This is a genomic window from Streptomyces sp. NBC_00370, assembly GCF_036084755.1.
In the GTDB taxonomy this organism is placed as follows: Bacteria; Actinomycetota; Actinomycetes; order Streptomycetales; family Streptomycetaceae; genus Streptomyces.
This window is the reverse complement of record NZ_CP107968.1, coordinates 5,320,943-5,433,392: the sequence shown is the minus strand read 5'-3', so window position 1 is coordinate 5,433,392 and position 112,450 is coordinate 5,320,943. Positions and strand designations below refer to the sequence as shown.

The window sequence follows — 112,450 nt, the reverse complement described above, 5'->3', positions numbered from 1 at the left end:
TCAAGGCGGCCGGGTTCGAGATCGACCCCGACCTGTGGGGCATGGGAAGTGCGGCCGACTGCAACCAGTGCCACGCGGGGTGCCACGACTCGCCCAAGTAGAACCGAACAGCACATGAGTTGGGGCTCATCCCCGTACGTTGGGGGTGGGCCCCGCTCCCGGAGAGGAACACCGCATGTCAGTGGCTGACTCCTGGGACAGGTACGCGGTCGGGAGTACGCCCCGTAGAGCCGAGAACGTCAAGGGTGATACGACCTGGCTGAACTGGACCCAGTACGCCGATCACGGGCCGGACGAGACTCTTCTAGGTCCTGTAGCCGGGCGCCGGGTGTTGGAACTCGGCTCGGGGAGCGGAAGCAACCTGGCACACCTGGTGACGCTCGGCGCGTCCGGTCTCGGGGTGGACATCGCCCCCGCCCGTGAGGCTGTGGCACGGGAGCGCTGGGGTGATCTGCCGGGACTTGAGTTCCGCACGGCGGAGGCGACGGCGTTCCTGAGCGAGACGGACCAGACATTCGATGTCGTGCTCTCGATCTTCGGCGCAGTCTGGTTCGTCGATCCGGAGACTCTGCTCCCACTGATCCGGGCCCGCATGGCAGCGGACGGCATTCTGGCGTTCTCCCACCTGCCTGCCGGAAGTCGGAGTCCGCGACCAGGCAGGGCAGGTATGCGTCACGACCACACCCCAAGCGCATGGGAGCGACTCCTCACCGGCCACGGATTCACCGGTGCTTCCGCATCCGTCATCGACCCGCCGGAAGGCAGGACCGTAGGCACGATGCTCGTTCGTGCGGTAGCCCCCTGACCCTGTCCGCCAGCGTTACTACGTCAAGGCGCTGAAGCTGGCCGAAGCGTCACCGTGGGGGCCCTTTCTGGACGACTACGAGCAGGTGTAGTCCTCGCGCGGGGGCGAACCCTTCGACACGATGCGCACCCGCATCCGCACCCATCGCACATCCCGCACGGTCCGCACCCTGGAACAGCGCGCACGGGAGATCGCGACCCGCAAGGGGGCGGCGGCGTAGTCGAAGCCGTGCGGCCAGACCCGTGGCGCCGGTGGGTGAAGGGGGTTGTGCAGGGGTGGTGTCCGGAGCGTAGAGCGTGATTTGTGGCGCATCTCGGCGGTGGCTCCGCGTCTCGGGAGTACGCGCCGTAAATCATGCAGCGCAGGACACGACCCCGGAACGACCCCCGGCGACAACCGCAACCACCCCGGTAAGCGACCACCGGTCGCACGGCGACCACTACCACGACCACGGCGACCGCGACCCGATCCGCAACCCGCGCCGGACGGCGAGACCGCCGGACGAGGAACGTCAGCGGCGGCGGAGGTCGGCCACCCTGGCGCCCTGTTCCGTCGCCAGTACCGCGCTGCGCAGCTGCGGTACGCCCTGACCGCCGCCCTGGGTGCGGCGTTGGGCCGGCAGGGGCATGTCGCGCCCGCGCCGGGCGGCGGCGCCCGGTGGTGCGCCGTCGGTCGGGGCTCCTCCCGGGCCGGGGCCGCCGCCGGTCGCGCCCGCGCCGGGCACGGTGATCTGTACGCCCTGGTCGGCCAGCGCCTGGAGTTCGGTGGCCGCACGGTCGTCGCCGGCCGGCGGCTCGTCGGTGACGAGCCTGCTGATCAGGTCGGTCGGCACGGTCTGGAACATCGTGTCCGTACCGAGCTTGGTGTGGTCGGCCAGGACCACCACCTCGGCCGCCGACTGCACCAGCGCGCGGTCGACGCTCGCCGAGAGCATGTTGGAGGTGGACAGGCCGCGCTCGGCCGTCAGGCCGCTGCCCGACAGGAACGCGCGGCTGACGCGCAGGCCTTGGAGGGACTGCTCGGCCCCGCTGCCCACCAGCGCGTAGTTCGAGCCGCGCAGCGTGCCGCCCGTCATGACGACCTCGACGCGGTTGGCGTGCGCCAGGGCCTGGGCGACCAGCAGGGAGTTGGTGACGACGGTGAGTCCTGGGATACGCGCGAGCCTGCGGGCCAGCTCCTGCGTGGTGGTACCGGCGCCGACGACCACGGCTTCGCCTTCTTCGACGAGGCTCGCGGCGAGGTCGGCGATGGCCGTCTTCTCGGCCGTCGCGAGATGGGACTTTTGCGGAAAGCCGGATTCTCGCGTGAATCCGCCCGGCAATACCGCACCGCCGTGTCTGCGGTCGAGGAGTCCTTCGGCCTCCAGCGCGCGCACGTCCCGCCGTACGGTCACTTCGGAGGTCTGGACGACGCGGGCGAGCTCACGGAGCGACACGGCCCCGTTGGCGCGCACCATTTCGAGGATCAATTGGCGACGTTCTGCAGCGAACACGAAACTGACAGTAACCCCAACGACCGTCTGCTTTCAGCAGTTTGCGCCGATTTACAGAAGTTGCACACAGATCGGACCACGCGGTGGTATACGCGTTTCGGGCCGTGAACTCAGACTTCTTCCACCGTCTTCCGCGTGTGCAACTGCCGTGCCACTTCGGCGATCGAACCCGAAAGCGACGGGTACACGGTGAAGGCGTTCGCGATCTGTTCGACGGTCAGATTGTTGTCGACAGCGATCGAGATGGGATGGATCAGCTCACTCGCACGGGGGGCGACGACGACCCCGCCGACCACGATCTCCGTACCCGGCCGGGCGAAGATCTTCACGAAGCCGTCCCTGATGCCCTGCATCTTGGCGCGCGGGTTGCGCAGCAGCGGCAGCTTGACGACCCTGGCGTCGATCCGGCCACTGTCGACGTCCGACTGGCTGTAACCGACGGTGGCGATCTCCGGGTCGGTGAAGACGTTCGACGAGACGGTCTTGAGGTTGAGCGGGGCGACCGCGTCACCGAGGAAGTGGTACATCGCGATCCGGCCCTGCATGGCGGCGACGGACGCCAACGCGAAGATGCCGGTGACGTCACCCGCCGCGTACACGCCGGGCGCCGACGTGCGCGAGACCCGGTCGGTCTTGATGTGTCCCGACTCCTTGACCTTGACCCCCGCGCCGTCCAGGCCCATGTCGGCGGTGTTGGGGATCGCGCCGACCGCCATCAGACAGTGCGAGCCCGAGATGACCCGGCCGTCGGAGAGGGTGACCTCCACGCGGTCGCCGACGCGCTTGGCCGACTGGGCGCGGGAGCGGGACATCACGTTCATGCCGCGCCGCCGGAAGACGTCCTCCAGGACGGCCGCCGCGTCCGGGTCCTCGCCCGGCAGCACCCGGTCGCGCGAGGAGACGAGCGTGACGCGCGAGCCGAGCGCCTGGTAGGCACCGGCGAACTCGGCGCCGGTGACGCCCGAACCGACCACGATCAGCTCTTCGGGCAGCTCCTCCAGGTCGTACACCTGGGTCCAGTTGAGGATGCGCTCGCCGTCGGGCTGCGCGTCCACGATCTCCCGGGGGTGCGCGCCGGTCGCGATCAGCACCGCGTCGGCGGTCAGCGACTCCTCCGTACCCTCCGGGGACGTCACGATCACCTGCCGCGAGCCGTCCACCGCCTGCCGTCCGTCGAGCCTGCCCCGGCCGCGCAGCACCCGGGCGCCGGCCCGGGTCACGGAAGCGGTGATGTCGTGGGACTGGGCGAGCGCGAGGCGCTTCACCCGCCGGTTGACCTTGCCGAGGTCGACGCCGACGACCCGGGCCGCCTGCTCGAGAGGCGGTGTGTCGTCGGCCACGATGATGCCCAGCTCCTCGTACGAGGAGTCGAAGGACGTCATCACCTCGGCCGTCGCGATCAGGGTCTTCGACGGCACGCAGTCGGTGAGCACCGAGGCGCCGCCGAGTCCGTCCATGTCGACGACGGTCACCTCGGCGCCGAGCTGGCAGCCGACCAGCGCCGCCTCGTAGCCGCCGGGTCCGCCACCGATGATCACGATCCGGGTCACGAAAACGTCCGCCTCGGGTTGTCTTTCGGGATGCAGTTCGTACTCCATTGTCCCGCACGCTTCAAGTAGCTTCGCCCCGGGTCCCACCATCCGGGGGTCCGGGCACCCCGGCCGTACCTCCCGTACCCTCGACCCCATGTCGCTCTACGCCGCGTACGCCGGCAACCTCGACGCGCGGCTGATGTCCCGCCGCGCCCCGCACTCCCCGTTGCGCGGTACCGGCTGGCTCAACGGCTGGCGGCTCACCTTCGGCGGCGAGCAGATGGGCTGGGAGGGCGCGCTGGCCACGATCGTGGAGGCGCCGCGCTCGCAGGTCTTCGTCGCGCTGTACGACATCGCCCCCATGGACGAGGACTCGATGGACCGCTGGGAGGGTGTCGGCCTCGACATCTACCGCCGGATGCGGGTGCGGGTCGACACGCTGGACGGCGAGGAGCCGGCCTGGCTGTACGTGCTCAACGGGTACGAGGGCGGGCTGCCTTCGGCCCGCTACCTGGGCGAGCTGGCCGACGCCGCCGACTCGGCGGGCGCCCCGCACGACTATGTGATGGAGCTGCGCAAACGCCCCTGCTGAGGCGGGTCCGTCAGCGGTTTCGCGGGCGCTTGTAGGAAACGACAACACAACGATCCGAAGTACGTGCGGCCATCATCTACGCGCGTAGGGCATGACCGGCTACCCTCATCCGCGTGAACGCATCTGTTATTCCGGCCTTCGCCGAGGGCCCCGCCGACCCTTACACCGCCGCCGACGGAGCCGCCGCGCGCCTGCGCGAGCTGTCCGGCGCGCAGACCCATGACATCGCGCTGGTGATGGGGTCCGGCTGGGCACCGGCCGTCGACGCGCTGGGCACCCCCGAGGCCGAGTTCCCCGTCACGGAGCTGCCGGGGTTCCCCGCGCCCGCCGTCGAGGGGCACGGCGGCACGATCCGCTCGTACCGCATCGCCGACAAGCGCGCGCTGGTCTTCCTCGGCCGCACGCACTACTACGAGGGCCGGGGCGTCGCCGCCGTGGCGCACGGGGTGCGGACGGCGGTCGCCGCGGGCTGCAAGTCCGTCGTGCTGACCAACGGCTGCGGCGGGCTCCGCGAGGGCATGCGCCCGGGCCAGCCGGTGCTGATCAGCGACCACATCAATCTGACCGGGGTCTCCCCCATCGTCGGCGCCAACTTCGTCGACCTCACGGACCTGTACTCGCCGCGGCTGCGCGCGCTGTGCAAGGAGATCGACCCCGCGCTCGAAGAGGGCGTGTACGTCCAGTTCCCCGGCCCGCACTACGAGACGCCCGCCGAGATCAACATGGTCCGGGTGATGGGCGGCGACCTGGTGGGCATGTCCACGGTCCTTGAGGCCATCGCCGCGCGTGAGGCGGGCGCCGAGGTGCTGGGCATCTCGCTGGTGACGAACCTGGCGGCGGGTCTCTCGGGACAGCCGCTCAACCACGAGGAGGTCCTGCAGGCGGGACGCGACTCGGCCAAGCAGATGGGCGCCCTGCTGGCCAAGGTGCTCGAACGGGTCTGAAGAACCCCGAACAGGTCCGAAGACCGGCTCCGGAGGGGTCTGAAGCGGCCCCGGCGGGGAATGACATCGGGTCCGGGCAGGGACGAACACCGGGCCACTTGCGAGCGGCGCCCGAGCGGGCGCGAGGAGGCTTCACCGTCGTGCAGCAGGACATCGTCGCGCGAGCCAGGGCCTGGCAGGCCGAGGACCCGGACAGCGACACCCGCGAGGAACTGGGCCGGATCATCGACGCGGGGGATCTCGACGCCCTCGCCGAACGGTTCGCCGGGACACTGCAGTTCGGTACGGCAGGGCTGCGCGGCGAGCTGGGCGCCGGGCCCATGCGGATGAACCGCGCCGTCGTCATCAGGGCGGCGGCCGGACTCGCCGCGTACCTCAAGGCCCGTGGCGACGGCGGCGGGCTGGTCGTCGTCGGCTACGACGCGCGGTACAAGTCCGCCGACTTCGCGCGGGACACCGCGGCCGTGATGACCGGCGCCGGGCTGCGCGCCGCCGTCTTCCCCCGCGCACTGCCCACCCCCGTACTGGCCTTCGCCGTACAGCACTTGGGCGCCGTGGCGGGCGTCGAGGTCACGGCGAGCCACAACCCGCCCCGGGACAACGGCTACAAGGTCTACCTCGCCGGCGGCTCCCAGATCGTGCCGCCCGCCGACGGCGAGATCGCGGCGGCCATCGCGGCGATCGGCGCGCTGGACACGGTCGCGCGGCCCGACGACGGCTGGGAGACCCTCGGTGAGGACGTCCTGACGGCCTATCTGGAGCGCGCGGGCTCGGTCCTGACGCCCGGCACACCCCGCACCGCGCGCGTCGTCCACACGGCGATGCACGGCGTCGGCACGGAGACGTTCCTCGCGGCCTTCGCACGGGCCGGTTTCCCGGAACCGGTGCTGGTGGCCGAGCAGTCCGAGCCGGACCCGGCCTTCCCGACGGTCGCCTTCCCCAACCCGGAGGAGCCGGGCGCCATGGACCTGGCGTTCGCCACGGCCCGCGCCGCGCGTCCCGACCTGATCATCGCCAACGACCCGGACGCCGACCGCTGCGCCGTCGCCGTCCCCGACGACACGGCCGAGGCCGGCTGGCGCAGCCTCAGCGGCGACGAGGTGGGCGCGCTGCTCGCGGCGCATCTCGTCCACAAGGGTGTGACCGGCACCTTCGCCGAGTCGATCGTCTCGTCCTCGCTCCTCGGCCGGATCGCGTCGGCCGCCGGGCTCGGGTACGAGGAGACGCTGACCGGCTTCAAGTGGATCGCCCGCGTCGAGGGGCTGCGGTACGGGTACGAGGAGGCGCTCGGGTACTGCGTCGACCCCGACGGCGTACGCGACAAGGACGGCATCACGGCGGCGCTGCTCGTCGCCGAACTCGCCTCGGAGCTCAAGCAGGCCGACCGTACGCTGACCGATCTCCTCGACGACCTCGCCGTCACGCACGGCCTGCACGCCACCGGCCAGCTCGCCGTCCGGGTCAAGGACCTGTCGCTGATCGCCGACGCGATGCGCAGGCTCCGCGAGCGGCCGCCGACGGAGCTGGCGGGGCTGCGGGTCGTCTCGGCGGAGGACCTGGCCGAGGGCACGCCGGAGCTGCCGCCCACGGACGGGCTGCGCTACCACCTGGAGGGCACGTACCGGGCCCGGGTCATCGTCCGTCCCAGCGGGACGGAGCCGAAGATCAAGTGCTACCTGGAGGTGGTGGTCCCGGTGGCGGCGGCGAGCGAACTCGACACGGTCAGGGCGGCTGCGGCTGAGGTACTCGCCGGGCTGAAGCGGGACCTGTCGGCGGCGGCCGGTCTCTGACCGGAGGCCCCGGGCTGTGGCTCAGCCCGTGACGAACAGCACGATCATGACGATGAGCCCGGCGACGCTCGGCGCGATCAGCTCGTACGCCCAGCGCACCACCGGAGCGCCCTGCGCGCCGGGCCGCTCGGCCCCCTGCTCGGCGAGCAGGCGCAGCTCGACCACGGCCTGGTCGGCGAGCGCGAGCTGCGCCTGGGCGGCGTGGTCGATCCGAGGCCGCACGGACGTCCTGTTGTACGGGTCCTGCGGAACGTCCCGCGGGGCCCGCGCCTGGCGCCGCGACGCGCGCTTGCGCTGCCGCAGCGAGACGGGCACGGCCCACATCGGGAACCGGCCGCCCTCGACCTGCACGTCGGTCGTGTACCGCGCCTCCACGCCGGTGACGGCGGCCCACGGGACGGTGATGCTGCGGAACGGGTTACGGATCCGCAGCAGATCGGCACCGGCGAAGACGGCGGGGCGCAGCGTGTACGCGAAGATCAGCGGCACGGCGAAGATCAGCCCGGCGAGCGCGATCCACGGGGCCCGCCCGGTCCCCCGAACGAGCGCGTCACCCCCGAGCCAGAACGCGAGCACAAGCAACAGCACACCCCCGGCGATCCCGGCACCGGACCGGAAGACGCGGTCGGCGTAGGTCGGCGTGGGGGTGGGGTCGGGGGTCGTCATACCCCGATTCTGCCGTATCGCCTTCCGGCGGGGGGTGCGGGTCTTGGCTGCGCCGGGTTGTGCGTGTGCCGGTGTCCGGGTCCTGCGGAGGGGGGTGTCCGGACTGCTTGTCGCATGAGCTCCTTCGCTTTACGTCCGGACACCCCCCTCCTCCGGCCCCGGCCCCCTCCCGTCCGGTGGTCGGCCACACCCGCCCGCGTCAGCGCGGGTGAGCGGTGCCCTGCGGGTCGAGGGAACATCCCTGGCGTGAACGCCCGGCCGCCGGCCCTTGGTGGTCGCGGGGCAGCCGATTCGGGCGGCTGGGGTGAAGGGGGTCGTGCAGGGGTGGTGTCCGGAGCGTAGAGCGTGATTTGTGGCGCATCTTTGCGGTGGCTCCGCGTCTCGGGAGTACGCGCCGTAAATCATGCAGCGCAGGACGCCTCCCCGGAACGACACCCGGCAACCACCGCAACCAAGAACCCGCAACCACCCACCCCCTGTACATTCCGCTACGCGCGTAGATATGCTCGGGTGGTGACCATGCCGCCACCCGCACCCCCATTCGCCGACGTGACCGCGTCCGACAGCTCGCTGCGCCGCTTCCTGCACGGGCTCCCCGGCGTCGACGCCGTCGGTCTCGAAGCCCGCGCCGCATCGCTCGGTACGCGTTCCGTCAAGACCACGGCCAAGGCCTACGCCATCGACCTCGCCATCTCGATGATCGACCTGACGACGCTCGAAGGCTCCGACACCGCCGGTAAAGTCCGCTCGCTCGCCGGCAAGGCGATGAACCCCGACCCCACCGACCGCACCGCCCCCAGAACCGCCGCGCTCTGTGTCTATCCGGACATGGCGGCGACAGCCGCAGCCGCGCTCAAGGGGTCCGGCGTCAAGGTCGCCTCCGTCGCCACCGCGTTCCCCGCAGGCCGCGCCTCGCTCGAAGTGAAGCTCGCGGACACGCGCGACGCCGTCGCCGCGGGCGCCGACGAGATCGACATGGTCATCGACCGTGGCGCGTTCCTCGCCGGGCACTTCCTGAAGGTGTACGAGGAGATCAGGGCCGTCAAGGAGGCCGCGGGAGCCGCCAGGCTCAAGGTGATCTTCGAGACCGGCGAGCTGTCGACGTACGACAACATCCGCCGCGCCTCCTGGCTCGGCATGATCGCGGGGGCCGACTTCATCAAGACGTCCACCGGCAAGGTCGGCGTCAACGCCACCCCAGCGAACACGCTGCTGATGCTGGAGGCCGTGCGCGACTTCCGGGCGCAGACCGGGGTGCAGATCGGGGTGAAGCCGGCCGGCGGCATCCGTACCAGCAAGGACGCCATCAAGTTCCTGGTGCTGGTCAACGAGACCGCGGGCGCGGACTGGCTGGACAACCACTGGTTCCGCTTCGGCGCCTCCAGCCTGCTGAACGATCTGCTGATGCAGCGTCAGAGGCTGGCGACCGGCCGGTACTCCGGCCCCGACTACGTGACGGTGGACTGACATGGCATTCGAGTACGCACCCGCACCCGAGTCCCGCTCCGTCGTCGACATCGCGCCGAGCTACGGCCTGTTCATCGACGGCGAGTTCACGGAGGCGGCGGACGGCAAGGTCTTCAAGACCGTCAGCCCGGCCACCGAGGAAGTCCTGTCCGAGGTCGCGCTGGCCGGGGCTGCCGACGTGGACCGGGCGGTACGGGCCGCCCGCAAGGCGTTCGAGAAGTGGTCGGTGCTGCCGGGCGCCGAGCGCGCGAAGTATCTGTTCCGGATCGCCCGGATCATCCAGGAGCGCTCGCGCGAACTGGCGGTCCTGGAGACGCTGGACAACGGCAAGCCGATCAAGGAGACCCGCGACTTCGACCTGCCCCAGGTCGCCGCGCACTTCTTCTACCACGCGGGCTGGGCCGACAAGCTGGACCATGCCGGGTACGGTCCGGACCCGCGCCCGCTGGGTGTCGCGGGGCAGATCATCCCGTGGAACTTCCCGCTGCTGATGCTCGCGTGGAAGATCGCGCCCGCGCTGGCCACCGGCAACACGGTGGTGCTGAAGCCCGCCGAGACGACTCCGCTCAGCGCGCTGTTCTTCGCCGACGTCTGCCGGCAGGCGGGCCTGCCCAAGGGCGTCGTGAACATCGTGACGGGTGACGGCGGCGCCGGCGCCGCGCTGGTCGAGCACCCGGACGTCGACAAGGTCGCCTTCACCGGGTCGACCGCCGTCGGCAAGGCCATCGCCCGGCAGATCGCGGGCACGCGCAAGAAGGCCACGCTCGAACTGGGCGGCAAGGGCGCGAACATCGTCTTCGACGACGCGCCGATCGACCAGGCGGTCGAGGGCATCGTCACCGGGATCTTCTTCAACCAGGGCCAGGTCTGCTGCGCCGGGTCGCGGCTGCTCGTACAGGAGTCGGTCCAGGAGGAGTTGCTGGACTCGCTGAAGCGCCGGCTGTCCACGCTGCGCGTGGGCGACCCGCTGGACAAGAACACCGACCTCGGCGCGATCAACTCCGCCGAGCAGCTGGCCAGGATCAGGGCGCTGACGGAGCAGGGCGAGGCGGAGGGCGCGGAGCGCTGGTCGCCGGAGTGCGAACTGCCGTCGTCGGGTTACTGGTTCGCGCCGACGCTGTTCACGAACGTCACGCAGGCGCACACGATCGCGCGGGACGAGATCTTCGGTCCTGTGCTGTCGGTGCTGTCGTTCCGTACGCCGGACGAGGCGGTGGCGAAGGCCAACAACAGCCAGTACGGGCTGTCCGCCGGCGTCTGGACGGAGAAGGGTTCGCGGATCCTCGCGGTCGCGAACAAGCTGCGGGCGGGCGTCGTCTGGGCCAACACGTTCAACAAGTTCGATCCGGCGTCGCCCTTCGGCGGTTACAAGGAGTCGGGCCATGGCCGCGAGGGCGGTCGGCACGGCCTGGAGGCGTACCTAGATGTCTGAGTCACGACTGACCGTCTTCAAGACCTACAAGCTGTACGTCGGGGGCAAGTTCCCGCGCAGCGAGAGCGGCCGGGTGTACGAGGTGACGGACTCCAAGGACAGGTGGCTGGCGAACGCGCCGCAGTCCTCCCGGAAGGACGCGCGTGACGCGGTCGTGGCGGCGCGCAAGGCGTTCGGCGGCTGGTCGGGCGCGACCGCGTACAACCGCGGTCAGGTGCTGTACCGGGTCGCGGAGATGCTGGAGGGCCGCAGGGACCAGTTCGTACGGGAGGTCGCCGAGGCGGAGGGGCTGTCGAAGCCGAAGGCCACCGCTGTGGTGGACGCGACGATCGACCGGTGGGTCTGGTACGCGGGCTGGACGGACAAGATCGGCCAGATCGTGGGCGGGGCGAACCCGGTCGCGGGTCCGTTCTTCAACCTGTCCACGCCCGAACCGACCGGTGTGGTCACGGTGCTGGCCCCGCAGGACTCGTCGTTCCTTGGCCTGGTCTCGGTGCTGGCGCCGGTGATCGCGACGGGCAACACGGCGGTCGTGATCGCGAGCGAGCGCGCGCCGCTGCCGGCGCTGTCGCTCGGCGAGGTGCTGGCGACGTCCGACGTCCCGGGCGGCGTGGTCAACGTACTGTCCGGCAGGACGGCGGAGCTGGCGGCGCCCCTGGCGGCGCATCAGGACGTCAACGCGATCGACCTGGCGGGCGCGGACGAGACGCTCGCGAAGGAGCTGGAGATCGCGGCGGCCGACAACCTCAAGCGCGTGCTGCGCCCGGCCGACGAGGACTGGCTGGGCGACCCGGGCACCCACCGGATGACGGCGTTCCTGGAGACGAAGACGGTCTGGCACCCGACCGGCGCCCTGGGCGCCTCGGGCTCGTCGTACTGAGCGAAAACGTAACGACGGCCCGCGTTCCCTCGTTTGGGGGAACGCGGGCCGTTTTCGTCGTGTACTAGCGTACAGAAGATTACACTTCTTGCATGAGCGAAGCACCCATCCTGGACGGCCCTGAGCCCGCCGGGATAAGCGAATTCACCATGACCGACGCCCGCGCGAAGTTGGGCACGCTCGTTCGCCGCGTGGCGCACTCCCACGAACGGATCGCGATCACGGACCACGGGCACGTGGCAGCCGTCCTGATCAACGCGCACGATCTGGAGGACCTTGAGGACGCGCGCGCGCTCGCCGAGTACCAGGCGGAGAAGGCGAACGGCACGCTCGTTACCGTGCCCCACGAAGAAGTGAAGCGCATGCTCGGGATCGAGCACGACTCGTGAGGTACCGGATCGAGTGGCGTCAGGTCGCCACGAAAGCCGCCGAGCGCTTCATGACGGAGGATCCAGCCGGATTCTTACAGGTGTACGAATCCCTGTTCCTGCTCGCCGACGAACCCCGCCCCCAAGGCTCGACCTCGTTCGGCTCGTGGGACGTCCGCCGCATCCATATCGGCCTGTACCGCGTCCTGTACGAGATCGAGGACGCGACCATCACGATCGCCGTCATCCACGTAGGCCGCGTCCCCTGACCTCAGCCGGGGAGCAGGCCCGTCGCCCGGCCGACGACCGGGAGGTCCTGGAGGGCGCCGCCGTTGGTGACCGGGTCGGTGACCAGGGCCGTCGACAGCGGTTTGAAGTCGGCCACCTGCGTGCCGACCGCGTTGTCCAGCGGGTCGACGCCCGTGTTCGCCAGCGGGTCGAGCTTCAGGCTGGTCAGCGGGGAGACCGCGCCCGTCGTCGAGTGGGTGAGCGCGCCGGTCAGGCCCTGGGTGGCCGCCGTGCCGGCGCCCGCGAGCAGGGGTGCGTCCGTGTCGGCGGCCGCGGCCTGGGCGGCCGTGCCGGCCAGGCCGAGCGCGGCGCCCGCGGCTGTGACGGTGAGTCCGGCGCGCAGCAGAGTGCGGCGCGGGGAGGTGCGGGCTGCGTGACGTGCCATGAGATGTCCTGCCTGGCCGGGGGTGAGCGGAATGACACGAAGCGTAGTTGACGGGTGACTCCCCGTACCACTTCATCGGCCGTATCGGTCCCCGGGGATCCCTTCCGCGGGCGCATGCCGCAGACTGGTGTCCCGTGAGCTCCCAAACCGCCCTGCCCCTTGTCGTGCTGCTCGCCGGCCCCTCGGGGTCGGGGAAGTCGTCCCTGGCCGCCCGTACGGGCCTGCCGATCCTGCGTCTTGACGACTTCTACAAGGAGGGTGACGACCCGACACTTCCGCTGGTCCCCGACAGCGCGGACATCGACTGGGACTCGGTGCGGTCCTGGGACGCGGAGGCCGCCGTCGCCGCGGTGGCCGAGCTGTGCCGTACGGGTCGTACGACCGTTCCCGTCTACTCCATCGCGACCAGCTCGCGGGTGGACACCGAGACGCTCGACACCGCCGGTGCGCCGCTCTTCGTCGCGGAGGGCATCTTCGCCGCCGACATCGTGGCCCGGTGCGGCGAACTCGGGCTGCTGGCCGACGCGCTGTGTCTGCGCGGCCGGCCTTCGACCACGTTCCGGCGCCGGCTGCTGCGGGATCTGCGCGAAGGGCGGAAGTCGGTGCCGTTCCTGCTGCGGCGCGGCTGGCGGCTGATGCGCGCCGAGCGGTCGATCGTGGCGCGCCAGACGGCGCTCGGCGCGTATCCGTGCGCGGGTACCGAGGCGCTGGGCCGGATAGCCGAGGCGGCCAGGGGCCGCTCCGTCGCGGTCTCTTCGTAGCCCCTTCGCGTTCCCGGGACATACGAACGGAGCCAGCCAAGACCCCCCGGCCTGGCTGGCTCCGTCGCACCCCCCGGTGCTGCCCCCCGTGATTCCCCCCGCTTTCCCCCCGGTGTTCCCCCCTGTTTCCCCCCACCGCTCCTGCCGTCTCCCCCGAAACGACAGGCCCCCCCCCGCAGCCTTCAGGCCACCAACTCGCCGAAGGACTCTTCCTCGTCACGGCCGAAGCTGAGGACCTGGTCCTCGCGCAGCCGGCGGAGTGACCGCCAGATGCTCGACTTCACCGTGCCGACACTGATGTCGAGGATGTCCGCGATCTCCGGATCGGTGCGGCCCTCGTAGTAGCGCAGTACCAGCATCGTGCGCTGCAGCTCGGGGAGGCGCGCGAGCGCCTGCCAGAGCACGGCGCGCAGTTCGGTGCCGCGCATCGCGTCGGTGTCGCCCGCCGTCTCCGGCAGCTCCTCCGTCGGGTACTCGTTGAGCTTGCGCCGCCGCCAGGCGCTGATGTGCAGGTTCGTCATGGTGCGGCGGAGGTAGCCACCGACCGCGGCCTTGTCGCTGATCCGGTCCCAGGCCCGGTACGTCGAGAACAGGGCGCTCTGGAGCAGGTCCTCGGCCTCGAACCGGTCGCCGGTCAGGTGGTAGGCCGTCGCGTACAGCGAGGCGCGGCGCTCCTGTACGTAGGCGGTGAACGCCGCTTCGGCGTCCGAGGCGGCCGAGGCGTCCGCACGCTCCGTCGCCCCCGCCGTCCCCCCTGCCGCGTCCACGACCGTCATGTACGGCGGCTTGTGCTGGCGCCCGGCGCCGCGAACGCACCCCCGCCCGTTCACGGCGCCGGACTTCTCTGCGCTCCGTACGACGTCGTGCAGACGCGTGACCACCGCGCTCGAACTCGTCTCGTGCAGTGCGTTCATCTCGCGCCCCCCGTCGGTTGGAGTCTGCTTGCCGTGTGTCGAAAAGCTTGCCCACGCGATTTCATGGCCCTGTCCTTCGACTGTCACAGGGCTGTCACAGGGGGTCGCCGCCCTTGTGCGACGGAGCCGGAAACAGGCGGTTGAACAAGGGCCGAACAGCTGGGAGCGCTCCAACTGTCGAACTCCGGTCCCCCCATGGGCCAGAATGACCTCTGTGCCTTTCCTGTTGCTGATCGAGGACGACGACGCCATCCGCACGGCCCTCGAACTCTCGCTGTCACGCCAGGGCCATCGAGTGGCCACCGCGGCGACGGGAGAGGACGGCCTGAAGCTGCTCAGAGAGCAGCGGCCCGATCTGATCGTGCTGGATGTGATGCTGCCCGGAATTGACGGTTTCGAGGTGTGCAGGCGCATCAGGCGTACGGATCAATTGCCGATCATTCTGCTGACCGCGCGCAGCGACGACATCGACGTGGTCGTCGGTCTTGAGTCCGGCGCCGACGACTATGTCGTCAAGCCCGTCCAGGGCCGGGTGCTGGACGCCCGGATCAGGGCCGTGCTGCGGCGTGGCGAACGGGAGTCGACGGATTCGGCGACGTTCGGCGGGGTGGTGATCGACCGCTCCGCGATGACGGTCACGAAGAACGGCGAGGATCTGCAGCTCACGCCGACCGAGCTGCGGCTGCTGCTGGAGCTGAGCCGGCGGCCGGGACAGGCGCTGTCGCGCCAGCAGTTGCTGCGGCTGGTGTGGGAGCACGACTATCTGGGCGACTCGCGTCTGGTGGACGCGTGTGTGCAGCGGCTGCGGGCCAAGGTGGAGGACGTGCCGTCGTCGCCGACGCTGATCCGTACGGTGCGCGGGGTGGGCTACCGGCTGGACGCGCCTTCGTGACCGACGCACCGGTGGGGGGCGGGACGGACACCGTCCCGGTGGGTCCTGCGGGCCCGACGAAGAAGGCGATCCTGGCGGGGCTGCGCTGGACCAGTCTGCGGCTGCGGCTCGTGGTCGTCTTCGGCGCCGTCGCGCTGACCGCCGCCGTCTCGGCGTCGGGGATCGCGTACTGGCTCAACCGCGAGGCGGTGCTGACCCGTACGCAGGATTCGGCGCTCGACAGCTTCAAGCAGGAGATGCAGAACCGCGCCGCCGTACTGCCGTTGCGGCCGCGCCAGGACGATCTGCGCACCACGGCGCGGCAGATGGCCGGTGACAACACCGGGGACAACGTGCTGCTGCTCGGCGAGGACAGCGAGGGCAAGCAGATCGTGGGCGCTTCGGACCCGGACGCCTTCGCGCTGAAAGATGTGCCCGACGCGCTGCGGCAGGCGGTGAACGAGCGGCAGAAGGTCACGTCAGGCAACCGGTATCCGTACCACCTCTTCTGGCAGCGCACCGAGCGCGACGGCAAGCCGTACCTGGTGGGCGGCACCCGTATCACCGGCGGCGGGCCGACCGGTTATCTGTTCAAGTCCCTGGACCAGGAGCGGGCCGATCTCAACTCGCTCGCCTGGTCGCTGGGGATCGCGACGGGGCTGGCGCTGATCGGCTCGGCGCTGCTGGCGCAAGCGGCGGCGACGACCGTGCTCAGGCCGGTGCAGCGGCTCGGCGAGGCGGCGCGGCGGCTCGGCGAGGGCCGGCTCGGCACCCGGCTGCGGGTCTCCGGCACCGACGAACTGGCCGATCTTTCCCGGACGTTCAACAGCGCCGCCGAGTCGTTGCAGAAGCGGGTCGCCGACATGAGCGCCCGCGAGGAGTCGAGCCGCCGCTTCGTCGCCGACATGTCGCACGAGCTGCGTACGCCGCTGACCGCGCTCACGGCGGTGACGGAGATCCTGGAGGACGAGGCGGAGAACCTCGACCCGATGATCGCGCCGGCCGTGACGCTGGTGGTGAGCGAGACCCGCAGGCTCAACGAGCTGGTGGAGAACCTGATGGAGGTGACCCGCTTCGACGCGGGTACGGCGCGGCTCGTCCTGGACGATGTCGACGTCGCCGACCAGGTCACCGCGTGCATCGACGCGCGCGCCTGGCTGGACGCCGTGGAACTGGACGCCGAGCGGGGCACGATGGCGCGGCTCGATCCGCGCAGGCTCGACGTCATCCTGGCGAATCTGATCGGCAACGCGCTCAAGCACGGCGGCTCGCCGGTGCGGGTGGCGGTGCGTACCGAGGGCGACGAGCTGGTGATCGAGGTACGGGACCACGGCCCTGGCATCCCCGAGGACGTCCTGCCGCATGTCTTCGACCGCTTCTACAAGGCGAGCGCGTCCCGGCCGCGCTCCGAGGGCAGTGGCCTGGGGCTGTCGATCGCGATGGAGAACGCGCACATCCACGGCGGCGACATCACGGCGCGCAACGTGCCGGACGGCGGCGCGATGTTCGTCCTGCGGCTGCCGCGCGACGGGTCGGAGGCGGCCGACAGGGACGCCGACGGCGACGGGGCGGGCGGCGGGGGCGGGGCGCGGTGACGGCACGGGTGAAGGTGCGGGTGAAGGTGCGGACGGCACAGATGAGGACGGCGAAGCTGCGGGCGGCCGGTGCGGCGCTGGCGCTGGCCGGTGTCGTCGTCCTGGCCGGCTGCGGGATCAGGACCACGTCCGTACCGGTCGACGCGGGGGCGGCGCCCTCGCGGATGCCGTGCGAGGTGGACAAGAAGGACGTGATCACCCGGTCGAGTCCCGGGGTGCCGGTCCGGGTCTATCTGGTGTGCGCCTCCGGTCTGGTGTCGGTGGAGCGTTCGGCGCAGATCCCGCTCCAGCGGACGGCCGACGACCGGGAGAAGATCGCACAGGCGCTGCTGGACGAGTTGCAGGCGCAGCCGTCGTCGAGCGAGCACGCGGCGGGCTTCACGACGTACGTCCAGCCGCCGCTGATCCTCGGCTCGGACCGCAAGGGCGATCCGCCGGGCACGCTGCGGATCAGCCGGCAGCCGGAGGACCTGGCGTCGTCCGCGCTGGCGCAGATCGTCTGTACGTTCGTGGAGAACGGCGCGACGGACGAGTCGCAGGCGCGGGCCGGGCAGGTGGTGCTGGGCGGTCCAGGCGACTACCCGGCGCACGGCTACCGGTGCGACAAGGAGCTGAAGACCAGGCCCGACGCGCCGGTGCCGACGTTCGGGCCGCTGCCGTCCGCATCCGCCGAATGAGTGACTCCGGTCTCATGAGCCTGTTCGCCACGACCCGGCGGAACCGATACTGACGGGCGCCGCGTCTTGAGATTCGTGCGCCATGGTCCGGACGGCAACGCCGTCACCCGCTTGCGTATGGCGGGATTCGCTCTCCTCCTCATGCATCTGCTGCTCGTGGGGTGGCTGACACTCCGTCCCCTGGACGTGACGTGGGTGAGCGCGGCCAATCTGCGCCCCTTCGCCGGCATCCGGGCCGATGTGGCGCTCGGCCCCTTCGAGGCGGCGAGACGGATCATCGGCGGTGTCGTCCTGCTGGCCCCGCTCGGTGTGCTGCTGCCGATGGCGGGCGGCCGGCTCCATGTCTCCCCCTGGGCCTCGCTGGCCCGCACGGTCGCGGCGGGCGCGCTGATCTCGCTGGGCATCGAGCTGTTGCAGACGGGGGTGCCCGGCCGGGTCGCCGACGTGGACTCGGTGCTGCTGGGCACCCTGGGCGTGGCGCTCGCGCATGTGCTGTTCGTACCGGCCGGGCGGGCGAGGCTGCGCCGTGAGCGGCTGGGCGGCCGGGATGACGTACGGGCGGCGGAAGGCATCCCGCAGGAGGAGACCCCCGCCGGCGCGACCCCGACGATTCCCAGGGTCCGCATCGCACCGTAGAGCGAGGCGTCATTCCGCTTCCGGAGCCACCATGGAAGCAGTGGGAGAGCACACGGAAGGTGCTCCCCGGACGGTCTCACGAAGGAGCCCACCATGGCCGCATCACTTGTCCGCCCCCGCGAAGGGCGCATGATCGGCGGGGTGTGCGCGGCGCTGGCACGGCGCTTCGGCACCTCGGCGAACACCATGCGCGTGATCTTCGTGGTGTCCTGTCTGCTGCCGGGTCCCCAGTTCCTGCTCTACCTGGCGCTGTGGGTACTGCTGCCGGGCGAGAAGACGGCATCGGCCGCCTGGTAGTCGTCACGACGCAGTGGGGCGCGCATCCGGTCCGGATGCGCGCCCCACTGCTGTAGGCGGCGGGTCAGCCGCCGAGCGGGATTCCGTTGACGGGCAGCCCGCCCTGCGCGAGCCCGTTGACCGGCAGCCCGCCGAGGAGGCCGCCCACGGGGTTGGCGGTCTTGACGGCGTCGAGCACCTGCGGGGAGGTCTGCCGGACGGTGCCCAGCGCGCTGCGGCTCGCCGTCACCCCGTCCGACGCGCCGGCCGGGAGCTGGGAGGCGACCTCGTCGACGGGCAGGGTCTGGGTGACGGTGTCGAGCGCGCCGGCCGGGTCGGGCAGGGGCGCGGCTGACGCGCTGCCCGCTGCGGTGGCTGCGAAGGCGGCACCGAGAGCAACGGCACCGATGGTCTTGACGGCGGACTGCTTCATCTGAGATTTCGTCCTTGGGGAATGGGGAATCTGAGCGGCTCTGCAAGTTAGTCAGCGTCGCGCCTGTCCCGCAAACACCTGGAAGCGGCGGGAATTTCGTGTTCCCGGCCGCTTCCCGATAGATGTGATGGACGTATTCAGGAGAGAGAGTCGCTGGTCACAGCCGTCTGCTTGAACAGCCATTCGGACTTCAACTCGGCATATCCGGGCTTGATCACATCGTTGATCATGGCGAGTCGTTCATCGAAAGGAATGAATGCTGATTTCATCGCATTGACCGTGAACCACTGCATGTCGTCGAGTGCGTAGTCGAACGTGTCGACCAGCAGCTCGAATTCGCGGCTCATGCTCGTACCGCTCATCAGCCGGTTGTCCGTATTCACGGTCGCCCGGAAATGCAGTTTACGCAGCAGCCCGATGGGGTGTTCACGGTACGAGGCGGCGGCGCCGGTCTGCAGGTTGGAGCTGGGGCACAGCTCCAGCGGGATGCGCTTGTCCCGTACGTACGCGGCGAGCCTGCCCAGGGTGACCGTGCCGTCGTCGGCGACGGTGATGTCGTCGATGATCCGCACGCCGTGGCCGAGCCGGTCGGCGCCGCACCACTGGAGCGCCTGCCAGATCGACGGCAGCCCGAACGCCTCGCCCGCGTGGATCGTGAAGTGGTTGTTCTCCCGCTTCAGATACTCGAAGGCGTCGAGGTGACGGGTGGGCGGGAAGCCGGCCTCGGCGCCCGCGATGTCGAAGCCGACGACGCCCAGATCCCGGTAGCGGTTGGCCAGTTCGGCGATCTCCAGGGCGCGCGCCGCGTGCCGCATCGCGGTGAGCAGGGCGCCGATCCTGATCCGGTGGCCGCTCTCCCTGGCCAGCCGCTCGCCTTCCCTGAAGCCCGCGTTGACGGCCTCGACGACCTCTTCGAGGCTCAGCCCGCGCTCCAGGTGCTGCTCGGGCGCGTAGCGCACCTCCGCGTACACGACGCCGTCCTCTGCGAGGTCCTGCGCGCACTCCGAGGCCACCCGGAACAGCGCCTCACGCGTCTGCATGACGGCGCAGGTGTGCGCGAACGTCTCCAGATAGCGTTCCAGCGAACCGGAGTCGGCCGCCTCGCGGAACCAGATGCCCAGCTTGTCGGACTCGTGCTCCGGCAGTGCCTCGTAGCCGACCTCGCGCGCGAGTTCGATGATCGTGCCGGGGCGCAGTCCGCCGTCCAGATGGTCATGGAGAAGGACCTTGGGGGCACGGCGGATCTGGTCGGCTGTGGGCGGTCGGAAGGTCTGGCTCGTCATCTGCACATGGTAGCTCCTACGCGCGTAGAACCAGGAGCGTCGATACGTAACAGTGACCGTGCCGAGGGGTGGCGTACACCTGTCCTTCTGAGACTGTTCTGTTATGGGACAGCAGTCAGTTCCCGCGGGCGGCGGATCGGGGCATATGCAGCACACAGAACCACAGGCGCAGTTGGGGCGCGCGGTCGTGGCGGCGCCGGGCGGCGCGTCGGTCGGGGGCGTGGTGCTCGTGCTCCCCGCGGGTGAGCCCTTCTCCGTACGCAGACCGACGCGCGTGTCGCGGGCCGCCGTGCAGCCGCTCGCCAAGTCGCTCGGCAGAGCGGGCGCGCCCGAGGGGCTGTTGGTGCATGTGGTGCGCTACCGCAACCGTGGCTGGAACGGCCCCGACGCGCATCCGTCGGCCGACGCCGAGTGGGCGGTGGACGAAGTCGGCCGCCGCTACGGCGATGTGCCGGTCTGTCTGGCCGGGTACGGGATGGGCGGCCGGGCCGCCCTGCGCGCCGCCGGGCATCCGGCGGTCAACTCCGTCCTCGCGATGGCGCCTTGGCTGCCGGACGACGATACGGCCGAGACGGCGGAGCCGGTGCGGCAGCTGGTGGGGCGGCGGGTGCTGATCGTGCACGGCACGAACGACACGCGCACCGACCCCGAACTCTCCTTCCGGCTCGCCGAACGCGCCAAGAAGGCGAACCGCGACACCTGCCGGTTCGAGGTGCACTCCGACGGTCACGCGCTGCGCCAGCACCACGCCGAAGTCCTCGCGCTGGCGACGGACTTCGTCATGGGTTCGCTGCTGTCGCGGGCGTACTCGCGACCGGTCGCCGACGCGCTGGCTGCGCCGCCGCCACTGGGGCTGCGGATGCCGCTGGCGGCGGGCTTCGGGCGGTCGTTACGGCCCTAGGGCCTGTCGGGGTTTCCGCGACGAGGTCCCTCACCGAGGCTCAGTCCGGGAGCAGTTGGCCGCGCCGGGAGAGCAGGAACCGCTTGAAGGCGGCCACCGGCGGGGTGTCCTCGTAGCCGTCGAGCCAGGCGATGCCGATCTCCCGTACGGCGCGCGGCGCCGTGACGGTCAGTTCGACAACTCCCGGGCGCGGCACGGCCGGTGGCGGGAGCAGGGCGACGCCGAGCCCCGCGGCGACGAGACCGCGCAGCGTCTCGGCCTCCTCGCCCTCGAAGGCGACGCGCGGCCGGAAGCCGGCCTCGGCGCAGAGGTCGTCGGTGATCCTGCGCAGCCCGTAGCCGGGTTCCAGGGTGACGAACGCCTCCTCGGCCGCCTCGGCGAGGCGGACCCGGCGCCGGGCGGCGAGCGGGTGGTCGTCGGGGACGACGAGCCGCAGCCGCTGCTCGTCGAGCCGGTGGCCGACCAGGTCGGGGCTGTCCGGCACGGGCGAGGTCAGACACAGGTCGAGCGTTCCGGCGCGCAGCCCCTCCAGCATCGCCTCGCCGTAGTTCTGCACGAGTTGGAAGCGGACGCGGGGGTGGTCGGCGCGGAAGGCGCGGATCAGCGCGGGCACGGTCTCCGAGCCCATGGTGTGCAGGAAGCCGAAGACGACCCGGCCGGACGCCGGGTCGGCGTCGGCCCGTACGGTCTCGGCCGCGCGCTCCACCTCGGCGAGGGCGCGTTCCACCGCGGCGAGGAAGGTCCGGCCCGCGTGGGTGAGCGCGACCGTACGGCCCTTGCGGGCGAACAGCCCTACGCCCAGGTCCTGTTCGAGCCTGACCAGCGCCCGGGAGAGGGTGGACTGCGGGACCCCCAGCTCCTGGGCTGCCCGGGTGACGTGTTCGTGGCGGGCCGCCGCGGCGAACTGCGCGAGGCGGGGCGCGAGCAGTTCGGACCAGGACTCGGGGTCCTGATACGGCCGTGAGCTGGGTTCATGCACCATGGGAACGATTATGGCGTTTCCGTGCATTGGACGCATGAGTGGGCGGGTCCTTACGTTCGGGTCATGTCGTCAGTCAGTACGGAGCAGATCAGCGGTGGCCGGGTGGCCGCCGCGCCCGCCACGGCCGCCGCGCCCGCCGACACGCGGCTGTCCCCCGGGAAGCCCGGCTACCGCCGGATGAGCCTCGCGCTCTTCGCCGCCGGGGTCGCGACCTTCGCCCTGCTCTACTCGACGCAGGCGCTGCTGCCCGCCGTCTCCACCGGTCTCGGGGTCACGGCGAGCCAGGCCAGCTGGACGGTGTCGGCGGCGACCGGCGCGCTCGCGCTGTGTGTGCTGCCGCTGAGCGCGCTCAGCGAACGGTTCGGCAGGCGCACCCTGATGACCGCGTCGCTGGCCGTCGCCGTCGCCCTGGGCCTGCTGGTGCCGTTCGCGCCGAACCTCGAATCGCTGATCGCGCTTCGCGCCGTGCAGGGCGCCGCGCTCGCCGGGCTGCCGGCGTCGGCGATGGCGTTCCTCGCCGAGGAGGTACGGCCCAAGGCGCTGGTCGCGGCGATCGGCATGTTCGTCGCGGGCAACAGCATCGGCGGCATGAGCGGGCGGATCCTCACCGGCTGGGTCGCCCAGCTGTGGGGCTGGCGGGTGGCGCTCGGCGTGGTCGGGCTGCTGGCCGTGGGGTGCGCGGCCGTCTTCCGCGCGCTGCTGCCGCAGGCACGGCACTTCACGCCGCGCCCGCTGAGCGTGGCCGGTCTCGCGCGGACCGTGCGCGGTCATCTGAGCGATCCGCTGCTGCTGCGGCTGTACGCGATCGGCGCGCTGTTCATGACGGTGTTCGGCGCGGTCTACACCGTGATCGGCTACCGGCTGGTGGCGGCGCCCTTCAGCCTGCCGCAGGGGATCGTCGGCTCGGTCTTCCTCGTCTATCTGGTCGGTACGGTCTCCTCGGCGACCGCGGGCCGGCTCGTCGAACGGCTCGGCAGGCGCGGCGCGCTGTACCTGGGAGCGGGTACGACGGCGGCCGGGCTGCTGCTGACGCTGTCGGACGCGCTGGCCGCCGTGCTGCTGGGGCTCGTACTGATCACGGCGGGCTTCTTCACCGGTCACGCGGTCGCCTCCTCGTCGGTGAGCCGTACGGCGCGGACCGGTCGTGCGCAGGCCTCCGCGCTGTACCAGTCGGCGTACTACCTGGGCAGCAGCGCGGGCGGTGCGCTGGGCGCCGCCGCCTTCCACGCCGCGGGCTGGGGCGCGACGGTGCTGCTGGGGCTGCTCGCGGTCGCCGGGGTCGCCGCCGTCACGCTGTACGGGACGTACGCGGCCCGCGACTGACCTCGTCGGCCACCGCTGTCACCTGGGAGTTTCGCCGTGCGGCCGCGATTGTCAGTGGCCTGCTGTAGCTTCCGAAGGACAGGCGACCGAGCGGCACCGAGGTGACCCATGACTGATCTCGCGACGACCGAGAATCTGGACGTCCGGCTGGAGAAACACCGGACGGAGCTGACCGGCTACTGCTACCGCATGCTGGGCTCCGCCTTCGAGGCCGAGGACGCCGTGCAGGACACGATGGTGCGCGCGTGGCGCAGCTTCGACAAGTTCGAGGGCAGGTCGTCGCTGCGGTCGTGGCTGTACCGCATCGCGACGAACGTCTGCCTGGACATGCTGAACGCGGGCAACCGCAGGGCCCGGCCGATGGATCTGTCGGCTCCGACGCCGGTGGCCCAGGCGCAGCTCAACAGCCGCCCGGAGATCACCTGGCTGGAGCCGGTGCCGGACGGCCGGGTACTGCCTTCGGTGACGGACCCGGCGGAGGCCGCTGTGGAGCGCGAGACGATCCGGCTGGCCTTCATGGCGGCGTTGCAGCATCTGCCGCCGAAGCAGCGCGCGGTGCTGATCCTGCGGGAGGTGCTGGCCTGGAAGGCGAGCGAGGTCGCCGAGCTGCTGGACACGACGGTCGCCTCCGTGAACAGCGCGCTGCAGCGGGCGCGGGCGACGCTCGCCGAGTCGGCGCCGGCCGCCACGGACACGGCGGACCCGCTGGACGAGGAGCAGAAGGAGCTGCTGGAGCGCTATGTCGCGGCCTTCGAGGGCTACGACATGAAGGCGCTCACGGCGCTCCTCCACGAGGACGCGACGCTGTCCATGCCGCCGTACGACCTGTGGCTCCAGGGCCACGACAACATCGTGGGCTGGATGCTCGGTGTCGGATCGGTCTGCCGCGACTCGCGACTGGTCCCGGTCGTCGCCAACGGCTCACCCGCGTTCGCCCACTACCACCAGGCGGAGGACGGCAACGGCCACACGCCGTGGGCGCTGATGGTCATCGAGATCGTGGACGGCCGGATCACGGGGATCAACTCCTTCCTGGACACGGACCGCTGGTTCCCGATGTTCGACCTGCCGATGCGCCTCGAAAAGGAATGAGCAGGGCGAAGATCCTGGTCGTCGGCCGGGCGGGACGGAGCCGGACGGGAGCGGCGGGTGCCCGTCGGCCTCGCCCGGGAAAGCCCGTGCGGGCGGGTATGCGGTGATCAGGCCGGCGCCTCTCCCTTCGGGGTGGTGCCCGTCGCACCGTCCCCGGCCAGACCGGCAAGGCCGACCAGCTCCAGCAACAGCAGCAACTCCTGGCCCGCGCCCCGCACCCGCACCCGGCGCCCGCTGCGGCCCGCGAGCAACCGCAGCCGGGCCAGGGCGCTGACCGCGTCCAGGCCCGGCCGGGTGAGGCCGCCGACGTCGCAGACGACATCGGCGCCCGCCGGGGCCCGCGCGTCCAGCGCGGCCCAGTCGTCGCAGAGCCGGCGCACATCGGCCGGGGTGGGCCGGCCGGCCAGGACGAGGACGATCGGTTTCGTGTCAGCCACACCTACAGTGACCGTGGCAACGGCCAGAACTCATCGCAGCCGCCCGCACACAGCCCGTACGCTGCCGGTCATGACCCACGATCCTGTCGAACTGGTGATATTCGACTGCGACGGTGTCCTGGTGGACAGCGAGCGCATAGCCGTCCAGGTGGACGCCCAGGTCTTCGCCAAGCTGGGCATCCACTTCACGGAGGCGGAGATCGTCGAGCGGTTCGTCGGCTGCTCGGCGGAGGACTTCGACGCGGCGGTCGAGGAGCGGCTGGGCCGCCCGCTGGAGCCGGGCTGGCACCGCGAGTTCACCCACCTCTACGACGCGGCGTTCGCCGCGGGGCTGACGGTGATCGACGGAGTCGGTGACGTACTGGAGCGCCTGGGTATCCCGTTCTGCGTCGCGTCGAACAACAGCCACGACGGGATCCGCCGGAATCTCACCACGACGGGCCTGTACGGCCACTTCGAGGGCCGCGTCTTCTGCGCGTCCGACGTCGCCCGGGGCAAACCGGCCCCGGACCTGTTCCTGCACGCGGCCCGCACCCTGGGCGTCCCCCCGGCCCGCTGCGCGGTGGTGGAGGACAGCCCGTACGGCATCGCGGCGGCACGAGCGGCCGGCATGCGCGCCTTCGGCTACAGCGGCGGCCTCACCCCGGCCCACCGCCTCACCGGCCCGGGCACGGTCGTCTTCCGCGACATGCGCGACCTCCCGGCCCTGCTGACGGGCCGCCCCGTCAACTGACGGCGTCAATTTCCCGCCGTATTTCCGACGCCGGTTTCCGACGCCGACACCGGACAGGGCGGCCCTCCCGAGGTCAGGCGATGCGTTCCCGCACCACCCGGGTCGGCTCGTACGCCGTTCCCGTGGCCGCGATGTCGTACGCGGACGCCAGGGCCTCCTCGGCGTAGGCGAACTTTTCCGGGGTGTCCGTGTGGAGGGTGAGGAGGGGTTCGCCCGCTGTCACCTGGTCGCCCGGCTTCGCGTGGAGTTCGATGCCCGCGCCTGCCTGGACCGTGTCCTCCTTGCGGGCGCGGCCCGCGCCCAGGCGCCAGGCGGCTACGCCTACGCCGTACGCGTCGAGGCGGGTGAGGACGCCGGTGGCGGGGGCCGTGATGACGTGCTGTTCGCAGGCCACCGGGAGCGGGGCGTCCGGGGCGCCGCCCTGGGCTGCGATCATGCGGCGCCAGACGTCCATCGCCGAGCCGTCGGCCAGGGCCTTCTCCGGGTCGGCGTCCTTCAGGCCCGCCGCGTCGAGCATTTCGCGCGCCAGCGCGAGGGTCAGCTCCACCACGTCGGCGGGGCCGCCGCCCGCCAGGACCTCGACGGACTCGCGGACTTCGAGCGCGTTGCCCGCGGTGCGGCCGAGCGGGGTCGCCATGTCCGTGAGCAGGGCGACCGTGCGGACCCCGTGGTCGTTGCCGAGGCCCACCATGGTCGAGGCCAGTTCGCGGGCGTCCTCGATGGTCTTCATGAACGCGCCGGAGCCGACCTTGACGTCCAGCACCAGCGAGCCCGTGCCCTCGGCGATCTTCTTGGACATGATCGAGGAGGCGATCAGCGGGATCGCCTCGACCGTGCCCGTCACGTCGCGCAGCGCGTACAGCTTCTTGTCGGCGGGGGCGAGACCGTCGCCGGCGGCGCAGATCACGGCGCCCGTGGTGTCGAGGACGTCCAGCATCTCGGCGTTGCTGAGGGTGGCGCGCCAGCCGGGGATGGACTCCAGCTTGTCGAGCGTGCCGCCGGTGTGGCCGAGGCCGCGTCCGCTGAGCTGCGGTACGGCGGCGCCGCACGCGGCGACGAGCGGGGCGAGCGGCAGGGTGATCTTGTCGCCGACGCCGCCCGTCGAGTGCTTGTCGGCGGTGGGCCGCGACAGCGCGGAGAAGTCCATGCGCTCGCCCGAGGCGATCATCGCCGCCGTCCAGCGGGCGATCTCCGCCCGGTTCATGCCGTTCAGCAGGATCGCCATGGCCAGCGCCGCCATCTGTTCGTCGGCGACCTCGCCGCGCGTATAGGCGTCGATCACCCAGTCGATCTGCTCCGGGCTGAGTTCGCCCCGGTCCCGCTTGGTGCGGATGACTGAGATGACGTCCATGACGGTCCTTTCGAAATTCACACGTGCAGGGAAAAGCGGCCCCTCCGCCGCCGGGTCGCGGCGACGGAGGAACCGGTCTCAGTTCAGATGCTGCGGGCCGAACGCCTGCGGCAGCATCTGATCGAGGGTGCGCAGCCCCGCCGGGGTCTCCAGCACCAGGGCGGGGCCGCCGAACTCGTACAGCAGCTGGCGGCAGCGCCCGCACGGGACCAGCACGTCGCCGGCCCCGTCGACGCAGGTGAAGTGGGTGAGCCGGCCGCCGCCGCTGAGCAGCAGCGCCGAGACGAGTCCGCACTCCGCGCACAGGCTGATGCCGTACGAGGCGTTCTCCACGTTGCAGCCGGTGACCGTACGCCCGTCGTCGACCAGCGCGGCCGCACCGACGGGGTACTTGGAGTACGGCGCGTACGCGCGGGACTTGGCGTCCCGCGCGGCCGCGCGCAGGGCGTCCCAGTCGACGGCGCCCGCCGTCACTGGCCCTGCCCCCTTCGGTAGCGCATCCCGTCCGCCTTCGGCATCCGCAGCCGCTGCGCGGACAGCGACAGCACCAGCAGCGTGACGACGTACGGGGTGGCGCCGACGAAGTCGTCGGGCACGGTATCCGTCAGCAGGTACCAGACCAGGATGACCGCGGCCATGACCGCGCTCGCGATGGCCTGGACCTTGACCTTCTTGTACGCCTTCCACGCGGCGAGCAGCACGAGCAGCACCACCAGCAGGAGCAGCAGCGCGTGCACGGTGTCACCGCCGTTGCGCAGCTGGAGCGCGTCGGAGAAGCCGAACAGTCCCGCGCCCATGGCGAGTCCGCCCGGCCGCCAGTTGCCGAAGATCATCGCGGCGAGACCGATGTAGCCGCGGCCGCCGGTCTGGTTCTCCAGGTAGATGTGCGAGGGGACGGTCGCGAGGAACGCCCCGCCGAGTCCGGCGAGCCCGCCGGAGATCGCGACGGCCATGTACTTGTACGAGTACACGTTGACGCCGAGCGACTCGGCCGCGATCGGGTTCTCACCGCAGGAGCGCAGCCGCAGCCCGAACGGGGTCTTCCAGAGCACCCACCAGGTCACGACGAAGAGCAGCGCGGCGAAGATCGTCAGTACCGAGAGGTTGGTGATCAGACCGCCGAGGATGCCGGCGATGTCGGAGATCAGGAACCAGTGGTGGTTGGCGAGCGAGTTCAGCCCCGAGGAGAGCCCGGGGATGGTCACGTCCGGGATCGAGTCGACGGGCGGCGACTGCTTGGGGTTGCCGCCCGCCTCCAGTGCCTTGCCGGAGTTGAAGAAGATCTTGGCGAGGTACTGGGTGACGCCGAGGGCGAGCAGGTTGATCGCCACACCGGAGACGATGTGGTCGACACCGAAGGTGACCGTGACCACGGCGTGCAGCAGACCGCCGAGCACGCCGAAGCCGACGCCCGCGAGCAGTCCGAGCCAGGGGCTGGACTGCCAGCCGATCCAGCCGGCGCCGAACGTGCCGAGGATCATCATGCCTTCGAGGCCGATGTTGACCACGCCCGCACGCTCGGACCAGAGACCGGCGAGGCCGGCGAGGCCGATCGGTACGGCGAGACCGAGGGCGGCGCTGATCTGGCCGACGGAGTCGAGCTGGTCGGAGCCGGTGAGGATCCGGACGGCGGAGACCAGTATCAGCGCGCCCGCGATGATCAGCAGGATCCGCGAGAAGGACAGCTTGGACCGCCGCGATCCGGCGCCCGGTGCCTTCGGGGCCGCGGGAGGCGGGGTCTCGGTCATCGTGGCGGTCATCGCGCCACCTCCAGCTTCTCGGTCGTGGCTGCCTGGCCTGCGAGTTCGGCGCCGACCCGCTGCTGCTGGCGCTTGAGGCCGTAGCGGCGTACGACTTCGTAGGCGATGACGACGCACAGGACGATGACGCCCTGGATCACGCCGAGGATCTCCTTGTCGTAGCCGATGAGTTCCAGATGGTTGGTGGTGCGCTCCAGATAGCCCCACAGCAGCGCGGCCAGCGCGATACCGACCGGGTTGTTGCGGCCGAGCAGGGCGATGGCGATGCCGGTGAAGCCGATGCCGAGCGGGAAGTCGTTGCTGAACTGGTGGCTGTCGTTGAGCAGCGTCGGCATGCCGATGAGACCGGCCATGGCGCCGGACAGCAGCATGCTGGTGACGATCATCTTCTTGACACTGACACCGCTGGCCGCGGCTGCCGACTCCGACTGGCCGACGGCGCGCAGGTCGAACCCGAAGCGGGTACGGCTGAGCACGAACCAGTAGCCGATCCCGGCGACGGCGGCGATGACGATGAAGCCCCACAGCTCACCGGCGGCGCCGGTGTTGATGCTGAAGAACCACGCCGACTTCGGCAGGCTCTTGGTGGAGACGAGCGTGCCCGCCTGGTCGAGCCGGCCGAGCCGTTCCGGCTGGAGCAGATAGGCGATGACCGCGGTGGCGATGGAGTTCAGCATGATCGTCGAGATGACTTCGCTGACCCCGCGTGAGGTCTTGAGGATGCCGGCGATGCCCGACCACATGGCGCCGACGAGCATAGCCACCAGGATGATGACGATGATCTCGATGATGCCCGGCAGATGCAGGGTCGCGCCGACGACGGCGGCGAAGAAGGCAGCGATGCGGTACTGGCCGTCGACCCCGATGTTGAACAGGTTCATCCGGAAGCCGATGGCGACGGCGACACCGGCGAGGTAGTACGTCGTCGCCTTGTTGAGGATGTAGACCTGGCTGTCGCTGGCGGAGCCGTAGGACAGCATGTCGTTGAAGGCGTCGAAGGGGTTCTTGCCGGTGGCGAGGATGACCAGCGCGGTGACGATCAGCGCGGCGACCAGGGCCAGCACGGGGGCGGCGACCGCGAGGACCAGCCGCTCCTTGTCGAACCGGGAGGTGAGGGTCTTCTTCATCGGTTCTCCTCCCCGGTGTCACTCGTGGCGCTCGTGTCCAGATGGCCGCTCGCGGCGCCCGTCATGGCCGAGCCCAGCTCCTCGGGGGTGATCGTGGCGGGATCGGCGTCGGCGACCAGGCGGCCGCGGTACATGACCCGCAGGGTGTCGGACAGGCCGATCAGCTCGTCCAGGTCGGCGGAGATCAGCAGGACGGCCAGGCCCTCGCGCCGGGCCGCGCGTATCTGGTCCCAGATCTGCGCCTGCGCGCCGACGTCCACGCCGCGCGTGGGGTGGGCGGCGATCAGCAGCTTGGGGGTGTGGCTCATCTCGCGGCCGACGATCAGCTTCTGCTGGTTGCCGCCGGACAGCGAGCCCGCCGTGACCTCGATACCGGGGGTGCGTACGTCGTACTCGCGCACGATCCGCTCGGTGTCGGCACGCGCGGCCTTGCCGTCGAGCAGTCCGTGCCGGGAGCTGGGCGCCTCGGTGACATGGCCGAGGATGCGGTTCTCCCACAGCGGCGCTTCGAGCAGCAGCCCGTGCCGGTGGCGGTCCTCGGGGATGTAGCCGATGCCGGCCTCGCGGCGCTTACGGGTCGGCGCGTGGGATATGTCGGCGGTGCCGAGGGTGATGACCCCGCCGTCCGGGTCGCGCAGGCCCATGATCGCCTCGACCAGTTCGGCCTGCCCGTTGCCCTCGACCCCGGCGACGCCGAGGACTTCGCCCTGGTGGATGGTGAAGCTGATCCCCGCGAGCACGTCCCGTACGACACCGTCGGTGTCGGTGGCGGTGAGCGTCAGGTCCTGGATCCGCAGCATGGGGGTGTCGGTGACGGTCGACTCGCGCGTCTCCGGGGAGGGCAGCTCGCTGCCGACCATCAGCTCGGCGAGCTGCTTGGAGGTGGTGGAGCGCGGGTCGGCGGTGCCGACGGTGGTGCCGCGGCGGATGACGGTGATCTCGTCGGCGACCGACAGCACCTCGCCCAGCTTGTGGGAGATGAAGATGACGGTGAGGCCTTCGGACTTCAGTCCGCGCAGGTTGTCGAAGAGCGCTTCGACCTCCTGCGGCACGAGGACCGCGGTCGGCTCGTCGAGGATCAGCGTGTGGGCGCCCCGGTAGAGCACCTTGAGGATCTCGACGCGCTGCCGGTCGGCGACGCCCAGCTCCTCGACGAGGACGTCGGGGCGTACGCCCAGACCGTACGCGTCCGAGATCTCCTGGATCTTGGCGCGGGCGGCGGAGCCGATGCCGTGGAGCTTCTCGCTGCCGAGAGCGACGTTCTCCAGGACGGTCAGGTTGTCGGCCAGCATGAAGTGCTGGTGCACCATGCCGATGCCGCGCGCGATGGCGTCGGCGGGGCTGCCGAAGGTGACCTGACTGCCGTCGACGGTGATGGTGCCCTCGTCCGGCTTCTGCATGCCGTAGAGGATCTTCATCAGGGTCGACTTGCCGGCCCCGTTCTCACCGCAGAGCGCGTGGACGGTGCCTCGGCGGACGGTGATGTCGATGTCGCTGTTGGCGACGACACCGGGGAAGCGTTTGGTGATGCCGCGCAGTTCGACGGCGGGCGGGCTGGACGCGTTGATGGCGCACTCTCCTCGGAGGAAGGAGCGTTGGGGCGGGGGGGCGTTGGGTGACGCTAGCGCGTCAACTCCCGCCTACGCGCGTAGAGTTGACACATCGTTACGACCAAGGGGTAGGGCCCGGCGGGAGGGGAGGTCCGCACCTTCCACCGGGCCCATGTCCACGTCGGGCGCGGGGCCTGAAACCCCGCGCCCTGTCAGATCACGGGGTGGTCTTGACCTTGACCGTGCCGTCGACGATCTTCTTCTTGGCCTCGTCGATCTTGGGCTGGATGTCCGTGATGAAGTTACCGCTGGTGGTCAGCGAGACACCGCCCTTGGCGAGCGAGTACGTGTTCGTGCCGACCATCGGCTTGCCGTCCTTGACGGACTTGATCAGGTCGTAGACACCGACGTCGACGTTCTTGACGACGGAGGTCAGGATCGAGCTCTTGTACTTGGCGAGCTGCGCCTGGTTGTACTGGTCGGAGTCGACGCCTATCGCCCAGGCTCCCTTGACGCCGTTGACGGCCTCGATGGAGCCGGAACCGGACGAGCCGGCCGCCGCGTAGATCACGTCGGCGCCCTTGTCGAGCATGCCCTGGGCGGCGGCCTTGCCCTTGTCGGGGCTGGCGAACCCGGAGGTGTCGGAGCCGTGCGACAGGTACTGGACGTCGACCTTGATCTTCGGGTTGGTGTCGTGGACACCCTGGACGTAACCCGCCTCGAACTTCTTGATCAGCGGGACGTCGACACCGCCGATGAAGCCGACGTGGTCCTTCTTCGTCTTCAGCGCGGCGGCGACACCGCCGAGGTAGGAGCCCTGCTCCTCGGTGAAGACGATCGAGTCGACGTTCTTCTGCTCGACGACCGAGTCGACGATGCCGAAGGTGACGTTCGGGTACTTGGCCGCCACCTTCGTCATCGAGTTGGCGTAGGCGAAGCCGATGCCGACGACGGGGTTGTAACCGGCCTCGGCGAGCTGCGAGAGGCGGTCGACCCGGTCGGCCTCGGTGTCGGTGGTCTTCGCGGTCAGTTCCTTGATGTCGCCGCCGAAGTCCGTCTTCGCCTTGTCCAGGCCGCGAGCGGCGGAGTCGTTGAAGGAGTGGTCTCCGCGGCCGCCGACGTCGTAGGCCATACCGACCTTGATGCCGCCCTTGGCGGAGGTGGAACTGGACGGCTCGTCGGCCTTGGCCTTGTCGGCCGATGTGCTGCCACACGCGGTGACGGACAGACAGAGCGCGGCGGAGGCGATCCCCGCCGAAGCGAACTTGGTTACCCGGCGCAAGAGGGGTCCCTTCAACCTGACCGAAGCGCCTCTTCCGGCGCTGGTTTCGCGGCGATCGTAACGCGCGTAGATGTCAGATAAGGACCTGTACCGAGTCCGTTATCGGATCGTCGCGAACGTCGGGTGTCCTGGCCGATTACAAATGGTTGCCGTCGATCAACGCAGCGGCGGTGAAAAGCTCCACACCGACCTGGATCGCGTGCTCGTCCACGTCGAAATCGCCGCGATGCAGGTCGTACCCGGCGCCCTTGCCGGGCGGCCGCACGCCGAGGCGCGCCATCGATCCCGGCACGTGCTCCAGGTACCAGGAGAAGTCCTCGCCGCCGAGGCTCTGCTCGGTGTCCTCGACGCTGGACGCGCCACGGCGCCGGGTCTGGGCCGCGCGCAGCAGCTCCGTGACGCCGGGGTCGTTGACGACGGGCGGCACCCCGCGCACGTAGTTGATCTGCGTCTTCGCGCCGTGCAGCGCCGCGATCTCGTCGATCGCCGCGTGCACCAGGTCGGGTGCCTCGTGCCAGGCCGCCAGGTCGAGGCAGCGGACGGTGCCGGAGAGCTCGGCGTGCTGCGGGATGACGTTGCAGGTGTGGCCCGACTCGATACGGCCCCACGTGACGGCCAGCCCGGAGCGGGCGTCGACGCGGCGGCCCAGCAGCGCGGGCACCTCGGTGGCGACCTTGGCGACGGCGGTGATCAGGTCGGTGGTCAGATGCGGCCGCGCGGTGTGCCCGCCGGGGCCGTCGAGGGTGATTTCCAGCCGGTCGCACGCGGAGGTGATGGGGCCAGGACGCAGCCCGACCTTGCCGGCGTCGACCTTGGGGTCGCAGTGCACGGCGATGATCCGGCCGACGCCTTCCAGCGCCCGCGACTCGATCGCTTCGGCCGCGCCGCCCGGCAGCACCTCTTCGGCGGGTTGGAAGATCAGCCGCACCGGCCTGGGCAGCTCGCCCTTGCGTTCCAGCTCGGCCAGGACGAGTCCCGCGCCGAGGACGGCGGTGGTGTGTACGTCGTGCCCGCAGGCGTGCGCCCGGTCCGGCACGGTGGAGCGGTACGGGACGCCGATCTTGGTGTCCGGGATGGGCAGCGCGTCGATGTCGGCGCGGAGAGCCAGTACGGGTCTGTCGGCCGTGACCGTGCCGATGTCGCAGACGACGCCGGTGCCGCAGGCGAGCACGCGTGGCGCGAGCCCGGCCCGCTCAAGACGTTCCTTGATCGCGGCGGTGGCGCGGACCTCTTGGTTGCCCAGCTCGGGGTGCATGTGCATGTCGCGCCGGAACGCGATCAGCTCGGCCCGCAGGGCCTCCGGAAGCGCACCTGCGAGGTTGGTCCCGGGCACCACGGTCTGTCCGGGCAGTTCGGCTTCTGACTCAAGCGACATCAACTGGCTCACCCGTTGAAGAGTAGTTCTCTCCATGGATCAACCAACCATCGATCACCAAAATTTCAGCCACACAGACGAAACCCGGCCCTTCTGTCCGGATCACGCCGGTGACGGCAGCCGGGGCAGCCGGTGGACGTCGCGTGCCGTGCCCGTGACATCCGTCAGGAAGCCGTGGGCGCGGGGTGACGCTGTGTCGTTGAGCCACTCCGGTGCGATGTCACAGACAGCGACCCTGACCCCCGTGCCGGCGAGGGCCAGCGGGAGGGTGTGGACCACCGTGGAGGGGAAGCTGAGGACCGTGCTGCCGATGGGGCCGCGCCGGGCGATCAGCTCCAGGGGAAGGTCCGGGCGGACGATCTCCAGGCCGGTCTCCGCGTGCAGCCGGTGCAGCTTGTCGACGCCCTCCCTGCGGTGGGCGAAGTAGCGGCCCGCGTGGTGGGTGCGGGCCAGCGCCGCGACCGCTTCGAGGTACTGGCCGGCGTCGACCACGCCCGTCTCGACCAGCGAGGTGCCGACCATGTCGGCGCCTTCGAGCACCGTGGGCGGCCCGAAGGTCGCCCGGGTCCAGGCGAAGTCGTTGACCGTCACCGTGATGCCGGGCGGCACCTTGTCGACGGGCATCGCGGTGAAGACCTCGACCGAGCGGGCCGCCGACGGGGTGAGCCGACGGCGGGCCGCGGCCGAGACCGGGGCGAGGACCAGCTCACGCGGCCCGCGGTGGCCGCCGCGCCGGTGCCAGCGCACCAGGCGTTCGCCGCGGGCGACCTGCCCGATGAACTCGATCGTCGCCGTGCCGTCGTCCACGACGGTCAGCTGCTTGCCGCTGACGAGCGTCAGCAGCAGCTGCACGTAGCGGGAGAACGGGTCGCCGATCACGACCCGGTCCGCCTTGCGCAGCAGGGGTGCCAGTTCCCGTACGGTCCGCAGGGGCGCCCCCGCACCACCGCGCGCTTCCTGCCAGCGCACGGTGAAGCCTTCGTCGCGGCCCAGCTCCGCCATCCGGCGGAGCTGGCCACGCGACATGGGGTCGGTGGGCGAGAGGACGACGACGGTCAACTGCTCACCGCGGTGCCTCGCGCCGGCCCACTCCAGCACGTTCAACAGCTGGACCGGGCTTTCGACGAAGGCGATCGCGCGGGAGCTCTGGTTGTCACGTGGGTGCTGGGGACGGTCCCCGCTCGGGCTCGGCATGGCGTCAGACCGATACCGGCGCGGTGGCCTCGGTCTCGGCGACGACACCGGCGACCCGGCGGAGCTTCTTCATCGGGCCCAGCTCCGACTCGTAGACCTTCTTGACGCCGTCACCGAGGGAGGCCTCGATGGTGCGGATGTCGCGCACGAGGCGCTGCAGGCCCTGCGGCTCGACGGAGGCGGCCTGGTCCGAGCCCCACATGGCGCGGTCGAGGGTGATGTGACGCTCGACGAAGGCGGCGCCCAGCGCGACGGCGGCCAGCGTGGTCTGCAGGCCCGTCTCGTGGCCGCTGTAGCCGATCGGCACGTTCGGGAACTCGGCCTGCAGGGTGTTGATGACGCGCAGGTTCAGCTCCTCGGCCTTGGCCGGGTACGTCGAAGTGGCGTGGCAGAGCAGGATGTTCTCGCTGCCGAGCACCTCGACCGCGTGCCGGATCTGCTTCGGCGTCGACATGCCGCTGGAGAGGATGACCGTACGGCCCGTGGCGCGCAGGGCGCGCAGCAGCTCGTCGTCGGTGAGGGAGGCGGAGGCCACCTTGTGCGCGGGGACGTCGAACTTCTCCAGGAACGCGACGGCCTCGGTGTCCCACGGGGAGGCGAACCAGTCGATGCCGCGCTTCTTGCAGTGCTCGTCGATGGAGCGGTACTCGTCCTCGCCGAACTCGACGCGGTGGCGGTAGTCGATGTACGTCATCCGGCCCCAGGGGGTGTCACGCTCGATGTCCCACTGGTCGCGCGGGGTGCAGATCTCCGGGGTGCGCTTCTGGAACTTGACCGCGTCGCAGCCGGCTTCGGCGGCCACGTCGATCAGGGCGAGGGCGTTGTCCAGGTCACCGTTGTGGTTGATGCCGATCTCACCCGTGACATAGACGGGACGACCGGGGCCTGCCGTACGCGTGCCGAGGGTGCGCAGGCGGCTGGAGTTGGACTCGGTGCTCATGGAACTGTCCTTACTTGTCGGGGGTGTTGTGGGGGGTGTGGGGAGCGGCGGCCGAGGCCGCGCGGTGCGGGGCGTGCAGCCCTTCACCCAGGAGCCAGGCGGCGATCTCACGGATCGCCCCCTCGCCGCCGGGGGTTGTGGTGACGGCGCGGGCCGCTGCGCGTACCGCGTCGTGCGCGCTCGCGACGGCCACCGGCCAGCCGACGAGCCCGAAGCAGGGGAGGTCGTTGACGTCGTTGCCGACGTAGAGGACCCGTTCGGGGGTGATGCCGCGTTCGTCGCACCACTGCTTCAGTGCGATGTCCTTGCGGTCGATGCCGTGCAGCACCGGCACCTTCAGCTTGTCGGCGCGGGCGGCGACGACCGGGTTCTGCTCGGTGGAGAGGATGAGCAGGTCGAGTCCGGAGCGGCGCAGCGCGGCGATGCCGAGTCCGTCGCCGCGGTGCACGGCGACCATTTCGCGGCCGTCGGAGTCGACGTAGACCTTGTCGTCGGTCTGGGTCCCGTCGAAGTCGAGTACGACCGCGTCGATGTCGCCGTGCGTGGGCAGCAGCGCCGGGTCGAGCAGTGGCGCCAGCACGCGGGCACGGGCCAGGTCGTGCGGGTCGTCGATCTCCAGGACCCGCGCGGGGTCGGTCGGTACGAGCGCGGTGCGGCCGAAGAAACGGTGCTTGGCCTCGCGGAAGCCCCCGGCGCGCATCGCGTAGGCGGCGCCGGTCTCCAGGAACTCCTGCGGGCGGTCCTGGCGGCGCGGCCGGTTCGACTTGTCGTGGTTGACGCCGTAGCCGTCGAGTTCGCTGAGGTGCGCGCCGCCCTGGCGCCAGATGAAGCCGTGGGTCGGGGCGACGGTCAGCGCCGTGTCCGCGCCGTCCTCGATGAGCGCCGCGGCGACCCCGTCCAGGTCGCCGGGCGTGATGAAGGGGCTCGTGCACTGCACGAGCAGCACCACGTCGGTGACGGCGCCGCGCATCGCCTCGTACGCGTCCATGACGTGCAGCACGGCGGCCTCGCTGGTCGCCAGGTCACCGGCGATGGCGGCGGGGCGCAGCACGATCTCGGCGCCCGCGGCGCGCGCCGCGTCGGCGATCGCCTCGTCGTCCGTCGAGACGACGACGTCGGTGACCAGGCGGGCCTTGAGGCAGGCGCGCACCGCGCGTACCACCAGCGGTACGCCGCCCACCTGGGCGAGGTTCTTGGCGGGGACGCCCTTGGACCCGCCGCGTGCGGGGATCACAGCCAGGACGGTCATCGGTTCTCCTTGGTGGTCGGCGGGGCGTCGGCGGGGCCCGGCCCTGCGGCCCGGCGCCTCACAGCTCGCCCATCCGGCGGATGACGGGTGCGACGCGCTGCACTCCGTGGCGGTAGGCGCCGCGGGCGGCGCCGCGTACGGCGTTGCGCACCGCGCGCCGCACCCCGGTGGTGGCGCCGGCGCCGGCCGGGGCCGACGTCTTCGGGGTGCCGTCGGGGTTCAGGTGGTAGCGGGCGAGCAGCGCGGGCAGATAGCGGGGCGCTGTGGTGACGGTGTAGTACGGCGCGACGGGCGGCAGGGCGGGCCCGGTCAGGAGCTTGCCGACGCGGGCGCGGGCCTCGTCGAAGGCCGTGCCGTACGAGCCGTCGGCCGCGACACCCTGCCGGTCCGCCCACACGGCGTCGTGGCGGGGCCGGTGGCCGCTGTCCAGCTGCTCCCAGGAGGCCAGACACCCCGAGCCGATGAAGTGGTGGTTGCCGAGCGGTTCCCGTACGCCGAGGTCGGTGAGGATCGCGGTCGGGATGCGCCGGTGCAGGGCTTCCAGGGCCGCCGTCGACGAGACGGTGACCAGCAGGTCCGTACGGTCCAGGACCTCGCCCATGTTCCCGTACACCAGGCGGAAGTTGGCCGGCAGACCGCCGACGACCTTCTCGGCGAGGACCTGGTACGGGTACTCCTCGACGTGCGTGGTCTGCTCGCCGACCTTGCTGCGCAGCTTCAGCAGCACCTCGCGTTCCGGATGCAGCTTCGCGTGGTCGACCAGCCGCTGGAGCAGGTAGGCGCGGTCGGCGCGGGTCTCGGGCACGGAGGGCTGCGCGGCGAACACCACGGTGTCGCGGCCCTCTTCGGGGACGTACCGCTCGCCGCCGAGGAAGGGCAGCGCGGCCTCGGTGACGCTGGACGCGTCGGCGCCGACGCCCTCGTAGACGTCGCGGAAGCGCCGGCCGTCGTGGCGGGAGTTGGCGAGGACGACATCGGCGCCGTGCCGCAGCAGCAGGCCGTCGGCGAGCTTCTCGTAGACGACCCCGACGTAGCCGGTGACGAGCACGGGCCGGTCGGCCAGCCGCAGGGCGGCGATGCCGTGCAGCATCGCCTGGACGGCGCCGCCGACGAGGGCCAGCACGATCACGTCGTACGCGTCGCTCTCGTCCCGTATCGCTCTCAGGAACTCGGTACCGGTCACTTCGCGCAGCGCGTCGGCGTCCGCACCGACCTCGGCGAGCTGCCGTGCGGTGGGGGTCGCTCGTCCGCGCAGCAGGAATCCGCTGAGCTCGATGTCGCTCTCCTCGGCGGCTATGCGGCGCGCGGTGAGCGCGCCCCATTTCCACCGGGTGTCGGAGTCGGCGAGCACTGCGACCCGGACGGCGTGACTGGTACGTGATGGCACATCGTGGACGTTAGAAAGCCAATTCGCTGGGCGGCCCAACTCAACGGCAATAAAGGGTTAACAGCAGGTCTACGGATGGGGCGGGAGGGTCTTCCGCTGCGGGATTCATGGTTCGGCCACACTTCGTTCACCTTGAGTCTGTGCCGATGTCAGACCCGAAGGCGCGGGGCGCCCTAGCCTCACCCGGGTGGTCAAGCTCTCCGTCGTCGTGCCGTTCTACAACGTGCAGACATACGCGCCCGAAACCCTCAGAAGCCTGCGCGCCAATGCGCGCGGCGATTTCGAATTCCTGTTGGTCGACGACCGGTCGACCGACGGGACCCCGGAGATTCTCGAACGGGCCGAGCGTGAGCTGCCCGGTGCCGTCCTGCTCAGACACGAGAAGAACGGCGGACTCGCGACCGCCCGCAATACAGGTCTCGACGCGGCTCGCGGCGATTATGTGACCTTCCTCGACGGCGACGACTGGGTGGCCCCCGGTTATTTCGAACAGCTGCTGACCGCCATAGACGATCTCGGCTGTGACTTCGTCCGTACGGACCACGTGCAGTTCACCGGGCGCACGCGCACGGTCCACCGGGTGCCGGTGGGCAGGCGCGGCGAGGTGCTGCGGCCGAGGGACGCGATCCTGCCGGCCAACCGGACGACGTCCGTCGACTACGCGTACGCGTGGGCGGGCATCTACCACCGCCGGATCGTGGAGCGGGGCCTGGTGCACTTCACCGACGGGCTGCGCACGGCCGAGGACCGGCCGTGGATCTGGCGATTGCACCGCGAGGCCGAGTCGTTCGCCGCCGTGGGGCTCCTCGGGCTCTTCTACCGGCGGGGCGTCGCCTCGTCGCTCACCCAGATCGGGGACGTCCGGCAGCTCGACTTCATCAAGGCGTTCGACCAGGTCGTGGCCGACACCTCGAAGGACGAGGAAGCGGCCAGGTTCCTGGCGAAGGCCATCCGTACCTACTGCGCGATCATCGCCCACCACCTGGGCTCCAGCGTGCGGTACGAGCCCGCCGTGGCCCGCAAGCTGCGCACCATGAGCGCGGCCGCGCTGCGCCGGCTGCCCCAGGACCTTCTCAAGGAAGCACTGAACTCGATGGACTTGGAGCGCTCGGGCCGGCTGCAGCGACTGCGCAGGCGGACCCTGCCGGGCAACGGCAACTCCGGCGCCGGAACGGCGGCTGCCTGATGGGAACCCCCGCCACCCCCCGCACCCAGATCCTCTGCGCCTCCACGCTGTACGGAGCCGCCACGCTGGCAGCGGCGATCGACGCCGGGCTGCTCGGCACGCCGGACCGGCGGCTGCTGGTCGTCTGCAACAACGCCACGTCCCCCGAACTGTCGCCGTCCGTCGATCAGATGCCCGGCTTCGAGGAGCTGCGCGACCGGTTCGACGGCCTGCTGTCGTGGAACGAGACCATCGCGCCGTTCCATCCGAGCAGCTGGGCGCCGCGCCCCGACGACGTGCCGATCTGGGAGCGTCATCTGCGGCTCGCCTGGGAACTGGGCGACAGCAAGGTCGAGTTGGTCGTCGAGTCGATCCAGGTCACCCCGGCGCTCGCGATCACGGAGATCTTCACCGGCGCGCCGATCCGGGTGTACGCGGACGGGCTGATGAGTTACGGCCCGACCCGCTCCCGGATCGACACGCTGATCGGCGGCCGGGTGCGCGAGCTGCTCCACCTCGATCTCGTACCGGGGCTGCGGCCGCTGCTGCTCACCGAGTTCGGCGTCGAGCCGACGATCGTGCCGAGCGAGGTGTTCCTGCGGGTGCTGGACTCGCTCGCCGAGACGGCGCGGGACATCGCGACGCTGCCCGAGCCGCCCGCGCTCGTCCTCGGCCAGTACCTCTCCGAACTGGGCATCCTCAAGCCCGAGGAGGAGGAGGAACTGCACGTGAAGATGGTGCGGGGCTGTGCGGCGCGCGGCCACACCCAGGTGGTGTTCAAGCCGCATCCGGCGGCGCCGGCCGGCTGGTCGGTGCGGCTGGCCGACGAGGCGAAGAAGGCCGGGGTCGAGCTGACCGTCATCGCGACGCCCGTGCTGGCGGAGGTGCTGTACCAGCGGCTGAAGCCGGCCCTGGTGGTGGGCTGCTTCTCCACGGCGCTGTTCACGGCTTCCGCCTTCTACGGCATCCCGGTCGCCCGGGTCGGCACCGAGATCCTGAAGGAGCGGCTGACCCCGTTCCAGAACAGCAACCGGGTGCCGGTGACGATCGTCGACGCGCTGCTGGCGCCGCTGGACGACGACGGTTCGTTCCGGCCGGAGCCGGAGCTGTCCGGACTGGTCACGGCCGTCGGGTTCGCGATGCAGCCGGAGATCGTCCCGACGCTGCGGCCCGCCGCCGAGCGCCATCTCGCCGCGCACCACGACGAGCGGACGCTGAGTTACTTCAAGCGCCGCCGGCTGACCGCGCTCGGGCTGCCCGGCGGGCTGCCGGGCCAGCTGGCCGGCATCCCGCGCAACGCGACGGCCCGCGGCCTGGTGCGGCGGGCGCGCCGGCTGCGCCGCAAGGTGCTGGGCGCGCGCTGAGAGACGTACGGACAAGGGGCGGGGCGCTCGGCGCCCCGCCCCTCGTCGTGTACCGACGGCCGGCTGTCAGCGGCCGGCCGGGACCCGGACGCCCAGGATGGCGCGCAGGTCGGCGGCGTTCGCCTGGGTGACCTTCCACAGCTCCTGCTGCCTGCCGTGCACGTCGGCGACGGTCGCTGCATGGTCCTTCAGCAGCCCCACCGCACGCTCGGTGAGTACGGCCCCGAGGTCCTTCTCGTGGACGGAGACACCCCACTCGGGGCGGCCGATGTCCGCGAGGAAGTACGCCATCTTCGGGTGCGAGATCAGGCTGATGATGGGGGTGCCGCAGCCGAACGGGATCATCCCGGCGTGACCGCGCATCCCGATCACCAGTTTGGTGCGGGCGTAGGTGTCCCGGATTTCGTCGTTCTCGAAGTCGTACATCGGGATGACCGGCAGCGAGATGCCGTGCTCGCGCCGCAGGTCGAAGGCGATGCGCTCGTCGTCGAGGGAGTGCGCCACGCACTTGACCTCGGCGTGCGCGCCCAGCGCCTTGACGGCCTTGGCCATCTCGGCGAGGAAGTGCGCGTAGTCGTGGCCGAAGCGCAGCCCCGCCCGGTCGTAGGCGGCGTTGATCAGGATGGTGTTCTCGCGCTGCGCCGGGTCGGTCCAGCCGTCGACCAGCTGCCGGGTGACCGTGGTCGGGCAGGGCTGGAAGCGCACCTTGTCGTGCAGCTCGGCGGGGAGCAGCGCGCGCACCTTCTCGATCGAGCCGTGGTTGCGCAGCCCGAAGAACGAGGAGCGCTCCACCAGTTGGCGGAGGCTGGAGTTGAACCGCCCGGCCCGGTAGGACTGCCCGTCGAAGGCGTTGAAGCCCACCGCGTACACCATGATCGGCACGTCTATGCGGTTCAGCGTCTCGTCGGGGACGTTCCACTGCCAGGCGCTGTTGCCGTTGGGCGCGGTGTCCGGGATGAACAGGCCGCCGCCGCCGATGACCAGGCCGCGGCGTGCGTTGACCCGCTCCAGCGCGGCCTCGTCGAACAGCCGGTGCGCGTGGACCGAGTGCCAGCGGCGCGGGCCCGTCTCGGGGTCGAAGGTGAGCCGCACCGACTCGGGCAGCAGCTTGTCGCCCGCGTTGCCCTGCTGGGGCATGTAGAAGGCGACATGGGCCAGTTGCTCGGCTGCCGGGCCCTCGGGAGGTCCGGCGGGCGCCTCGGTGCGCAGCCGCATCAGCCGGCTGGCCCGGTGGGTCGGGTCGACGGACAGGCCGTCGACGGCGTACTGGTGCGCCGTGGTGTCGTCGCCGTGGATCCAGGCGATCTGGGCGAGCCTGGCGAAGGCCGTGGGCGCCCGGTTGGGGGCGGCGGTCGCCAGCAGCAGCTGGGCCTCGGCCTCCTCGTAGCGGGACACGCTCATCAGCGCGTGCCCGAACACCTCGTGCGGCCAGGCCTCGTCGACCGGAACGGAGACGGAGCTGAGGACGTCGACCGCCTGCTGGTACTCGCCGCCGTTGAGCTGGGCGAGCGCCAGCCTGCGGGCGCTCTCCACATCGCCGGTGCGGGCCACGTGCGGGGCGCCGAAGTGCACCATCAGGTCGTGGTGCGGGTCCTTGGAGCGCGTCATGAACGCGGCGTGGAACTCGGCGTCGGACAGGTCGAACTCGGCCCACCGGTCCTGCGCCTGGCCGTAGCCGGCCTCGCCGCCCTGCCAGGGCTTGTGCCGGCCGGTGAAGTGCAGGATCACGGTGTCGTCGGGCACCGGCTTGTCGCCGGACAGCCGCCGCTTGACGAAGTTGTAGCGGTTGTCGAGCTGGACGAAGTCACCGTCGAGCACGGCGTTGAGGATGCCCTGGTCGTGCTTGTCGAGTTCGTAGTCGCCGCTGCGGCCCGTGGTGTCGATCCGCGCGCAGAACTCGTCGCTCAGGTACTCGCGCTGGATGACCAGCAGCCCGCTGTTGAGCTTGTGCTGGCCGTAGAAGAACTGCGGTACGGCGGCGAGTCCTTCGCGCAGCTTCAGCAGCGGCCGCAGATCGCCCAGCACCACCATGTCGGTGTCCAGCGTGATCACGGTGTCGTAGTCCCGTATTCGGAACACGTCGAGGATGAAGTACGCCTTGCGCACCAGGTAGTTGTCCTGGTCGCCCTTGGCGTACGTGTCGTAGCGCGCCGCGTCGACCCTGCGCAGTTCGATGCGCGGGTGCAAGGCGCGGATCTTCGCGATGGACGAAGGCCGCAGGTCGTCGTGGAGGACGATGAAGTCCTCGCAGACGCCGGGGTTGGAGAGCGCGAGGCTGCGCAGCAGGGCGAGGAAGCCCGGCAGGTAGTTCTCGTCGACGAAGCTGGCGAAGGCGATGCGGCGCTTCCCGGTCAGTGAGGCGGCGCTCGCGGACGCGGTGTTCGGGGCGGTGGTCGGGGAGCTGGCGGTCATCTCAGGGAAATCCTCGCGTCGGTCACGCTCTGGGCCCGTTCCATGACCCATGCCTTCTCGCTGGTGTACTCGTGGACGGAGGTGATGGGCATCCGCATCGCCTCGCTGATCCGGTAGGCGCCGCTCTCGTAGAAGTCGAAGCCGATCAGATCCAGCTTCGGACTGACGTCGAGGAAGTCCAGCAGCCACAGCATGTTGAAGCCGCTGGTCGGGATCGACGGCCAGGCGTCGGTGCCGATGCCGCCGATGTTGCGTACGGGCCAGCGCAGCGAGTCGTCGCCCACGTAACTCTGCGCGCCGGGCACCAGCCGGGTGCGCATCGAGTAACGCCAGTCGTTCGGCAGGCCGCCGAAGATCAGCCGGGTCGTGACGCGCTTCTCCCAGTTGAAGCTGTGCTTGTGGATCGAGACGTGGATGTCGGTGCGGCTGCCGGTGGCGGGCGCGTCGATCCGGTACGAGTTGAAGCGCACCACCAGGTCGTAGGCGTCGATCTCCGGGCCGAGCGAACTGTGGCCCACGCGCTGCGAGTTGGCGATCAGACAGATGGACTTGCCGGCGATCTGGTTACGGAACTCGCCGAGCGTCAGCCAGTTGACCCCCGCGTACGTGGGGTCGTCGACCGGGCCGCGCATCCGGTTCCTGCGCTGTTCCGCGTACAGGGCGAGATGCTCGCGCAGCGCGGCGATGTGCGGGCTCCGCTCGCCGATCCGCAGATCGAGGTACTGGCCCAGGCACTGCTGGAGGTCCTGCACCGGGCTGTCCTCGTCGGCTGCCATCGCGAGCAGCGCGCCGACGAGCCTCGGTTCGGCGCCGTCCCGGTCGCCGCTGTCGTACCGGGCGAGGCCTTCCGCCCAGACGTCGGTCGCCGGGCCGTCCGCGTACAGCGTGGCCGTGGGGCACTCGCGCTGCAGCAGCGCGAGCAGTTCGGCCTGGTGCTGCCGGGCGGCGCGCAGTCCCGCGTTCCTCGGCGCGACGGCGAAGCCGTCGTTCTCGGTCAGCTCCAGATAGCGCTCGTACGCCTTGATGGCGCCGATCTCGTCGCCCGTGGCCTCCAGGATCCGGGCGCGCAGCCGCCAGCCGGCCCGGGAGCCCTTGCGCTGGGTCAGGACCGTGTCGCCGACGAGCCGGGCGAGTTTCAGCTCGTCGTCGTAACCGCACTCCAGGGCTTTGTTGCCGACGGCGAGCAGCGCGTCGAGCAGATCGGCGTCGAGGGCGGTCCCCGTGGAGGTGCCCGCCTTGGTACCGCGCCTGAGGAGGGCGGCGGCCGCGCCGCCCGCGGGGGCCGGTGCCTTGGCCGCCTGCGCGGCGTGCGCCGTCGCGTGGCTGGCGAGCAACGCCCGCAGCTTCTCGGCGAGTTCGTTACGCCGTGGGTCGAGCCCCGCCACCAGCTTGCCGCTGTGGACGGCGCAGGCGCGCAGACACTCGTCGAGCCCGGTCGGGGTGATCCGGTCCTCGGCCCGGGTTCTGGACTCGGCGCCCGCGGACGACGTGTCGCGGCTCACCCCCTTGCCCTGCCTCGGCCATCGGTTACGGGCGGCCATTGTCATGCTGCTCCCAGCGTCCTCTGCCCCTCTGACGGATGGGCGGGTCGGGACAGGCTAGGCAGCGTGTGCGACCCGGAGATGAACTCGGCCCGTCGGAAGGGGAAACGTCGGGTTCCGGCCCTCGCCGGGCTCACTCGCCCCGGCGCGGCAGCAGCGTCAGCGCGATGCCGGCGGTGACGGCCCGGAGTCCCGCGTCGAAGCCGGCGTCCTGCTCCTGGAAGATCTCGTAGCCGGCGGCGGCGGCCAGCGGGAACTCCGCCAGCCGCTCGGCGCGGGCGTCGAGGTCGTACCCCTCGCCTCCCCCGCCCTGCTCCCCCTCGCCCTCCTCGACGCGTGGCCCCATCGCCTGTTCCTCGATGACGAAGCCGATGGTGTAGCTGTAAGCGGTGATCCAGGCGCGGGCAGCGCCCGCCGGGGTGAAGCCGGCGTCGGTGAAGATCCGCAGGCTGGTGTCCATCGAGGCGGCGTACCCGGTGTCCGTGAAGCGGGTGCCGCTGTAGACCTTGGCGCCGTCGCGGTAGCGCAGCAGATGCGTACGCAGCCCGCGCATCATCACCGTCAGCGACTCCTGCCAGTCGCCCGACGGCTCAGCGGGCAGGTCGGCCGTCATCCGCCGCATCATCTCGGTGGCCATCTCGTCGAGCAGCGCCTGTTTGTCCTTGAAGTGCCAGTAGAGGGCGGGCGCCTTGACGTCCAGTTCCTTGGCGATGGCGCGCAGGGTCAGCCCTTCGAGACCGCCCTTGTCGAGCAAGCGCAGGGCGGTGCGGGCGACCAGTGCGCGGTCGAGTCGTGTCGTAGCCACCTTGACAATTTAACAGCGTTAAGCGCATCGTTCTGAACCATGGAACTTAACAACGTTAAGGAAGCGGTGTCCGAGGTCCTGATCGTGGGAGCGGGCCCCACCGGGCTGGCCCTCGCCTGTGACCTGCGGCGCCGCGAGGTGTCGGTCCGCGTGGTCGAACAGGCGGCGGGGCTCTTCCCCGGCTCGCGCGGCAAGGGCATCCAGCCGCGCACGCTGGAGGTGCTGGACGATCTGGGCGTCGTCGCGCCGATGCTCGCGTCCGGCGGCCCGGCCCCGGTGGGCATGGTCTGGCAGGACGGCGAGCGGCAGGGCGAGCACCGGATGTTCGAGGACGCGGCGCCGTCGCCCGCAGAGCCGTACACCGGGCCGTGGCTCGTCCCGCAGTGGCGCACCCAGGAGATCCTGTACGCGCGCCTGCTGGAGCTGGGCGGGAGCGTCGAGTTCGGCGCAGCGCTGCGCGGACTCGCGCAGGACGGCGGGGGCGTCACGGCCGAACTGTCGGACGGCAGGACGGTACGGGCGCGGTACGCCGTCGCCGCCGACGGGGGCCGCAGCACGGTGCGCGCGCTGCTCGGCATCGCGATGACGGGTGAGACCGTCGACCCGGCCGCGATGATCGTCGCGGATGTCCGTATCCCCGCCCTCGACCGGCTGAACTGGCATGTGTTCCCGGGCGAGGACGGCTCGTTCCTGTCGCTCTGCCCGCTGCCGGGGACGGCCGACTTCCAGCTGGCAGGGCGGTTCGAGGACGGCTCGACGCCCGACATCTCCCCCGCCGGGGTGCGGGAACTGATCGCCTCCCGCACCCATCTCACGGCGGACGACGTCACCGAGGTCCGCTGGTCGTCGGACTTCCGCCCGCGCGCGGCCCTGGCCGACCGCTTCACGGATGGCCGGGTCTTCCTGGCGGGGGACGCGGCGCACGTCCACTCCCCCGCCGGCGGACAGGGGCTGAACACGAGCATCCAGGACGCGTACAACCTGGGCTGGAAGCTGGGTCAGGTGCTGCGGCACGGCGCGCCCGACGCGCTGCTGGACACGTACGAGGGCGAGCGCCGCCCGGTGGCGGCCGAGATGCTGGGCCTGTCGACCCGCATCCACCGCGGCGAGGCCCGCCGCGGCGCCGCCACCCGCCAGCTGGGCCTCGGCTACCGGGGCGGCCCGCTGTCGTCGGGCGCCGCGGGCGCCCTGCGATCGGGCGACCGCGCCCCGGACGGCCCGCTCCCGGACGGCACCCGCATCTTCGACATCCTGCGCGGCCCGCACTTCACGCTGCTGGCGGTGGACACGGCGCTGCCGACGGGGCTGGTGACACCACCGACGGTACGCACGGCCCGGATCGACACGTACGAACCGTACGGCCGAGGCCTGTTCCTGATCCGCCCGGACGGCTACGTCGGCTGGGCGGGCACGGACGAGACGGGCCTGGAGGCGTGGCTGAGGGAGGTGGACACGGACGCGGTGGCGGCAGGGGTGACGGCCTGAGCCGCGCGCGACGACGGGGGCCGGGGCGGTGACACCCGGGACACCGCGCCCGGACGCCGTCGCCGAGCCGCGAGGCCCCGGCGCGGCGGCTCGGCCGGCCGGTCCCGCAGGACCCGAGCCGCATGCGGCGGACGCGGGGCCGCGACCGAAACCCCGAACTCCCCTCGGTGCCCCGGCTCTCCCGGCTCTCCCGGCTCTCCCGGCAGGCTTGGGGCCCGGCTTCCGGCCCGAGCCCGGACGACGCCCCTAGGGCGCGCCCGCGCCCGCCCAGCGCATGGCCGGTTCGTTGCCGAAGAGGCCCGGGAGGCCGCCGCTGTGGAGGAACACCGTGCGGTCGCCCGCGCGTACGTCGCCCTCGGTCACCGCCGCGATCAGGCCCGCCATCGCGCGGCCGGTGTAGATCGGGTCCAGGACGACGCCCTCCGTGCGGGCGGCCGTTCTGATGGCCGCCTTCACCGGTTCGGTGAGCGTGGCGTACCCCGCGCCCACCTGGTCCAGCCGTAGCCGTAGCGCCTCGGCCGGGCACGGCACCAGGCCCGCCACCGTCGCGCGCGGGTCCGGGACCGCGCCGCAGTGGACACCGAGCACGCGCTCGGGGCCCAGGGTGCGGACGAGGCCCGCCATCGTGCCGCCGGAGCCGAGCGCCGTGACCACCTGGGCCAGGTCCGGGGCCTGGGACTGGAGTTCACGGCCGCACTCGGCGTAGCCGCGGGCGCCGGTGGCGCTGGAGCCGCCGAACGGGATCAGCGCGGGCTCGGCGCCTTCGCCGCGCAGCCGCTCCACGACCTGCTGGACCACGTCGGCGGCGTCCGCTTCGCCCGCCCAGACGATCTCCGCGCCCAGCAGACCGTCGAGCGCGACATTGCCCGCGCCGAGATCCTGGCCGACCGCCGGGCCCGCGAGCACCAGCACCACGTCAAGGCCGAGCCGTGCTCCCGCGGCGGCCGTCAGCCGGGCGTGGTTGCTCTGCGGCGCCCCGCTCGTCACCAGGGTCCTCGCCCCGGCCGCGACGGCGGCGCCGCAGAGGAACTCCAGCTTGCGGACCTTGTTGCCGCCGCCGCCGAGACCCGTCAGATCGTCCCGCTTGAGCCACAGGTCGCCGGCCCCGAGGCCGAGTGCCCGCGCCAGCCGTGGCGCGGGCTCCAACGGTGTCGGCCAGGCCCCGAACGTCACGCGGGGTGCTGTGTCTTCCGCCATCTGCTGTGCCTTCCGCGTCAGGACCCCCGGCCCGACTGTAACGGCCGATCCGGCGGCCCGTTCAGCGGCCCGTTCAGCGGCGGTTCAGCGGCGGCTCAGCTCCGGGCGCGCTTGCGTGCCCGGCTGCGCTGGACGGAGCGGGTGACGAACGGAGGCAGTACGTCGATGGCGAGCCGCGCCGACCGGGACCGCCGGGGCTTCTTCCGCGCCACGGGGGCCGGGACCGCCGCCGCCTCCACTGCGGGGGCGGGCTCGGGCTCGACGTAGTGCCGGGAGAACGGGAACTCCGGTGCCCGCATGCCGTGCGAGACGACCCGGACGATCCGGTGCCCGGCCGCCTGCTGGATGGACAGCCCGCAGGAGTCGTCGGCCCTGGCCATCGCGATGACCAGTTCCTGGAGCGGCGCCGGGTCGCCCCACGTGCCGTACAGCTTCTGGGTGCTCAGACAGATGGGCCGCAGGCCCCGGTTGAGCACGGCCTCCCAGGCGGCGACGGAGACGCCGGGGGTGTGCTCGCTGCGGAAGTCGTCGAGCACGACGATCCCGTCGAGCAGCAGGGCGTCCTGCGCCGCGCCGATGTCGCCGTACACGTGCTCGTACAGGTGCGAGGCGTCCACGTGCACGAACCGGCAGGACTTCGGCTCGACCTCGGCGGGTACGACAGAGGTGGGGGCGTGCAGGACCCGTGGGAGTTCGTCGTGGAAGGAGAGGTAATTGCTCTCGAACGCGTCCCTGGTCAGGGTCGGGTACGACTTGCCGGTCTCGGCGTTGTTGGCCTTGTCGGGGGCGTCGGACTCGAAAAGATCACACACGGTGAATTTCTCGCCGTCCCGCAGCTGCCTGCCGAGAAAGATCGCGCTCTTGCCCATGAAGACGCCCATCTCCAGCAGGTCACCGCGTTCCCCGAGCCTTTCCTGCCGGGTGAGCAGTGTCGCGAAGAGGGTCTGGTCGAGCGGTGCGAACCAGCCGGACACATCGTCGAGCTTCTGCGGACGTGGCTTTGTGTCGTTGGTGATGTCATTCGTGGCGCTCATCGTGGCAACCTTCAAACGAAACCGACGGGAAGTGCCCGCATCCTGCCATTCGCCACGGGCCACGCGGCGATTCGAACGGTCATTTAGGGCAACGTCCTGCTGTAGTTCATCTCCCGTCAAGGCGCGTTGTCACCGGATCGTTTTTTCGGGGGAGAATGTCGCCACGACACCGGAGTCATGAGATTCGACAAGACCATGAGATCCCGGAGATACAGGGGAAGAAGATGCTGAGTTCGCCCGCTCTGTGCCGGGTCCTGGCCGCGGCAGCCGTGCTGGCCGTGACCGCGGGCTGCTCCGTCGACCCGGCGGCAGGAGGTCCGGTGCGCGTCGACCACAAGCCGGGCGGCGGTACGCCGACGTCGCAGGGCACGTCCGGCACGCCGAGCGCGTCGGCCCCGGCGCCGTCCGCTCCGGCCTCGACCCCGGCGGCATCGAAACCCGCCCCCAGCCGGTCGGCGCAACCCGCGGCGCCCCGGCCCGCGACGGTGCTGGCGAGCGGCGACGAGAGCGGCCAGGTGCGGGAACTGCAGGCGCGGCTGCGGCAGATCGGCCACTTCGACCGCAACCCCACCGGCTACTACGGCTCGGTCACCGCGGCGGCCGTCTCGTCCTTCCAGCACAAGCGCGGGCTGCCCCGTACCGGCACGACCGACACCGTCACCTGGCAGCGGCTGCTCGCGATGACGAAGCAGCCGACCGGCGACGAGCTGCGGCCGCCGACGGTCAACCCGCTGCCGAAGCCGGATCCCCGCTGTATGACGGGGCGGGTGATGTGCATCAACAAGACCAGCCGGACGCTCGCGTGGATGATCGACGGCAAGGTGCGCTCGGCGATGGACGTACGGTTCGGCGCGCAGTACACACCGACGCGCGAGGGCGTGTTCAGTGTGTTCTGGAAGTCGCGGCACCATGTGTCGACGCTGTACGACTCACCGATGCCGTACGCGATGTTCTTCAGCGGCGGCCAAGCGGTGCACTACTCGTCGGACTTCGCGGCCCGTGGCTACGCGGGCGCCTCGCACGGCTGCGTCAACGTACGTGACGAGGGAAAGATCGCCTCGCTGTACGCGCAGGTCCGCAAGGGCGACAAGGTCGTCGTCTACAAGTAGGCGGCCGAGGGGAGTTGAGAGGCGCGGGCGGGACCGGGGGAACGTGTCCCGCCCGCGCCATATGCGCTGAGCCGAAGGTACGGGGGGAACCCCCGGCTCGTTGCGCTGCCGATGACCAGTCGGCTCACTCTTTACTGCGCCATGGGGCGGAAAAACGTCACACCTGGCGCCGCGGGGCGAAGAACCGCAGCTCAGAGCAGAGTCGAGGATCCGGTGGGAATCGGCGCGCGCGGTGTGAGCCCCGGTGCGGGGTCCGTTGACACCGGGTCCTTCGACGGCTCGGGCGAACCGGCGTACGGCGACGAGGGATCGGTGGCCGAGGGGTCCGACGAGACGGGGTCGGGGGACGCGGGACCGGAGGACGACGGGTCGGGTGACGACGTGACATGCGGCCCCCACGGGGAGGACGGCCCCTCGGACGGGGACGACGGACCGTCGGTGAGCAGGCCGCCGTTCTTGAGGTCGTTGTCCTCCTCGGGGATGCCCAGGAGCGTGTCGCAGAACTGGACGGCGCCCGCGACACCCTTGGCCGCCGTCTCCAGGTCGCTCCTGGTACGGGCGTTGATGTCGCCCTCGCGGTAGTCACGACAGACCTTGACGGCCTTGTCGTACCACGGCGAACTGCTGCGCGGCGCGGCAACGTTGTCCTGACTGCCCAGAGCTGCCCCGGCCCACGCGGACGCCGACGAGGAGGAGTTGGCTGCGGCGCCGCGTGAACTGCCCGCCGTGACAGGGAAAGAGGGAAGGGGCAGCCGCGGTGCGGCGGAGCTGCCGTGCGGCCGCGGTCCCGCGTCGGGGCTCCCGGACGCCAGGGGCCTGCCGGTCATCGGCGCCGATACGGTCCCGCCGGGCAGCGGTCCGTCGTCACCGGCGAACGGCGCCGCCAGCATCGTGCTGCCGACGGCCACGAACACGGCGCCCAGGGTGCAGCCCACGACCGCCGTGGCGAATCCCCGTCGTACCGGGCGGCCGAGCCGGGTGACGGGTACGACGCGCGGGTGCGGCCGGGGGCGCGGGGCGAGCCGTATCGTCCCCAGCGTGGCACCGGCATGGCCGGGAGGGTGTTCGGCGGCGCTCCGCGCGGAACTCCGTTCCGTCGTACGCCCGTCGGGGCCGCCCCGCACCGCGGCGGCGGCGCGGGCCCGCCGGAACGCGACCAGCGCCGCCGCCTCACCGGCGCTTTCCGCCGCGTTTGCGTTTGCGTATGTGACGTCGGCCACAGATCGCAGGGCGTCCGAGAGGCGCAGCGCCTGTGTCCGGGTGCGTTCGTCCGCGGTCTCGACGGGCTCACCGCTCAGCAATCTTTCGGCTGTGTCCTTGTCGAGCCACGGGTAACGCTCGTCGGCCATCACATGTCCTTCTGCGTCCGCAGGCGCGAATGCGTCACACCTGCGGACGCCGCAGCTCCCGGTCGAAAGACCCGCTGCGGCGGTACGGCCGCCAGGCTCGCACCCTGACCTGCGGCGCTGCGGCCCGTGCCGTGCGTCGTCCCCTCGTGCGGGTGGTAAGCGGTTTCGTCCGGCGTGCCGTCGGGGCCTTCGCCCCCGTCCCCGCCGGTCCCCCCGTCCGTACCGCCCGCGCCGTCCACCCCGCCCACGGCGTCGGCGCCGATCAGTTCGGCGAGCCGTTTGAGCCCCCGGTGTGCGGCCGTGCGCACGGCGCCTGGCCGTTTGCCCAGGGTGTGCGCGGCGCTCTTCGCGTCGAGCCCCACCACGACGCGCAGCACGACGGCCTCGGCCTGGTCCTGCGGCAGTTGCGCTATCAGCGCCATCGTCCGGCCGGTGGCGAGCGCTTCCATCGCCTCGTCCGCGGTGTCCGAATCGGCGGCGCGTCCGGCGAGTTCGGTCTCGTCCCCGCCGACGGCGGGCCGCCGGCCGCGCATCCGTATGTGGTCGAGGGCGCGGTTACGGGCTATCCGGGCCGCCCAGCCGCGGAAGCGGTCCGCGTCGCCGCTGAAGCTGTCGAGGTCACGCGCGATCTGCAGCCACGCCTCGGACGTCACGTCCTCGGCGTCCGGCTCGCCCACCAGCGTCCTGACATAGCCCAACAACCGCGGGTGCACCGTGCGGTACACAGTCCGGAAGGCGTTCTCGTCCCCCGTCTGCGCCGCGAGCACCGCGGCGGTCAGCTCCGCGTCGTCCCCCAGCACTTCCACAACCCGTCCTGAATCGCAGCTGGTCACTGCCGCGCCACCCCACGCGAATCTGAACGCTACGGCCTTTCCGGGTCCTGCGTCCACGGCTTGTACAACCTGCAACAACTTCGCGACGTTATGCGGTGTGACAGAAAACGCACCCTTGACGCTGAGGGGAGTACGGGGCGGCACTGCCGGCCCGTAGTCGGACGGCGGCCGGGGTCTCTCCTGTGGGGGGTGGCGACCTCGGCCGTCCTCCCACACGGCGGCAGCACCATCGAGGAACGGCGCACGTTCGTCCTCGCCCAGGGCCCCGGGATCGCCGCGGGCGCGCGCCCCTTCGACACCCGCCTCGTGGACGTGGCCGCCACCGTGTTCAAGCAGCTGGGCATCGTCCCCGACCCCGCGTGGGGTCTCGACGGCAAGCCCGTCCAGGAACGGTCCGCCGACCCCTTCGACACCCTGTACCCGGCGCTCTCCGGACGGGTCGACGAGACCGGGATCCCGGCCGGGGTGCTCGGCTACACCCGTACCGCGCCCAGCGGTTGGTCCGTCATCAACTCCGCGATGGGCACCGGCGGTGTCACCGAGTGGCGCGGCTGGTCCTTCGCCACCGACGAGTTCTGGAGCAGGTCCCAGCGCGATCAGTCCCGCGAGCTGAACGTGCGCTCGCGCGGCGTCTTCGCGGTGGCCGACTCCGACGAGTGGGACGACAAGGCGTCGTCCGGTACGTACGACTCCACGCTCGTCACCCCGGCGTACGCGGTCGGCGGGAAGGCGAAGGTCCGGCTGGAATTCACCACGCTCTACCGGCAGGAGGGCAGTCAGACCGCGCAGATCCTCGCCTCGTGGAACGGCACCCCCCCGTCGCCGTCACGTCGTACACCAAGGACGTCATCTCACAGCCGCAGTCGCTGAGCCTGACCGTCCCGTCGGGGGCGACCAGCGTCAGCTTCCGCTTCCGCTACACGGGCAGCAACAACTGGTACTGGGTGATCGACGGCGTGCGGGTCACGGCGAGCTGAGCGAGCGGCAGCCGGGCGAGCGGCTGCCGGACACACGGACGGGCGGGCGACGCCGACGGACGTCGCCCGCCCGCTCCCGTCTCATCGGCGTCGCAGCTTGCGCATGACCAGGGTCGTGGCGGCGAGCAGGGTGACGAAGCCGACGGGCAGTTGCAGCCAGAGGCTGACATCGGCGTACGAGGCCGCGGTGTTGGCGACCGCGCTGACGACCACCACCGTCCACAGCAGCGCACGGACGAGGTCCACCCGGCCGTCGTCACCGGGGCTCTCCGCGACAGGGGTGGGGGTGGTGCTGAGCCGGTACGGATCGGTGTGCGCCATGGGGACTTCCTCCGGTGGGAGCGGTCGCTGTTGTCGCTACCGACGCTAGGGACCGCGCCCCTGCCGGACGATCCCGTGGACCGCCCGGTCGGAGGTACAGCAGGCTGTACCTTCCGTCCCTCGGACCGCCAACAGAGGCGTCTACGCCCTAGGGTCGTGCGCGGACCGAGGAGAGCGGAGGAGAGCGGATGACAGAGCGGACGGCAGACCACCCGGCGAACCCCGCGGCAGCGCGCGCTTCGACGCGGCAGGACGGCCCGGTCGAGAGTGTCGGGGGCATCGCCGTGGCGGCTCTGCGCGCCGCCGGCGCGGCGACCGGACAGCTCGCCGGCGGGCTGGGCACAGCGGCCGTGGCGCTCGGCGTGCTGGTCCTGCTGGCCGTGACCGGTGCGGCCGCGCTGATCGGCGTGGGCCTGCTCATGGCGCCGCTCGCCCTGCGCGCGCTGCACGCCCTGGCCCGCCGGGAGCGGGCCCGGCTCGGCCGCAGGGGCCTGGAGGTGATCGCCCCCGAACCCCCGCCCACCCGGCTGCGGGCCGCACTCGACGACGCCACCACCCGCAGGGAGCTGCGCTGGCTGGTCAGGCACGCCACGGTGGGGCTGCTGCTGAGCGTCGCCGGCGCCCTGCTGCCGTTCCTCGCCCTGCGCGACGGCGCCTTCCCGCTGTACTGGAAACTGATGCCGGACGACGCGACCGCCACCTCGCTGGGCTTCGGCGTCGCCCACTCGTGGCCGGGCGCCCTCTGCGTGACGCTGCTCGGCGTGGGGTGGATCGCCATCATCGTCGGGCTGACCCCCGGCATGGCACGCCTCCAGTCGGGCCCGGGACAGCGGCTGCTCGCCGCAGGACCCGACGCCGATCTGTCGCTGCGGGTCGCCGAGCTGACCGCCACCCGCGCCGCCGCCCTGGACGCCCACGCCACCGAGCTGCGCCGGATCGAGCGCGCGCTGCACGACGGCACCCAGAACCGGCTCGTCTCGGTCACCGTCCTGCTCGGCGCTGCCCGCCGCAAGGTGGCCCGCGACCCCTCCCACGCCGACGAGATACTGGAACGCGCCCAGTCCGCGGCCGAACAGGCGCTGGCCGAGCTGCGCGCGGTGTCGCGCAGCATCCTCCCGCCGGTCCTGGACGACCGGGGGCTGGCCGGCGCGCTCTCCGGGCTCGCGGCGAACTGCGCCGTGCCCTGCCGTATCGACGTGGAAGCGCCCGAACGGTGCGCCGCTTCGGTCGAGGCGACCACGTACTTCGTCGTGGCGGAGGCCCTGACGAACATCGCCAAGCACAGCGGCGCCGAACGGGCCACCGTGACGGTACGGGCCCGCGGCGGCCGGCTCCGGCTGGCCGTCACCGACGACGGCCGGGGCGGCGCCGACGAGGACGGCGGCTCGGGGCTCACCGGCATCCGCCGCCGCGTCGCCGCGCACGACGGCACCCTCCGCCTGGCCAGCCCGCCCGGCGGTCCGACAACCCTCGAAGTGGATCTCCCCTGTGGATCGTGACCGGCCTCCGGCCCAGCACCTGACGAACCGGCACCCGACGGCCCCGCACCCGCCGCACGCTCCCCGGATCGTGATAGCCGAGGACGACGCGCTGCTGCGCGAGGGGCTGGCCCTGCTGCTGCGCGCCGAATCCCTCGACGTGGTGGCCACGGCGGGTACGGCCGAAGCCGCGCTGGACGCCATCGAGGCGTACGCCCCGGACATCGCCATCTTCGACGTACGGATGCCGCCCACCCACACCGACGAGGGCATCCGCGCGGCCGTCGAGGCCCGGCGCCGCCGCCCCGGTCTCGCGGTCCTCGTGCTCTCCGCCTACGTGGAACAGAGCTTCGCGACCGAACTGCTCACCGGCGGGGTCGGCGGCCTCGGCTATCTGCTCAAGGAGCGGGTGGGCCGGGTGGAGGAGTTCCTGGACGCGCTGCACCGGGTGGCGTCCGGCGGCACCGCGATCGACCCGGAGGTCGTCGCCCAGCTCTTCACCCGCTCCCGCCAGGACACCCGCCTGGAACGGCTGAGCCCCCGCGAGCGCGACGTGCTCGCCCTGATGGCCGAGGGGCTGGGCAACGGCGCCATCGCGGGCCGGCTCGTCGTGACCGAGGGCGCGGTCCACAAACACATCCGCAGCATCTTCGCCAAGCTCGACCTGTCCCCGGCCGACGAGGTCGACCGGCGGGTGGCCGCCGTGCTGCGCTTCCTGGACGCCGCCCGGCGCGGGGCGCGCTGACAGGAAGCACCGGAGAGACGGTCAAGTACAGCCTGCTGTACCACCACTTGGGGCGCGCACGGGAGTGATCCACGGGCCACGGATTGATGTGCTGAGCACGTCAATAACCCGTGCTTCAGCCCGTCCGAAGGAACCCGCGATGAGCATTCAAGCCCCCACCGACAACGAAGCGCGGCCGGCCGGTGCGGAGCCGGACGGCCGGGCGGCGGACAGCTCCCGGCTGCGGACCGCCGTCCGCCGCGCTCCGCTGGTCTGGTTCTTCTGCCTGGCCTTCGCGCTGAGCTGGCTGGCCTGGACGCCGTACATACTCTCCGAGAACGGCCTGGGGATCTGGCACTTCACCTTCCCCGGCGGCGCCGCGGGCAGCCAGCTCCTCGGCGTGCTGCCCGGCGCCTACCTCGGCCCGATCAGCTCGGCCCTGCTGGTGACCACGACCACCGAGGGACGTGCGGGACTGCGGGTCTGGCGCCGCCGGATGACCAAGTTCCGGCTCGCCTGGTACTGGTACGCCCTGGTCATCGTCTCGGTGCCCGCCGCGCTGACCCTCGCCTCGGCCGCACTCGCCGGCCGCGCTCCCGTCCTGCCGCCCGCAGCGGTGCTCGCCGCCTTCCTGCCCGGCCTGCTGCTCCAGATGATCACCACCGGCCTCGCCGAGGAGCCCGGCTGGCGTGAATTCGCCATGCCCCGGATGCAGAGCCGCTTCGGCCCGCTGGTCGCGACCCTCGTTGTCGGTGTCCTCTGGGGCTCCTGGCACCTGCCGCTGTTCCTGACCGAGTGGGGCGGCGGCCCGGACGTGGCCGTGACCAAGCCGCTGGAGTTCCTGGCCACGACGATCGCTTTCAGCTTCGTGATGACCTGGGTGTTCAACCGCTCGGGCGAGAGCATGCCGCTGGTGATGCTGGTCCACACCGGCGTCAACAACTTCTTCTCCGTCGCCGCGTCGGACATGTTCCCCACCCAGTCCGACGCCGGCACGGGCCACGCGTTCCTGCTCGCCTCGCTCACGGCGGCCCTGATCATCCTGGCGGCCACCCGGGGCCGTCTGGGCCTGTCCAAGCCGACCGGAATCGGATAAACTCCAGACCTTGGTCTCGACGAAGAAATGCCTGGTCAGAGGCCCTTTACGGCCTGGGGTGGCCGCCTGAATCCGGCCACCCCAGGTGTCGCCGTGTCAGCTCCGCGCCCGCGCCCTGCGGGAGACGACCGCGCGCAGCACCCGCTGGCCCTCGGTCGACAGATCCAGCGCCTGGCGCAGTCCGCTCCCCGCGCCGTCCGGCTCGGCGAGCATCTCCAGGATCCGCACCTGACGGCGCAGTTCACCGGCGACGAGCGGGCCCACTCCCGGGATGGCCGCCACCGTGTCGACGGGCTCCTCGCGGCAGCGCGTGAGCCGCGCCTGAAGCTCCTCGCCCGCGGCGCCGCCGCCGGTGTCGAACTTCTGGTGGATCTCCAGGCCGACCAGCGAACAGGTGTCGGCCCAGACCCGCAGCGGCTCCGGCGCCCAGGCAGCGGGCGCCGAGTTCAGCAGGGTGCGGACGAGCGCGATCTCGACGTTGGTCACGGCCTCGGCGTCGATGGCGTCGTCCAGGGCGCCCCTGGCCGTCACCAGCCTGCCCGGCCAGCCCTCGGCGCCGGCCGCGATACCCGCCCACAGCGGGCGCAGGACCTCGCTCTCCTCGGCGAGCAGCGGCAGACACCGGTCGAGGCAGGCGAGACCGCTCGCGGCCAGCCCGCGCTCATCGGCTTGGGCGATCAGCTTCACCAGGCTCATGGACGGCTCCTGTCACGGACGCGCTACTGCCCTGTACTGCGCCGGGCGGCCGGATTACGTCACTCCGCTCCTGGTGATCATCTCCCACAAGGGACGGCCGCCCGGGTGGTTGGAACCGCGATACCCGGATATGGAAGGGAATATGACCGGCTATTTTCAGCCGACGTCGAGCTTTGTGGCCAGCGCGGTGAAGCCGGTCCAGGAGAGCGCGGGCTTCCCCGGGTTCCAGAGCTTCTGGGCGGTCGCCGCCAGCGGCATCTTGATGCCGGCGGCCACCTGGTCCTGGGTCTGGGCGTTCGGGAAGTCGCCCCACACGGCGAACCTGCCGCCCAGGATCTGCTTCGAGTAGCGCGCGGGCACCGCCGTCGTACCGCGCAGCACCAGCGGGGTCCACTGCTCGTAGATGCGCTGCCCGGTCGGATAGGTGAAGTCGTTCGGCTGGCCGAGCACGTAGTACATGTACTCGTCGTTGAGGTTCACCATCGGGCGCCCCTCCTGGAGGTACGACACCGGCTGCCGCGCCCCGATCTCCTTGCCCGTCCAGTACTCGATCTGCAGGTTCTTGTCGGCGTGCACGGTGCCGCCGGCGAACACGCCGTCGTTCCAGACCTTGGGCTGCTTGCCGAGCTTGGTGACCACGCCCGCGCGGTCGTTCGTCCAGCCCGCCGTCAGGTCCGTCACGCTCGCGCCGCTCCCGTACTTCTGCCGGGCGGCCGTGGCGAGCTGCGGGAAGGAGGCGGCGGGGTCGCGGACCGTCAGCGCCTGGTACTCGTCGGCGCCGAGGTGCCAGTAAGCGCCGGTGAACAGCGCGGCGAACTCGCGGTCCAGATCGTCGATGAGCCGCGCGGACGCGGGCTTCGAGATGTCGATGGCGCCCTTGGTGACCACGCCGGCGGTGTTACGCAGCTTCAGCGTGGGGTTCGGGGCCAGTACGGCGCCGAGGTGTCCCGGCGAGTCGATCTCGGGCACGACGGTGATGTGCAGCCGGGCCGCGACCGCCAGGATCTGCCGGATCTGCGCCTTCGTGAAGTGCTCGGCCGAGACGATGTCGGGGTGGGTGGCCGACTCGATGCGGAAGCCCTGGTCGTCCGAGAAGTGCAGCCCGAGCTGGTTGAGCTTGAGGTCGGCCATCTCCCGCAGCCGGTCCTCGATCCAGCCCTCGCTGTAGAACTTCCGCGCGATGTCCAGATTCAGTCCGCGCTGCGGCCGGTCCGGCGAGTCGCGTACGACACCCTCGGGCATCGCGCCGTCGGCCCGTACCGCCTGCTTGAGGGTGCGGGTGGCGTAGAAGACCCCGGCCTGCGCGGGACCGGTGATCAGCACCCGGTTGTTGGCGGCCGTGAGGGTGTACGACTCGGCGCCGCCGCCGGGCTTCAGGGCCAGCTCGACGTCGCCCGCCCTGGCGGCGACCGCGCCCCGGTACCCGATCTTCAGCTCCTGGGCCAGCAGCTTCGCCTCGTCGGCGAGCCCGCTGCCCGCGCTGCCGCGCGCCACGACGACGCCGCTGTTGGCCGAAGGACGCCAGCCCGGACCGTGGGCCGCCTGATGGCTCCGGACCGCCGGGACGGTGCGCGGCGCGCTGGAGAGCGGGTACGACCGTGTGGGCGACGGCTCGGGCGCGGCGGACGACGCCGAAGCGGCGGCGGCCGACGAGGCGGCCGACGCGGCTGACGACGACGTGGGGGCGGGGGTGGCCGCGCCGCCCGAGTCCGACGACTGGTCCTGACAGGCCGCCAGCGACAGCGCGCCGACCGTAGCCGCCAGACCGGCGGCAGTGAGGCGCAGGGCGTTCCGGGGGTGCCACATCGGTCGAAAACCTCCTAGGTGTGGCGGGCGTACACGGCGAACGTCCCATGGAGTCGTCCACTCCGCGCGTTGAAACTCTCTCTTCCGGGTGAAATTCGCGCATCCGTCGGACAGTTCCCGCCACTCATCGATAACGTTGTGTCACTTCCCTCCCTACCGCCTCTCAGCCGCACCCCCGCTTCCGAGGAGCCCACGCTGTCCAGCGAGTCCCCCGCCGGGCCCCCGAGGTTCCCCGCCCAGACCCGCGACTCCCCCGACGTCCAGGCGGGTCTGCGCCGGTTCAACACGGCCCCGGCGGAAACCGTCCACGCCGCGCTGCTGACCTGCTGCGGCAGCCGCCGCTGGGCCACCCGGCTGGTCGCCCACCGCCCGTACCCCGATCTGGACGCGCTGCTCGCCGCCGCCGACGAGGCGGGCTACGACCTGGCGCTGGCCGATCTGGCCGAGGCGCTGGCCGCCGAGTCGTCGTCAGGCCCCGTGCACACCGCGCCACCCGCGGCCAGGACCGCGCTGCGCGCCGCGCACGCCGCGTACGAGTCCAGCTTCGGCCACGCCTTCGTGATCAGCCTGGAAGGGCACCGCCCCGAGGAGCATCTCGACCACGTGCTCGCCGGGCTGCGGGCCCGGCTGCCGCACGACCCCGACGAGGAACGGTCCGTCTCGGCCGACCAGCTGCGCCGACTCGCCCGGACGCGTATCGCGTACCTCGTCGCCCACCAGCTGGACTGGCCGTCCACCGGTCCGGCCGTCCCACAGGTGTCCCGATAGGGCTGTTCGTCACGAACGCCGTTGGTCCGTCCGTGGCTGTTCGAGGGGGTTTCGGGCCCATGGGAGGACCCCGGGCGAGCGGACCGACAAGTCGTCGCTACGATGGCCGGGGCCGGTGGACCGTACCCGGCCGGGCGCGACCGACACCACTGTGCTTGCCCGAGCAGAAGATGGCGGCCGGCCCCGATCCTTGCTCCCGGAGGGTTTTTCCGTGCCGGCTGGAACGCTGTACCGCGGCCGGGAAGGTATGTGGTCCTGGGTGGCTCATCGAGTCACCGGCGTCCTCATCTTCTTCTTCCTGTTCGTACACGTACTGGACACTGCTCTCGTACGTGTCTCACCCGAGGCGTACGACGATGTCGTAGCGACCTACAAGAACCCGGTCGTCGCGCTGCTCGAGTACGGCCTTGTGGCCGCAATCCTCTTCCACGCGCTCAACGGCCTGCGCATCATCGCCGTGGACTTCTGGTCCAAGGGGCCCCGCTACCAGAAGCAGATGCTGTGGACCGCGGTGGCCATCTGGTTCGTCCTGATGGTCGGCGCCCTCTACCCCGTGCTCGGTCACGCCGCGCGCGAACTGTTCGGGAGCTGAGTCCCATGTCCACAGACACCTCTTCCGCCGGATCGACTCCGGTGATCAGCGACGTCGAAGGCGTCAGCCTGTACGACGTCGACCACCCGGCGCCGCTCATCGAGGCGCCCCGCATGCGTACCGGGAAGACCCCGAAGTCGACGCGCGGCAACTTCGAGATGGCCGCCTGGCTCTTCATGCGGCTGTCCGGTGTCGTGCTGGTCGTCCTGGTCCTCGGTCACCTGCTCATCCAGCTGGTGCTGGACGGCGGCGTCTCCAAGATCGGCTTCGCCTTCGTGGCCGGCCGCTGGGCGTCCCCGTTCTGGCAGGTCTGGGACCTGCTGATGCTGTGGCTCGCCATGCTCCACGGCTCCAACGGCCTCCGCACGGTCATCAACGACTACGCGGAGAGCACGACGGCGCGGCTGTGGCTCAAGGGCCTGCTCTACACCGCCACGGTGTTCACCATTCTTCTCGGCTCGCTGGTGATCTTCACCTTCGACCCGAACATTAGTTAAAGCCGGGGCTGACGAGACCAATGAAGATCCATAAGTACGACACCGTCATCGTCGGCGCCGGCGGCGCCGGCATGCGCGCGGCCATCGAGTCGACCAAGCGCAGCCGTACCGCCGTGCTGACGAAGCTCTACCCGACCCGGTCCCACACGGGGGCTGCGCAGGGCGGCATGGCCGCGGCGCTCGCCAACGTGGAGGAGGACAACTGGGAGTGGCACACCTTCGACACGGTCAAGGGCGGCGACTACCTGGTCGACCAGGACGCCGCCGAGATCCTGGCGAAGGAGGCCATCGACGCGGTCCTCGACCTGGAGAAGATGGGTCTCCCGTTCAACAGGACCCCCGAGGGCAACATCGACCAGCGCCGCTTCGGCGGTCACTCCCGTAACCACGGTGAGGCGCCGGTCCGCCGCTCCTGCTACGCCGCCGACCGTACCGGTCACATGATCCTCCAGACGCTGTACCAGAACTGCGTCAAGGAGGGCGTGGAGTTCTTCAACGAGTTCTACGTGCTGGACCAGATCATGGTCGAGGTCGACGGGGTGAAGCGGTCGGCCGGTGTGGTCGCCTACGAGCTGGCCACCGGCGAGATCCACATCTTCCAGGCGAAGGCCGTCATCTACGCCTCCGGCGGCTCCGGCAAGTTCTTCAAGGTGACGTCGAACGCGCACACCCTGACCGGTGACGGCCAGGCCGCGTGCTACCGGCGCGGGCTGCCCCTGGAGGACATGGAGTTCTTCCAGTTCCACCCGACGGGCATCTGGCGCATGGGCATCCTGCTCACGGAGGGCGCCCGCGGTGAGGGCGGCATCCTGCGCAACAAGGACGGCGAGCGCTTCATGGAGAAGTACGCGCCCGTCATGAAGGACCTCGCGTCGCGTGACGTCGTCTCGCGCTCCATCTACACGGAGATCCGCGAGGGCCGCGGCTGCGGTCCCGAGGGCGACCACGTCTATCTCGACCTGACGCACCTGCCGCCGGAGCAGCTGGACGCCAAGCTGCCCGACATCACCGAGTTCGCGCGTACGTACCTCGGCATCGAGCCGTACACCGACCCGATCCCGATCCAGCCGACCGCGCACTACGCCATGGGCGGCATCCCCACCAACGTCCAGGGCGAGGTGCTGTCCGACAACACGACGGTCGTGCCCGGCCTGTACGCGGCCGGCGAGGTCGCCTGTGTCTCGGTGCACGGCGCCAACCGGCTCGGCACCAACTCGCTGCTCGACATCAACGTCTTCGGCCGCCGCTCCGGCATCGCCGCCGCCGAGTACTCGGCCGCCAACGACTACGTCGAACTGCCCGACGACCCGGCGGAGTTCGTCCGGGACCGGGTGGAGCACCTGCGGGAGTCGACGGGCAAGGAGCGCGTCGCGGCGCTCCGCCTCGAACTCCAGGAGTGCATGGACGCCAACGTGATGGTGTTCCGCACCGAGCAGACCATCAAGACGGCCGTCGAGAAGATCGCCGAGCTGCGCGAGCGCTATCTGCACGTGTCCATCCAGGACAAGGGCCGGCGCTTCAACACGGATCTGCTGGAGGCCATCGAGCTGGGCAACCTGCTCGACCTGGCCGAGGTGATGGCCGTGTCGGCGCTCGCCCGCAAGGAGTCGCGCGGCGGTCACTACCGCGAGGACTTCCCCAACCGCGACGACGTGAACTTCATGCGCCACACCATGGCGTACCGCGAGGTCGGCGACGACGGCAACGAGTCCATCCGTCTCGACTACAAGCCGGTCGTCCAGACCCGCTACCAGCCGATGGAGCGTAAGTACTGATGTCTACAGCCACCATGGACCGGGTGGAGGCCGCCTCGGCAGCCTCGCACCTCATGACCGTCACGTTCCGGATCCGCCGCTTCAACCCCGAGGTCTCGGACGAGTCGCAGTGGCAGGACTTCGAGCTGTCGATCGACCCCAAGGAGCGGGTGCTCGACGCCCTGCACAAGATCAAGTGGGAGATCGACGGCACGCTGACCTTCCGCCGCTCCTGTGCGCACGGCATCTGCGGCTCCGACGCGATGCGCATCAACGGCAAGAACCGGCTCGCCTGCAAGACGCTGATCAAGGACATCGCGACGCCCGGCAAGAACGGCAAGCCGAAGACGGTCACGGTCGAGGCCATCAAGGGCCTGACGGTCCTCAAGGACCTCATCGTCGACATGGACCCGTTCTTCCAGGCGTACCGGGACGTGATGCCGTTCCTCGTCACGACCGGCAACGAGCCGACGCGTGAGCGGCACCAGTCGGCCGAGGACCGCGAGCGCTTCGACGACACCACCAAGTGCATCCTGTGCGCCGCGTGCACGTCGTCCTGCCCGGTCTTCTGGAACGACGGCCAGTACTTCGGCCCCGCCGCCATCGTCAACGCGCACCGCTTCATCTTCGACTCGCGTGACGAGGCCGGCGAGCAGCGTCTGGAGATCCTCAACGACAAGGACGGCGTGTGGCGTTGCCGCACGACGTTCAACTGCACGGACGCCTGCCCGCGCGGTATCGAGGTCACGAAGGCGATCCAGGAAGTCAAGCGCGCGCTGATCACCCGCCGCTTCTGAGCGTTCCCGGTGTTCTGAGCGTTCCCGGTGTTCTGAGCGCTCCGGGCGTCACCGAAAGGCCCGTCTCCGTACACGGACAGTACGGCGGCGGGCCTTTGTGTGTCAGGATCGATGCCGGACACCAGCCGGGGGAACGGGGAAATGCGATGACCGAGCCGAATCCGTACAGCGACGGTGAGTACAAGTGGGGCCCCGGGCAGCAGCAGGGCTACCCGGCCTACGGGTACCCCAACCAGCCGCCCGGCTACGGCTATCCGGGCCCGCCCGCCGAGTACAGCGCGACGCTGCCCGCGGGTGTGCCGTTCGGCGCCCCGCAGCAGGCCGGCGGGGCGCCGCTGGTGTCGATCGGTGACATCACGGTCCTGAACGACACGATCGTGACCCCGTCGGGCACGCTGCCCCTCAGGGGCGCGGTGTGGAACGCCACGGACATGTCCCGTACGGAGGAGAGCATTCCGGCGCACGCCATCGTGCTGGCGATCGTCTTCTTCGTCTTCTGTCTGCTGGGGCTGCTCTTCCTGCTGATGAAGGAGAAGAAGACCACCGGCTTCATCCAGGTCACGGTGACCAGCGGCGGCAAGCACCACGCGACGATGATCCCGGCGAGCCACCCGGGCGACTTCATGGGCGTGATGGGCCAGGTCAACTACGCCCGCTCGCTCAGCGCCATGTAACGACCGCTTCCCGACCGGTTCGTGGACCGGCCTCTCGACCGACTGCCCGGGTGCCCGCACCCGGGCAGTCGGCGTTTCTCGCCGTCCGCGCGCGCTTGAACATGTTCAAAAGGAGGGCTAGTGTCATCGACAACAGCTTTTGAACACGTTCAAGAGCGCATCCAAGGGGAGGGTGAGGTATGGACCTCACTGTTGTGGCGTATGTGATCTACCTGGTCGTCAGCGTGGCGCTCACCGTGTGGGTGGCGCGGACGCTGAGCAAGAACGGACGGATCTTCCTCGCCGACGTCCTGCACGGGAACGAGAAGCTCGCCGACGCCGTCAACCACCTGCTGGTGGTCGGCTTCTACCTGGTCAACCTCGGCTTCGTCGCGCTGTACCTGAAGACGGGCAACGCCGTCGCCGACTCCCGCGCGGTCGTCGAGGAGATCTCGGTGAAGGTCGGTGTGGTCCTGCTCGTCCTCGGCGTGATGCACCTCGGCAATGTGTATGTGCTCAACAAGATGCGGCGGCGCGGGATCATGGAGCGCGAGCAGACCCCGCCGGTGCCGCCGCAGGGCTGGACCGGCGGACCGAAGGGCCCGGGCCCGTGGGCCGCTCCGGCGACCGGGGCGTGAGCACCGTGCCGACCCCGCACCGGTACGCGCCCGCGCGGGTGGCGGACCGCCGGGCGCCGGTCCGCCGGCTGACGGTGCTGTACGACGCGGAGTGCCCGCTCTGCGTCCATCTGCGGCACTGGCTGCTGCGCCAGCCGCAGCTCGTCCCCCTCGACCTGGTGCCGGCGGCGTCGCAGGAGGCGCGCCGGCGCTTCCCCGACCTCGACCACGGCAGCACGCTGCGGGAGATCACCGTGATCGGGGACGGCGGCCAGGTCTACCGGGGGACGGCCGCCTGGATCGTCTGCCTGTGGGCGCTGACCGAGCACCGCCCCAAGTCCCACTGGCTGGCAACGCCCGCGGGCCTCCCGTTCGCCCGGGTCACCGTCCTCGCAGCGGCCAGGTACCGGGCGGCGACGGGGGCGCCGGCCGGGGTGGCGGGCGCCGCGCACTGCGAGGGGCTGTGCGAGGCGCCGGCGCCGGCTCCCTGACCGGGCGGGACGTCACCGGACAGGGCAGAGCTTGCCGGGAGGGGCACTAGGCTCGGGGACCGTGAAGGACGAGATGGACACGAAGGACGCCAGGCCTCCCAAGAGCGAGCAGACCCGCACGCTCATCCTCGAAACCGCGCTGCGGCTGTTCCAGGAGCGCGGTTACGACAAGACCACGATGCGGGTCATCGCCCGGGAGGCCGGGGTCTCGGTCGGGAACGCGTACTACTACTTCTCGTCCAAGGAACATCTCGTCCAGGGCTTCTACGACCGGATCGCCGCCGAGCACCGGGCCGCCGTCCGGCCGGTGCTCGACCGGGAGACCGATCTGGACGCCCGGCTCTCCGGGGTGCTGACCGCCTGGCTCGACATCGCGGCGCCGTACCACGAGTTCGCCGCGCAGTTCTTCAAGAACGCCGCCGACCCCGAGTCCCCGCTCAGCCCCTTCTCCCCCGAGTCGGAACACGCCCGCGAGGCGGCCATCGCCGTCCACCGCGAGGTGCTCGCCGGGTCGAAGGCGAAGGTCGCCGACGAACTGACCGACATCCTGCCCGAGCTGATGTGGCTCTCGCAGATGGGGCTCGTCCTGTACTGGGTCTTCGACCGCTCCGAGGGCAGCGAGCGCAGCCGCCGGCTGGCCGAGCGCGGCGCCCGGCTGACCACGCGGGGCGTCGCGCTCGCCCGGTTCCGGGTGCTGCGACCGCTGGTGAAGGACGTGCACGAGCTGTTCACCGACTTCCTGCCGGGCATGGCCGAAGCGGCGGTCGCCCGCAAGAAGAGCTGATCAGATCCAGCCCAGCTCCCACAGCCGCCAGATGCCGGTGCCGTCCGAGAGGTACTGGGCGCCGGTGACCTCGGCGCTGCTCAGTACGTAGTCCTTCTTCTGCCACAGCGGCACGACGGGCACGTCCCGCGCGATCACCTGCTGGAGTTCCTTGAAGTCGTCGGCCGCCTGCCCCCGCTCGCCGAACTGCTGCGTGGCCGTGATCAGTTGGTCGACACGTTTGCTCTGGTAGCCGCCCTGCAGCGCGCTGTCGGCGCCGACCAGCGGCGCGATGAAGTTGTCGGGGTCGGGGAAGTCCGGCAGCCAGCCGACCGTGTACGCGTCGAACTCGCCGTTGGCGTAGTCCTTCTGGAAGGTCGTCCACGGCTTGCCGATGGTCTTGACCTTGAAGAGCCCGGTGGCTTCGAGCTGCTTGCGCAGTTCGGCGGCCTCGGGTCCCGCCGTGCCGCCGGGCGCGTAACCGAGCGAGAACTCCACCGGTGTCGAAATCCCGGCGTCCCCCAGCAGCTGCTTCGCCTCGTCGGCGTTCGGCTCGGGGAACTCGTCGAAGAAGGCCGTGCTGTGCGAGGTGATGCCCTGCGGCACGAGCGAGTAGAGCGGGTCGACCGTCGAGTCGAAGACATCCGTGACGATCTTGTCCCGGTCGATGACGGCGGCGATGGCCTTGCGCACCGGCAGTTGGGACATCGGTGAGCCCTGGCGCACGTTGAAGACGAGGTTGCGGATCTCGGCGCTGTCCGCCTCGTTCATCCGGATGTCCTCGGCGCTGGTGTCGAGCCCCGCGATCACGGCGGGCGGCATCTGCCGGTGCGTGACGTCGACCTTCTTGGCCTTCCACGCCTTGGCGAGGTCGGCGGAGGTCTTGAAGTAGCGGATGTCCACCGGGCCGCCGGTCTCGCCGATCGCCCCGTGGTACGAGGGGTTGGGTGCCAGGTGGGCGCGGACGCCGTCGTCGTACGACTTGATGACGTAGGGCCCCGAGCCGTCCGCGCCGTGGTCGGTGCGGAGTTTGTCCGCCGGGTACTCGGTGTGGTCGACGATCGCGCCCGCCCCGGTCGCGATCTTCAGCGGGAACGTCGCGTCACGCGAGCGGAGATGGAAGGTGACCGTCTGGCCCTTGGCCTCGGTCGACTTCAGGGTGCTGAAGAGCGGCAGCGGCCCCTGGTCGCTCTTGATCGTCGCGACCCGGTCGACGGAGAACTTGACGTCCTCGGCGGTGAGTTTGTGGCCGTTGGCGAAGGTGATGTCGTCGCGCACCTCGCACCGGTAGGTCATCAGACCCGAGCCCACGAAGTCGCACTTCTTGGCGGCGTCGGGCACCGGTGTGACCGAACTGGGTTTGAACGTCAGCAGTGATTGGTAGACGTTGCCGAAGAGTGCCCAGGAGCCGGCGTCGTAGGCCCCCGCCGGGTCGAGCGAGGTGACGACGTCCGTCGTGCCGACGGTGATCACCTTCTGCCCCGAGTTGTCGGACGGGAGCAGCTGCCAGCCGCCCACTCCGACGATCGCCAGTACGACGCATGTGATGAGTATCCGAAGACGGATCGACCGCATTTTGTTGTGCCCCTCTGTCACACGCCCACCCCTGACCGTGATGGCGCTCACCCAATCACACGGACTTCACATGGGGAAGGGAAATCAGAGGTGTCCCGCACAACGGTCAGGTCACTGAAACCTCTTCGCGGCAGTTGGCTGAAAATCAACGATCCGGGCGGTCATGCCTGCCGGGACGCCAGCTCGATCACGGTGATGTCGGAGGGCGCGTCGACCCGTACCGGCGGGCCCCAGGCGCCCGCGCCGCGCGACACGTACAACTGCGTGTCGCCGTACCGTTCGAGCCCCGCGACGGTGGGGTTGGAGAGCCGGGCGACGAGATTGCCCGGCCACAGCTGACCACCGTGGGTGTGGCCGGAAAGCTGGAGGTCCACGCCGTGGCTCACGGCGTCGTCGATGACGATCGGCTGGTGCGCGAGCAGTACGGAGGCCCTGGCCGGGTCGCGGTCGCCGAGCGCCTTGTCGAAGTCGGGTCCGTGCCCCTCGCTCTCGCCGCCCACGTCGTTGACGCCCGCCAGGTCGAACCCGGCGATCTCCACCCGGTCGTTCTCCAGCGGGTGCAGGCCCAGTTCGCGTACGTGCGCGACCCAGGCGGCGGCGCCCGAGTAGTACTCGTGGTTGCCGGTGACGAAGAACGAGCCGTGCCGCGCCTGGAGCCCGGCGAGCGGTTCGGCCGCCGGGCCGAGGTCCTTGACGCTGCCGTCGACCAGGTCGCCCACGACGGCGATCAGATCGGGGTTGGTGGCGTTGATGGTGTCGACGACGCGCTGCGCGTGCGAGCGGCCGAGGATGGGCCCGAGGTGGATGTCGCTGACCACGGCGATCCGGAACCCGTGCGCTGCGCGCGGCAGTTTGGCCAGCGGCACGGTCACGCGCTTGACGCGCGGGCCGCGCAGCACGCCGTACGTCCCGTAGCCGACGGTGCCGAGGGCCGCGGCGCCCGCAGCGCCGCCGACGACCCGGGCGACGAAGAGGCGGCGTGAAGGAACGGTGACCGTCGCCGTGGCGACGCTTCCTGACGCTTCGTCAGTCTCGGGGAGGTCCCGGCCGGCCGGCGGGACCGGCTCGGCCCCGCTCGCCCGGCGCGCCAACAGCCGCCGCAGCAACGGCCGTACGACCTCGCCGACGGCGAGCGCGAGCAGCAGGTAGAGCAGGACGGCGAGCCACAGATACCCCGGCCAGGCCAGGACGCGCTGGAGCAGGAACGGCGCCCCGGACCGCCCGACGGCCAGCGCGCCGACGGCGAGCACCGGCATGAGCACGGCGAGGGCCGTACCGGCCCTGCGCCAGCCGCTGCCGTCGGCCGTGGTGTCACGGACCAGCCGCCGCCACACGTACCAGTGCGCCGCACCCACCACGGCGACGGCCAGCAGCACCATCAAGACGACCAACACGATCACGAACGGCTCCTGCCCCAGTCGGCCGCGCCGCGCGACGCACCCCGTCGGCACAGTGTGCCGGGCGCCGGTCGGAGCCCGGACGGCGGGCCGTGGTCGGCGACGTGCGTGGTCAGGGCACGCGCGTCGGTTCCGGTTCCGGCTGTGGCTGGTTGTCGTCCCGTTCGCGCCGCAGCGTGCGCACACTACGGAACCCGATGACGCCGATCACCGTCCCCAATACAAAGGACGCGACAGCCAGCATCAGATGCACCCAGAAGTAGGCGGTCGGATCGCCCGCGTCGTCGAAGGCGAGTCCGCTGCCGTCCTGCCAGAGATTCTTAGCGAAGGTGATCCAGATCCACCAGCTCCAGACTCCGAAGGCGAGCAGGAACCAGGAGACACGGCGGCTGAGCTTCATGGACCCAGTATCGCCGTCGTCCCCCGGCCCGAAGAGGCTGGGGTGGGGATCCATGGGCGGGGCATGTACGTTCTGGTGCGTGTCCGCTCTGAAAAAGACCGCCCTGACGGTCGCCTCCGCCGCGTTGCTGCCCCTTCTGACCGCCGCGCCCTCCTGGGCGGACGGCAAGCAGCCCCAGCCGCCCGCCACGATGTCGAGCGTCGGCGGGACGAGGCTCGCCATGGCGGGCACGCAGGTGGATCTCGGACTCGGTGCGCCGGTCCTGCCGAAGAAGCTGTCGGGACGGTCCTGGATCGTCGCCGACGCCGAGTCGGGCGACGTACTGGCCGCGCACAACCCGCACTGGCGGCTGGCGCCCGCGTCCACGCTCAAGATGCTCTTCGCGGACACCCTGCTGCCGAAGATGCCCAGCACCGAGCAGCACAAGGTGGCGCCCGCCGATCTGGCCGGCATGGGTGAGGGCAGCAGCCTGGTCGGGGTGAAGGAGAACCTCACCTATTCGGTCCACGACCTGTGGCTGGGTGTCTTCCTGCGCTCGGGCAACGACGCGGTGCACGTGCTGGCCGCCATGAACGGCGGCGTCAAGAAGACCGTCCAGGACATGCAGGCGCACGCGGACGAGCTGCAGGCCCTGGACACCCATGTCGTGTCGCCGGACGGGTACGACGAGCCGGGCCAGCTCTCCAGCGCCTACGACCTGACGCTGTTCGCCAGGTCGGGGCTGCAGAACAAGGACTTCCGGGAGTACTGCTCGACGGCGACGGCCAAGTTCCCCGGCGAGATGGTCAAGGCCAAGAAGGGCAAGAAGCCGAGCAAGAAGCGCTCGACCTTCGAGATCCAGAACACCAACAAGCTGCTGACCGGCGCCGGCGGCGTCAGCCCGTACCAGGGCCTCGCCGGGGTGAAGAACGGCAACACCACGCACGCCGGATCCACGTTCACGGGTGTCGCCGAGCGCGACGGCAAGGTGCTGCTGGTCACCGTCATGAACCCGTCGTCGGACGAGAACCAGGCGGTGTACGAGGAGGCCGGGCGGCTGCTGGACTGGGGCTTCGCCTCGGCCGGCAAGGTGACGCCCGTCGGCAAGCTCGTACCGCCGAAGTCGGCCAAGACCGACACCCAGCAGGCGGGCGGCAAGCCCAGCGCCGCACCGAAGCCCTCGCCCGACGCCGGTGCCAGGGCCAACGCCTCGGCCGCCGTCTCGGACGGTTCGAGCGGGGTCGGTATCGCGCTGTCCATCACGGCGGGCGCGCTGATCGTGCTGGCGGCCGCCGCCTATCTGGTCAACCGGCGCTGGCCGCTGCCGGACCTGGTCCGTCGGCGTCCGCGTCCCTGACCTGCCCTGCCCGCTCCTCCGCCGCCCGCTCCCGCGCCTCTTCGCGCTCCTGCTCCTGTTCCCGCTCCGCCGCGCGCTCCTTCTCCTGCTCCTTGCTGGGGGTGGCCGTCCAGGCGGCGCAGAACAGGAGCAGCTTCGCCATGAAGTTGATCCACAGCAGCAGCGCGACGGGCACGCCGAACGCGCCGTACATGGACTTCGAAGCGACGCCCTTCATATAGCCGCCGAGCAGCAGCTTGAGCAGTTCGAAGCCGACGGCGCCGAGCAGGGCGGCGACCGCGAGCCTGCGCCGCTCCGGCTTCACGCGCGGCAGCAGCGTCAGCACGTACAGCAGGAGCAGGAAGTCGGCGACGGCCGCGACGGCGATCGCCGCGACCTGGAGCAGCACACCGCCGGCGCCGCCTTCGGGGATGCCGAGCTTGTCCGCCGTCCAGCCGACGGCGGTCGATCCGAACCCGGAGGCGCCGAGCGAGGCGAGACCGACGGCGCCGAGGCCGAACAGGACCAGCGCGTCCTTGCCCTTGAGGACGATCGGATTGCCCTCGGGGCTGTCGTCCAGCTCCCAGACGGCCCGCAGGCATTCGCGCATGGAGCCGACCCAGCCGATACCGGTGAACAGCAGCAGCGCGCCCGCGATCAGCCCGACCGTGCCGGCGTTCGCGACGAGCGTGTCGATGTTCAGCTGGTCGGAGATGCCGGGCACCTGCTTGGAGATGCTGTTCTGCACCCGGTCCAGCTGCCCCTGGCTGAGCAGCGCCGCGCCGATCGCGGCGCCCACGGTGATCAGCGGGAAGAGCGCCAGGAAGCTGATGAAGGTGATGGCGGCGGCGAGTCTGGCCCAGTGGACCCGGTCGAGCGTCTCGTACGACCGCCACGCGTGCGTCTGCATCAGCCGGGCCACCACGGGGCCGATGACGGGGAGCTTTTTCAGCCAGTCCATGGAAGGAGATTTACCCCCGAATCGGAAGTCCAGCGGTTACATCGCCACGCCTCTCGCTGGGCGGACCGTCAGCCACCCATTCATACGAGTCGGATGGCGAAGGCGACAAATTATGAGGTATAGGGCGATACGGTCACCTTCATGTCTGTCTTGACGAAGGAGCACAGCCCGATGAAGGACGCCTTCGGTTCCCCACGGTCCCTGCTCGTCCTCGGCGGCACGTCGGAGATCGGACTCGCGACGGCGCGCCGGCTGATCACCCGCGGGGTCCGTACGGTCTGGCTCGCCGGACGGCCGTCCGCCGGCCTGGAGAGCGCGGCGGGCGCGCTGCGGGCGCTGCACGCGGACATGGACGTCCGTACGGTCGCCTTCGACGCGCTGGAGACGGACGCGCACGAGGAGGCGCTGGGCAAGGTCTTCGCGGAGGGCGACATCGACCTGGTGCTGCTGGCCTTCGGGGTCCTCGGCGACCAGGCGCGGGACGAGGCGGCGCCGCTCGCGGCCGTGCGGGTCGCGCAGACCAACTACACCGGGGCGGTCTCGGCGGCGCTGGTGTGCGCGGCGGCGCTCCAGGCGCAGGGGCGCGGTTCGCTGGTGGTGCTGACGGCGGCGGCCGGTGAGCGGGCCAGGCGGACGGACTTCATCCACGGGTCGAGCAAGGCGGGGCTCGACGCGTTCACCCAGGGGCTCGGCGACGCGATGTACGGCACGGGTGTGCACGTGATGATCGTCAGGCCCGGGTTCGTACGGTCGCGGATGACGGCCGGCCGGACGGCCGGACCGGCGGAGGCACTGCTGACGACCACGCCCGGGGCGGTGGCGACGGCGGTGGAGCTGGGGCTGCGGCGGCGCTCGGAGACGGTGTGGGTGCCGGGGGCGACGCGGGTGGTGATGTCGGCGCTGCGGCACCTGCCGAGGGCGCTGTTCCGCACCCTCCCGCTCTGAGGGGCCCGGCCCGGCCCGTCTAAGGCCGAAGGGAGGGGGCGGGGTGGTGGTCGCGCGGGCTGCTCTGCGAGGGCACCCCGTACGTCTCACCGCCGCCGCCGAACGCGTACTCGTGCAGCTTGCGCCACACGCCGTCCGTGCCCTGCTCGTAGAGCGCGAACGAGGTGCAGCTCCACTGCGCGCCGTACTCGGACAGCTCCTCGTAGGCGCGGTCCATGGCGTCCTCGGCGATGCCGTGCGCCACGGTGACATGCGGGTGGTACGGGAACTGCAGTTCCCGTACCAGGGGTCCCGAGGCGTCCCTGACCCGCTTCTGGAGCCAGCTGCACGCCGAGGCGCCTTCGACGACCTGGATGAAGACGACCGGCGAGAGCGGACGGAAGGTGCCGGTGCCGGAGAGCCGCATCGGGAAGGGCCTGCTGGCCGTCGCGACGGCGGCGAGATGCGCCTCGACGGCCGGCAGCGACGCATGGTCGATCTCCGTCGGCGGGAGGAGCGTGACATGGGTGGGGATGGCGTGCGCCGCGGGATCACCGAAGCCCGCACGCTGCTCCTGGAGCAGACTGCCGTACGGCTCCGGGACCGCGATCGAAACGCCGAGCGTTACGGTCCCCACGTCGTTCTCCTCACTTGATGCGTCATTCGCACCACTTGCACCATTTACGGCCGATGTACCGCTTCGCAGGTCATCTGATATGCCCGGCGCCGTCCGCCAGTGTGACTCGCCGCCGCCGCGCTTACCAGCGTGCCCGGTCGCAGGACCGGGTGCTCAGTGCTTGGCGGGCAGGAGGCCGATACGGTCGTACGCCTGCGCCAGGGTCTCCGCCGCGACCGTACGGGCCTTGTCAGCGCCCTCGGCGAGGATCGAGTCCAACGTCTCCGGGTCGTCCAGATACTCCTGGGTGCGGGTCCTGAACGGTGTGACGAAATCGACGACGATGTCCGCGAGGTCCGTCTTCAGCGCACCGTAGCCCTTGCCCGCGTACGCGGTCTCCAGATCCTGGATTCCGGTGCCGGTGAGCGTGGCGTAGATGGTGAGGAGATTGCTGATGCCGGGCTTGTCGGCGGCGTCGAAGACGATCTCCGAGCCGGTGTCGGTGACGGCGCTCCTGATCTTCTTCGCCGTGACCTTCGGGTCGTCCAGCAGATTGACCAGGCCCTTGGGCGTGGACGCCGACTTGCTCATCTTGATCGTCGGGTCCTGGAGGTCGTAGACCTTCCCGACCTCCTTGACGATGTACGGCGCGGGCACCGTGAACGTCGGACCGAAGCGGGTGTTGAAGCGCTCGGCGAGATCGCGGGTCAGCTCGACGTGCTGCCGCTGGTCCTCACCGACGGGCACGGCGTCGGCCTGGTACAGCAGGATGTCGGCGACCTGCAGGATCGGGTACGTGAAGAGCCCCACGGTGGAACGGTCGGCACCCTGCTTGGCCGACTTGTCCTTGAACTGCGTCATCCGGGACGCCTCGCCGAAGCCGGTGAGACAGTTCATCACCCAGCCGAGCTGGGCGTGCTCGGGCACATGGCTCTGCACGAACAGCGTGCACCGCGCCGGATCGAGCCCGGCGGCGAGCAGCTGGGCGACGGCGAGCCGGGTATTGGCCCGCAGCTCGGCGGGGACCTGCGGAACCGTGATCGCGTGCAGGTCGACGACCATGTAGAAGGCGTCGTGGGATTCTTGCAGCGCCACATACTGGCGGATCGCCCCGAGGTAGTTCCCGAGATGGAACGAACCTGCGGTGGGCTGGATACCGGAGAGCGCGCGGGGACGGTCAGAGGGCATGTTCACCATTCTCTCAGGTACGGCGGACAGCTCGGGTCGGGGTTGTCCGGTCAGACGGGCAGGCCCGGGGCGGGGAATGCCGTCATGAGGTCGGCCACCTCGGTGCGGATCTTGGCCAGGGCGTCCTCGTCGCCCGCGCCGGCCGCCGTGACGCCGCGGTCGATCCAGTCGGCCACCGTGGGCATGTGCCGCGTACCCAGGCCGCGTGAGGTGAGGGACGGGGTGCCGATGCGCAGGCCCGAGGGGTCGAAAGGCTTCCTCGGGTCGTACGGGACGGCGTTGTGGTTGACGACGAGGCCGGCGCGGTCGAGGGCCTTGGCCGCGAGTTTGCCCGGGACGTTCTTGGGGGTGAGGTCCATCAGGATCAGGTGGTTGTCGGTGCCGCCGGAGACCAGGTCGAAGCCGCGCTCCAGCAGCGCCTCCGCGAGGGCCTTGGCGTTGGCGACGACGGACCGGGCGTACTCGGGGAAGGACGGCCGGGCGGCCTCGTGGAGGGCGACGGCGATGGCGGCGGTGGTCTGGTTGTGCGGGCCGCCCTGGAGGCCGGGGAAGACGGCCTTGTCGATGGCCTTCGCGTGGGACGCGCGCGACATCAGCATCGCGCCGCGCGGGCCGCGCAGGGTCTTGTGGGTGGTCGTGGAGATCACGTCCGCGTACGGCACGGGCGAGGGATGGGCGCCGCCGACGATCAGCCCGGCGATATGGGCGACGTCGGCGACGAGCACGGCGCCGCACTCCCGCGCGATCTCGCCGAAGGCCGCGAAGTCGATGGTGCGCGGGATGGCCGTACCGCCGCAGAAGATGACCTTCGGGCGCTCCTTGAGCGCCAGGTCACGCACCTCGTCGAAGTCGATCCGGCCGGTGTCGGCGCGCACCCCGTACTGGACGCCCCGGAACCAGGTGCCGGTGGCCGAGACGCCCCAGCCGTGGGTGAGATGGCCGCCCATGGGCAGCGCCATCCCCATGACGGTGTCGCCGGGCTCGGCGAACGCGAGATAGACGGCGAGGTTGGCCGGGGACCCCGAGTAGGGCTGGACGTTGGCGTGCTCGACGCCGAACAGGGCCTTGGCGCGGGCCACGGCGAGCCGTTCGACCTGGTCGATGACCTGCTGGCCCTCGTAGTAGCGGCGGCCGGGGTACCCCTCGCTGTACTTGTTCTGCAGGACGGTCCCGGACGCTTCGAGCACGGCGGCGGAGACGTAGTTCTCGCTGGCGATCAGCCGGAGCGTCTCGGCCTGGAGCCGCTCCTCCGCGCCGACCAGCGCGGCCAGTTCGGGGTCGGCGGCGGACAGGGCGGGGTGGTGCGGGGGCAGGGTCATGGCGTCCTCCCGGGACGACTCGGTGCTGCTCGGTCGTGGTCCCGGGGCGCCCAGGCGGGCGGCGCCTCGTGCGGTCCTGCTGGCACGGCTCCCCCGCGGTCCGTTCCGCGCTCGCCAGTCGCCGTGCCCGGCCAGCGTAAGGGATTTGTCGCCCGATCATGGGGACGGTGGGGTTTCTTCTCCGTACGGCCCTGCGGCGAGAGAAACTGGGGTAGGTACCCGCCCACGCAGGACACCTTGTCCCGATCGAACGGAGAACGTGTGTCGACAACGGAGAGCGCCATCGCCTCGGCGGAGGCCCACAGTGCGCACAACTACCACCCGCTGCCCGTCGTCGTCGCTTCGGCCGAGGGGGCCTGGATGACCGATGTCGAGGGGCGCCGCTTCCTCGACATGCTCGCCGGGTATTCCGCGCTCAACTTCGGCCACGGCAACCGCCGGCTCATCGACGCTGCCAAGGCGCAGTTGGAGCGGGTGACGCTCACCTCGCGGGCCTTCCACCACGACCGGTTCGCCGAATTCTGCACCCAGCTGTCCGAGTTGTGCGGCATGGAGATGGTGCTGCCGATGAACACCGGGGCCGAGGCGGTGGAGACGGCGGTGAAGACCGCCAGGAAGTGGGGGTACCGCGTCAAGGGCGTGCCGGACAACCAGGCGAAGATCGTCGTCGCCGCCGACAACTTCCACGGCCGTACGACCACGGTCATCAGCTTCTCCACGGACCCGGAGGCGCGGGCGGACTACGGCCCGTACACCCCGGGGTTCGAGATCGTGCCGTACGGCGATCTGGCCGCGCTCGAAGCGGCGGTGACCGACAACACCGTCGCCGTGCTGCTGGAGCCGATCCAGGGCGAGGCCGGGGTGCTGGTCCCGCCCGCCGGCTATCTCGCCGGGGTACGGGAGCTGACCCGCGCGCGCAACGTGCTCTTCGTCGCGGACGAGATCCAGTCGGGGCTCGGCAGGACGGGGAAGACCTTCGCCTGCGAGCACGAGGGCGTCGTGCCGGACATGTACCTGCTCGGCAAGGCGCTGGGCGGCGGGGTGGTCCCCGTCTCCGCCGTGGTGTCGTCCGCCGAGGTGCTCGGGGTCTTCCGGCCCGGGGAGCACGGCTCGACCTTCGGCGGCAATCCGCTGGCCTGCGCGGTGGCACTGGAGGTCATCGCGATGCTGCGGACCGGGGAGTTCCAGCAGCGCGCCGCTGAGCTGGGCGACCATCTCCACCACGAGCTGGGGCTGTTGGTGGGCGGCGGCGCCGTCGACGCGGTGCGCGGCCGTGGCCTGTGGGCCGGGGTCGACGTCGTACCGTCGCGCGGCACGGGCCGGCAGATCTCCGAGCGGCTGATGGAGCGCGGTGTGCTGGTGAAGGACACGCACGGCTCCACCATCCGGATCGCCCCGCCGCTGGTGATCAGCAAGGAGGACCTGGACTGGGGCCTGGACCAACTGCGCGGTGTGCTCAGCGAGTAGGCCCCGGACCGGCACCCCGCCCCCGGGCGAGCCGGGGGCGGGGCGGCGGTTCAGCTCACCGGGCCGCTGCCGTACGGGCGGGTGATGGCTTCCATGCCGTGGCCCGCCGGGTCGAGGAAGTACACGCCCCGGCCGCCGTCGTGATGGTTGATCTCGCCGGGCTGCTTCATGTGCGGATCGGCGTAGTACGTGAGCCCGGCGTCCTGGATCCGCCGGAAGATCCCGTCGAACTCCCGCTCCGTGACGAGGAACGCGTAGTGCTGCATGACGATGGACTCGGCCGGGACGGTCGCGAAGTCCAGGGTGACGCCGTTGCTGAGTTCGAGGGGGACGAACGGACCCCAGGTGTCCCCGGCCGTCAGGCCGAGGATGCCCGCCAGGAATTCGGCGGAGGCCCGGTTGTCCCGGGCGTGGACGATGGTGTGGTTCAACTGGATCGACACGGTGGAATGCCTCCGTAAGGCAAACTCACGGACACCTCCATGCCTCACCCGGTCGGTGACCGGCACGCGATGCCGTCCGACCACCCTAGGGCCTGTCTGACACATCCCGCCTGGCTTCCGACGCCTGGCACGCACGCTCGCCGCGTTGTCGGCTCGTTCAAGTACGTCCAGTACGAGGACGAGCCTCCGCCTTGCGATCACCCGCACCAGACGCCGCAAGCCCCGCCCTGAGGGCGGACGGCGCCATTTGTCAGACAGGCCCTAGGCCCTGTCGTGTGGATCTTGCCGGGGCTCGCGGGGGCCGGCACCGCGCCCTCGTCCGGCCTGATCCACACGACAGCGCCTAGGCGCTGTCCGGCAGTACGCGGCACAGCGCGTCGAGCGCGCCCGTCCAGGCGCTGTCGCTCGGCGTCCCGTAGCCGATCACCAGCCCGTCCGCCGCCGGCATCGGCACCCGCCTGCCGGGCCCCGCGTCCGGGTGGCGGTAGCGGCTCAGCCCGTCCACGGCGAGGCCCTGCCAGGTCGCGGCCTCGACCACGGCGCGCTCGGTGCCCGGCGGGAGTTCCAGTACGGCGTGCAGCCCCGCCGCGATGCCGCGCACCGCGATACCCGGGTTGCGCTCGGCCAGCGCCGCGACGAACTGGTCACGGCGGCGCCGGTAGCGCAGCCGGGCGGAGCGTACGTGCCGGTCGTAGCCGCCCGAGCGCATGAACTCGGCGAGCGTGAGCTGCTCCAGCGCGCTCGACGCCCAGTCGCTCGGCCCCTTGGCCTCGACCACCTCGGCGACGAGTTCCCGCGGCAGCACCATCCAGCCCAGCCGCAGCCCCGGCGCGAGGGCCTTGCTCGCCGTGCCGAGATACACCACCCGCTCCGGATCGAGGCCCTGGAGGGCGCCCACCGGCTGCCGGTCGTAGCGGAACTCGCCGTCGTAGTCGTCCTCCAGGATCAGTCCGCCGGTGGCGCGCGCCCAGTCGACGGCGGCGGCGCGCCGGTCGGGGTGGAGCGCGACGCCGGTGGGGTACTGGTGCGCGGGCGTGAGCAGTACGGCCCCGGCGCCGGGCGTCCTGGCCAGTTCCCCGGTGCGGGCGCCGTGCCCGTCGAGGGGCAGCGGCGGGGTGCGCAGCCCGGCCTGGGTAAGCAGGTCCCGGTGCTCGTCGAAGCCGTACGCCTCGACGGCGACGGCCCGTACCTTGCGCGCCTTGAGCACCCGGCCCAGCAGCATCAGCCCGTGCACGAAGCCGGAGCAGACGACGACCCGGTCCGGGTCCGCGTACACGCCCCGGGCGCGCGCCAGGTAGTCGGCGAGGACGGTGCGCAGTTCGACCCGGCCGCGCGGATCCCCGTACCCGAAGGCGTCGTCCGGCGCTTCGGTCAGCGCGCGGCGGGCCGCCTTGAGCCACTGCGCCCGGGGGAAGGTGGCGAGGTCGGGCCTGCCGGACATCAGGTTGTAGGTGACCTTGCGGCTGACCGGCCGGGTCGTACGCGCGGTCCTGGCCGGCCTGCGCGGCGCGGCCCGCCGGGCGACCTGGGTCCCCGAGCCCTGCTGGGCGGTGAGCCAGCCCTCGGCGACGAGTTCGGCGTAGGCGTCGGCGACGGTGTTGCGGGCGATGCCCAGGTCGGCGGCGAGCGAGCGGGACGACGGCAGCCGGGTGCCCGGCGTCAGCCGGCCGGTGCGTACCGCCTCACGCAGGGCGTCCATCAGCCCGGCCCGCAGTCCGCTGCCGCGCAGCTCCAGATGCAGATCGGCGCCGAAAGCGGTTCCACTGGCCCAGGAATCTGTCATGAAAGTGGACCATACCGCTGTGCCACCGGACGCGTAGCTTCGTACCCATGACCACGAGCGAAGCAGTGCACACAGCGGCAGCGACGACGGACGACCGGCTCCCCGAACACACCCCCCGGCTCGACGTCGCGAAGCTCGCCCCCGACTTCTACAAGGCGATGGTGCGGCTGGAGGCGGCGGCCCGGCGCGACATCGACCCGGCGCTCTACCACCTGATCAAGATCCGCGCCTCGCAGATCAACCACTGCGCGTTCTGCCTCGACATGCACACCAAGGACGCCATCGCCTCGGGCGAGTCCGTGGAGCGGATCATCCAGCTCGGCGCCTGGGCGGAGTCGCAGCACTTCTACACCGCCAAGGAGGTCGCCGCGCTCGAACTGACCGAGGCGGTCACCGTCCTGACCGACGGTTTCGTGCCGGACGCCGTGTACGAGAAGGCGGCGCTGCACCTGGACGAGACGGAGCTGGCGCAGGTCATCGCCGCGATCACGGTGATCAACGCCTGGAACCGGCTCGGTGTCTCCGCCCGTCTCGTGCCGGGCCACTACGTGCCCGCCGCGCACACCCACTGAGCCGGGGCGCTTCGATGACCGTCGCTCTCTTCCGCGCCCTGCACCACGACCGCGCCCCCGGCGACCCGCTGGTCGTGCCCGGCCCCTGGGACGCGGGCAGCGCGCGCGTCTTCGCCGACGCGGGGTTCCCCGCGCTCGCGACCCCGAGCGCGGGGGTCGCCGCGTCCCTCGGCCACGAGGACGGCGCGACCCCGCCGGACGAGATGTTCGCCGCGGTGACCCGGATCGTACGGGCCGTCCCCGTACCCGTGTCGGCGGACGTCGAAGGCGGATACGGGCTCTCCGCCGAGGAGTTGGTGGCCCGGGTCCTCGGTACGGGCGCGGTCGGCTGCAATCTGGAGGACTCGACGGCCGCCGGTATGAAGGACCCGCTAGCGCACGCCGACTGGCTGGCGGAGGTACGGGCGGAGGCGGGCGACGCGCTGTTCGTCAACGCGCGCGTGGACACCTTCATCCACGGCTCGGCCGACCCGGCCGACGCCGTCGCCCGCGCCCGGCTCTATGTCGCGGCGGGCGCCGACTGCGTCTACCCGATCGGCGTACCCCCGGAGAGCCTGCCGGCGCTCAGGGCCGGCGTGGAAGGCCCCGTCAACACGGCAGCGGGACCCGACGGGCCCTCGGTGGCGGAGCTGGGCCGGCTCGGCGCGACCAGGATCACCTACGGCCCCGGCCTGCAGCGCCGGGCGATGGCGGCCGTCGCCGAGATCGCGGCGGAGCTGCGCGGCTGACCGACCGAGCCGTCGGGGGGCGGCTCGGCCGGTCCCGCCGCACCGCCACACCGCCGCACCCGGTCGGTCGGCACCGGGACGCGACGAAGAAGCCGAGCCGCCCCCCGGCGGCTCGGCCGATCAGTTCGTACGCAACGTCAGCGTGGAGTGGCGGTCCAGGCCACCAGGGGCGGGCGGACGGCGCCGCACAGCGGGTGGCCCGCGCCGTCGGTGAGGAGCAGTTTCGCCGTCAGACAGCCGGTGCGCGTCGCCGCCTCGACGGTCCGGGGCGGCACCGCGGCGAACATCAGCTTCGCCCGGCGGAACATCGTGAAGAGTCCCGCGTCGTCGAGGGTCCCCCAGGACAGGTACACGAACCGCCCGCCGAGCCGGTTCTGCACGTAGCGGCCCGTGATGTCGATGCCGGTGTCCGAGGCGGCTGCGGCGCACTCCAGCGTCCAGGCCACCGAACGGGCGTCGCCGGGCTGCGGATCGAGCACCTCGCCCGGCTGGTCCTTGCGCTGCACCCCGACGTGGACGTTGTCGACCGCGTCGAAGGTGGGCCCGGGACCGATGGTGCGTCCCGGCAGGGCGGTGGCCTCGATACGGATCAGCATCACGCCATCATCGTCCATCTGCCGTTCGTACGGCGTCAGTCGTCCGGCGTCAGTCGTCCGCAGGGTCGTCCCTGACCAGCAGGCCGGCCGTCCACAGCGGCATCATCCAGTGCACGACGAAGACCCCGGCCAGGACCGGCACGAGCGCCGCCTCCGGCGTCACGTCCCTGATCCGGCCGACGGCCAGCACCACGAGGGCGGCCGCCGCGAGCAGCAGCGAGGTCGTCCGGTGGGAGCGGGCGAGCACCTGGTCGCGCTCGCCGCGCTGCCGCTCGTCCAGGACCCGGCCGCGCAGCTCCAGCAGACCGCGGGTGGCGGCGTTGATGAGGCCGGTGGCGAGGCACCACGGCAGCAGGACTCCGAGGGTCACGAAGAGCGGCCACTTCGCCTCGGTGAAGACCCCGGCGATCCAGGCACCGGCCCCGACGGCGGTCAGCGCGATGTGTGTGCCGACGACCAGTCGTCTGCGGCCGGACGTCGCGTAAAGGCCCCGCCCCTCTGGCCTGTTCATCAGTGCCTGCATGCGCCGGTCGTAGCGCGTCGGTCCCGACATCTCGCGTGCGTTCATCGCTGCTTCCTCCCGTAGACCTCGTCCGTGAGCGGGCTGAACGGCTCCAGGGAGAACAGGGCTTCGACGGGCAGGCCGAAGAACTCCGCGATCCGCAGGGCCAGATCGAGGCTGGGGTTGTACTGGCCCCGCTCGATGTAGCCCACCGTCTGGTAGTGCACCCCGACGGCCTCCGCCAGCTGTTGTCTGGACACTTTCCGCTCCGCCCTGACAACCGCCATTCTGTTGTGCACGTGCTCGCTCATGTATAAGAAGTACTACATTCGGCGGCAGAGACGCAACAGAAAAGCCCCGACCCATCCGGGCCGGGGCTTCTCGGAGACTGACAGGTGTCAGATCAGGCCGAGCTCGCGCACCGCGTCGCGCTCCTCCTGGAGCTCCTTCACCGACGCGTCGATCCGCGCCCGCGAGAAGTCGTTGACCGACAGGCCCTGGACGATCTCGTAGGAGCCGTCCTTCGTGGTGACGGGGAAGGAGGAGATGATGCCCTCCGGCACGCCGTACGAGCCGTCGGAGACGATGCCCATGGACGTCCAGTCGCCGTCGGCCGTGCCGTTGACCCAGGTGTGCACGTGGTCGATCGCCGCGTTGGCCGCCGAGGCCGCGGACGAGGCGCCACGGGCCTCGATGATCGCGGCGCCGCGCTTGGCGACGGTCGGGATGAACGTGTCGGCCAGCCACGCCTCGTCGTTGACGGTCTCGGCCGCGTTCTTGCCGGCGATCTCCGCGTGGAAGATGTCCGGGTACTGGGTGGCGGAGTGGTTGCCCCAGATCGTCAGCCGCTTGATGTCGGAGACGGCGGCGCCGGTCTTCCGGGCGAGCTGCGAGATGGCGCGGTTGTGGTCGAGGCGCGTCATGGCGGTGAAGCGCTCGGCCGGTACGTCGGGGGCCGCGGCCTGCGCGATCAGCGCGTTGGTGTTGGCCGGGTTGCCGACGACGAGCACCTTGATGTCGTCGGCTGCGTTGTCGTTGATGGCCTTGCCCTGCGGCTTGAAGATGCCGCCGTTGGCCGAGAGGAGGTCGCCGCGCTCCATGCCCTTGGTACGGGGGCGGGCGCCGACGAGGAGGGCCACGTTCGCGCCGTCGAAGGCGACGTTCGGGTCGTCCGTGATCTCGATGCCGCCGAGCAGCGGGAAGGCGCAGTCGTCGAGTTCCATCGCGGTGCCCTCCGCCGCCTTGAGACCCTGCGGGATCTCCAGGAGACGCAGCTTGACCGGCACGTCCGCGCCGAGCAGGTGGCCGGAGGCGATGCGGAAGAGCAGCGCGTAGCCGATCTGGCCGGCCGCGCCGGTGACGGTGACATTCACGGGAGTGCGGGTCATGGCGGTCTCCGTAATACAGCTGGCGGTGGGGGTCCCTGCCCCTGGTGCGGGAGGTCTCGGCGCCGCCAGGAGTCCGGTTCCGGGTCACGGATCCGAATCTTGACGTGAAGAGACATCCGGCGGTCAGGCTATCGGACCCACGACCCCCGACAGCCCCGGCCCCTGGTCCTGCGGCCTCACGGCGTCGTCGTACAGCCGCTCACGCCGGTGGCGAGCGTCGCGCAGGCCTTGGCGGCCGAGGCGGACGGGACCGCGAGCATGGGGGTGTACGCGTCCCCCGCCGCCGCGACCGGGCGGCTCTGCGGCTTGCTCCCACCCGCGCCGGTGATCCGTACCGAGTCGCCGGCGACCGCCTGGGTGATGCGCGCCCAGGCCGCTCCGCAGGTCTTGCTGTAGCGCACCTCGATCGTGGAGGCGCCGACGGTCGCCGTGCTGACGGTGGCCGCGTACTGGCCGCTGCACCCCATGGCCTCCGGATCCTTGCCGGTGCAGGCGGCGCCCGAGCACTGCACACCGGCCGGCAGCGCGGGCGCCGACGTGGCGACGGTGCGCGAGGGCGACGGGGTCGGGGCGGCCTTGTCGTCGCCTCCGCCGTCACCGCCGAGACCGGTCAGCAGTACGGCGGCGACCACCACGAGCAGCACCCCGACGACTGCGGCGACAACGATCAGCGGCTTGCGCCGGCCGCCGCCGGTGCCTTGCCGCGGGGGCGCCTGCTGCGGGGCGTGCGCGCCGGGCCCCGGGGCCTGGGCAGCGCGCGGCGGGGTCCCCCAGTCGCGCGGTACGACGCCGGGCGCGCCCTCCGGGACGTCCCCGGGCTCACCGAGCGCCGCGCGCGCCTGGGAGATGCGTATCTGTTCCATGGTCATGTCGTGGCGCATCTCCGAGCGGCTCCACGCCCGCTCGGCCAGCTCCCACATCGTGATCAGGTGCGCCGGGTTCGTGTCGGTCGCCTCGGCGAGAGCGACGACGGCACCCTTCGGCGGCAGCAGCCGGCCGTTCAGATACCGCTCCCAGGACGTCCTGCTGTAGCCCGTCCGGTCGGCGACCGCCGCGACCCCGAGGCCGCCGCGGTCGAGGAGTCTGCGCAGCTGGCCGGTGAACTCCCTGACCTCCGGGTCCAGTTCGTCCGGCAGCGTCTTCCAGCGCGGCATGTGCCTCACCCTCTTGTCTCACATCCGTTGCGCACGGATCACACCGTGGCGGAATGGTCACTTCCGTGCCACAGCGACCAGCCAGCCCTTGTAGCCGCCCGGCACGTCCATGACGCTGTGGATGTCGGCGGCGCCCGTCCTCGTCTCGGGGGAGAAGACAGGCGCCGCCGCACTCGTACAAGCTCAACGCCTCACGGTGTGGGCGTCTTGACCGTCGAGTGGACCACGTCCTCCAGGAACGGGAACTCCAGCCACGGATCGGGCTGCGTCATCAGCGCGAGCAGCACGATCGCGATGCCCAGCAGGCCGTACGTGACCATGTCGGTGAAGCGTGAGCGCACGGCGAGCATGCCGACGGACGGGATCGTCCTGCGCAGCACCGCGCCGCCGATCAGGGCGACCCCGATCAGCATCGTGCCGATGCGGAACGCCTCGTCGAAGGGGTGCAGACCGACGATCAGCAGGCCGAGCCCGGTCGTGCCGAGCACACTGATCAGCGGCCACTGCCGGACCGGCGCGGGCGCGTCGGGGGCCGCGGCGCGGCCACTGCCCTCGGGGCGCGCCGTGGTCGCGGGGACCTCCTCCTCGGGAACGGCGTCGGCCGCGGAGGCCGCAGTGCCGTTCTGCGCGGCCGTACCGTTCACAGCGCCGTTCTGCGCCGCCGTACCGTTCTGTGCCGCCGGCTCCAACGGCTCCGCAGGGCCCTGTGGTTCCGCCGGGGCGGCGGACGGTGCCGTCCCGGCCCGCGACCGTGCCTGCGGACCCGTCGCGTCGCCCGCGCTCGTACCAGCACCCATGTGTGGTGCCCCTTTCCCGTTCGGCTCGCGTTCAGCCCGCGTCGACGACGGTACGCTCCGCCGCCTCGACGACGTTGACCAGCAGCTGGGCACGTGTCATCGGGCCGACGCCGCCCGGGTTCGGCGAGATCCAGCCCGCCACCTCGGCCACGCCCGGATGCACGTCGCCCACGATCTTGCCGTTCTCGTCCCGGCTGACGCCGACGTCGAGCACGGCGGCGCCCGGCTTGACGTCCTCGGGCTTGATGATGTGCGGCACCCCGGCGGCGGCGACGACGATGTCGGCCTGCCTGAGCTGCGCCGACAGATCGCGGGTGCCGGTGTGGCACTGGGTCACGGTCGCGTTCTCCGACTTACGGGTCAGCAGCAGCGGGATCGACCGGCCGACCGTGATGCCACGGCCGACGACCACCACGTGCGCGCCGTTGATCTCCACGCCGTGGTGGCGCAGCAGTTGGATGATGCCGTACGGGGTGCAGGGCAGCGGCCCCGTCTCGTTCAGCACGAGCCGGCCGAGGCTCATCGGGTGCAGTCCGTCGGCGTCCTTGTCCGGGTCCATCAGCTCCAGCACCCGGTTGGTGTCGATGCCCTTGGGCAGCGGGAGCTGCACGATGTAGCCGGTGCAGTCGGGGTTCGCGTTCAGCTCCAGCACCACCGCCTCGATGTCCTCCTGCGTTGCCGTGTCCGGCAGTTCGCGCTGGATCGAGCCGATACCGACCTCCGCGCAGTCGCGGTGCTTGCCGTTGACGTACCAGCGGCTGCCCGGGTCGTCCCCGACGAGCAGGGTGCCGAGGCCCGGGGTCACGCCTCGCTCCTTGAGGGCCGCCACTCGGACGGTCAGTTCGGACTTGATCGCGGCTGCGGTGGCCTTGCCATCGAGAATCTGGGCGTTCATGGCCCCCATCCTCGCGGATGACCCCTCCCCTGTTCCAATTCGAGGCCGGAACGGACTGCGGCACAGGTTGCACTTACACAACGCATACGTCATACGACTGGACAGAAAGTCGGACGGAATACCACGATGACCGCGCAGAGCGCGGAAAGTGTCGGGGGAGCGGTCCGCTCAGTCATGTCTTGTTCCTCCGCGCGGGCCGCGCCGTCCCCGCACCACCGACGGAGGAATACCGCAATGAGCTTCGGCGACCCGAACAACCCGTACGGCCAGCAACAGGGTCAGCCGGGCAGCACACCCCCGGGCCAGCCCGGATACGGCTACCCCCAGCAGGCCCCGCAGGGCGTCCCGCAGCAGGGGTACGGCTACCCGCAGCAGCCCGGCCAGCCGTACGGCTACCCGCAGGCACCCGGCCAGGGCGGATACGGCTACGGATCGACGCCCAGTTACGCGAACTGGGGCGCGCGGTTCCTCGGCACGATCGTCGACGGGCTCGTCTTCCTCGTCCCGTACCTCTTCTTCATCATCGGCGTGAACAGCGACGGCGCCATCTCCGGGATCTTCGCCGCGATCGGCGGCCTCGCGCTGCTCGGTATAGCCATCTGGCAGCTGATCCAGGAGGGCAAGACGGGTCAGACCATCGGCAAGAAGGCCGTGGGGATCCGGCTGGTCCGCGAGGCTGACGGTCAGCCGCTGGGCGTCGGCATGGCGTTCGTCCGCCGCCTCGCGCACTTCCTCGACAGCCTCCCCTGCTACATCGGCTGGCTGTGGCCGGCGTGGGACGAGAAGAACCAGACGTTCGCCGACAAGATCTGCTCGTCGATCGTCATCAAGACCAAGTAACACGTGCGCTGACGACAGCCGCAGGACCGCACGAGGGCCGCGCTCCCCTGGGGGAGGCGCGGCCCCTGTGCGTGCGGGTGCGCGGACCCGTGGGACGTGCGTCAGTGGAAGAAGTGCCGCGTCCCGGTGAAGTACATCGTCGCGCCGGCCTTCTCCGCCGCCTCGACCGACAGCGGGTCACGGACCGAACCGCCCGGCTGCACCACGGCCTTGACGCCCGCTTCGAGCAGCACCTCAAGACCGTCGGGGAACGGGAAGAACGCGTCGGACGCCGCGTACGAACCCCGCGCCCGCTCCTCCCCCGCGCGCTCGACAGCGAGCTTCGCCGAGTCGACGCGGTTGACCTGACCCATGCCGACGCCGACGGAAGCGCCGCCCTTGGCGAGCAGGATCGCGTTGGACTTGACGGCGCGGCTGGCGCGCCAGGCGAAGGCCAGCTCGGCCAGCTCGGCCTCGGTCAGCGCATCGCCGGTGGCCAGCGTCCAGGTGGCCGGGTCGTCGCCGTCCGCCTGGAGCCGGTCGGTGACCTGGAGCAGCGCGCCGCCGTCGACGGCCTTCACCTCGACGGAGTTGGCCGGGGCACCGGCGCAGCGCAGCACCCGGATGCTCTTCTTGCGGGCCAGCACCTCGACGGCGCCGTCCTCGTAGTCGGGCGCCACGATGACCTCGGTGAAGATCTCGGCGACCTGCTCGGCCATCGCCACCGACACCGGCCGGTTGACGGCGATCACCCCGCCGAACGCGGAGACGGGGTCGCAGTCGTGGGCCTTGCGGTGCGCCTCGGCCACGTTGTCGGCGATGGCGATCCCGCACGGGTTGGCGTGCTTGATGATCGCGACGCACGGCTCGGCGTGGTCGTAGGCGGCCCGGCGCGCGGCGTCCGTGTCGGTGTAGTTGTTGTACGACATCTCCTTGCCGTGCAACTGCTCGGCCTCGGCGAGGCCGCCCGTACCGCTCGTGTACAGCGCGGCGGGCTGGTGCGGATTCTCTCCGTAGCGCAGCACCGCCGACCGCTCGTAGGTGGCGCCGAGGAACTCGGGGAAGCCGGAGTCGTCCGCCGCGTAGTCCTCGTTGAACCAGGACGCCACGGCCACGTCGTACGCGGCGGTGTGCTGGAACGCCTCGGCGGCCAGCCGCTTACGGGTCGTCAGGTCGAACCCGCCGTCCCGCACGGCCGCGAGCACGTCGGCGTAGCGGTCGGGGCTGGTGACGATGGCGACCGACGGGTGGTTCTTGGCGGCGGCGCGCACCATCGAGGGGCCGCCGATGTCGATCTGCTCGACGCACTCGTCCGGGGTCGCCCCGGACTCGACGGTCTCGCGGAACGGATACAGATTCGAGACGACGAGTTCGAAGGGCTCGATGTCCAGTTCGGCCAGCTGCTCGCGGTGCGAGTCGAGCCGGAGGTCGGCGAGGATGCCGGCGTGGACGCGCGGGTGCAGCGTCTTGACGCGGCCGTCCAGCGTCTCGGGGAAGCCGGTCAGCTCCTCGACCTTGGTGACGGGCACACCGGCGGCGGCGATCTTCGAGGCCGTCGATCCTGTCGAGACCAGCGTGACGCCTGCCTCGTGCAGCCCGCGGGCCAGCTCTTCGAGGCCCGTCTTGTCGTAGACACTGACCAGCGCGCGGCGGATCGGCCGCTTCGTACCTTCGGCGGTCACTGGATTGACACCTTTCGTCCCTCAATGCGGTAGCCGTGCCGGGCCAGACGCCCCACGACATCGACGAGCAGCCGTCGCTCGACTTCCTTGATGCGCTCATGGAGCGCGACGCCACCGTCCTCGTGGTCCTCGTCCCGCACCTCGACCACCGCCTGGGCGATGATCGGGCCGGTGTCGACACCGTCGTCGACGAAGTGGACGGTGCAGCCGGTGACCCTCGCCCCGTACGCGAGTGCGTCGCGTACGCCGTGGGCACCGGGAAAACTGGGCAGCAAGGCGGGGTGCGTGTTGATGAAGCGCCCGCCGAACCTCGCGAGGAACTCCTTCCCCACGATCTTCATGAAACCGGCCGAGACCACCAGGTCGGGCTCGTACGCCGCGGTGGCGGCGGCCAGCGCCGCGTCCCACTCCGCACGTGTCGCGTGGTCGCCCACCCGGCAGACGAAGGTCGGCAGCCCCGCGCGCTCGGCGCGGTCGAGACCGGCGATGGAGTCGCGGTCGGCGCCGACAGCGACGATCCGTGCGCCGTAGGCCTCCGGGTCGTCGCCGATGGCGTCGATCAGGGCCTGCAGATTCGTACCGGATCCGGAGACCAGGACCACGAGACGGGAGAGGGGCGCGGAGGCCACGACGGGCGCCTTTCTGTGCGCGAGCACGGCCTCGGCGAGAGGTCCCTGCGGGCTTTGTGTGGTCGTACGAACAAATCGTGTCCCGCGATGTGGGGAACTCTACGAAGGAGCCGACCGTCAGCAACGATACCGGCACACCGAGCCGCCCCCACGGGACGGGGGCGTGGCCGGGAGGTAGCGTCAGGGGACAGGGTTCCGTCTCTCGACGGGCCATACGAGACCAAGACCCCCGCGCGCAGGGTCTGAGGGGAAGACGTTCACCAGATGCCGGACCGACGCCGCCGCACGGCGCTCCACCTCCCGCCGCCCTCCGGGCCGGTGCTGCTGCAGCGGGAACGCCAGTCCTCTTCCACCGGGCCCACGGGGTCCTCCGGGTCGTCAGGACCTGCTGAACCGGGCGACCCGGCCTCGGGTTCCGGCTCGGGCTCGGGCTCGGATTCCGGCTCGGGCTCGGGCTCGGATTCCGGTCCGGGATCGTCCGGGCCTTCGTCCGGTCCTTCCGACGACAATCCGTTCGCGCCTCCGCCCGAGGACAGACCCGACCAGCCGTGGCGGCCCCGCCACCACGGCGGCGGTGACTCCCCCGACGACGGTTCGGGCGCGGACGGCGACCGTCCGGTCTGGGGCAGCCAGTGGAGCAGCCAGCAGCCCGGCCGCTCGCAGGGCGGCTTCGGCAGCCGTCCGGGCAGCCGCAACACCCCGGATCCACAGAACGGCCGACCGGGCCGGGAGCCTGGCCAGGGTGGTCCCGAAGGAGGCCGCGGGCTGCGCTGGGACCCGAAGGACCCTGCCCAGCGCCGCGCCCGCTACGCCCTGCTGGCGGGGATGTGGGCCTTCTTCTTCGCGCTGTTCAACTTCCCCGAGATTGCGCTGCTGCTCGGCGCGCTCGGTCTGTACTGGGGCATCAGTTCGCTGCGGAACAAGCAGCCGGCGCAGCGCACGGAGGGCCGCGCCGCCGCCGGCAGGCCCGACCCGTTCAACGCCCCGGCCCAGCCGTCGGCCGAGCCGTCGGACCGCGCCCCTGCGGCGGGTCCGCAGCGGTCGTCGGCCCAGGGCGGACAGCGTCCGCCGGCCGGTACGACGGGTACCGGCAAGCCGCAGACGACGGCCGCGGTGAGCGGGATCGTGACGGCCGGGCTCGCGCTGGCGATCGTGGCGGCGACGTTCACGGTGCAGCTCGTCTACCGCGACTACTACACCTGTGTGGACGACGCCCTCACCAAAACGGGTCAGATTTCGTGCAACGACGAGCTGCCGCACTCGCTGGTCTCGGTCTTCGGGATCAAGGAGTAGCGGTGGGCGGGTTGTCAGCCTCGCCCTTGTCGCGCTGATCGGTCTCGGTCTTGGAGCCGCCCTCCTCCGTGGAGGGCGGCTCCTGCTGCTGAGGGGGCGTGACGGGCACGACAGGTGCGGCCGGCGTGGGGAAGGCGGGCACCGGACCGTCCGCGACCTCCTTGAACGCCGCCCAGCGGGCCTCGCGCGCGTCGTCGTCGTGCCAGGCCTCGGCCGGCAGGAAGTCGTAGTCGGCGTCCGGATCGGTGTCGGCATCCGGCCCTTCCGCCGCCGGACGCGCGGGCTGCGGTACGGCGGCGACCGCCGAAGCGACGGCCGGTGCGCCGTCGGCCCGTGCGCCGGTCCACCAGAGCAGCGCACGCCACCAGGCCACCTTCGCGGTCTCGTCGGCCGCGGGCGCCGCGGTGTCGGTCTTCGTCCCGGTCTCGGTGCCGGTCTCGCCGGCCGCGGTGGTCTCCACCGGCTGAATCGTCTGGTGCTCCGCCGTGTCCACGGCCTTGACCCGCCGCTCCCGCAGCCGCCAGGCCCGTAGCCCCAGCGTCACCGGCAGACCCACGGCCAGCGTCCACACCAGCGCCGCGACGCCCGTAAGCCACCACAGCGGCCCGAACTCCGCCAGGTCGTGCGTCCCCAGCGGACCGCCTGCGGCGGCCGCCAGCAGCGCGCTCAGCGCCCCGCAGCCCGCCCCGCCGACCAGGACCGCCACCGCCGTCTCGCGCGCGGTCCAGGACTCCTCGCGCAGCGCGTACGGGGGCGCCGCCACCCGCACCGTGAACCAGGCGACCACCAGACCGGCGACCAGCGGGACCGCGAAGGACGCCCAGTGCACCGGCGTCCCCGACGTCCCCGGCACGGCCGCGAGCAGCGGGAACGCGGGCGCCTCCGGGCTGCCGGTGACGCCGAGCGGGCCGACCGTCGCCCCCGTACCGAGGGCGAATCCCGGACCGAGGCCGTAAGCGGCGCCCCAGACCGCCGCGTTCGGCACGAGTACGAGCCCCAGCAGCATGACCGCGAACCGCCCCGACCAGATCCCGGAGAGCCGCAGGAACGATTCCTGCGCCGCGTCGCCGTGCCACACCAGCGAGACCCCGACGAGCAGCGCACCGCCGCCCAGCAGCACGGCCGCGCCCGCGCCCCCCGAGCGCAGCGCGGCGCCCGTCCTGCGCCGGGTCGCGGGCGCCCAGACCGTACGGACGAGGAACGCCCGTACGGCTTCCGGCAGCCAGAGCGGCAGCGGTCCCGCCGAGCGGCCGGTACCCGACCAGGCCCCCGCGAAAGTCGCCGGTACGACGACGAGCGGCAGCGTGAGGGCCGCGCGCAGCGGGGAGGCGGTGAGCGGGCCGCCCGTCGCGTAGAGCACGACTGCGGCGCTGACCAGCAGATACCCGCCGGCCACCGTGGTCACGGCGCCGAGCACGGTGAGCTGGGGCCGTCCCTCGTCGGGTTCCGTCGTGTCACGCGCGGCCCGGTAGGCGAGCCAGGCGGGCAGCAGCACCAGCAGCAGCGGGACGACCCCGAGCGGCGCCGGCGCCCCCGAGAGGGTGTCGGGGCGCATCAGCTCGACGCCGTGCGCGAGCAGCCAGAGCGCAGCCGCGACGTGCATGGCTCCGCCCGCGCCGCTGTCCGGGTACGGCGAGCTGATCCACAGCGCCATCACGAGGACGGCGATGGCGCCGAGTCCGAGCCCCGCCGCGATGGTTCCGCGCAGGAAGGACGCGGTCAGCGCGGCGGCCCGGCCACGCTCGGCGGCCGAGGCCGAGGACAGCGGCATACCGCGATCAGTCACCTGGGTCACGCCGCCATGCTGCCAACGACACGCGCTTTATTCGCGTAACGGGCGAATGGTCGCCGTGTCGCTCAATATACGCTTATGTACTTTTTCGCCCAGTACAGTGCTGCGGGGAGTTCGTCATGACGCAGAGCACCAAGGACAGCGCCCCCGCGCCCCCGCTGCCCGTCCCCAAGGAACGGCGCCGGCTGCGCGAGGCGAAGTCCCTGACGGCCAAGCAGGTCGCGGCTGCCTTGGGTGTCACGCAGTCGACCCTACGGGGCTGGGAGACCGGCAGGGCCGCTCCCCGGGGCCGTAAACGGGACGCCTACGCGCGCCTGTTGGCCGGCTACGCCGTCGAGCTGCGGGAGAAGGAGGAGCGCGAGGCCGCCGAGGTGCGCGCCGCCGCGCTCCAACGCGCCGCAACGGCGCTCGCGCCCGCCGCTTCCGCGCCCGCCGCTTCCGCGCCCGACACGTCCGCACCTGACACGTCCGCGCATACGGCGGTCGCGGTGGCGGTGATCGAGCCGCCCGCGGTGAAGGTCAGCATCGTCAAGGCCCCGCCGTACGCCAAGGCCGAGACGGCTGAGCAGGCGTTCGACGCGCTGTACGCGTACGCGGCGCCCGCTCTCGTCCGCCAGACGTATCTGCTGACCGGCCGGCGCGCGCTCTCCCAGGAGTCCGTCGAGCGCGCGTTCCATCTCGCCTGGCACCGCTGGCCCGAGGTCGCCGTCGACCGCGATCCGGCGGGCTGGGTGCGGGCCGCCGCCTACGAGTACGCGCTGTCGCCGTGGCACCGGCTGCGGCTCTCCCACCGGCGCCCCGACCCGGCGGCAGCGGCGGCCGAGCGGGAGGGACGGCCGCTGCGTGAGGCGCTGTTGCGGCTGCCGCCCCGGCACCGGCGCACCCTGCTGCTCTACGACGGTCTCGGCCTCGACCTGCCGGAGACGGCGGCAGAGACCGAGGCGAGCACCCCGACGGCGGCCAACCGGCTGCTGCACGCGCGGGAGGCGGTCGCCGAGCGGGTGCCCGAACTGGCCGACCCGGAGGAGCTGCACGCGAAGCTCGGCACCCTCACCCGTACCGTCGCGCCGCCGTCGATCGCACCGGCGGGCGCCGTACGGACTGCGGGCGAACGGCGGGCCAAGTTCTGGACGCGGTCGGCCGTCGCCCTGACCGTACTGATCATCGGGGCGACCGCGTTCACCGTCGCGACAGCGCCCAGGCAGTACGAGCCGCCGCGCGCGCCGAGCGAGCGGGTCGGCGGGGTGCCGCAGCGCGGCGGCCCCGAGCAGCTGACGGGCGCGGACCTGAAGCTGCGCGAGAGGCTGATGGACGAGCCGATGAACGGGCCGCCCCGGCTGGTGCCGGAGGCGCACTGACGGACCGTACGACGGCACGCGGCCGGTCCCGCACCCCTGATGTCCGGGGTGCGGGACCGGCCGCGTGTGTGCGCTGTGACGGCGCGTGCCGTCTGCGGTCAGCCGTCAGCCCGCGAGGATGGCGCGCGCCAGCTCGGCGGTCTCGGTCGGGGTCTTGCCGACCTTCACGCCCGCGGCCTCCAGGGCCTCCTTCTTCGCCTGCGCCGTGCCGGAGGAGCCGGAGACGATGGCGCCGGCGTGGCCCATCGTCTTGCCCTCGGGCGCGGTGAAGCCCGCGACGTAGCCGACGACCGGCTTCGTCACGTTCTTGGCGATGAAGTCGGCCGCGCGCTCCTCGGCGTCGCCGCCGATCTCGCCGATCATCACGATCAGGTCGGTCTCGGGGTCGGCCTCGAACGCCTCAAGGGCGTCGATGTGCGTCGTACCGATGACCGGGTCGCCACCGATGCCGACGGCGGACGAGAAGCCGATGTCGCGCAGCTCGTACATCATCTGGTAGGTCAGCGTGCCGGACTTGGACACGAGACCGATCCGGCCGGGCTTGGTGATGTCGCCCGGGATGATGCCGGCGTTGGACTGGCCGGGGGTGATCAGACCCGGGCAGTTCGGGCCGATGATCCGGGTCTTGTTGCCCTTCGAGCCCGCGTACGCCCAGAAGGCGGCGGAGTCGTGGACGGCGATGCCCTCGGTGATGACGACCGCGAGGGGGATCTCCGCGTCGATCGCCTCGACGACGGCGGCCTTCGCGAAGGCCGGCGGTACGAAGACGACCGAGACGTCGGCGCCGGTCTCCTTGATCGCGTCGGCGACGGAGCCGAACACGGGGACCTCGGTGCCGTCGAAGTCGACGGACGTACCGGCCTTGCGGGGGTTCACACCGCCGACGATGTTGGTGCCGTCGGCGAGCATGAGCTTGGTGTGCTTCATGCCGGTGGCGCCGGTCATCCCCTGGACGATGACCTTGCTTTCCTTGGTGAGGAAGATAGCCATGGTTGTGGTTTTCCCTCTTCCCTTACTTCGCAGCCGCGAGCTCGGCGGCCTTGTCGGCCGCGCCGTCCATGGTGTCCACGCGCTGCACGAGCGGGTGGTTGGCGTCCGACAGGATCTTGCGACCCAGCTCAGCGTTGTTGCCGTCGAGCCGCACGACCAGCGGCTTCTCGACCTTCTCGCCCTTGGAGGCGAGCAGTTCGAGGGCCTGCACGATGCCGTTGGCGACCTCGTCGCACGCGGTGATGCCACCGAAGACGTTGACGAAGACGGACTTGACGTCCGGGTCGCCGAGGATGATCTCCAGGCCGTTCGCCATGACCTCGGCCGAGGCGCCGCCGCCGATGTCGAGGAAGTTGGCCGGCTTCACACCGCTGTGCTTCTCACCGGCGTACGCGACGACGTCGAGGGTCGACATGACCAGACCCGCGCCGTTGCCGATGATGCCGACCTCGCCGTCGAGCTTCACGTAGTTGAGGTTCTTCGCCTTGGCGGCGGCCTCAAGAGGGTTGGCCGCGGCCTTGTCCTCAAGCGCCTCGTGCTCGGGCTGGCGGAAGTCCGCGTTCTCGTCGAGCGAGACCTTGCCGTCCAGCGCGATGATCTTGCCGTCACCGGACTTGACCAGCGGGTTCACCTCGACAAGGAGGGCGTCCTCCTTGATGAAGACGACCCACAGCTTCTGCAGGACGTCGGCGACCTGGTCGGCGATCTCGGCCGGGAACTTCGCGGCGGCGACGATCTCGGCGGCCTTCTCGGGGGTGCAGCCCTCGTTGGCGTCGACAGGGATCCTGGCGAGCGCCTCGGGGTTCTCCTCCGCGACGACCTCGATCTCCACGCCGCCCTGCACGGACGCCATGGCGAGGAACGTGCGGTTGGTGCGGTCGAGGAGGAACGAGACGTAGTACTCGTCCGCGATGTTCGCCGTCTCGGCCAGCATCACCTTGTGGACCGTGTGGCCCTTGATGTCCATGCCCAGGATCTGACCGGCCTTCTCGACGGCGTCAGCCGGGTCGGAGGCCAGCTTCACACCGCCGGCCTTGCCCCGGCCGCCGACCTTGACCTGCGCCTTGACGACGGCCCTGCCGCCGAGACGCGTGGTGACCTCTCGGGCCGCCTCAGGCGTGTCGATGACTTCACCGGCCAGCACCGGTACACCGTGCTTGGCGAAGAGGTCCCTCGCCTGATACTCGAACAGGTCCACGCGTGTCCGCTCCGTCCCTATGTCTGTGATTCCGCAGCCTGGTGATCGCGGGTTCGTTGGGTGCGTGGGCGTGCCGCGAAGGGCAACGTGACTGCGCTGTCACAGAGGGAGGCGTACACGCTGTCCGGTACGCGGCATGTCCGTCTCGCAGGTTATCCCCGAGGGCCGTGGGACCCTAAATCGCAGATCACACCTGAGCGGTGATACCTGTCACAGATCGTACGGACGGGCGACCGGCTCGTCCGGTACGGGCAGCGGACGCTTCTCTATCGCGGCCGCCATCACATCGGGAAACAGGTCCGGGGTGCAGGCGAAGGCGGGGGCGCCCAGCTCGGCGAGTGCCGCCGCGTGCTCCCTGTCGTACGCGGGCGCTCCCTCGTCGGACAGCGCGAGCAGCGCGACGAACTGCACGCCCGACGCCTTCATCGCCGCGACCCGCTTCAGCATCTCGTCGCGTATGCCGCCCTCGTAGAGATCGCTGATGAGGACGACGACGGTGTCGGCGGGGCGGGTGATCTGCGACTGGCAGTACGCCAGGGCGCGGTTGATGTCGGTGCCGCCGCCGAGCTGGGTGCCGAACAGCACGTCCACCGGATCGTCGAGCTGGTCGGTGAGATCGACCACCGCCGTGTCGAAGACGACGAGCCGGGTGGCGATGGAGCGCATCGAGGCGAGGACGGCGCCGAAGACGGAGGCGTAGACGACGGAGGCGGCCATCGACCCCGACTGGTCGATGCAGAGCACGACTTCCTTCTTGACGGACTGGGCGGCCCGCCCGTACCCGATCAGCCGCTCGGGCACGATCGTGCCGTGTTCGGGCAGGTAGTTCTTGAGGTTGGCCCGGATCGTGCGGTCCCAGTCGATGTCGCGGTGGCGCGGCCTGCTGATCCGCGCCGACCGGTCGAGCGCGCCGGTCAGGGTGGCGCGGGTGCGGGTGGCGAGCCGCTTCTCGATGTCGTCGACGACCTTGCGCACGACGGCGCGCGCGGTCTCCTTCGTCGTCTCCGGCATGGCCTTGTTGAGCGAGAGCAGGGTGCCGACGAGATGCACGTCGGCCTCGACGGCCTCCAGCATCTCCGGCTCCAGGAGCAGCGCGGAGAGCCCGAGTCTGCTGATGGCGTCGCGCTGCATGACCTGGACGACCGAGCTGGGGAAGTACGTACGGATGTCGCCGAGCCAGCGCGCGACGGACGGCGCCGAGGCACCGAGCCCGGCCGAGCGGTCGGAGCGCCCGCCGCCGCTCTTCCCCGCGCCGTACAGCGCGGACAGCGCGCCGTCCATGGCCGCGTCCTGGCCGGTCAGCCCCCGGCCCGTGCCGTCGGCGCCGCCCCCGCCGAGCACGAGACGCCAGCGGCGCAGCCGCTCGTCCACCGCGCTGTCGTGCGCGCTGTCGGTACCGGTTCCCGCTGTGCCGTTCGCCGTCATCAGGCCACCTCCGTCAGTTCGTCGCCGAGCAGCAGTCGCAGCACGGGCAGTACGGCGTCGGCGCGCGGTCCGTCGAGTCCCGCGCCGAAGCCGGGGGCGCCCGCGTCGGCCGGCACGGGGACGCCGCCGCCGGACGTCGCGGGGCCGCGCCTGACCAACTCGCCGAGGGTGCGCCGCACTCCGGGCTCGTACGCGGCGAACGTGCGGCGCAGCAGCGGCAGCACATCCGTGAACGACGCCTCGGGTACGCCGGTCAGCCAGGCGTCGAGCAGGCCGAGCAGCCGCTCGTCGTGCACGAGCAGCATCCCGCCGCCGGAGGCGCCGCCGACGAACCCCTCGACCCAGGCCGCCGCGTCGGCCGGTGGTGTGCCCGGGGAGAGCGCGAGGCTCATGAACCGCGCCGCTTCGTCCTCTTCGAGCCGTCCGTCGTCCAGCAGCAGCCGGGCGGCGCGGCCTCTGATCACGCCGGGCACGGTGTCGCGGGCGGCGAGCTTGTGCAGCACCGCTCCCCAACGCTCGCCCATCGCGGGCGAGTTGTCCGGGAGGAGCCCGATGGCCGTGTGGACGCTGTCGAGATGGCCGCGCATCTCGGCCGCGCCGTCCTCGTCGAGTCCCGTACAGGCGGGCGGCAGTCCGACGCAGACCCGCTCCACGAGTCCTGCGGCGACCTCGCCGAGCGCCGCCGTGTCCGTGGACCGTACGTCGCCGTAGCGCAGCGAGCGGGCGAGGGCGGGCAGGGCCTGGGCGAGATGGCCGACGTCCGCGTCGAGCGCGGCGCGGTCCGCGAGGGCGCGCATCACCACGGGCAGCGCTTCGGGCAGTTCGGCCAGCAGGCAGCGCTCGGCGAGCGCGGTGATCTCGGCGAGGGCGGTCGCTTCGACGGCCCGTGCCGCCGCCTTGGCGGTGGCGGCGGTGAGCACGGTCGTGCCCCAGACGCCGGCCTCGGCGACCCGTACGTACAGCTCGGGCTCCCAGCGCAGCCGCCAGCTCTCCCGGAAGGTGCCGGTGCTGCCCCGTCCGGCCGAGGGTTCGCCCCAGCCGATGGCGAGCAGCCGCAGCCGGTGCAGCAGCCGGCTGCGCCCGGCGTCGGTCTCCTTGCGCAGGTCGAGATCCAGCTCGCGCTCCAGCGCCTCGGGTTTGAGGCGCAGGGTGCGCTGCGCGCGGGTGAGGTCGCGCTGGAGCGGCACAGCGGGCGCGGCGTCCGGGACTTCGCCGAGCACGTCGCCGACGACGAGCCGGTCCCTGATGAGGTCGAGCGGCACGTCCGACCCCTCGCAGAGCACGGCCCTGACGGCGTCGGTCGTCTCGGTGAGTCCGGCCAGCGGACGGCCGCGCAGGACGGCGAGGGCCTCGGCGAGCCGGACGGCCTCGATGACATGGGCGGAGGAGACGATCCGGTCCTCCTCCCGCAGCAGCCCGGCGACCTTGGTCAGCCAGCGCTCGACGGGCCGGTCGGCCACGCCGAACAGATGGCTGTACCAGCCGGGCGAGTCGATTCCGGCGCCGTAGCCGCTGTGCCGGGCGAGCCTGCGATGGGTCCAGGGCACCCAGGTCACTTCGGTCTTGACCTTCGGCAGCCCTTTCAGCAGGGCGCGGTCGGCGGTGGCCGTGGTGCGCTCCATCAGCGCGGGCACATGCCAGGCCCCGCAGACGACGGCGACCTCGGCGGCGCCGAACTCCTTCTGCGCCGCGCGCAGTTGGATACGCATATGGGCCTCGCGGACCAGATCGCGCCCGTGCCCGCCGACGCCGTACGTCTCCCGCAGCGCCCCCATCGCCTCGGCGAGCGCTTCGAACGGCGCGAAGGGGTCGCCGGCTCCCGGGCCCTGGTGCTCGACGACGTCCTCCCACCAGCGCTCGGGGTCGTCGTAGCCGGCGGTCTCCGCGAGCACGGCGAGCGGGTCGATCCGCAGCTCCTCCGCGGGCTCGTCGGCACCGTCGGGCGCTTCCCCGCCCCCTTCCGTGCCCGCCTCTTCGGATTCCTGGGCGAGCGTGTGCGCGGCCGGCAGGTCGATGAACCGTACGGGTACGTCATGGCCGAGCGCCCAGCGGATCGCGACCCACTCCGGGGAGAACTCCGCGAGCGGCCAGAACGCGGCGCGCCCCGGGTCGTCCACGGCGTGCGCGAGGAGCGCGACGGGCGGGCGCATCGTCTCCTCGGCGGCGAGCGCGACCAGCGCGTCGCCCTCGGGCGGCCCTTCGACGAGCACGACGCTCGGCGCCGCCGCTTCGAGCGCCGCCCGCACGGCCCGCGCGGACCCGGGTCCGTGGTGCCGGACCCCGAGCAGCAGCGGCCCGCGCCCCGCCCTCCCCCGCGCGGCGCTCACACGCTCACCTCGCGGCAGGCGCGGTAGAAGTCCTTCCAGCCGTCGCGCTCACGCACGACCGTCTCGACGTACTCCTGCCAGATCACCCGGTCGGCCGCCGGGTCACGGACGACGGCGCCGAGGATGCCCGCCGCGACGTCGCCGGGGCGCAGCACGCCGTCGCCGAAGTGGGTGGCGAGGGCGAGGCCGTTGGTGACGACCGAGATCGCCTCGGCCGTGGAGAGCGTGCCCGACGGCGACTTGAGTTTCGTACGGCCGTCGGTCGTGACTCCGTCGCGCAGCTCGCGGAAGACCGTGACGACCCGGCGGATCTCGTCGATGCCCTCGGGTCCTGTGGGCAGTTCGAGCGAGCGGCCGATCTGGTCGACGCGGCGCGAGACGATCTCGACCTCGGCCTCGGGGGTGGCGGGCAGCGGCAGCACGACGGTGTTGAAGCGCCTGCGCAGGGCGCTCGACAGGTCGTTGACCCCGCGGTCGCGGTCGTTGGCCGTGGCGATCACGTTGAACCCGCGCACCGCCTGGACCTCCTGGCCCAGTTCGGGGATGGGCAGGGTCTTCTCGGACAAAATCGTGATGAGCGAGTCCTGGACGTCGGCGGGGATCCGGGTCAGCTCCTCGATCCGGGCCGTCATGCCCTCGGTCATGGCCCGCATCAGCGGGCTGGGCACCAGCGCCGCCCTGCTGGGGCCGTTGGTCAGCAGTTGGGCGTAGTTCCAGCCGTAGCGGATCGCCTCCTCGGGCGTGCCCGCGGTGCCCTGCACGAGCAGTGTCGAGTCGCCGCTGACCGCAGCGGCGAGATGCTCGGACACCCAGGTCTTGGCGGTGCCCGGCACGCCGAGCAGCAGCAGCGCCCGGTCGGTGGCGAGTGTGGTGACGGCGACCTCGACGATCCGCCGCGGCCCGACGTACTTCGGCGAGATGACGGTCCCGTCGGGGAGCGTGCCCCCGAGCAGATAGAGGGACACGGCCCACGGCGACAGCAGCCAGCGGGCCGGCCTCGGCCGGTCGTCGGCGGCGGCCAGCGCGGTGAGTTCGTCGGCGAACGCGTTCTCGGCGTGCGGCCGCAGGACCTCGGCGGTGGTTTCGGGCATGGTCATGGATCCCCCTCCAGATCGATCGACCGGATGTGGTTCCCACCGTGCACCACGGCACTGACAATCGACCGGCGCCGATCTGTTTCCGCAGGTGGGAGTGGTTTGTCAGTGCCGCGTCCTACCGTCGTACACATGAATCAACTGGGGGTGCGCTGGACGTCGGAGCAGGTGCTGGCCCTGGCTCCTGACCATGCGTCACGCAAGGCGGGGACCAAGCTGAGCACACCGGCGCCGTGGTCGGAGGCGGGGAGCACGGCGGAGGGGGTCGTCTGGGGTCTGTGCAAGGGCAGCGGCAGCAAGCCATACCAGACCGTGGTGGACACGACGGGCCCCGCGTACAAGTGCACGTGCCCCAGCAGGAAGTTCCCGTGCAAGCACGCGCTGGGGCTGCTGATGCTGTGGGCGGAGGGCGAGGCGACGGTCGCGGCGGCCGAGCCGCCCGACTGGGCCGGGCAGTGGCTGGCGGGGCGCAGGAAGCGCGAGGAGGCCAAGGCGGGGCAGGAGGACGGGCCGGACGGGGCAGGGTCGGCGAAGACGGCGGATCCGGAGGCCGCGAGGCGCAGGGCCGAGCGCAGGGCGGCGCGGATCACGGCGGGCGCGACGGAGCTGGAGCAGCGGCTGGCGGACCTGCTGCGCGGCGGCCTGGCGGCGGCGGAGCAGACGGGCTACGGGCTGTGGGAGGAGACGGCCGCCCGGATGGTCGACGCGCAGGCGCCCGGACTCGCGGGCAGGGCCCGGGAGTTGGGTGCGATCCCGGGCTCGGGTCCTGGCTGGCCGGTGCGGCTGCTCGAAGAGTCGGCGCTGCTGCGGCTGCTGACCGCCGGCTGGCTGGGGCTCGACCGGCTGCCCGAGCCGCTGGCGACGACGGTCCGCACCAGGACCGGTCTCCCCTCGCCTGCCGAAGGCCCGCCGGTCAGGGACCACTGGCTGATCCTGGCGCAGTACAACACCTCGGACGGCAAGCTGACCACGCGTCGGATCTGGCTGTACGGAAGGGACTCGGGCCGCTCGGCGCTGCTGCTGTCCTTCGGCGCCGCCGGCCGCTCCCCGCAACTGGCCCTGCCGGTGGGGCTGATGGTGGACGCGGAGATCACTCCGCACGGCGGCGCCGGGCAGTTGCGGGCCGACTGGGGCGAGCAGCTGGGCCCGCCGGTGCCGGTCCCGGCGCCGCCGCCCGGCGGACCGACGGCCGCGGCCCTCGCCGCGTACGGATCGGCCCTGCGGGACGACCCGTGGCTGGACTCCTGGCCGGTGACCCTGACCGGGGTCGTACCGGTGCCCGGTGTGGCGGACGGCTGGCAACTGGCCGACGCCGACGGGCGGTCCGCCCTTCCGGTCGCTCCGGCCGCGCTCGGCAGGCCCGGGCTGTGGAAACTCGCCGCGCTCTCCGGCGGCGCCCCCGTCACGGTCTTCGGCGAGTGCGGTCACCGCGGCTTCGACCCGCTCGCCGCCTGGTCCGAGGAGTCCTCGGCGATGGTTCCGCTCATCTGACCCCGTTCGGCCCGCGCCCGGCCCCGGCCCCGTCGCCCCCATCCGCAGGGAGGACCCACCCATGACCGACCCCGGCACCACAGCCACGCTCTGGGAAGAACTCGTCACCTCGGCGCTGCTCGGCACCGACCGCCGCACACCCCCGGCGGACATCATGGTCCCCGGCAAGGAAGCGCCGCTCGCGCTGCTGGACGCCGCCGCGCTGCACACCGTACGGCGGCGGGCCGGACTGCTGCCCGCGCCCGCAGCCGAGCTGCCGGGGCGCGCTCCCCACGACGGGCGCCGCAAGCTGCCCGAGAAGGCGGGGAAGCGGCTGGCGCAGCTGCTCGCCGACCGCTCGGCCCCTTCGGGCGGCGGCCGGCGCGGCACGGCCCCCGATCTCACCGAGCTGCTCCCCCAGTGGCTCGCCGCCGCCAACGGCCACGGATACGCGGTACCCGCCGCCGCGCTGCCCGCGCTGCTCGACGCGGCGCGTGGCCGCACCGACCTGCGCCCGCAGGCACTGGCCTTCGCGGGACCGCGCGGGCTGTGGCTGGCCAGGCTCAACCCGGACTGGAAGTTCGCCCTGCGCGGCGCCTCGGGCGGTTCGGCGCTGCCCGACCTGGCGGACGCCGAAGCGGTCGGCAGGCTCTGGGACGAGGGCCTGTTCGCGGAGCGGGTCGCGCTGCTCGGCGCCGTACGGGCCAGGGACGCGCGTGCGGCCCCCGAGCTGCTGGCCTCGACCTGGTCGGCCGAACGCGCCGAGGACCGGCTGATGTTCCTCGACTCGCTGCGCACGGGCCTGTCGGCGGCCGACGAGCCGTTCCTGGAACAGGCGCTCGCCGACCGGAGCCGTAACGTCCGCTCCACGGCGGCCGAGCTGCTGTCCGCCCTGCCGGGGTCGGCGCTCGCCCTGCGCATGGCGACCCGCGCCGCCACCTGCGTCAGCCTGGACCGCGGTGCCGGCGGTCCGGGCGGCGGTCCTGCCGTGGTGGTCGAGGCGCCGCACGAATGCGACGCCGACATGCAGCGCGACGGTGTCACGCCGGTGCCGCCCGCGGGCCGGGGCGAGCGGTCCTGGTGGCTGGGCCAGCTGGTGGAGGCCGCCCCGCTGGCGACCTGGCCGGACCGGCTCGGCGGCCGGACACCCGCGGAGATAGTCGCGCTGCCCGTCCTCGACGACTGGGCCGACGAGCTGCACGCGGCGTGGTGCAGGGCCGCGGTGCGCCAGCAGGACGCCGCGTGGTCGGCGGTGCTGCTGGGCCCGCCCGCCGTGTCCCCGGCTGCGGGCCCCGGCGCCTCGTCCATCGCCGAGCGGGCCAAACTCCTCGCCGCGCTGCCGGCCGGCGAACGCGCGGACTGGGTGGCGGCGTTCATCGCCGCCCACGGCCTGTCGGAGGCGTTCCAGCTGCTGGGGGTCTGCGCGGTGCCGTGGTCCGAGCCGCTGGGCCGGGCCGTCGTGGACGCCCTCGACATCGCCAGGGACGCCGGAAGCTACCCGTGGAGCTTCAGCGGCGTGATGGGCCTGGCCGAGCGGTGCCTGGACCCGGCGGAGGCGGCCAGGCTCGAACTCCTCACCGCGATACCGGACGAGCCGGAAGGCGCCTCCCCCGGAGCGGGCGGCTACTGGTCGGAGGCGTTCCGCCGCTTGGTGGCGACCCTGCGGCTGCGCGCCGACATGCTGACGGAGCTGGCGGAACAAACGGAATCGGATTCCTCCAATTAACGGCTTGAGCAAAAATCTCTTCCTCATGGAGAAGACGTAATGATCTAATGACCTTTCGGTGCGCACCGGGGGAGGATGTTTCATCGGTGCACCGAACTGTCCGCTTTGCAGGCGTGCAGGCGGAATGGGGGATGTACTCGATTGCGACCACATTCGAGTAGCCCATTCCACGGGCATGCTCAGATTCAGTTCTGACGGCGGACAGTGGGACAGTCATGTCCGATCTTCCCCTCAATGCTACGCAATGAGGAGAGTCATGAATCTGAAGAAGGCCCTGGCGGTCGCCGCCGCAGTCGCGGGTATCGGAATGTCGGCCGTCACTCCCGCCCAGGCCAGCACGGGCGAGGAGAACCAGATGAGCCCGGAAGCCTGCTCGAAGACCCAGGCTGCGTCGACCTTCAAGTTCGCCATCTACTACAACTCGAACTACGGCGGCGCGTACCGCAACATCGGCTACAGCGTCTGGGATTTCGCCGACGAGCGCATCGGGGGCGCACCTCAGGGCGGCACCCAGCCCCTCAACTTCTGCCACGGCGGCAGCGGGAACCTTCAGGGCATCAAGAACAACGCGGCGTCCGCGAAGAACAAACACTCCACTTATTACTCGGTCGTGTACTTCAACTCGGGCTACAAGGGGAATTCCGACTGGATTTCCCCCGGCACCGGATGGAGCAAGCTCTCCGGTACGTACAACGAGAACGCCTCGTTCGCCTGGCAGACCCTCTGACCCTCGACGGGAACAGCTCGGCCCCTGTTTCTCGGCAGGGGCCGGGCCGGCTGCCCCATTCCCTTGCCAGAAATAGGTAGAACGATGAAAAGCGTTGTGTCCAGAAGTATCTTTCCGATGATGCTTTCCGCATTGTCCGTGTGTGTGGCGACGGGCTGTTCCGGATCGACGTCCGCGACCACCGCGAAGTCCATCAGGACCCCTCCGGCGCCGTCCGTCCCCTTCGACGCGAAGGACCCGGCGACCTGGACGCTTCCCATTCAGGGCTATCTGCCGTCCGACAGCGCCAGATCACAGATCCTGCAGGCAAAGAAGCAGCTCGTCGGCGACTGCATGAAGACTTTTGGATTCTCCTGGACCCCGTCCCCCGACCTGCCCAGGATCGGCGGGAAGACCTTCGTCGACTGGCGCTACGGGATCCACGACATGGCGCTGTCGAAGGAGCGGGGCTACAAGCCGGCCGCGGCTGATCAGGCCGCTTACGACGAGGCGATGAACGACGGCGCCGTCGACGGGACGACCGGCGGAGCGGACTCCCAGGTGCTGGACGGAACCGGCCCCAGGACGGTCAACGGGATCAAGGTTCCCGAGGGGGGCTGCGTAGGACAGGCGGACCGTCGAATCGACACGCAGGCGACACAGACGAATACCGCTCAGCGGATCAGTTCGCAGACCTTCATCCAGTCCAAGTCCGACAGCCGCGTGGTGAAGGCCTTCGCCGCGTGGTCGGCGTGCATGAAGGAAAAGGGGTACAGCTACGCGGCCCCGCTCGACGCGAGCGACGACCCGCTCTTCGCCTCGCCGGAAGTCACGTCTCAGGAAATCGCGACAGCCACCGCCGACATCGGCTGCCGCGACAGGACGAACGTCGCGAAGGTCTGGTTCGACGCCGAGACGGAGCTGCAGAGCAAGGCCATCGAGGACAAGGCCGAACAGCTGGAGCAGGAGTCCGGTGCCCTTGACGCCGCCGTGAAGAAGGCGGCCGGCGTGGTGGCGGGGACACGGTGACACGTCACGCCGCGGCGGATCCGCCGGCGGCGCGCGGACTCGTCCGGCGGCGACGCGTCCTGCTGGCCGTGGTTGTCGGGTGCCTGGTGTGCACCGGCGCCGGTGCCGGCGCGGCGACCTTTATCAAATCTCCCGCTCAGGCCGCCGCCGAGACGCTCGCTCCGCGCCCCGATGTCCTGACGGCGCCGGTGGTGCGCAAGGTGCTCGCGCAGTCCGTGGTGACCCGTGGCAAGGTGACCGCCTCGCAGCGGGTGGACATCACGGCGGTCGGTGCGGGCAAGGACGTGGGCCGCACCGTCGTCACGAAGGTGAAGGTCAGGCCCGGCCAGGAACTCAGGGCCGGGCAGGTGCTGGTGGAGATCTCCGGCCGTCCGGTCGTGCTCCTCCAGGGCGCCGTCCCGGCGTACCGCGACCTGATGCCCGGGATGACGGGAGAGGACGTCTCTCAGCTGCAGCGTGCGCTGGCCGGCGTCGGCTACCCGTCGGGCGGGGACGTCCCGGGTGTGTTCGGTCCTGGGACCGGACAGGCCGTGACCCGCTTCTACCGTGCGATCGGCTACGCGCCGGCCCTGTCGGAGGTCCCGCAGTCGCCCGCGCCTCGAACCACGGCCGACGCGGAAGCAGGAGCGGACGCGGAGGCGGGCCCCGGCGTGGACGGAGGCACAACCCCGGGCACAGGCGCAGGCGTCGGTCCGGGAACGACCACGCCCGTGTCCGTCGTACCCCTGGCAGAGGTGGCGTTCGTCAGCTCGGCCTCGGCGCGTGCGGACACGGTGACGGCCAAGGTCGGGGACGACGCGTCGGGCACTCTGCTGTCGCTCACCTCGGGGGCCCTTGTCGTCAACGGCACCGTCGCGTCGTACGAGAAGGGCCTCGTCCGCCCCGGCCAACGTGTCCAGGTCCTCTCCGAGGTGACGGGAGAGCAGGCCGCAGGCACGGTCGTCTCGGTTGCCGACTCCCCCACCAAGGCCCAGGACGGGGACGAGGGGCAGCACGGCGAGACGTACGCCCTGCGGATCAAGTCGGCCAAGAAGCTCCCCGCCGACCTCAACGGTGCGGATGTCCGGCTGACGATCGTCGCCGCGTCGTCGCGCGACAAGGTGCTGGCCGTACCGACCTCGGCGATCTCGGCCGGCGCCGACGGGCTGACCGGCGTGACGGTACGGACCGGCGCTCGGGAACACCGGGTCGCCGTCCGGGTCGGCATGACCGGCGACGGCTATGTGCAGATCACTCCGGAGAAGCCGGCCCGGATCACCGAGGGCGACCTGGTCGTGGTGGGCGTTCGGACACCGGCCACCGCAGGACAGTCATGACCGGGGCGGACCGGGCAGGCGCACCTGTCATCGCGTTCAGCGGGGTCGGCCTCACCTATCCCGGGCCGCCGGCCGTCACCGCTCTTCACCCGTGTGACCTGCGGATCGACCAGGGCGAGTTCGTCACCGTGGTGGGTCCTTCAGGATCCGGCAAGTCGTCCCTGCTGAACATCGTCGGGCTCCTCGACGCACCCACCCGGGGCACGTACGTCCTGGACGGGATCGACACCGGCTCCGTGGGTGAGGCGAATCGCGCCGCGCTCAGGAGCGAGCGCATCGGTTTCGTCTTCCAGTCCTTCCATCTTCTGCCCCATCGCAGCGCCCAGGAGAACGTCGAGCTCGCCATGGTCTACCAGCGCCGGCCCCGCCGTGAACGGCGCGAACGGGCGGCGGCGGTGCTGCGCCGGGTCGGTATCGGGCACCGTCTTCAGTCACTTCCCACCCAGCTCTCCGGCGGTGAGCGGCAGCGGGTGGCCATCGCCCGTGCGCTCGTGGCCGATCCTTCGCTCCTGCTGTGTGACGAGCCGACCGGCAACCTCGACTCCCGGACGGCCGCCTCGGTGCTGGATCTCCTGCACGGCCTCCACCGGGACGGCATGACGATCGTCGTCATCACGCACGACGCCCAGGTCGCGGCCCAGGGACAGCGCACGGTGACCCTGCACGACGGGGAGCTGTCGGAGCGGGTCCCGGCCGAACAGGTCAGGGCCGAGCAGGTCCCGGCCGAGCAGGTCCCGGCCGAGCAGGTCGCTCATCAGGGAATCGCGTGAGGAGGGGCATGGGCCGATCCCGGCTCGCGCCCGGGGATCTGCTCGTCGAGGCGGTCGCCGGCATCCTCCAGCGGCCGGCCCGCTCCGTCCTGACCGCGCTGGGCACCGTGCTGGGCGTAGGAGCGTTCATCGCGGTGCTCGGGCTCACCGGGACCGCGGCCTCGCAGATCGACACCCGTTTCAACAAGCTCACCGCGACCGAGGTCAGTGTCGAGGACACCGGCGGAAAGGACGCGGCGCGGGTGTCCCTGGCCTTCCCCCGGAACGCCGACGCGCGCGTCGACCGGCTCAACGGGGTCACTGCCGCCGGCGTGTACTGGCGGGTCCGGCTCGGCCGGCAGGACCCCGTCCGGTCGGCCCCGCTCGGCATCTCCAACGGCGCCGACGCCCAGACCCAGGTCATCGCGGCCTCCCCCGGCGTGCTGGCCGCGGCCAACCCCCGTTTCGCACAGGGCCGTTCCTTCGACGCGTTCCACGAAGCGCGGCGTCAGCAGGTCGCCGTCCTGGGCAAGGCCACCGCCGCGCGGCTGGGCATCACGACACTGCGCACCCAGCCGGCGATCTTCATCGGGGACGTGCCGTTCTCGGTGATCGGCATCGTGGACGACGTACAGCGCAAGCCGGAGCTGCTGATGTCCGTCGTGGTCCCCCGTGCCACCGCGGAACTCATCTGGGGACCCCCGACGGACACCCGGGCCCAGATGCTGATCTCCACGGAACTCGGCGCCGCCCCGCAGGTCGCCCACGAAGCGGCTGTGGCCCTGCGCCCGGAACATCCCGAGTACTTCAACGCCGTCCCGCCGCCCGACCCCAAGACGCTGCGCACCGCGGTGAGCGGCGACCTGAGCCAGCTGTTCCTCGTTCTGGCGGCCGTCTGTCTGGTGATCGGGGCCGTCGGTATCGCCAACACCACACTCGTCGCCGTCATGGAGCGCACCGGAGAGATCGGGCTCAGGCGGGCGCTCGGCGCGCGTGGCCGCCACATCACTCTCCAATTCCTCGCCGAGTCGGCGGCGTTGGGGCTCATCGGTGGCCTGGTGGGCACCTCCGCCGGAACGGCGACGGTCGTCTCCGTCTCGGCGTTCCGTCAATGGACCCCCGTCGTCGATCCGACGACCCTCGCCGCAGCCCCGGCCCTCGGACTCGCGACCGGGCTGCTGGCCGGTCTGTATCCGGCCTGGCGCGCTTCCCGGATCACCCCTGCCGAAGCCCTTCGCCGCTGAAGGCCACCGAGGCACCACCCGAACCACCGTCGCACCGCCGCATCCCCGCACCATCCACCCGAACAGAATGAAGACGAAGGGACCCAGCCCGTGGCTGACGAAATGGTGCTCCGCGCACAGCGGTTCATCAACCTCACCTATCCCAACAACGTCCTCGGTGTCCCGCCGCTGGCCGAGAACGGCCAGACGAGCTGGACCGTCATGTACTCACTCACCCGTGCTCTCCAGTACGAGCTGGGGATCTCCTCGCTGTCCAACTCGTTCGGACCGGCCACCATGGCCGCGCTGAAGACCAAGTGCCCCTCGGTCAACGAGGGGACGGCGCTGTCCGCGAACTTCACCCGCATCATTCAGTCGGCGATGTACTGCAAGGGCTACGACGGCGGCGAGATCGACGGGACGTACAACGACCGCGTCAAGGCCGGGATCGTCAAGCTGAAGTCGAACATGGGGGTCAGCGTCCCCTACCCGGGCAGCTCGCTGGAACCGAAGGTGTTCAAGAGCCTCCTCAACATGGACGCCTACACGACCATCTCGGGCGGCACCGACACCATCAGATCCATCGAGCAGTGGATGAACTCCCGCTACGCGCAGCGGGCCGACTACGGCATCGTCCCCTGCGACGGGCACTTCTCACGCGACGTCCAGACGGCCATGATCTACGCGATCCAGTACGAGCTGGGCATGGCGGACGGGACCGCCAACGGTGTATTCGGACCCGGCACGAAGTCGGGCATCAAGGCGCACCCGCTGTCGACCGGTTCGGCGGGGCCGTGGGTGCAGCTGTTCTCAGCGGCCATGGTCTTCAACCGCCGCGCCGGTGTGGACTTCACCAGCAGCTTCACCTCGTCCCTCGCCAGTGCGGTTTCCACCTTCCAGAGCTTCCTGAAGCTGAGCGTCAACGGGACGGCGGATTTCGAGACCTGGGCGTCACTGCTGGTCTCGTACGGCGACGACACCCGTAAGGGCACCGCCTTCGACTGCGCCGACGAGGTCACGGCGGCCCGGGCCAAGAGCCTCTGCGACGCGGGGTACCGGGTCGGCGGACGCTATCTGGTGAACGTGCCGGGCACCAGCCTGGACAAGGTGATCAAGCCCGGCGAGCTGGCCACCATGGCCGCCGCAGGACTGAGCTGCTTCCCGATCTACCAGACGTTCGGCGACAGCTCCTCCTACTTCGGCCGCTACCAGGGCACTTCGGACGCCATCGCCGCCACCGAGGCCGCCCTCGGGCACGGCTTCAAGAAGAACACCCGTATCTACTTCGCGATCGACTACGACAACACCGACGACGAGATCACCGCGAACCTGATCCCGCATTTCCAGGGCATCCAGGAGGGGATCGCGGCGGCCGGCAACCACTACACGGTCGGCATCTACGCCACGCGCAACGCCTGTTCGCGGGTGTCGGACGCGGGCCTGGCCGGCGCGAGTTTCGTCTCCAACATGTCCGCCGGCTACTCGGGGAACCTCGGGTTCCCGATGCCGGAGAACTGGGCGATCGACCAGATCAAGACCGTCAACGTCGGTTCCGGGACGGGACTGATCGAGATCGACAACGACATCGCTTCCGGCCGTGAGACCGGACAGCGGACCTTCGACACGCCGCCGCCCAACACCGACCTCGACGTCCCGTTCGAAATGTCGTGGACCGATCAGCTCGTGACGGACGTCCAGACATACCTGAAGTCCATCGGCATTCCCGAGTCCGGCCCGCCCGACAGCTGGCCCTCGCTCGGCAAGACCAAGTACACCACCAGCTTCTGCGTCGAGTTCATGCTGTCCTGGGACGACCTGTTCACGTCGCTCGCCCGGATGCTGAAGATGCGCAAGGCACTCATCCAGACCTCCGCCATCTGGGAGTTGCGGCACTTCAACGTCACCAGCATCGGGGACCTGGCCGTGCCGAAGGCCAACGACGAATTCTCGGACGCCTGCGTCTGGGAGTACTACAACGACGGTTCGCTGCCGGACTGGGCGACCCAGTTCCTGAACAAGCTCACGCCGTTCAACGACTGCTCCACCGGAGTGGGACAGATCTTCGGGAACAGGGCGATCACCGCGCGCAACCACGCGGTCGACCTGGGGCTGCTCGACGAGGCGAAGCTCGATCCCACCAAGGACGCGGACATCTGGACCGTCTGGGAGAAGCTGCACTACAACCAGTCGTACAACATCTCGACGGTGCCCTACATGCACATCCTGCACGCGTCCGAGAACGGTATGGCCCGCCCCGGACTGACGACGAGCGAGACCGACACCGAGCTGATCCTGAAGTACTACCAGGGCAACACGGCGGAGGCGGCGCAGCAGGCCAAGCTCCGCATGGGGCTCTACCGCATATTCGAGGACAAGTACAACAAGGTGTTCCGCACGTACCTGTCCAAGGGTACGAACCTCCGTCTGAAGTGAGGACCGTGATGGAGCAGGAGAGCAGTGAACTGACGCGGCAGCCCCGGCAGCCCCGGTGGCGCCGTCTGGCGCCGGTC

General features: G+C 71.1%; 107 protein-coding genes and 1 pseudogene (2 of these 108 cut by a window edge). 54 read left to right on the top strand and 54 right to left on the bottom strand.

Going from position 1 to position 112,450, the window contains the following annotated elements:
* Positions 1–101 carry the 3' portion of a hypothetical protein gene (locus tag OHS57_RS24265; RefSeq protein WP_328583324.1) on the top strand. It extends 82 nt beyond the left edge of the window, so 101 of the gene's 183 nt are visible here — the last part of the coding sequence; the start codon falls outside the window, past its left edge; the stop codon is at positions 99–101.
* 74 nt (positions 102–175) lie between these two features.
* Positions 176–805 (top strand): class I SAM-dependent methyltransferase, encoded by a 630-nt coding sequence (locus OHS57_RS24260; protein WP_328583323.1) that lies wholly within the window; start codon positions 176–178, stop codon positions 803–805.
* Positions 806–1,316: 511 nt separating this feature from the next.
* On the opposite strand, the gene OHS57_RS24255 is transcribed toward OHS57_RS24260, so the two are convergent.
* Positions 1,317–2,297 carry a DeoR/GlpR family DNA-binding transcription regulator gene (locus OHS57_RS24255; RefSeq protein ID WP_328583322.1) on the bottom strand — a complete coding sequence of 327 codons (981 nt, stop codon included), beginning with the start codon at positions 2,295–2,297 and terminating at the stop codon, positions 1,317–1,319.
* Positions 2,298–2,407: 110 nt separating this feature from the next.
* Complete coding sequence (locus OHS57_RS24250; protein WP_328583321.1) at positions 2,408–3,847, bottom strand: NAD(P)H-quinone dehydrogenase; 1,440 nt, start codon at positions 3,845–3,847, stop codon at positions 2,408–2,410.
* A 136-nt stretch (positions 3,848–3,983) separates the two neighbouring features.
* Here OHS57_RS24250 and OHS57_RS24245 point away from each other — a divergent pair, with 136 nt between their 5' ends.
* The 3 genes from OHS57_RS24245 to OHS57_RS24235 all read left to right on the top strand — a co-directional run bounded on the left by OHS57_RS24245 (position 3,984) and on the right by OHS57_RS24235 (position 7,155).
* Positions 3,984–4,421, top strand: a complete 438-nt coding sequence (locus OHS57_RS24245) for a gamma-glutamylcyclotransferase (protein WP_041985226.1) — start codon at positions 3,984–3,986, stop codon at positions 4,419–4,421.
* Between the two features lie 113 nt (positions 4,422–4,534).
* A complete protein-coding gene (locus OHS57_RS24240) occupies positions 4,535–5,365 on the top strand; it encodes a purine-nucleoside phosphorylase (RefSeq protein ID WP_041985228.1) in 831 nt (276 codons plus the stop codon).
* Between the two features lie 140 nt (positions 5,366–5,505).
* Complete coding sequence (locus OHS57_RS24235) at positions 5,506–7,155, top strand: phospho-sugar mutase (protein WP_328583320.1); 1,650 nt, start codon at positions 5,506–5,508, stop codon at positions 7,153–7,155.
* A gap of 21 nt (positions 7,156–7,176) precedes the next feature.
* Here OHS57_RS24235 and OHS57_RS24230 read toward each other — a convergent pair whose 3' ends face one another.
* Positions 7,177–7,821 (bottom strand): PH domain-containing protein, encoded by a 645-nt coding sequence (locus OHS57_RS24230; protein ID WP_041985232.1) that lies wholly within the window; start codon positions 7,819–7,821, stop codon positions 7,177–7,179.
* Positions 7,822–8,340: 519 nt separating this feature from the next.
* Here OHS57_RS24230 and deoC point away from each other — a divergent pair.
* The 5 genes from deoC to OHS57_RS24205 all read left to right on the top strand — a co-directional run bounded on the left by deoC (position 8,341) and on the right by OHS57_RS24205 (position 12,237).
* On the top strand, positions 8,341–9,288 hold the full coding sequence (gene deoC / locus OHS57_RS24225; protein ID WP_328585155.1) for a deoxyribose-phosphate aldolase: 948 nt from the start codon (positions 8,341–8,343) through the stop codon (positions 9,286–9,288).
* 1 nt (position 9,289) lies between these two features.
* Positions 9,290–10,720: an aldehyde dehydrogenase family protein gene (locus OHS57_RS24220; protein ID WP_041985234.1), complete on the top strand. Its 1,431-nt coding sequence runs from the start codon at positions 9,290–9,292 to the stop codon at positions 10,718–10,720.
* Positions 10,713–11,600, top strand: coding sequence for an aldehyde dehydrogenase family protein (locus OHS57_RS24215; protein ID WP_328583319.1), 888 nt, complete (start codon positions 10,713–10,715; stop codon positions 11,598–11,600). The genes OHS57_RS24220 and OHS57_RS24215 overlap by 8 nt, the downstream gene beginning before the upstream one ends.
* Before the next feature lie 92 nt (positions 11,601–11,692).
* Positions 11,693–11,989, top strand: coding sequence for a type II toxin-antitoxin system Phd/YefM family antitoxin (locus tag OHS57_RS24210; protein WP_443042953.1), 297 nt, complete (start codon positions 11,693–11,695; stop codon positions 11,987–11,989).
* Between the two features lie 80 nt (positions 11,990–12,069).
* Entirely contained in the window at positions 12,070–12,237 is a 168-nt protein-coding gene (locus tag OHS57_RS24205; RefSeq protein WP_328583318.1) for a type II toxin-antitoxin system RelE family toxin, read from the top strand.
* Between the two features lie 2 nt (positions 12,238–12,239).
* Here OHS57_RS24205 and OHS57_RS24200 read toward each other — a convergent pair whose 3' ends face one another.
* Positions 12,240–12,641 (bottom strand): hypothetical protein, encoded by a 402-nt coding sequence (locus tag OHS57_RS24200; protein WP_328583317.1) that lies wholly within the window; start codon positions 12,639–12,641, stop codon positions 12,240–12,242.
* A 134-nt stretch (positions 12,642–12,775) separates the two neighbouring features.
* On the opposite strand from OHS57_RS24200, the gene OHS57_RS24195 reads away from it, so the two are divergent.
* Positions 12,776–13,402 (top strand): hypothetical protein, encoded by a 627-nt coding sequence (locus tag OHS57_RS24195; protein WP_041985238.1) that lies wholly within the window; start codon positions 12,776–12,778, stop codon positions 13,400–13,402.
* Between the two features lie 182 nt (positions 13,403–13,584).
* On the opposite strand, the gene OHS57_RS24190 is transcribed toward OHS57_RS24195, so the two are convergent.
* Entirely contained in the window at positions 13,585–14,316 is a 732-nt protein-coding gene (locus OHS57_RS24190; RefSeq protein WP_328583316.1) for a SigE family RNA polymerase sigma factor, read from the bottom strand.
* A 214-nt stretch (positions 14,317–14,530) separates the two neighbouring features.
* Here OHS57_RS24190 and afsQ1 point away from each other — a divergent pair, with 214 nt between their 5' ends.
* The 5 genes from afsQ1 (at position 14,531) to OHS57_RS24165 (ending at position 18,392) form a co-directional block, all read left to right on the top strand.
* A complete protein-coding gene (afsQ1, locus tag OHS57_RS24185; protein ID WP_198533391.1) occupies positions 14,531–15,208 on the top strand; it encodes a two-component system response regulator AfsQ1 in 678 nt (225 codons plus the stop codon).
* Positions 15,205–16,782 carry an ATP-binding protein gene (locus OHS57_RS24180; protein WP_443042952.1) on the top strand — a complete coding sequence of 526 codons (1,578 nt, stop codon included), beginning with the start codon at positions 15,205–15,207 and terminating at the stop codon, positions 16,780–16,782. The genes afsQ1 and OHS57_RS24180 overlap by 4 nt, the downstream gene beginning before the upstream one ends.
* A gap of 41 nt (positions 16,783–16,823) precedes the next feature.
* Positions 16,824–17,459 (top strand): hypothetical protein, encoded by a 636-nt coding sequence (locus OHS57_RS24175; RefSeq protein WP_041995269.1) that lies wholly within the window; start codon positions 16,824–16,826, stop codon positions 17,457–17,459.
* Positions 17,460–17,576: 117 nt separating this feature from the next.
* The gene (locus OHS57_RS24170) at positions 17,577–18,095 is read left to right on the top strand and encodes a VanZ family protein (protein ID WP_041985246.1); all 519 of its coding nucleotides are present in this window, start codon (positions 17,577–17,579) and stop codon (positions 18,093–18,095) included.
* 93 nt (positions 18,096–18,188) lie between these two features.
* On the top strand, positions 18,189–18,392 hold the full coding sequence (locus OHS57_RS24165) for a PspC domain-containing protein (protein ID WP_041985248.1): 204 nt from the start codon (positions 18,189–18,191) through the stop codon (positions 18,390–18,392).
* A gap of 64 nt (positions 18,393–18,456) precedes the next feature.
* On the opposite strand, the gene OHS57_RS24160 is transcribed toward OHS57_RS24165, so the two are convergent.
* Entirely contained in the window at positions 18,457–18,804 is a 348-nt protein-coding gene (locus OHS57_RS24160) for an ATP-binding protein (protein WP_328583315.1), read from the bottom strand.
* Positions 18,805–18,941: 137 nt separating this feature from the next.
* Positions 18,942–20,087 (bottom strand): adenosine deaminase, encoded by a 1,146-nt coding sequence (locus tag OHS57_RS24155; RefSeq protein ID WP_041995271.1) that lies wholly within the window; start codon positions 20,085–20,087, stop codon positions 18,942–18,944.
* 220 nt (positions 20,088–20,307) lie between these two features.
* Here OHS57_RS24155 and OHS57_RS24150 point away from each other — a divergent pair, with 220 nt between their 5' ends.
* Positions 20,308–20,988 (top strand): dienelactone hydrolase family protein, encoded by a 681-nt coding sequence (locus OHS57_RS24150; RefSeq protein WP_328585153.1) that lies wholly within the window; start codon positions 20,308–20,310, stop codon positions 20,986–20,988.
* Between the two features lie 40 nt (positions 20,989–21,028).
* Here OHS57_RS24150 and OHS57_RS24145 read toward each other — a convergent pair whose 3' ends face one another.
* Positions 21,029–21,970: a LysR family transcriptional regulator gene (locus tag OHS57_RS24145; protein WP_328583314.1), complete on the bottom strand. Its 942-nt coding sequence runs from the start codon at positions 21,968–21,970 to the stop codon at positions 21,029–21,031.
* Between the two features lie 63 nt (positions 21,971–22,033).
* Here OHS57_RS24145 and OHS57_RS24140 point away from each other — a divergent pair, with 63 nt between their 5' ends.
* A complete protein-coding gene (locus OHS57_RS24140) occupies positions 22,034–23,293 on the top strand; it encodes an MFS transporter (protein ID WP_328583313.1) in 1,260 nt (419 codons plus the stop codon).
* Between the two features lie 108 nt (positions 23,294–23,401).
* Positions 23,402–24,385 (top strand): sigma-70 family RNA polymerase sigma factor, encoded by a 984-nt coding sequence (locus OHS57_RS24135; protein WP_328583312.1) that lies wholly within the window; start codon positions 23,402–23,404, stop codon positions 24,383–24,385.
* A gap of 107 nt (positions 24,386–24,492) precedes the next feature.
* Here OHS57_RS24135 and OHS57_RS24130 read toward each other — a convergent pair whose 3' ends face one another.
* Positions 24,493–24,822: an STAS domain-containing protein gene (locus OHS57_RS24130; RefSeq protein ID WP_328583311.1), complete on the bottom strand. Its 330-nt coding sequence runs from the start codon at positions 24,820–24,822 to the stop codon at positions 24,493–24,495.
* A 70-nt stretch (positions 24,823–24,892) separates the two neighbouring features.
* Between OHS57_RS24130 and OHS57_RS24125 the strand changes: the two genes are divergently transcribed.
* Entirely contained in the window at positions 24,893–25,555 is a 663-nt protein-coding gene (locus OHS57_RS24125) for an HAD family hydrolase (protein ID WP_198533221.1), read from the top strand.
* A 73-nt stretch (positions 25,556–25,628) separates the two neighbouring features.
* On the opposite strand, the gene OHS57_RS24120 is transcribed toward OHS57_RS24125, so the two are convergent.
* From OHS57_RS24120 to OHS57_RS24070, 11 genes are all read right to left on the bottom strand, one after another.
* Positions 25,629–26,906, bottom strand: a complete 1,278-nt coding sequence (locus OHS57_RS24120) for a thymidine phosphorylase (RefSeq protein ID WP_328583310.1) — start codon at positions 26,904–26,906, stop codon at positions 25,629–25,631.
* 78 nt (positions 26,907–26,984) lie between these two features.
* Complete coding sequence (locus OHS57_RS24115) at positions 26,985–27,380, bottom strand: cytidine deaminase (protein WP_328583309.1); 396 nt, start codon at positions 27,378–27,380, stop codon at positions 26,985–26,987.
* A complete protein-coding gene (locus OHS57_RS24110) occupies positions 27,377–28,666 on the bottom strand; it encodes an ABC transporter permease (protein WP_041985270.1) in 1,290 nt (429 codons plus the stop codon). The genes OHS57_RS24115 and OHS57_RS24110 overlap by 4 nt, the downstream gene beginning before the upstream one ends.
* Positions 28,663–29,793 carry an ABC transporter permease gene (locus OHS57_RS24105; protein ID WP_041985272.1) on the bottom strand — a complete coding sequence of 377 codons (1,131 nt, stop codon included), beginning with the start codon at positions 29,791–29,793 and terminating at the stop codon, positions 28,663–28,665. The genes OHS57_RS24110 and OHS57_RS24105 overlap by 4 nt, the downstream gene beginning before the upstream one ends.
* Positions 29,790–31,331 (bottom strand): ABC transporter ATP-binding protein, encoded by a 1,542-nt coding sequence (locus OHS57_RS24100; protein ID WP_328585152.1) that lies wholly within the window; start codon positions 31,329–31,331, stop codon positions 29,790–29,792. The genes OHS57_RS24105 and OHS57_RS24100 overlap by 4 nt, the downstream gene beginning before the upstream one ends.
* Before the next feature lie 229 nt (positions 31,332–31,560).
* The gene (locus OHS57_RS24095) at positions 31,561–32,625 is read right to left on the bottom strand and encodes a BMP family lipoprotein (RefSeq protein ID WP_041985279.1); all 1,065 of its coding nucleotides are present in this window, start codon (positions 32,623–32,625) and stop codon (positions 31,561–31,563) included.
* Positions 32,626–32,761: 136 nt separating this feature from the next.
* Positions 32,762–34,000: an amidohydrolase gene (locus tag OHS57_RS24090; protein WP_041985283.1), complete on the bottom strand. Its 1,239-nt coding sequence runs from the start codon at positions 33,998–34,000 to the stop codon at positions 32,762–32,764.
* A 102-nt stretch (positions 34,001–34,102) separates the two neighbouring features.
* The gene (locus tag OHS57_RS24085) at positions 34,103–35,194 is read right to left on the bottom strand and encodes a hypothetical protein (RefSeq protein WP_041985286.1); all 1,092 of its coding nucleotides are present in this window, start codon (positions 35,192–35,194) and stop codon (positions 34,103–34,105) included.
* A 4-nt stretch (positions 35,195–35,198) separates the two neighbouring features.
* Positions 35,199–36,134 carry an N-acetylneuraminate synthase family protein gene (locus tag OHS57_RS24080; RefSeq protein WP_041985290.1) on the bottom strand — a complete coding sequence of 312 codons (936 nt, stop codon included), beginning with the start codon at positions 36,132–36,134 and terminating at the stop codon, positions 35,199–35,201.
* Positions 36,135–36,144: 10 nt separating this feature from the next.
* Positions 36,145–37,383, bottom strand: a complete 1,239-nt coding sequence (locus OHS57_RS24075; RefSeq protein ID WP_328583308.1) for an acylneuraminate cytidylyltransferase — start codon at positions 37,381–37,383, stop codon at positions 36,145–36,147.
* A gap of 58 nt (positions 37,384–37,441) precedes the next feature.
* Positions 37,442–38,770 carry a DUF6716 putative glycosyltransferase gene (locus tag OHS57_RS24070; protein ID WP_078863452.1) on the bottom strand — a complete coding sequence of 443 codons (1,329 nt, stop codon included), beginning with the start codon at positions 38,768–38,770 and terminating at the stop codon, positions 37,442–37,444.
* Between the two features lie 187 nt (positions 38,771–38,957).
* Between OHS57_RS24070 and OHS57_RS24065 the strand changes: the two genes are divergently transcribed.
* Positions 38,958–39,956 (top strand): glycosyltransferase family 2 protein, encoded by a 999-nt coding sequence (locus OHS57_RS24065; protein ID WP_041985301.1) that lies wholly within the window; start codon positions 38,958–38,960, stop codon positions 39,954–39,956.
* Positions 39,956–41,299, top strand: coding sequence for a polysialyltransferase family glycosyltransferase (locus OHS57_RS24060; protein WP_328583307.1), 1,344 nt, complete (start codon positions 39,956–39,958; stop codon positions 41,297–41,299). The genes OHS57_RS24065 and OHS57_RS24060 overlap by 1 nt, the downstream gene beginning before the upstream one ends.
* Before the next feature lie 66 nt (positions 41,300–41,365).
* Here the strand turns inward: OHS57_RS24060 and OHS57_RS24055 are convergent, their stop codons facing one another.
* The 3 genes from OHS57_RS24055 to OHS57_RS24045 all read right to left on the bottom strand — a co-directional run bounded on the left by OHS57_RS24055 (position 41,366) and on the right by OHS57_RS24045 (position 46,066).
* Positions 41,366–43,711, bottom strand: coding sequence for a glycosyltransferase (locus OHS57_RS24055; RefSeq protein ID WP_328583306.1), 2,346 nt, complete (start codon positions 43,709–43,711; stop codon positions 41,366–41,368).
* Positions 43,708–45,258 (bottom strand): glycosyltransferase family 29 protein, encoded by a 1,551-nt coding sequence (locus tag OHS57_RS24050; RefSeq protein ID WP_198533222.1) that lies wholly within the window; start codon positions 45,256–45,258, stop codon positions 43,708–43,710. The genes OHS57_RS24055 and OHS57_RS24050 overlap by 4 nt, the downstream gene beginning before the upstream one ends.
* Before the next feature lie 127 nt (positions 45,259–45,385).
* A complete protein-coding gene (locus OHS57_RS24045) occupies positions 45,386–46,066 on the bottom strand; it encodes a TetR/AcrR family transcriptional regulator C-terminal domain-containing protein (RefSeq protein ID WP_443043093.1) in 681 nt (226 codons plus the stop codon).
* Positions 46,067–46,096: 30 nt separating this feature from the next.
* Here OHS57_RS24045 and OHS57_RS24040 point away from each other — a divergent pair, with 30 nt between their 5' ends.
* Positions 46,097–47,542, top strand: coding sequence for an FAD-dependent monooxygenase (locus OHS57_RS24040; RefSeq protein WP_328583304.1), 1,446 nt, complete (start codon positions 46,097–46,099; stop codon positions 47,540–47,542).
* Positions 47,543–47,788: 246 nt separating this feature from the next.
* On the opposite strand, the gene OHS57_RS24035 is transcribed toward OHS57_RS24040, so the two are convergent.
* Together OHS57_RS24035 and OHS57_RS24030 are read right to left on the bottom strand one after the other, a co-directional pair.
* Positions 47,789–48,739, bottom strand: coding sequence for a D-cysteine desulfhydrase family protein (locus tag OHS57_RS24035; RefSeq protein ID WP_328583303.1), 951 nt, complete (start codon positions 48,737–48,739; stop codon positions 47,789–47,791).
* Positions 48,740–48,834: 95 nt separating this feature from the next.
* Positions 48,835–49,773 (bottom strand): class I SAM-dependent methyltransferase, encoded by a 939-nt coding sequence (locus OHS57_RS24030; RefSeq protein WP_328583302.1) that lies wholly within the window; start codon positions 49,771–49,773, stop codon positions 48,835–48,837.
* Positions 49,774–49,997: 224 nt separating this feature from the next.
* On the opposite strand from OHS57_RS24030, the gene OHS57_RS24025 reads away from it, so the two are divergent.
* The gene (locus OHS57_RS24025; RefSeq protein WP_328583301.1) at positions 49,998–50,882 is read left to right on the top strand and encodes a L,D-transpeptidase family protein; all 885 of its coding nucleotides are present in this window, start codon (positions 49,998–50,000) and stop codon (positions 50,880–50,882) included.
* Between the two features lie 191 nt (positions 50,883–51,073).
* Here OHS57_RS24025 and OHS57_RS24020 read toward each other — a convergent pair whose 3' ends face one another.
* Positions 51,074–52,231, bottom strand: coding sequence for a hypothetical protein (locus OHS57_RS24020; RefSeq protein ID WP_328583300.1), 1,158 nt, complete (start codon positions 52,229–52,231; stop codon positions 51,074–51,076).
* A complete protein-coding gene (locus tag OHS57_RS24015) occupies positions 52,231–53,031 on the bottom strand; it encodes an RNA polymerase sigma factor (protein ID WP_198533392.1) in 801 nt (266 codons plus the stop codon). Before OHS57_RS24015 ends, OHS57_RS24020 begins: the two co-directional genes overlap by 1 nt.
* A 246-nt stretch (positions 53,032–53,277) precedes the next feature.
* Here OHS57_RS24015 and OHS57_RS24010 point away from each other — a divergent pair.
* Positions 53,278–54,041, top strand: a pseudogene (locus OHS57_RS24010) (alkaline phosphatase family protein); the annotation flags it as partial.
* Positions 54,042–54,122: 81 nt separating this feature from the next.
* Here the strand turns inward: OHS57_RS24010 and OHS57_RS24005 are convergent.
* Positions 54,123–54,362: a hypothetical protein gene (locus OHS57_RS24005; RefSeq protein WP_041985328.1), complete on the bottom strand. Its 240-nt coding sequence runs from the start codon at positions 54,360–54,362 to the stop codon at positions 54,123–54,125.
* Between the two features lie 188 nt (positions 54,363–54,550).
* Between OHS57_RS24005 and OHS57_RS24000 the strand changes: the two genes are divergently transcribed.
* The 3 genes from OHS57_RS24000 to OHS57_RS23990 all read left to right on the top strand — a co-directional run bounded on the left by OHS57_RS24000 (position 54,551) and on the right by OHS57_RS23990 (position 57,660).
* Positions 54,551–55,861 carry a sensor histidine kinase gene (locus tag OHS57_RS24000; protein WP_328583299.1) on the top strand — a complete coding sequence of 437 codons (1,311 nt, stop codon included), beginning with the start codon at positions 54,551–54,553 and terminating at the stop codon, positions 55,859–55,861.
* A gap of 70 nt (positions 55,862–55,931) precedes the next feature.
* Positions 55,932–56,585: a response regulator transcription factor gene (locus tag OHS57_RS23995; RefSeq protein ID WP_078863891.1), complete on the top strand. Its 654-nt coding sequence runs from the start codon at positions 55,932–55,934 to the stop codon at positions 56,583–56,585.
* 139 nt (positions 56,586–56,724) lie between these two features.
* The gene (locus OHS57_RS23990; RefSeq protein ID WP_078863454.1) at positions 56,725–57,660 is read left to right on the top strand and encodes a CPBP family intramembrane glutamic endopeptidase; all 936 of its coding nucleotides are present in this window, start codon (positions 56,725–56,727) and stop codon (positions 57,658–57,660) included.
* A 96-nt stretch (positions 57,661–57,756) separates the two neighbouring features.
* Here the strand turns inward: OHS57_RS23990 and OHS57_RS23985 are convergent, their stop codons facing one another.
* Positions 57,757–58,356: a hypothetical protein gene (locus tag OHS57_RS23985; protein ID WP_041985333.1), complete on the bottom strand. Its 600-nt coding sequence runs from the start codon at positions 58,354–58,356 to the stop codon at positions 57,757–57,759.
* Between the two features lie 156 nt (positions 58,357–58,512).
* Positions 58,513–60,162 carry a beta-N-acetylhexosaminidase gene (locus OHS57_RS23980; protein ID WP_328583298.1) on the bottom strand — a complete coding sequence of 550 codons (1,650 nt, stop codon included), beginning with the start codon at positions 60,160–60,162 and terminating at the stop codon, positions 58,513–58,515.
* Positions 60,163–60,300: 138 nt separating this feature from the next.
* On the opposite strand from OHS57_RS23980, the gene OHS57_RS23975 reads away from it, so the two are divergent.
* The 9 genes from OHS57_RS23975 (at position 60,301) to OHS57_RS23935 (ending at position 67,115) form a co-directional block, all read left to right on the top strand.
* Positions 60,301–60,930, top strand: coding sequence for a 2-oxo-4-hydroxy-4-carboxy-5-ureidoimidazoline decarboxylase (locus OHS57_RS23975; RefSeq protein ID WP_241778483.1), 630 nt, complete (start codon positions 60,301–60,303; stop codon positions 60,928–60,930).
* Positions 60,931–61,141: 211 nt separating this feature from the next.
* Positions 61,142–61,522: a succinate dehydrogenase, cytochrome b556 subunit gene (gene sdhC, locus OHS57_RS23970; protein WP_078863455.1), complete on the top strand. Its 381-nt coding sequence runs from the start codon at positions 61,142–61,144 to the stop codon at positions 61,520–61,522.
* A gap of 5 nt (positions 61,523–61,527) precedes the next feature.
* Positions 61,528–62,019 (top strand): succinate dehydrogenase hydrophobic membrane anchor subunit, encoded by a 492-nt coding sequence (locus tag OHS57_RS23965; RefSeq protein WP_328583297.1) that lies wholly within the window; start codon positions 61,528–61,530, stop codon positions 62,017–62,019.
* A gap of 20 nt (positions 62,020–62,039) precedes the next feature.
* Entirely contained in the window at positions 62,040–63,794 is a 1,755-nt protein-coding gene (gene sdhA, locus OHS57_RS23960) for a succinate dehydrogenase flavoprotein subunit (RefSeq protein WP_328583296.1), read from the top strand.
* Positions 63,794–64,570, top strand: coding sequence for a succinate dehydrogenase iron-sulfur subunit (locus OHS57_RS23955; RefSeq protein WP_041985351.1), 777 nt, complete (start codon positions 63,794–63,796; stop codon positions 64,568–64,570). The genes sdhA and OHS57_RS23955 overlap by 1 nt, the downstream gene beginning before the upstream one ends.
* 146 nt (positions 64,571–64,716) lie before the next feature.
* Positions 64,717–65,244 (top strand): hypothetical protein, encoded by a 528-nt coding sequence (locus tag OHS57_RS23950; protein WP_041985355.1) that lies wholly within the window; start codon positions 64,717–64,719, stop codon positions 65,242–65,244.
* A gap of 179 nt (positions 65,245–65,423) precedes the next feature.
* Positions 65,424–65,861 carry a hypothetical protein gene (locus OHS57_RS23945; protein ID WP_041985357.1) on the top strand — a complete coding sequence of 146 codons (438 nt, stop codon included), beginning with the start codon at positions 65,424–65,426 and terminating at the stop codon, positions 65,859–65,861.
* 5 nt (positions 65,862–65,866) lie between these two features.
* Entirely contained in the window at positions 65,867–66,331 is a 465-nt protein-coding gene (locus OHS57_RS23940) for a thiol-disulfide oxidoreductase DCC family protein (RefSeq protein WP_443043092.1), read from the top strand.
* A gap of 73 nt (positions 66,332–66,404) precedes the next feature.
* The gene (locus tag OHS57_RS23935) at positions 66,405–67,115 is read left to right on the top strand and encodes a TetR/AcrR family transcriptional regulator (RefSeq protein ID WP_328585151.1); all 711 of its coding nucleotides are present in this window, start codon (positions 66,405–66,407) and stop codon (positions 67,113–67,115) included.
* Here the strand turns inward: OHS57_RS23935 and OHS57_RS23930 are convergent, their stop codons facing one another.
* The 3 genes from OHS57_RS23930 to OHS57_RS23920 form a co-directional block, all read right to left on the bottom strand.
* A complete protein-coding gene (locus tag OHS57_RS23930) occupies positions 67,116–68,669 on the bottom strand; it encodes an ABC transporter substrate-binding protein (RefSeq protein ID WP_328583294.1) in 1,554 nt (517 codons plus the stop codon).
* A 161-nt stretch (positions 68,670–68,830) separates the two neighbouring features.
* Positions 68,831–70,069, bottom strand: a complete 1,239-nt coding sequence (locus tag OHS57_RS23925; protein ID WP_328583293.1) for a metallophosphoesterase — start codon at positions 70,067–70,069, stop codon at positions 68,831–68,833.
* A gap of 109 nt (positions 70,070–70,178) precedes the next feature.
* The gene (locus tag OHS57_RS23920; RefSeq protein ID WP_328583292.1) at positions 70,179–70,466 is read right to left on the bottom strand and encodes an SCO4848 family membrane protein; all 288 of its coding nucleotides are present in this window, start codon (positions 70,464–70,466) and stop codon (positions 70,179–70,181) included.
* Positions 70,467–70,518: 52 nt separating this feature from the next.
* Here OHS57_RS23920 and OHS57_RS23915 point away from each other — a divergent pair, with 52 nt between their 5' ends.
* Positions 70,519–71,802, top strand: coding sequence for a D-alanyl-D-alanine carboxypeptidase family protein (locus OHS57_RS23915; protein ID WP_443042950.1), 1,284 nt, complete (start codon positions 70,519–70,521; stop codon positions 71,800–71,802).
* Here OHS57_RS23915 and OHS57_RS23910 read toward each other — a convergent pair.
* Positions 71,750–72,742 (bottom strand): YihY/virulence factor BrkB family protein, encoded by a 993-nt coding sequence (locus OHS57_RS23910; protein WP_041985373.1) that lies wholly within the window; start codon positions 72,740–72,742, stop codon positions 71,750–71,752. The two genes, OHS57_RS23915 and OHS57_RS23910, sit on opposite strands and share 53 nt — an antisense overlap.
* A 171-nt stretch (positions 72,743–72,913) precedes the next feature.
* On the opposite strand from OHS57_RS23910, the gene OHS57_RS23905 reads away from it, so the two are divergent.
* Positions 72,914–73,687 (top strand): SDR family NAD(P)-dependent oxidoreductase, encoded by a 774-nt coding sequence (locus tag OHS57_RS23905; RefSeq protein ID WP_328585150.1) that lies wholly within the window; start codon positions 72,914–72,916, stop codon positions 73,685–73,687.
* Between the two features lie 19 nt (positions 73,688–73,706).
* Here OHS57_RS23905 and OHS57_RS23900 read toward each other — a convergent pair whose 3' ends face one another.
* The 3 genes from OHS57_RS23900 to glyA all read right to left on the bottom strand — a co-directional run bounded on the left by OHS57_RS23900 (position 73,707) and on the right by glyA (position 76,789).
* Entirely contained in the window at positions 73,707–74,303 is a 597-nt protein-coding gene (locus OHS57_RS23900; RefSeq protein WP_041985379.1) for a 2'-5' RNA ligase family protein, read from the bottom strand.
* Positions 74,304–74,456: 153 nt separating this feature from the next.
* Entirely contained in the window at positions 74,457–75,470 is a 1,014-nt protein-coding gene (gene trpS, locus OHS57_RS23895) for a tryptophan--tRNA ligase (RefSeq protein ID WP_041995296.1), read from the bottom strand.
* A gap of 50 nt (positions 75,471–75,520) precedes the next feature.
* Entirely contained in the window at positions 75,521–76,789 is a 1,269-nt protein-coding gene (gene glyA / locus OHS57_RS23890; protein ID WP_328583291.1) for a serine hydroxymethyltransferase, read from the bottom strand.
* 261 nt (positions 76,790–77,050) lie between these two features.
* Between glyA and rocD the strand changes: the two genes are divergently transcribed.
* On the top strand, positions 77,051–78,256 hold the full coding sequence (gene rocD, locus OHS57_RS23885; RefSeq protein WP_328583290.1) for an ornithine--oxo-acid transaminase: 1,206 nt from the start codon (positions 77,051–77,053) through the stop codon (positions 78,254–78,256).
* Positions 78,257–78,306: 50 nt separating this feature from the next.
* Here the strand turns inward: rocD and OHS57_RS23880 are convergent, their stop codons facing one another.
* On the bottom strand, positions 78,307–78,699 hold the full coding sequence (locus OHS57_RS23880; protein WP_041985386.1) for a VOC family protein: 393 nt from the start codon (positions 78,697–78,699) through the stop codon (positions 78,307–78,309).
* Positions 78,700–79,042: 343 nt separating this feature from the next.
* Positions 79,043–80,482, bottom strand: coding sequence for a MocR-like pyridoxine biosynthesis transcription factor PdxR (gene pdxR, locus OHS57_RS23875; RefSeq protein ID WP_328583289.1), 1,440 nt, complete (start codon positions 80,480–80,482; stop codon positions 79,043–79,045).
* Between the two features lie 47 nt (positions 80,483–80,529).
* Between pdxR and OHS57_RS23870 the strand changes: the two genes are divergently transcribed.
* Positions 80,530–81,054 carry a carboxymuconolactone decarboxylase family protein gene (locus OHS57_RS23870; protein WP_328583288.1) on the top strand — a complete coding sequence of 175 codons (525 nt, stop codon included), beginning with the start codon at positions 80,530–80,532 and terminating at the stop codon, positions 81,052–81,054.
* Between the two features lie 14 nt (positions 81,055–81,068).
* Complete coding sequence (locus tag OHS57_RS23865) at positions 81,069–81,782, top strand: isocitrate lyase/PEP mutase family protein (protein WP_328583287.1); 714 nt, start codon at positions 81,069–81,071, stop codon at positions 81,780–81,782.
* Between the two features lie 137 nt (positions 81,783–81,919).
* On the opposite strand, the gene OHS57_RS23860 is transcribed toward OHS57_RS23865, so the two are convergent.
* The 7 genes from OHS57_RS23860 to OHS57_RS23830 all read right to left on the bottom strand — a co-directional run bounded on the left by OHS57_RS23860 (position 81,920) and on the right by OHS57_RS23830 (position 87,114).
* Complete coding sequence (locus OHS57_RS23860; protein ID WP_328583286.1) at positions 81,920–82,396, bottom strand: DUF5990 family protein; 477 nt, start codon at positions 82,394–82,396, stop codon at positions 81,920–81,922.
* Between the two features lie 31 nt (positions 82,397–82,427).
* Positions 82,428–82,946 carry a hypothetical protein gene (locus tag OHS57_RS23855; RefSeq protein WP_328583285.1) on the bottom strand — a complete coding sequence of 173 codons (519 nt, stop codon included), beginning with the start codon at positions 82,944–82,946 and terminating at the stop codon, positions 82,428–82,430.
* The gene (locus OHS57_RS23850) at positions 82,943–83,191 is read right to left on the bottom strand and encodes a helix-turn-helix transcriptional regulator (RefSeq protein ID WP_041985404.1); all 249 of its coding nucleotides are present in this window, start codon (positions 83,189–83,191) and stop codon (positions 82,943–82,945) included. The genes OHS57_RS23855 and OHS57_RS23850 overlap by 4 nt, the downstream gene beginning before the upstream one ends.
* A gap of 87 nt (positions 83,192–83,278) precedes the next feature.
* Positions 83,279–84,268: a malate dehydrogenase gene (locus tag OHS57_RS23845; RefSeq protein ID WP_041985407.1), complete on the bottom strand. Its 990-nt coding sequence runs from the start codon at positions 84,266–84,268 to the stop codon at positions 83,279–83,281.
* Between the two features lie 176 nt (positions 84,269–84,444).
* Positions 84,445–85,422 (bottom strand): XRE family transcriptional regulator, encoded by a 978-nt coding sequence (locus OHS57_RS23840; RefSeq protein ID WP_328583284.1) that lies wholly within the window; start codon positions 85,420–85,422, stop codon positions 84,445–84,447.
* Positions 85,423–85,613: 191 nt separating this feature from the next.
* The gene (locus OHS57_RS23835) at positions 85,614–86,219 is read right to left on the bottom strand and encodes a DUF3017 domain-containing protein (RefSeq protein ID WP_078863457.1); all 606 of its coding nucleotides are present in this window, start codon (positions 86,217–86,219) and stop codon (positions 85,614–85,616) included.
* 31 nt (positions 86,220–86,250) lie between these two features.
* Complete coding sequence (locus OHS57_RS23830) at positions 86,251–87,114, bottom strand: bifunctional methylenetetrahydrofolate dehydrogenase/methenyltetrahydrofolate cyclohydrolase (protein WP_328583283.1); 864 nt, start codon at positions 87,112–87,114, stop codon at positions 86,251–86,253.
* Between the two features lie 234 nt (positions 87,115–87,348).
* On the opposite strand from OHS57_RS23830, the gene OHS57_RS23825 reads away from it, so the two are divergent.
* Positions 87,349–87,954: an RDD family protein gene (locus OHS57_RS23825; protein ID WP_328583282.1), complete on the top strand. Its 606-nt coding sequence runs from the start codon at positions 87,349–87,351 to the stop codon at positions 87,952–87,954.
* 101 nt (positions 87,955–88,055) lie between these two features.
* On the opposite strand, the gene purH is transcribed toward OHS57_RS23825, so the two are convergent.
* Positions 88,056–89,615: a bifunctional phosphoribosylaminoimidazolecarboxamide formyltransferase/IMP cyclohydrolase gene (purH, locus tag OHS57_RS23820; protein ID WP_328583281.1), complete on the bottom strand. Its 1,560-nt coding sequence runs from the start codon at positions 89,613–89,615 to the stop codon at positions 88,056–88,058.
* A complete protein-coding gene (purN, locus tag OHS57_RS23815) occupies positions 89,612–90,244 on the bottom strand; it encodes a phosphoribosylglycinamide formyltransferase (protein WP_041995306.1) in 633 nt (210 codons plus the stop codon). Before purN ends, purH begins: the two co-directional genes overlap by 4 nt.
* Positions 90,245–90,508: 264 nt before the next feature.
* Between purN and OHS57_RS23810 the strand changes: the two genes are divergently transcribed.
* Positions 90,509–91,537: a hypothetical protein gene (locus tag OHS57_RS23810; protein ID WP_328583280.1), complete on the top strand. Its 1,029-nt coding sequence runs from the start codon at positions 90,509–90,511 to the stop codon at positions 91,535–91,537.
* Here OHS57_RS23810 and OHS57_RS23805 read toward each other — a convergent pair.
* Entirely contained in the window at positions 91,527–93,332 is a 1,806-nt protein-coding gene (locus tag OHS57_RS23805; RefSeq protein ID WP_328583279.1) for a cell division protein PerM, read from the bottom strand. The genes OHS57_RS23810 and OHS57_RS23805 overlap by 11 nt on opposite strands.
* Before the next feature lie 116 nt (positions 93,333–93,448).
* Here OHS57_RS23805 and OHS57_RS23800 point away from each other — a divergent pair, with 116 nt between their 5' ends.
* Positions 93,449–94,687: a helix-turn-helix domain-containing protein gene (locus tag OHS57_RS23800; protein ID WP_328583278.1), complete on the top strand. Its 1,239-nt coding sequence runs from the start codon at positions 93,449–93,451 to the stop codon at positions 94,685–94,687.
* Positions 94,688–94,792: 105 nt separating this feature from the next.
* On the opposite strand, the gene sucD is transcribed toward OHS57_RS23800, so the two are convergent.
* The 5 genes from sucD to OHS57_RS23775 all read right to left on the bottom strand — a co-directional run bounded on the left by sucD (position 94,793) and on the right by OHS57_RS23775 (position 101,724).
* Complete coding sequence (gene sucD, locus OHS57_RS23795; RefSeq protein WP_041985432.1) at positions 94,793–95,677, bottom strand: succinate--CoA ligase subunit alpha; 885 nt, start codon at positions 95,675–95,677, stop codon at positions 94,793–94,795.
* A 22-nt stretch (positions 95,678–95,699) separates the two neighbouring features.
* Positions 95,700–96,875, bottom strand: coding sequence for an ADP-forming succinate--CoA ligase subunit beta (gene sucC, locus OHS57_RS23790; protein ID WP_041985434.1), 1,176 nt, complete (start codon positions 96,873–96,875; stop codon positions 95,700–95,702).
* A 210-nt stretch (positions 96,876–97,085) separates the two neighbouring features.
* Positions 97,086–98,300: a vWA domain-containing protein gene (locus OHS57_RS23785; RefSeq protein ID WP_328583277.1), complete on the bottom strand. Its 1,215-nt coding sequence runs from the start codon at positions 98,298–98,300 to the stop codon at positions 97,086–97,088.
* Positions 98,300–100,627, bottom strand: coding sequence for a DUF5682 family protein (locus tag OHS57_RS23780; RefSeq protein ID WP_041985439.1), 2,328 nt, complete (start codon positions 100,625–100,627; stop codon positions 98,300–98,302). Before OHS57_RS23780 ends, OHS57_RS23785 begins: the two co-directional genes overlap by 1 nt.
* Positions 100,624–101,724 (bottom strand): ATP-binding protein, encoded by a 1,101-nt coding sequence (locus OHS57_RS23775; protein ID WP_041985442.1) that lies wholly within the window; start codon positions 101,722–101,724, stop codon positions 100,624–100,626. The genes OHS57_RS23780 and OHS57_RS23775 overlap by 4 nt, the downstream gene beginning before the upstream one ends.
* 129 nt (positions 101,725–101,853) lie before the next feature.
* Here OHS57_RS23775 and OHS57_RS23770 point away from each other — a divergent pair, with 129 nt between their 5' ends.
* The 9 genes from OHS57_RS23770 to OHS57_RS23730 form a co-directional block, all read left to right on the top strand.
* A complete protein-coding gene (locus OHS57_RS23770) occupies positions 101,854–103,212 on the top strand; it encodes an SWIM zinc finger family protein (RefSeq protein WP_328583276.1) in 1,359 nt (452 codons plus the stop codon).
* A 61-nt stretch (positions 103,213–103,273) separates the two neighbouring features.
* Positions 103,274–104,917 carry a DUF5691 domain-containing protein gene (locus tag OHS57_RS23765; RefSeq protein ID WP_328583275.1) on the top strand — a complete coding sequence of 548 codons (1,644 nt, stop codon included), beginning with the start codon at positions 103,274–103,276 and terminating at the stop codon, positions 104,915–104,917.
* A gap of 256 nt (positions 104,918–105,173) precedes the next feature.
* A complete protein-coding gene (locus OHS57_RS23760; protein WP_041985449.1) occupies positions 105,174–105,644 on the top strand; it encodes a hypothetical protein in 471 nt (156 codons plus the stop codon).
* 117 nt (positions 105,645–105,761) lie between these two features.
* Complete coding sequence (locus OHS57_RS23755; RefSeq protein WP_328583274.1) at positions 105,762–106,652, top strand: hypothetical protein; 891 nt, start codon at positions 105,762–105,764, stop codon at positions 106,650–106,652.
* On the top strand, positions 106,649–107,968 hold the full coding sequence (locus OHS57_RS23750; protein WP_328583273.1) for a peptidoglycan-binding protein: 1,320 nt from the start codon (positions 106,649–106,651) through the stop codon (positions 107,966–107,968). Before OHS57_RS23755 ends, OHS57_RS23750 begins: the two co-directional genes overlap by 4 nt.
* Positions 107,965–108,738: an ABC transporter ATP-binding protein gene (locus OHS57_RS23745; RefSeq protein ID WP_328583272.1), complete on the top strand. Its 774-nt coding sequence runs from the start codon at positions 107,965–107,967 to the stop codon at positions 108,736–108,738. Before OHS57_RS23750 ends, OHS57_RS23745 begins: the two co-directional genes overlap by 4 nt.
* 8 nt (positions 108,739–108,746) lie before the next feature.
* Positions 108,747–109,961, top strand: a complete 1,215-nt coding sequence (locus OHS57_RS23740; protein WP_328583271.1) for an ABC transporter permease — start codon at positions 108,747–108,749, stop codon at positions 109,959–109,961.
* Positions 109,962–110,051: 90 nt separating this feature from the next.
* A complete protein-coding gene (locus OHS57_RS23735; RefSeq protein ID WP_328583270.1) occupies positions 110,052–112,373 on the top strand; it encodes a glycoside hydrolase domain-containing protein in 2,322 nt (773 codons plus the stop codon).
* Positions 112,374–112,378: 5 nt separating this feature from the next.
* Positions 112,379–112,450: the start of a hypothetical protein gene (locus tag OHS57_RS23730; protein WP_157874289.1), read on the top strand. 321 nt of this gene lie beyond the right edge of the window; 72 of the gene's 393 nt are visible here — the first part of the coding sequence; the start codon lies at positions 112,379–112,381; its stop codon lies beyond the right edge, outside the window.

Bases quoted from the DNA above. Each gene is read 5' to 3' on its own strand.
- OHS57_RS24260 (WP_328583323.1), top strand. From the start codon at position 176: ATGTCAGTGGCTGACTCCTGGGACAGGTACGCGGTCGGGAGTACGCCC.
- OHS57_RS24245 (WP_041985226.1), top strand. From the start codon at position 3,984: ATGTCGCTCTACGCCGCGTACGCCGGCAACCTCGACGCGCGGCTGATG.
- OHS57_RS24230 (WP_041985232.1), bottom strand. From the start codon at position 7,821: ATGACGACCCCCGACCCCACCCCCACGCCGACCTACGCCGACCGCGTC.
- deoC (WP_328585155.1), top strand. From the start codon at position 8,341: ATGCCGCCACCCGCACCCCCATTCGCCGACGTGACCGCGTCCGACAGC.
- OHS57_RS24220 (WP_041985234.1), top strand. From the start codon at position 9,290: ATGGCATTCGAGTACGCACCCGCACCCGAGTCCCGCTCCGTCGTCGAC.
- OHS57_RS24215 (WP_328583319.1), top strand. From the start codon at position 10,713: ATGTCTGAGTCACGACTGACCGTCTTCAAGACCTACAAGCTGTACGTC.
- OHS57_RS24210 (WP_443042953.1), top strand. From the start codon at position 11,693: ATGAGCGAAGCACCCATCCTGGACGGCCCTGAGCCCGCCGGGATAAGC.
- OHS57_RS24200 (WP_328583317.1), bottom strand. From the start codon at position 12,641: ATGGCACGTCACGCAGCCCGCACCTCCCCGCGCCGCACTCTGCTGCGC.
- OHS57_RS24190 (WP_328583316.1), bottom strand. From the start codon at position 14,316: ATGAACGCACTGCACGAGACGAGTTCGAGCGCGGTGGTCACGCGTCTG.
- OHS57_RS24175 (WP_041995269.1), top strand. From the start codon at position 16,824: ATGAGGACGGCGAAGCTGCGGGCGGCCGGTGCGGCGCTGGCGCTGGCC.
- OHS57_RS24170 (WP_041985246.1), top strand. From the start codon at position 17,577: ATGGCGGGATTCGCTCTCCTCCTCATGCATCTGCTGCTCGTGGGGTGG.
- OHS57_RS24165 (WP_041985248.1), top strand. From the start codon at position 18,189: ATGGCCGCATCACTTGTCCGCCCCCGCGAAGGGCGCATGATCGGCGGG.
- OHS57_RS24160 (WP_328583315.1), bottom strand. From the start codon at position 18,804: ATGAAGCAGTCCGCCGTCAAGACCATCGGTGCCGTTGCTCTCGGTGCC.
- OHS57_RS24155 (WP_041995271.1), bottom strand. From the start codon at position 20,087: ATGACGAGCCAGACCTTCCGACCGCCCACAGCCGACCAGATCCGCCGT.
- OHS57_RS24145 (WP_328583314.1), bottom strand. From the start codon at position 21,970: ATGGTGCATGAACCCAGCTCACGGCCGTATCAGGACCCCGAGTCCTGG.
- OHS57_RS24140 (WP_328583313.1), top strand. From the start codon at position 22,034: ATGTCGTCAGTCAGTACGGAGCAGATCAGCGGTGGCCGGGTGGCCGCC.
- OHS57_RS24135 (WP_328583312.1), top strand. From the start codon at position 23,402: ATGACTGATCTCGCGACGACCGAGAATCTGGACGTCCGGCTGGAGAAA.
- OHS57_RS24125 (WP_198533221.1), top strand. From the start codon at position 24,893: ATGACCCACGATCCTGTCGAACTGGTGATATTCGACTGCGACGGTGTC.
- OHS57_RS24120 (WP_328583310.1), bottom strand. From the start codon at position 26,906: ATGGACGTCATCTCAGTCATCCGCACCAAGCGGGACCGGGGCGAACTC.
- OHS57_RS24110 (WP_041985270.1), bottom strand. From the start codon at position 28,666: ATGACCGCCACGATGACCGAGACCCCGCCTCCCGCGGCCCCGAAGGCA.
- OHS57_RS24105 (WP_041985272.1), bottom strand. From the start codon at position 29,793: ATGAAGAAGACCCTCACCTCCCGGTTCGACAAGGAGCGGCTGGTCCTC.
- OHS57_RS24090 (WP_041985283.1), bottom strand. From the start codon at position 34,000: ATGTCGCTTGAGTCAGAAGCCGAACTGCCCGGACAGACCGTGGTGCCC.
- OHS57_RS24085 (WP_041985286.1), bottom strand. From the start codon at position 35,194: ATGCCGAGCCCGAGCGGGGACCGTCCCCAGCACCCACGTGACAACCAG.
- OHS57_RS24080 (WP_041985290.1), bottom strand. From the start codon at position 36,134: ATGAGCACCGAGTCCAACTCCAGCCGCCTGCGCACCCTCGGCACGCGT.
- OHS57_RS24075 (WP_328583308.1), bottom strand. From the start codon at position 37,383: ATGACCGTCCTGGCTGTGATCCCCGCACGCGGCGGGTCCAAGGGCGTC.
- OHS57_RS24060 (WP_328583307.1), top strand. From the start codon at position 39,956: ATGGGAACCCCCGCCACCCCCCGCACCCAGATCCTCTGCGCCTCCACG.
- OHS57_RS24055 (WP_328583306.1), bottom strand. From the start codon at position 43,711: ATGACCGCCAGCTCCCCGACCACCGCCCCGAACACCGCGTCCGCGAGC.
- OHS57_RS24050 (WP_198533222.1), bottom strand. From the start codon at position 45,258: ATGACAATGGCCGCCCGTAACCGATGGCCGAGGCAGGGCAAGGGGGTG.
- OHS57_RS24040 (WP_328583304.1), top strand. From the start codon at position 46,097: ATGGAACTTAACAACGTTAAGGAAGCGGTGTCCGAGGTCCTGATCGTG.
- OHS57_RS24035 (WP_328583303.1), bottom strand. From the start codon at position 48,739: ATGGCGGAAGACACAGCACCCCGCGTGACGTTCGGGGCCTGGCCGACA.
- OHS57_RS24030 (WP_328583302.1), bottom strand. From the start codon at position 49,773: ATGAGCGCCACGAATGACATCACCAACGACACAAAGCCACGTCCGCAG.
- OHS57_RS24025 (WP_328583301.1), top strand. From the start codon at position 49,998: ATGCTGAGTTCGCCCGCTCTGTGCCGGGTCCTGGCCGCGGCAGCCGTG.
- OHS57_RS24020 (WP_328583300.1), bottom strand. From the start codon at position 52,231: ATGGCCGACGAGCGTTACCCGTGGCTCGACAAGGACACAGCCGAAAGA.
- OHS57_RS24005 (WP_041985328.1), bottom strand. From the start codon at position 54,362: ATGGCGCACACCGATCCGTACCGGCTCAGCACCACCCCCACCCCTGTC.
- OHS57_RS24000 (WP_328583299.1), top strand. From the start codon at position 54,551: ATGACAGAGCGGACGGCAGACCACCCGGCGAACCCCGCGGCAGCGCGC.
- OHS57_RS23990 (WP_078863454.1), top strand. From the start codon at position 56,725: ATGAGCATTCAAGCCCCCACCGACAACGAAGCGCGGCCGGCCGGTGCG.
- OHS57_RS23985 (WP_041985333.1), bottom strand. From the start codon at position 58,356: ATGAGCCTGGTGAAGCTGATCGCCCAAGCCGATGAGCGCGGGCTGGCC.
- OHS57_RS23980 (WP_328583298.1), bottom strand. From the start codon at position 60,162: ATGTGGCACCCCCGGAACGCCCTGCGCCTCACTGCCGCCGGTCTGGCG.
- OHS57_RS23965 (WP_328583297.1), top strand. From the start codon at position 61,528: ATGTCCACAGACACCTCTTCCGCCGGATCGACTCCGGTGATCAGCGAC.
- sdhA (WP_328583296.1), top strand. From the start codon at position 62,040: ATGAAGATCCATAAGTACGACACCGTCATCGTCGGCGCCGGCGGCGCC.
- OHS57_RS23955 (WP_041985351.1), top strand. From the start codon at position 63,794: ATGTCTACAGCCACCATGGACCGGGTGGAGGCCGCCTCGGCAGCCTCG.
- OHS57_RS23950 (WP_041985355.1), top strand. From the start codon at position 64,717: ATGACCGAGCCGAATCCGTACAGCGACGGTGAGTACAAGTGGGGCCCC.
- OHS57_RS23945 (WP_041985357.1), top strand. From the start codon at position 65,424: ATGGACCTCACTGTTGTGGCGTATGTGATCTACCTGGTCGTCAGCGTG.
- OHS57_RS23935 (WP_328585151.1), top strand. From the start codon at position 66,405: ATGGACACGAAGGACGCCAGGCCTCCCAAGAGCGAGCAGACCCGCACG.
- OHS57_RS23930 (WP_328583294.1), bottom strand. From the start codon at position 68,669: ATGCGGTCGATCCGTCTTCGGATACTCATCACATGCGTCGTACTGGCG.
- OHS57_RS23920 (WP_328583292.1), bottom strand. From the start codon at position 70,466: ATGAAGCTCAGCCGCCGTGTCTCCTGGTTCCTGCTCGCCTTCGGAGTC.
- OHS57_RS23915 (WP_443042950.1), top strand. From the start codon at position 70,519: ATGGGCGGGGCATGTACGTTCTGGTGCGTGTCCGCTCTGAAAAAGACC.
- OHS57_RS23910 (WP_041985373.1), bottom strand. From the start codon at position 72,742: ATGGACTGGCTGAAAAAGCTCCCCGTCATCGGCCCCGTGGTGGCCCGG.
- OHS57_RS23905 (WP_328585150.1), top strand. From the start codon at position 72,914: ATGAAGGACGCCTTCGGTTCCCCACGGTCCCTGCTCGTCCTCGGCGGC.
- trpS (WP_041995296.1), bottom strand. From the start codon at position 75,470: ATGCCCTCTGACCGTCCCCGCGCGCTCTCCGGTATCCAGCCCACCGCA.
- glyA (WP_328583291.1), bottom strand. From the start codon at position 76,789: ATGACCCTGCCCCCGCACCACCCCGCCCTGTCCGCCGCCGACCCCGAA.
- pdxR (WP_328583289.1), bottom strand. From the start codon at position 80,482: ATGACAGATTCCTGGGCCAGTGGAACCGCTTTCGGCGCCGATCTGCAT.
- OHS57_RS23870 (WP_328583288.1), top strand. From the start codon at position 80,530: ATGACCACGAGCGAAGCAGTGCACACAGCGGCAGCGACGACGGACGAC.
- OHS57_RS23865 (WP_328583287.1), top strand. From the start codon at position 81,069: ATGACCGTCGCTCTCTTCCGCGCCCTGCACCACGACCGCGCCCCCGGC.
- OHS57_RS23860 (WP_328583286.1), bottom strand. From the start codon at position 82,396: ATGGACGATGATGGCGTGATGCTGATCCGTATCGAGGCCACCGCCCTG.
- OHS57_RS23855 (WP_328583285.1), bottom strand. From the start codon at position 82,946: ATGAACGCACGCGAGATGTCGGGACCGACGCGCTACGACCGGCGCATG.
- OHS57_RS23850 (WP_041985404.1), bottom strand. From the start codon at position 83,191: ATGAGCGAGCACGTGCACAACAGAATGGCGGTTGTCAGGGCGGAGCGG.
- OHS57_RS23845 (WP_041985407.1), bottom strand. From the start codon at position 84,268: ATGACCCGCACTCCCGTGAATGTCACCGTCACCGGCGCGGCCGGCCAG.
- OHS57_RS23840 (WP_328583284.1), bottom strand. From the start codon at position 85,422: ATGCCGCGCTGGAAGACGCTGCCGGACGAACTGGACCCGGAGGTCAGG.
- OHS57_RS23835 (WP_078863457.1), bottom strand. From the start codon at position 86,219: ATGGGTGCTGGTACGAGCGCGGGCGACGCGACGGGTCCGCAGGCACGG.
- OHS57_RS23830 (WP_328583283.1), bottom strand. From the start codon at position 87,114: ATGAACGCCCAGATTCTCGATGGCAAGGCCACCGCAGCCGCGATCAAG.
- OHS57_RS23825 (WP_328583282.1), top strand. From the start codon at position 87,349: ATGAGCTTCGGCGACCCGAACAACCCGTACGGCCAGCAACAGGGTCAG.
- OHS57_RS23810 (WP_328583280.1), top strand. From the start codon at position 90,509: ATGCCGGACCGACGCCGCCGCACGGCGCTCCACCTCCCGCCGCCCTCC.
- OHS57_RS23800 (WP_328583278.1), top strand. From the start codon at position 93,449: ATGACGCAGAGCACCAAGGACAGCGCCCCCGCGCCCCCGCTGCCCGTC.
- sucD (WP_041985432.1), bottom strand. From the start codon at position 95,677: ATGGCTATCTTCCTCACCAAGGAAAGCAAGGTCATCGTCCAGGGGATG.
- OHS57_RS23785 (WP_328583277.1), bottom strand. From the start codon at position 98,300: ATGACGGCGAACGGCACAGCGGGAACCGGTACCGACAGCGCGCACGAC.
- OHS57_RS23775 (WP_041985442.1), bottom strand. From the start codon at position 101,724: ATGACCATGCCCGAAACCACCGCCGAGGTCCTGCGGCCGCACGCCGAG.
- OHS57_RS23770 (WP_328583276.1), top strand. From the start codon at position 101,854: ATGAATCAACTGGGGGTGCGCTGGACGTCGGAGCAGGTGCTGGCCCTG.
- OHS57_RS23765 (WP_328583275.1), top strand. From the start codon at position 103,274: ATGACCGACCCCGGCACCACAGCCACGCTCTGGGAAGAACTCGTCACC.
- OHS57_RS23760 (WP_041985449.1), top strand. From the start codon at position 105,174: ATGAATCTGAAGAAGGCCCTGGCGGTCGCCGCCGCAGTCGCGGGTATC.
- OHS57_RS23755 (WP_328583274.1), top strand. From the start codon at position 105,762: ATGATGCTTTCCGCATTGTCCGTGTGTGTGGCGACGGGCTGTTCCGGA.
- OHS57_RS23745 (WP_328583272.1), top strand. From the start codon at position 107,965: ATGACCGGGGCGGACCGGGCAGGCGCACCTGTCATCGCGTTCAGCGGG.
- OHS57_RS23740 (WP_328583271.1), top strand. From the start codon at position 108,747: ATGGGCCGATCCCGGCTCGCGCCCGGGGATCTGCTCGTCGAGGCGGTC.